The organism is Arsenicicoccus piscis, from assembly GCF_022568835.1.
GTDB lineage: Bacteria > Actinomycetota > Actinomycetes > Actinomycetales > Dermatophilaceae > Arsenicicoccus > Arsenicicoccus piscis.
This window is the reverse complement of the sequence record NZ_JAKZHV010000004.1, coordinates 56,257-170,416: the sequence shown is the minus strand read 5'-3', so window position 1 is coordinate 170,416 and position 114,160 is coordinate 56,257. Positions and strand designations below refer to the sequence as shown.

Sequence of the window (114,160 nt, the reverse complement as noted above, 5' to 3'; positions counted from 1 at the left end):
GAGGTCGAGGTGTTGGGGGTCGAGGTGGTGCGCGTCGCCCGGGTGGACTGGGTGCTGGTCGGTGGGCGCGTCCGCGTAGAGCCCGCTTGCTGGGTCGGCCTGGTCGTGCTGCGGATCGGTCGGTGCCGCAGCGGCCGTGTTAGCCGTGGCGGCTCGACGTCGGTGGAGCAGCGCCACCCGGAGCGCCTCCGCCTCACCGGAGGTCAGCCCGTCGAGCTGCAACCCCTTGCCGTGCGTGCCGGTCCCGATCTCGAGGCGCACGAGGCCGAGGAGGCGGTGGATCACCGGGGCCGTGACGTCCACCGTGCGCACCCGGTCGAGCGGAGTCGTGTGCGTCTGCCGAGCGAAGACCCCCGTCTTCAGCTGCACCTGGGTCGGCGTCACGCGGTAGCGCGTGGTGAACCATCGCAGCGCCGCGAACGCCACGACGATGGCGCCGATCGCGGCGTTCCACAGCTCACGTCGGGAGTCCCCGAGCTGTTGCCGACGATGAGTGCGGGGATCAGCGCCGGCAGCAGCTCCTTCAGGCCCTGCACCGGGTGGATGAGCAGCATCTTCGGCGACAGCCGCTGCCACTCGACCTCGGACGCCTCGGGCGGGGCGGGTGCTGGTGGGACGGATGCTTGCGCCTCGGCTGTCTGCGCCTCGGATGGCTGGTCCGGTGCGTGCCCGTCCGGGGGCTGGGGTGTCTCGGCGCTGCTGCTCACGTGGCGTCCCCCGGGGTGCGGGCCGTGACCGAGGTGAGGTCGGCGACGATCTGCTCGGCCGTGGCGAGGTCCAGCTGCTCGATCTCGACCGCGCCGGCCGCCGACGCGGTGGTGACCGTGACGGTCGCGAGGCCCAGGGCCTGCTGGATGGGGCCACGCTGGAGGTCTACGGTCTGGACGCGGGACACGGGCGCGACCCGACGCTCCTGACTGACCCAGCCCGAGCGGGTGTAGACCGCGACGTCGTTGTACTCCCACCGGTGCACGCGGTAGCGCCACCAGGGCATCACCGTGAGATCGAGCAGCAGCCACACCAGCAGGACCGCGAGGAGCCAGAGCTGGGCGCTGCGCCGCGCCTCGTCGAACCACATCCACACGCCCAGCCCGGCCAGCGGGAAGATCGCCCCCAGGATCGCGTGGATGATCCAGACGACCTTGGCGCGGGGGCTGACCCGGTGGGCCGGCTCGCGCAGCGCGACAGCAGTGATGACCTCGCTCATGGCCCTACCCTCTCATCCCCCTCCCGGCGCGCTCCCGTCGCTCTACACGACGTCGGCCGACGACGCCGCGCCGAGACGGCTGTTGCGCACCGACACGGCACTTCGCCACCGATCCCACACCGACACGGCACTTCGCCACCCAGACGGCTGGTACAACAGCCATCTCGGTGGCCAACCACCATCTCGGCAGCCCGGTCGTCACCAACCACCATCTCGGTCGCCAACCACTGTCTCGGCCAGCCGGCAGGCGGTGCCCTACCCCGGCCCAGGGCCAGACGCTCTACACGACGTCGTCGTCGACCCAGTCGAAGGTCTTGGTGACGGCCTTCTTCCACAGCCGGAAGGTGCGCTCGCGCTCCTCCTCGTCCATCTGCGGCTCCCACCGCTTGTCCTCGGCCCAGTTGGCGATGACGTCCCGCTCGCCGTCCCAGAACCCGACCGCGATGCCGGCGGCGTAGGCCGCGCCGAGGGCCGTGGTCTCGGCGACCTTGGGGCGGATGACGGGGACGCCGAGCTGGTCGGCCTGGAACTGCATCAGCGTGTCGTTGGCGGTCATGCCGCCGTCGACCTTGAGCTCGGTGAGCTCGATGTCCTCGTTCTTGGCGTCGGCGAGCATCGCCTCGACGACCTCGCGGCTCTGAAAGGCGGTGGACTCCAACGCAGCTCGCGCGATGTGCCCCTTGTTGACGAAGCGGGTGAGGCCGACCAGTGCGCCGCGCGCGTCCTGCCGCCAGTAGGGCGCGAACAGCCCGGAGAACGCCGGCACGAAGTAGGCGCCGCCGTTGTCGTCGACGGACCTCGCCAGCTCCTCGACCTCGGCCGCGCTCGAGATCAGCCCGAGGTTGTCGCGCAGCCACTGGATCAGCGAGCCGCTGACGGCGATCGAGCCCTCCAGCGCGTAGACCGTGTCGGCGTCACCGATCTTGTAGCAGACCGTCGTCAGCAGGCCGTTCTGCGAGCGGACGATCTCGGTGCCGGTGTTCATCAGCATGAAGTTGCCGGTGCCGTAGGTGTTCTTGGCCATGCCGCGCTCGAAGCACGCCTGACCGAAGGTCGCGGCCTGCTGGTCGCCGAGGATGCCCGCGATCGGCACGCCCGAGAGGAAGCCCTGACGCCGCCCTTCGCCGTAGACCTCTGCGCTGGAACGGATCTCGGGCAGCATCGACATCGGGATGCGCATGTCGGCACAGATGCCCTCGTCCCAGGTGAGCTTCTCGAGGTCCATGAGCATGGTGCGGGAGGCGTTGGTGACGTCGGTGACGTGGATTCCGCCGTTGACGCCGCCGGTCATGTGCCACAGCACCCAGCTGTCGGTGGTGCCGAGGAGCAGGTCGCCGCGCTCGGCCTTCTCACGGGCGCCCTCGACGTTGTCGAGGATCCAGGTGACCTTGGGCCCGGCGAAGTAGGTGGCCAGCGGCAGGCCGCAGATGTCCTTGTAGCGGTTGACGCCCTCGTCGCCGGCGAGCTCGTCGCAGATCTTCTGGGTGCGGGTGTCCTGCCACACGATCGCGTTGTAGACCGGCCGGCCGGTGGTCTTGTCCCACACCACCGCCGTCTCGCGCTGGTTGGTGATGCCGACCGCGGCGATGTCGTCGCCCGTGAGGTCGTCGGACATGGCGAGCGCGTGGGCGACCGCCCGGCGCGTGTTGGCCCAGATCTCGTTGGGGTCGTGCTCGACCCACCCGGCCCGCGGGAAGATCTGCTCGTGCTCGAACTGTCCGACGGTGACGACCTGGCCGTCGTGGTCGAAGATGATCGCCCGGGTGCTGGTGGTGCCCTGGTCGATCGCCATGACGTACTTCGCGTCGCTCATGAGAACTCCTCACATCATCGTGGTGTGGTCAGCCTGCCACGTCGGCGGCTGTGGTGTCGGGTGGGTCGGTGGTCGGGTGCGTGCTGGTGGGGTGGTGGTCGCTGGTCGTCGGGGTCAGAAGACCTGAGCCACAAGCCCGGCGAGGACGCCGCCGAGCAGCGGTCCGACGACGGGCACCCACGCGTAGCCCCAGTTGCTGCTGCCCTTGCCGGGGATCGGGAGCAGGGCGTGGGCGATGCGGGGGCCGAGGTCGCGGGCGGGGTTGATGGCGTAGCCGGTCGGACCGCCGAGGCTGGCGCCGATGCCGACCACGAGCAGCGCGACGGCGAACGGCCCGAGCCCGGACGGGGTCTTCGCGAACAACAGGATCACGAAGACCAGGACGAAGGTCCCGATCAGCTCGGTCACGACGTTCCACACCCGGCTCGGCACCTCTGGGTCGGTGGAGAAGACGCCGAGCTTGAGCGCCGGGTCGGCGTCCTGGTCGAACTGCTTCTTGTAGGCGAGCCAGGCCAGCACGGCACCGAGGAAGGCGCCCAGCAGCTCGGCCGCGAGGTAGACCGCCGTGGTCGTGACGGTGACCGGGATGCCCGGGGCGTACTCCGTGGCGCCGTTGGCCCACAGGCCGAGCGTTACTGCCGGATTCAGGTGTGCGCCAGAGCGATACGCGACGTAGACGCCGGCGAAAACGCCGATCCCCCAGCCCCAGTGGATCATCACGGGACCGCCGCCCGCGCCCTTCGCGGCCGGGAGGATCGCGTTGGCCACGACGCCGGCGCCGAGCAGGACGAGCACGGCGGTGCCCAGCACCTCGGACGCGAAGAGCGTGCTGAGGGCGACGGGTGGGGCCGCCGGGGCCTGCGGCAGCAGGAGGGCAGCAGGGAGCGCAAGAGCATGGGACATGGAGGGACTCCTCATCGAGCCGAAGGCCTGGGGGCAACCGAGACCGTGGAGCGGGGACATGGGGTGTGCCGCCTGAGGGCGGCGGCGAGCGGTGCCGCCTGAGGGCGGCGGCGAGCGGTGGCGCAGCGCCGGGGTGGGCGCTGCGCCGACCAGGGGGCGAGTCAGCCGGCGTGGACCTCGCGGACCGCGTCGACGACGTCGGCGGCGTGCGCCCGGGCGGCCGCCGCAGAGGCGTCGTCGAGCTGGCGGGCGGCCTCGTCCTCGGCCTCGCAGCGCGCCTCGTAGGAGGCGATCTCCGCCTCGCGGCGGGCGTCGTCCCAGCCGAGGTACTCCGCTGCGAGAGAGGCGATCTCGGGGACGGCGTCGCGGCCGTGGCGCTTGACCTCGTAGGTGAGGCGGGTGCGCGTGACCATGATGTCTTCGAGGTGCAGCGCGCCCTCGTGGGTGCAGGCGTAGGCGATCTCGGCCCGCAGGTAGCCGGGCGCGTGCTCGAGAGGGCGGCCGAGGTCGGGGCGCTCCTGCACCATCTTGAGCAGCTGCGGGAGCATGGCGCCGTAGCGGTGGAGCATGTGGTCGACCATGAAGCGGGTGAGGCCGAACTGCTCGGCGATGGTGTCGGCGCGCCGCTGGTAGGTCTCGTAGCCGACGGCGCCGATGAGCGGCGTCTTGGTCGTCAGCGACGGCAGCTCCTTGGCGCGCTCGGCGCCGATCGCGAAGTCGACGGCGTCCTCGGCCATCACGCGGTAGGTCGTCAGCTTGCCGCCGGCGATGGTGACCAGGCCGGGCGCGGCCTCGGTGACGGTGTGCTCGCGGGAGACCTTCGTGGACTGCGCGGGCTCGTCGCCCTTGGTGCCGGGCTGCAGCAGCGGGCGCAGGCCGGCGAACGTGCCGAGGATGTCGTCGCGGGTGAGCGGCTCGTCGAGGATCGCGTTGGCGTGCTCGAGCACGTAGTCGATGTCGGCGCTGGTGGCGACGGGGTGGGTGAGGTCCTGCTCGTAGGGCGTGTCGGTGGTGCCGATGATCCAGTAGCGGCTCCACGGGATGATGAAGAGCACGGACTTCTCGGTCTGCAGGATGACGCCCGTGCCACCCTTGATGCGCTCGCGCGGCACGACGATGTGGATCCCCTTGGAGGCCAGCACCTTCAGCCCGCCCTCGGCGTCGGCGAGGTCCTGAGTCTGCTCGGTCCACACCCCGGCGGCGGCGATCACCACGCCCGCCCTGATGGTGCGCTGCTCGCCCGTCTCGAGGTCGGTGACGACGGCGCCGTTGACCCGGCCGTCGGCGTCCTTGGTCAGCTCGTCGACGCGCGTGCGGTTGGCGGCATAGCCACCGAGCTGCACGGTCGTGCGGATGAGCGCGAGCACCAGTCGGGCGTCGTCGACCGTTGCGTCCCAGTACTTCACGGCGCCGACCATGCTGTCGGCCTTGGCCGACGGGAACTCCTCGAGCACGCCCTGGGCGGTGTAGTGCTTGTGGAAGGGCATCGAGGCGCCCCGGCGGGAGCCGAGCCGGGCGAGGGTGTCGTAGAGCCCGACGCCCGCTGTCACGTAGGGACGCTCGACGTACTTGGTGTGCAACGGGTAGAGGAAGGACACGGGGCGCACGAGGTGCGGGGCGAGCGTGTCGAGCAGGTGCTCGCGCTCGTGCAGGGCCTCGAAGACCAGCTTGAAGTCGAACTGCTGCAGGTAGCGCAGGCCGCCGTGGACGAGCTTGGAGGAGCGGCTGGAGGTGCCGCTCGCCCAGTCCTGGGCCTCGACGACGCCGACCCGCAGGCCGCGCGTGACGGCGTCGAGCCCGATGCCCGCGCCGGTGACACCGCCGCCGATCACCAGGACGTCGAGCCGCTCCTCGGCCATCGCGTCCAGCGCCTCGCGCCGGCTCTGCGCATTCATCGACTGGGTCATCATCATCGTCGTCGCTCCTCGTCGTCATCGGCTCCGGTGCGGCGCCCGGGGCGCCGACCTCTTCCTCCATCAGACCACTTCTGCACGTACGATCAAAGCGGTTGCACTAACGTGCACACGTCAGGAGGGCCGATGCACGATCGACAGACGATCCACCGGGTCGCGACGATGTACTACGTCCAGGACCAGACCATGGACGCCATCGCCGCTCAGCTGCGCCTGTCACGGTCTACGGTGTCGCGGATGTTGAAGACGGCGCGCGAGCTGGGGCTCGTGACGATCTCCGTCGCCAGCGACCCGGGGTCGGAAAGCCCTCTGGCCCAAGCGATCTCGTCGACCTTCGGCGTGCAGACGCATGTCGTGCCCTGCCGGTCGTCCGCAACCAGTGTCCAGCGCCTCGACCAGGTGGCCCGCGTCGCGGCCCAGCTGATCAGCACGCTCGTGCACGACGACGAGGTCGTCGGCCTCGCCTGGGGCACCACGCTGTCCGCGGTCATCCCCTACCTGCCGGCCAAGCCCACCCGCGGGACGACGATCGTCCAGCTCAACGGCGCCGCCAACCAGGTCAGCTCGGGCGTGACCTACGCGGGCGAGCTGCTCACCCGCACCGCAGCGGCGTTCGACGCGGACGTCACCTACTTCCCGACGCCCGCCTTCTTCGACTACGCGGACACCAAGGCGGCCCTGTGGCGCGAGACCTCGCTGAAGCGCGTTCTTGATCTCCAACGCCGTTGCGACCTCGCGGTTTTCGGCGTCGGCGCCCTCCAGGGTGAGGTGAGCAGCCAGGTCTACGTCGGGGGCTACCTGGACGACGCCGACCTCGCGACGCTCAAGGCGACCGGCGTGGTCGGCGACGTGTGCACCGTCTTCGTCCGCGAGGACGGGACGTGGGCCGACATCGAGCTCAACCACCGATCGTCCGGCCCGACGCCCGCCGACCTCGCAACCATCCCCCGCCGGGTCTGCATCGCGTCGGGGCGCTCGAAGGTGCCGGCGCTCGTGGGCGCCCTGCGCGCCGGCGCCATCACCGACGTCGTCATCGACGAGCCGAGCGCCGCCCTGCTCGTCGACCGCCTGCGTGGGCCCGCCGGCCGCGGCGAGCGGCTCAAGAGGCGCGCTCGGGCGTGAACGCCGCGCGGAAGCGATCCAGCGCCGCGTCCGAGTCCCCGGACGCGTAGGCCTCCATCGCCACGACCCCCTCGTAGCCGGCGTCGACCAGGGCGCGCGCGACGGCCGGGTAGTGCACCTCGCCGGTGCCCGGCTCGCACCGGCCGGGCACGTCGGCGACCTGGATCTCGCCGACCCACGGCAACGACTGCCTGGTCAGCTCGACGAGGTTCCCCTCCCCGATCTGGGCGTGGTAGAGGTCGAGGTTCATCCGCAGCGCCGGGCTGTCGACCGCCTGCACGAGCGCGCGGGTGTCGGCGGCCTTCGCGAACGGGGTGCCCGGGTGGTCTACGGCGGTGTTGAGGTTCTCCAGGCAGAAGACCACGCCCTCGGCCTCCCCGAGGTCCGCGACCCGGCGCAGGGTGGCGCGCGCCGCGTCCCACTCGGCCTCGGTCGGCTCGCGCCTCATCGGCCGCACCGGCAAGCCACCCTCGCCGAGCCCTGTGCCGTGCAGGTTCAGGTTGGGGGCGCCGAGCCTGGCTGCCGCGCGGATGGAATCCGTTGCGGTGCGGACCAGCTCGTCCGCACCCGCGGGGTCGATCAGCTCTCCGGTCACGTAGCCCGACATCGACGTGATGCGCGCACCGGTGGCGGCCAGCTCGTCGAGGTCCTTGGCGGTCCAGTCCCAGATCTCGACGGCGAATCCGCGATCCATGATGCGCCGGACCCGGTCGATGAACGGCAGGTCCTGGTAGACCATCTCGGCACAGACGGCGAGCGTGTACACGGGTGACTCCCTCGACGACGGTCAGGTCTTGCCCGCGCCCTCCCCGGGGCGCCGGCCGGACTCCCCCAGGATGGCAGAGCCGACGCGTGCGGCTACGGCTGCGGCTGCTTGGCCGACACGATCTGGATGAGGTTGCCGCAGGTGTCGTCGAACACCGCGACCCAGTGGTCACCGATGTCCATCGGCTGCTGGGTGAAGGTCACCCCGCGGTCGGTGAGCCGCTGGACCTCCTGTTGCACGTCGTCGACCGTGAGCTGCGCCAGCGGGATGCCGTCGGCGACCAGGGCGTCCCGGTAGGGACCGACGGCCGGGTGCCCCGCGGGCTCGAGCAGCAGCTCCGCCCCGTCCGGCTCCTGCGGGGACACGACGGTGATCCACGACGCCCCGCCGCCAAGCGGGATGTTGTGCTTCTCGGTGAATCCCAGCACGTCCGTGTAGAACTCGAGCGCGTGCTGGAGGTCGTCGACGAAGACGGAGGTCAGTCGGATGCGCATCAGTGGGTGCCCTCTCTGGGTGTCGGCCACCGGCGAGTGATCTCGGCCAGCGGCTCGGGATGGAAGTAGTGCAGCTTGGTGCGACCGCGGCGTTGCGTCGTGACCAGACCGGCGCCCTCGAGGATCGCGAGGTGCTGCGAGATCGCCTGACGGGTCGACGCGATGCCGTGGCGCATCGTCAGCAGGGTGCAGATGTCGAACAGCGTCCGCCCGTCCTCGGCCGCGAGCTCGTCGAGGATCAACCGTCGGGTCTCGTCGTCCAAGGCTCGGAACACGTCTGCCACGACCTGACGATAGGCAAGCGGCTGCTTGCCCGTCAAGCGCGCATCTCCCCTGCTCGGCCAGCCTGGTGATGACCGGGATCCTCTAGCCTCAGCAGATGCGACTTCCCGAGTGGCTGGTGTGGTGGGCGCTCCCGCCCGCTCAGCGCTACCTGCGACGGCGCTCGCCGATGCCGGCCGACCCCCGCTGGGCGCGCGGCGAGCTCCCGCGCCGCAGCGCGCTCTACGCGGTCGGTGACGCTCCACCGACGGACGAGGAGCTGGCCGTGCTCGAGGCGGAGGCGGCTCGCCTCGACGCCGAGGCGGGCGTCGACGCGGAGCACGACCTGGAACGGGCCCGCGAGCGCGAGGAGGCGCGCTACGAGCAAGCTCACCGCGAGGCGATGCCGCTGGCGCGCACGCTCGCTCAGCAGGTCGTGGCGACCGGCTCGGCCCACCACCACGCGGACGGGGTAGACCTCGACGCTCGCCTCGTGCGCTTCCGCTGGGGCAGCTCGGTGCTCGAGATCGAGGCGACGCGGCCCGAGGGAGAGAGCAGCAGCCGCGGGATCGTGCCTCGCCGGGACGCGCCGGAGCTGGTGGAGGTCGTGGCGCACCACGTCGCAGCCCAGCTCGCGGCAGGGTAGCCGCAGGCCTGCCCGGCAGCTCCCGAGCGAATCGCTACCGCAACGGCGCTCGTTCTCCTAGGGTGGGCAGGCTGAGCGTTCGACGAGGTACGCGACGGAGAGGGCGAACACATGCCGCGCAAGATCATCCTGGACTGCGATCCGGGTCACGACGATGCCGTAGCCATGATCCTGGCCCACGGCAACCCCGAGATCGAGCTGGTGGCGATCACGACGGTCGCGGGCAACCAGACCCTCGAGAAGGTGACGACGAACGCGTTGTCCGTCGCGACCGTCATCGGGCTCACCGGGATCCCGATCGCGAAGGGGTGTGACCGGCCGCTGGTGCGGCAGCAGGAGGTCGCGGAGTCCGTGCACGGCGAGTCCGGCATGGAGGGCCCGCGGCAGCGGCCGGCGACGACCGAGCTCGACCCGCGCCACGCCGTCGACGTCATCATCGAGACGGTCATGGCGCACGAACCGGGCGAGATCACGATCGTGCCCACGGGAGCGCTCACCAACATCGCCTTGGCGGCGCGCAAGGAGCCCGCGATCGTAGACCGTGTGCGCGAGGTCGTGCTCATGGGCGGCGGCTTCCACGAAGGGAACTGGAGCCCGGTCGCCGAGTTCAACATCAAGATCGACCCGGAGGCCGCGCACATCGTCTTCAGCGAGCCGTGGCCGGTCACCATGGTCGGGCTCGACCTCACCCACCAGGCGCTGGCGACCCCGGAGGTCGTCGAGCAGGTGAAGGCCGTGGGCACGACACCGGGTGAGTTCGTGCTCGACCTGTTCGAGTTCTTCACCGAGGCCTACCGCGACAACCAGGGGTTCGACTACCCGCCCGTGCACGACCCGTGCGCCGTCGCCTACGTCGCCGACCCGACCGTGATGACCGTCCGCAAGGCGCCGGTCGACATCGAGCTCACCGGCACGCTGACGCTCGGCATGACCGTCACCGATCTGCGCGGCCCGGCACCCGACGACTGCCACACCCAGGTCGCCGTGGAGCTCGACCGCGACAAGTTCTGGGGCCTCGTCGTCGACGCCCTGCGCCGGATCGGCGAGGTCGAGTCATGAGCAGCACCAACGGGACTCACGCCGCGCACCCCCGCACCAGCGTCGCCGCCCTCCTCACGGCCCTGCTCGCCGCGTGCGTCGCCTTCCAGCTCAACGCCAGCATGCTCAGCCCGGCGCTGAGCTCGATCTCCCGAGAGCTCAACGCCACTGACGCCGAGGTCGGTCTGACCCAGACCGCATTCTTCACTGCCGCAGCACTTTTCAGCCTGTTCCTGCCCCGCCTCGGGGACCTGGTCGGACGCAAGCGGGTGCTCACGGGCATGCTCGCCGTCATGACGGTCGGCTGCGTCATCGCGGCGCTCGCTCCCAACATCAGCGTGCTGTTCGTCGGGCGCATCGTCCAGGGCGTGTCGGGTCCGGTCGTGCCGCTCGCGCTGATCATGCTGCGCCACGAGGTCCGCGACCCCAAGCTCTACGGCACCCTCATGGGCATCGTCACCGCCGTCAACGGCGGCATCGCCGGCGTCGACGCCTTGGCCGGCGGCTACCTCGCCCAGCACCACGGCTTCCACTCGGTCTTCTGGGCCATGGGTGTCGTCGCCCTGATCGCCACCGGGCTGGTGCTCACGCTCGCGCCCGAGTCCGACGCGGGCGGCGCGGGCGACCAGCGCATGGACTGGGTCGGCGTCGCGTTCCTCGTCGTGTCGGTCGGCGCGATGCTCATCGCGCTCAACGAGGCCGGCAAGCTCGCCGCAGCCAGCTGGCTGCTCGTCGCGGTGCTCGTGGTGGTCTCCATCGCGGCGTTCGTGGGCTTCTGGCGCACCGAGGACCGCGTCACCCACCCGCTCGTCGAGACGCGGCACCTGCGCCAGCGCTCGACCTGGGCCCTGCTCGCCACGACCGTGCTCACCATGACCGGTGTGTTCGCGGTCATGAACGGGCTGGTCCCCGCCCTCGCCCAGGACGCGAAGGCCGGCCTCGGCATGACCGCCGAGACCTCGGCGTGGTGGACGCTCACGCCCTACGCCATCGCGGGGCTGCTCATGGGGCCGTTCGCCGGACGCCTCGCCAGCACCGCGGGCTACAAGACGATCCTGCGCATCGGCATGATCGGCACCTTGATCGGTGTCGCCGCCCTCGGCCTCACGGCCGGCAGCACGAGCAGCTGGCTCCTGCTGCTGCTGTCGATCCTCGTCGGCCTGACCTACGCCGGCACGGTCAACATCATGCTCAACGGTCTCGGCGTCGTGCTGTCGCCGCGCGAGAACCCAGGCTTCCTCCCGGGCCTCAACGCGGGTGCGTTCAACCTCGGCGCGGGCCTGAGCTTCGCTGTGCTGTATGCCGTCTCGACCGCACTGGCCCCGTCCGACCCCAGCTCCGCGGGAGGCTACACGGCCGGCATCCTCATGGGCGCGGCCGTCCTGCTGGGCGCCCTGGCGATGTCCTTCCTCATCCCCAAGCCGGTGGACGCCGAGACGACCGGCGCCGCCTCCGCCACCCCCGCCGACGACGAGCCCACGAGGTGACCACGACCATGACGCCGCAGCCCAGCGACGACGCGTCGGACGCACGAGGCATGGTCCTCGTCGTCGGCTCGTTGAACGCCGACCTCACCGTGCGCACCGAGCGTCTCCCCGGCCCCGGCGAGACCGTCCACGGCGAGGACCTCGTCACCACCCCCGGCGGCAAGAGCGCGAACCAGGCCGTCGCGGCAGCGCTGCTCGGCGCCGACGTAGCCCTCCTCGGTCGGGTCGGCGACGACGACCACGGCCGCATGCTGCGCGGCTCGCTCGAGCACGCCGGGGCCGACACCTCGCACGTCGAGGCGCTCGAGGGCGTCGCCACGGGCGTGGCAGTCATCGCCGTCGATGCCGCGGGTGAGAACAACATCATCTTGTCCCCCGGCGCCAACGGCCGGCTCAAGGCCGCGGACGTCGAGGCGGCCCAGGACTTCTTCGCACTCGCCGACGGGCGACCCGGTTCGGTGCTCACCCTCTGCCTCGAGGTGGACCTCGGTGCGGTGATCGCCGCCGCCTCCGCCGCCCACAAGCAGGGTGTGCGAGTGATCCTGAACATCTCGCCGTACCAACCGATCCCGTCGGAGCTGCTGGAGCTGACCGACGTGCTGCTCGTCAACGCGCACGAGCTCGCCGACCTGCTCGGTGAGGACGCGGTGGCCGCGGACGGCACCGACGCGACGGACTGGGCCCAGGTCGCCGGGAAGGTCGCGGACCAGCTCGCGCACGCCCCGGGCTACGTGGTCGTGACGCTCGGCAAGGACGGCGCACTGGTGCTCGACCCCGGCTCCCGCAGCGCCTCCGACCGCATCCCCGCACCGACGATCCAAGCCGTCGACACGGTCGGCAGCGGCGACGCCTTCCTCGGCGCGCTCGCCACGCGACTCGCCGCCGGCGACGACGTCCCGACCGCCGCGGCCTACGCCGTCAACGTGGGAGCGATGGCGGCGACCCGGCACGGCGCGCAGGCGTCCTACCCCACCACGGCCGAGCTGGAGGACTGGCTGCGCTCGCGCTGAGCCGCACCGCCCCGATCAGTCGGCGAGCAGCTCGCGGACGAGCGGGGCGACCTTCGTGCCGTAGAGCTCGATCGCGTGCATGAGGTCGTCGTGCGGGAGCGTGCCGTGGCTGTACTTCAGGTCGAAGCGATCGAGGCCGAGCGCACCGACCGTCCGGGCGATCTTGCGCGCGACGGTCTCGGGCGAGCCGACGTGCAGGGCACCGTGCTCGATGTCGTCGAGGTACTCCTCGTGGGTCAGCGGCGGCCAGCCCCGATCTCGTCCGATCCGGTCGCGGGAGCGCTTGAAGTGCGGGTAGAGCACCTCGCGCGCCTCCTCGTCGGTGTCCGCGACGAAACCGGGTGCATGGACACCGATCGGCAGGGCCGGCTGCTGCAGCTCCGAGAGCGCCCGGCGATAGAGGTCGGCGTAGGGCGCGAACCGCACCGGGTCGCCGCCGATGATCGCGAGCATGAGTGCGCAGCGATAGCGGGCAGCGCGGATCACCGACTCCGGCGACCCACCGACGCCGATCCACACCGGGAAGGGCTTCTGGTCGGACTTCGGGAAGACCTCGGCGTCCTCCAGCCGCGCCCGGTGCGAGCCGGACCAGGACACCCGCCCCTCGGGTCGCAGGGCCGCGAACAGGTCGAGCTTCTCGCTGAACAGTCGCTCGTAGTCGGCAAGGTCGTAGCCGAACAGCGGGAAGGACTCGGTGAACGAGCCACGGCCCAGGGTCACCTCGGCGCGACCGCCGGAGATCCCGTCGAGGGTGGCGAACCGTTCGTAGACGCGGACCGGGTCGTCCGAGCTGAGCACCGTGACGGCGCTACCGAGCACGATCCGTTCGGTGCGCGCTGCGATCGCCGCCAGGACGACGTCCGGCGCGGACACCGCGTAGTCGTCGCGGTGGTGCTCGCCCACCCCGAAGGCGTCCACCCCGACCTGGTCGGCCAGCACGCCCTGCTCGACGACGTTGCGCAGCACCTCGCCGTAGGACGCCAGCTCGCCGTCCGTGCCCAGGGTGACGTCGCCGAACGTGTCCAGCCCCAGCTGAAGACCCTCATGTGCCATGGCGTGCCTCCGATCCTGCTCGGCCCGGTGATGCTTCTTTGTGTCGAGGTCTACGATCCCGCGACGACCAGGAGACCGCCGAGCATGGCGGCGTTCTTGAGGAACTGGATGCGCTGGGCGGCGCGCTGCGCCGGGTCCTCCACCGTCCAGTAGGCGTGCCCGGCGTACGTGGTCGTGATCAGCGACCCCGCGACGGCCAGCGCGGACAGCCGCGGCAACACACCGACGGCGAGGGCCGCGCCGGCGCCGGTCTGCACCGCACCGTTGACGCGGACCAGCAGCTCGTCGTCGTCCGGGAGCGGCACGACCTCACGAATCTTCGCCAGCGTCGGTGCCGCCACGGCCGTCCGGCCACCCGGATCCTTCGCCGCGCCGTAGCCCATCAGCACGATCGATCCACCCAGCAACAGCTTGCCCGCACGGCTCAACATCGTCATGAGGACAACCCTAGACGGATCCGGCATCGCCCACGACGCGATGCTCTTGTAGACCGCCTCACCCCAGGCCCAGCCGCTCCAGGGTCTTCGCGTAGCGGCGACGAGCATGCTCCGACGAGGCCGCGACCTCCCTCCCGTGCCCACGCCGCTCCGCCACCTCACGGATGGCACGCAGTGCCGCCTCGTGCTTGCTGATGCCGTCCGCCTCAGCCAGAGCGGCCAGCAGCCGCTCGTCGTCATCACTCAGCCTCAACGTCATGGCCATGGCGAAGTGGTCTCACCGTGACCCGACCTTTGGACAGGTCAGTCACCGACATAGTCAGGACAATCAGAAACCCCGCCTCACCGAGGGCTTCTGCCCTGGTCAGACGGGGTTTCCTTGGTGGAGCTGAGGGGATTCGAACCCCTGGCCTTCTCATTGCGAACGAGACGCGCTACCAACTGCGCCACAGCCCCTTGCGACAGTGAACTCTAGCAGCCGACGCCGGGTGGCCCCAACTCAGCCGAGCCGACGGAGCATCACGGGCTCGTCGAGGTCGTCGAAGAAGTCGTCCTCGATCTCGACCGGCACCGGCACGACGCCAGCCGGGGGCGCAGCCTGCGCCACCGGCTCGGCCACGACGGGCCGCTGCGGGGCGCTCGGCTTGAGCAGGTAGGTGGGCGTCGGCACGGGCGCGGGGCGCCACTGGCCGGGCTCGAGGGGCTCGGCGGGCTGCTGCGCGACGGCTGGGGTCGGCGCGGGCTCGTCGTAGGAGCGCACGTCGAAGACGGTAGATCCCGCCGGCTCGGCCACGCGGTCTACGGCCGGCTCGGGCGCGCGCTCGCTCACCGGCGCGAGGACGGAAGCGGACTCGGCGGGGCTCTCGACAACCGCAACGGTCTCGGCGACCGGAGCAGCCTCGACATCCGGGGAAGAAGCAACCGGCGCCGACTCGGTCACGCGAGGAGCGGACCGCTCCCGCAGCCGGATCCGCGGCTGGCGCGACGCGAGGGTGCGCAGGACGGCCAGGTCGGCGACGAGGGCGATGCCGACGATCGCGGGGACGACCCAGCCGACCAGGTGGAAGGCCGCAGCGACGACGGACGCGACCAGAGCCGCGACGAGGACGACCAGCGAGTAGGCGCGCAGCCGGCGCGGCGAGAACGCCCGCCCGAGAGCCGAGCTCGTGGCGCGCGTGGGAGCGGAGGTCAGTGGCGAGGAAGGAGTGGGGACCGACACCCGGGGCCGCGTGCGCAGCGGGGAGGCGACGTAGGAGCGCGGGTGGCTCGGCGAGCCGGTGGGGACGGGCTGGCGACGCTCGAGGACGCGCATGGCGTCGGTGAGGACGTCGACCGTCCGCGCGGTCTCGAGGTTCTCGCGACGGCGCATCCAGCTCTGCAGGACATAGGCAGCCCACACCGCGATGAGGACTACGAAGACCAGGCTGCTCGGCTGAACGCTCACGGTGCCACGTTATGCGGCAGGTCGGGACGGATCGGGCACCAGGTCCGGTGTGTCGCTAATTCGACACCCGAGAGCCCCCCGATCGGTCGACCAGGCGGCCGCCGTCGAGGTCTTCGGTGGTGAGGGCGAACGTCCGGTGGTCGCGCCAGGCATGGTTGATGTGAAGGTAGCGCACCCGCAGCCCCTCGTCGCGGAAGCCCAGCTTGCGCACCACGGCAAGGGAGTTCGCGTTCTCCGGGCGGATGTTCACCTCGATGCGGTGCAGCCTGCGCTCGTCGAAGGCGTAGTCCATGGCGAGCGCCAGCGCCAGCGGCACGACCCCGCGGCCGGCGTGCTCCTTCGCCACCCAGTAACCCGCCGCGCCGCTCAGCAGCACCCCCTGAGCAATCTGGGAGATGGTGAGGGCACCGGCGATTCGTCCGTCGATCTCGATGATCCAGGGCAGCGAGCGACCCGCTCGGGCCTCGACCTGCTGGGAGCGCACGTAGGTCCGGAAGGGCACGGGCGTCGACGTCTTGTCGACCGCGGTCGGCTCCCACTCCTGCAGCCAGTCCCAGTTGCGCGTGCGGCAGTCCAGCCAGTCTCGCTGGTCACCGACTCTCAGCTCTCGCAACAGGATCCGGCCGCCGTCGGCGAGCTGACCACGCAGCCGCACCGGCCACGCGTGCGTCCCGAAGAGCAGCCCGCCGAGCCCGCTCACCGGTGATCGCCTCCGCGCACCTGGTCCACGGCGTGCGGCACCAGCTCGGCCAGGACGGCTAGACCGTCCTTCACCCCACCGGTCGACCCCGGCAGGTTCACGACCAGCGTCGGACCGCACAGCCCGGCCACACCGCGCGAGAGTGCCGCTGTGGCAACGCCCTTCGCGATGCCGGCGGCGCGGATCGCCTCGGCGATGCCAGGCACCTCGCGGTCGATCACGCGCCGGGTGATCTCGGGGGTGACGTCCGTGGGCGCCAGCCCGGTCCCGCCGGTCGTGACGACGAGGGCAGGCCCCGCCGAGAGTGCTTGGCGCAGAGCCACGTCCACGGGTTCGCCGTCGGGCACGACGACCGGGTCGGCCACGACGAAGCCCCACTCGCGCAGCGTCGCCACGATGATCGGCCCGGACCGGTCCTCGTAGACCCCGGCCGCGGCCCGGGTCGAGCAGGTCACCACGACGGCTCGGCCGGGCCGGTGCGCCAGGCCGCTCACAGGGCCCAGTCCCCTGACCGCCCACCGGACTTCGCGACGACGCGAACGTCGGTGATGACGGAGTGCTTGTCGACCGCCTTGATCATGTCGACCAGCGCCAGGGCCGCGACGCTGACCGCCGTCAGGGCTTCCATCTCGATCCCGGTGCGGTCGGCCGTGCGCACCGTCGCGCGGATCGACACCGCGTCGTCGAGGACGTCCAGGTCCAGCTCCACCCCGTGCACCGCGATCGGGTGGGCGAGCGGGATGAGCTCGGGGGTGCGCTTCACCGCCTGGATGCCGGCGATGCGGGCCACCGCGAGCGCGTCGCCCTTGGGCACCGTGCCGTCACGCAGCGCGGCGATCGCGCTGGGCGCCAGCAGGACTCGCCCCGAGGCGGTCGCCGACCGGGCGGTGACCTCCTTGGCGGTGATGTCCACCATGTGCGCGCTCCCGTCGGCACGGACGTGGGTGAGCCGCGGCTGCTGCGGGTCGTCGGTCACGTGATCTCTCCTCGGGGGACGAGCAGCCGCACGCCGACGGTGTCGCCGACACCGACGCGGGTCACCTCGACCGGCACGACGGCGAGCCCGTTGGCCTGGACCAGGCTCGACAGCTGGTAGGAACCCTGTCCCCCGGCCGGCCGCACGTCGTAGCGCTCGGGGTCGGTCTCGCTGCGGGACAGCACGACTCGGGTGAACTGCACCTTGCCCTCGGGCGCCCGCCAGCCCTCGGTCACGGTCGCCTCGACCACGTCGGCCACCGACGGCAGCCGCCCGGCGAGGACCCGCAGGCACGGCGCGACGAACACTTCGTAGGACACCAGGGCGCTGACCGGGTTGCCCGGCAGGGTGAAGACGGGCACCTCGCGCCCGTCCGCCGCGGTCATCACCCCGAACCCCTGCGGCTTGCCCGGCTGCATCGCCACCGGCCCGAACTCCATTGCGCCGCCACGGGACAGGACGGCCTTGACGGTGTCGTAGGCCCCTGCGGAGACCCCGCCGGTGGTGATCACCGCGTCGGACACGGCGAGCGCCGCCTCGAGCTCCGCGGTGAACGACGACTCATCGTCCACCACGCCGTGCACCCGGCTCGAGACGAATCCGTCCTCGGCGCAAGCGGCTTCGAGCATCGGTCCGTTGCTGTCGACGATCTGGCCGTAGCCCAGCGGTGAGCCCGGCTCGACGAGCTCATCACCCGTCGACAGCACGACGACGCGCGGCCGCGGATGCACACTGACGGTCGTCGCCTCCACCGAGGCCAGCAGTGCGACGACCCGCGCGTCGACGAGCGTCCCTGCGGCACAGACCAGGTCACCCACCTCGACGTCCGAGCCCAGCTCGCGCAGGTGCTGCCCGGCCGGTGCCGCCTCGTAGATCTCGACCTGCGCCGTCCCCCGGTCGGTCTGCTCGACGGCGACGACCGCGTCCACGCCCTGAGGCATGGGCGCACCGGTCATGATGCGCACCGTCGTCCCCTCCTCCACGTAGACCTCCCCACGAGCCCCAGCAGCGACGTCCCCCGCGACCGGCAGGGTCACCGGGCGCTCGGGTGACGCGGCGGCCACCTCGCCGTGGCGCACGGCGTAGCCATCCATGGCCGAGTTGGTGAAGGGTGGGAGGCGCACGCCGCTGTGGACGTCCGCGGCGAGCACGAGGCCGTGGGCCTCGAGCAGCGGGACGTCGACGGCGGGCAGCGGCGCGCAAGCGGCGAGCAGCAGGGCAGCGTGTTCGTCGACGGGGCGCATGGCGGACAGCCTAGCCACGGTTCGACCCACCGCACCCCCACGGGCTACACCTGTCGGGCGTTCTCCGGCCTGGCGGGCCCGTCGGGGCCGGGCCGGGTGACGGCCTCGGCGGCCCGGTCCCGGCCCTCGTTCTTGGCCGTGACCATGGCCGCGTCGGCAGCCTCCATCAGCTCGGGCGCGCTGTGCGCGTGCACCGGCCAGGTGGCCACGCCGACGCTCACCCGCACCTCGACCTCGTGCTCGCCGACCGTCAGCGGCTGCTCGCGGAAGGCCCGCACCAGCCGCTCGGCCGTGAGCATCCCGTCGTGGGCGGACAGCTCGGGGCAGATGACGGCGAACTCCTCGCCGCCGTACCGCGCCACGGTGTCCACCGACCGCACCGCCTTGGCGAGCCGCGCCGCGACCGCCGTCAGCACCCCGTCGCCGACCGTGGGGCCGAGCCGGTCGTTGAGCCCTCGGAAGCCATCGATGTCGACGACCAGCAGCGAGACGAACCGGTCGAACCGCTGCGCCCGCTCGACCTCTCGCCCGAGGGTGCTGGTGAGCAGGCGCATGTTGCCGACGCCGGTGAGCGGGTCGATGACGGACTGGCGCTGCGCCGCCCGGTGCAGCATGGCGTTGTCGATGGCGACACCGGACGGGCCGGCGATCATGGCCAGCCGCTCGCTCTCGTCGGTGTCGAACGGCGGCAGCGACGCCGGCCGCTCGACCGCGATGACGCCGAGCACCCGGTCGCCGCTCAGCAGCGGCGCCGCGAGCATCCGGCCGCCGAGGATCGAGGCGGGGTCCTGCGACGCGTCCCCGCTGACCTGCCAACGGGACTCGCGCAGCGCCTCCCCGGGCAGGTTGCCGGCGGGAGGCAGTCGGCGGGCGGACGGTCTACGGGTGCCGACGGGGTGCACGACGCGGGCGAGGAGGCTGGAGCCCTCGCGCATCCACACCGTCGCGACCTCGCCACCGGTGGCGCTCTCCGCGAGCGCGCAGAGGGAGCCGAGCAGGCCATCCAGGTCGTGGGTGCGCGCGAGCGCGTCTCCGACCCGCCGCACCGAGTCGCGCAGCGCGTCGCGGCTCGACTCGACGGCGAAGATCTTCTGCTCCAGCTCGCTCGACATGGTGTTGAAGTCCCGCGCCAGGTCACCGATCTCGTCGGTGCGTTCCTCCGGCAGCCGCACGGCCAGGTCACCGGCGGTGGCGCGCCGCGCCGCCTGACTGATCTCGACGATGGGCGCGGTGAGGGCACGCGCGAGCCACGCCACCATGACACCGCCGAGGAAGACGGTGCCGAGCAGCGCGGCGATCGTCCACCACCGGCTCGCGTCTCCGGCCGGCGCCGTCGCGGACGCCGACACGGCACACGGCTGCCCCGCCTGCGCGGGGGCGACCTGCTCGACGTCACCGAGACCGACGTCGGTGGACTCCAGCACCTCACCACCCGGGCAACGCAGCGCGATGCGAGAGTCCTTGAGCTGCGCCTGGTTCACCAGCGCCTGCACCCGGGCCGGTGTAATCGGCAGCACGACGAGCACGGTGAGGTCGCCGGAGGAGGTCGAGAGCGTGACGCGCTCGACGAGCTTGGGTGGGGCGGCGACCTTCTCGGCCGGGTCGGGCGTGCTGGAGCACGGCTTGGCGGGCGGGCTGGTCGACAGCGGCTTCGGGGCGTAGCGCGTCCCCTGCGTCCCCACGCCCGGGATCGTCGCGACCGCATAGAGCCCGTCGGGGTCGGTCGCGCCGGCCAGCTGGTCGGCCGTCACCTGGGACCACGACCGCCCGTTGGCGAGGGCCAGGGCCATCAGCTGGGCCCGGTCGCCGAGCAGCAGGCACTCGTAGCGCAGCGACGAGCCGACGGTGCGCGCGGCAGACTCCAGCCCGCGCTTCTGGGAGACGTCGAGGCGCGCCGGCAGCATGACCGCGAGGACCAGTGCCGACCCCACGAGGAGCGGGAGCACGACCAGCGCAAGCATCGCGGTCAGGCGTCTCCTGATCGTCATGTGGCGCGGCCTCCCGAGCGTGGCTGGAGCATGGGTGGTGCGTGGCTGGTGCGTTGCACAATGACGGTATGCCCTCACCGCACCCACGGGACGATAGCCAGCCCGTCGCGTCCTCGCCAGATGAGGTGACCTCGGTCAAGCGTGCCCTGCGGCGCGCGGTGCGGGCCCGCCGACGCGCCCGCGCAGAGCACCGTCCCGACGCGGACAGCCACGAGGACAGCCACGAGGACAGCCACCAGGACAGCCTCGCCGAGCACGGGCTCGCCCTCGTCCGCTCCCTCGTAGACCCCCCCGCTCGCGTCTCGTCCTACGAGTCGTGGCCGGTCGAGCCGCCGACCGCGGCGCTCAACGCCGCCCTGGTGGAGGCGGGCTACACGGTGCTGGTGCCGATCACCCGACCCGACCTGGACCTGGACTGGGCCGAGCTGGGGGCGCCGGAGGCGCCGCTCGGGCGGGAGGCTTTCGCGACGGTCGACGTCGCCCTCGTGCCGGCGTCGGGGGTCGACCCCGAGGGGCACCGGCTCGGGCAGGGCGGCGGCTGCTACGACCGGAGCTTGCCGCGCCGGCGGGCGGGCGTGCCGGTCTACGCGATCGTGTTCGAGGACGAGGTGGTCACCGAGCCGCTGCCGCACGACGAGCTGGACCAGCGGGTCGACGGTGTCCTCACCCCCGAGGGGGCCCGGCGCATCAGGACGCCGGACTAGTCACCGGAACCGTCCGGCTGCAGCACGAGCGTGTCGACGGTGGCCGCCTGGACCGCGTTCGGGGTCGACGGCCAGGCGAAGCTGCGGCCCGTGGCCCACGCGTCGGTCTGGTCGTCGTAGTGCCGCGACAGCGGGTGCCCCGAGACGCCGGTGAGGTTGACCCACGTCGAGGAGTCGAGCGCGCCGAGGTCCACGACCATCCGCATCGACGGGACGTGCGTCGTCGCGTAGCCCTGCGTCTGGTCGAACCCCATCGCGTTGACGGTGACGCCGTTGCCCGGCACTGGCACCGGCCCACGGTCGAAGAGGTCGCGCACGAGCCCCGGCAGCCCGGCGCTCAGCGGGTGCTGCAGCGACGCGGCGTGCAGCGTGCCCCAGTCCCAGCGGGTGACGGCCTTGCCCGCGGACGCCGTGAGGTCGAGCCGGGCCGCCACCATCGCGCGCGCGAGGATGTCGTCGCGGCGCTCCACCGACGGGGTGGTCCGGTCGTCCCACCAGGGCGAGTCCGGGTGCTGCAGGATCCCCGCGAGGATGCTCGCGTAGCGCCCGCCACCTGTCACCTTCGCCCCGTCGGGGAGGCTGTCGTCGAGCGCGAGCCTCAGGATGTGCGCCACCACCACGTTGTAGAACGCAGCCGCGCTCGCCGCCTTGCTGCGCCCCTCGGTCGCCTGGCCGTCGTAGCCCTCGAGCAGCGCCTGCCCCTCGCGGGTGAAGTCGTCGTTGCCCAGGTCGATCCGGCGCAGCATCGGCACCAGGGTCGACGCGAGCGGGTCGAGGTCGTCCAGCTGGATCTCGCGCATCCGGTCGGGGCTGACCTTGTCCTGGGCGAGCAGCAGCGACCGGATCCGGCTGCTGCGCCACCCCGGCGTCCAGTCGGTCGTGAGGAACGGCGTCGACGAAGCGGTGACCTGCTGGTTCGCGGTGACGATCAGCCCCTCGGGCGGGTCGTAGGTCCACGGCAGCTGCTCGTAGGGCACGTACCCCTGCCAGTCGTAGGCCGAGTCCCACCCCGGCGCGGGGAGCCAGCCCGGCGGGGTGCCGGGGGTGGCGCTGGCCCGGATCGGGACGTCCCCTGGCGCCTGGTAGCCGATGTGCCCGTCCACGTCCGCGTAGAGCACGTTCTGCGAGGGCGCGGAGAAGTTCTTGAGCGCGGCCCGGAAGTCCGCGAAGCTGCCGGCAGTGTTCAGCGCGAAGAGGCCGTCGGCGGTCCGCATCGGCCGCAGCGCCGTCCACGCCAGCGACACCTCCGGCACGGGGTCGCCCGGGTTCTGCCGGCGTCCCCCCACCGGGGCCTGCTGGCCGGCCCGGGACACCTCCCCCAGCACGTCGGAGATGATCGGCCCGTGCTTGGTCTCGCGGATGACCAGCGTCTGCTCCTGGCCGCCCGCCACGGCGATCCGCTCGGTGCGCAGGCTGAGCGCGTGCTGGGTGCCGTCCTGCAGATAGGTGGAGTCGGTCGCCCGCTCGAGGTAGAGGTCGGCGACGTCGGGGTCGAGGTTGGTGAACGCCCACGCCACCCGGGCGTTGTGGCCGATCACGACGCCGGGCACACCGGCGAAGGTGAAGCCCGACACGTCGAACGGACAGCTGGACGACACCCGCGTGCAGTGCAGCCCCACCTGGTGCCACACCCCCGGCTGGCTCGACGCCAGGTGCGGGTCGTTCGCGAGCAGCGGCTTGCCGGTCGTCGAGCGCGCCGGCCCGACCACAGGAGTTGGAGCCCACCCCGTCGCCCCGCCCGATCAGCTCGGGCACCGCCGCGAGCGCTCTCGAGGCGCTGACCAGGGCCGTTCGGGTCGCCTGGACGGCCGCCTTGGTCTGCTGCGTCTGTTGGGCCGGCTGGGTCAGCTGGGCCGGTTGCGCCTGCTGGGACGTCGCCGCCGTCTTGGCCGCCGCCGCGCCGGGCTTCCAGTCCTGCGCGGACAGGATGGGTGGTTGGGAGTCCGTGGCACCCACCGGATACAGCGAGGCGATCTGCGCGATGGTGAGGCCGGAGCCGAACATCAGGGCACGTTCTACCTCGGCGTCGTTGTTGCCCTTGAGGTCCCACGCCATCGCCTTGAGCCAGACCAGGGAGTCCACCGGGCTCCACTCCTCGATCCGGTAGCCCGGGTGCGAGACGCCCAGCAGCAGGTACTCCGCCGCGATGGAGGACGGCTGACCCCGCTCGCGGACGTAGGCGTTGACCCCGTCCGCATAGGACTGCAGGTAGCGCCGGGTGCTGGCCGACAGCAGCGGCAGCTCGGCCTCGGCGACCCGACGCCAGCCGAGCGTGCGGATCAGCTTGTCGGTCTGCAGCCCGCTGCTGCCCACCAGCTCGCTCAGCCGGCCGGAGGCGACGTGGCGGCGCAGGTCCATCTCGAAGAACCGGTCCCCGGCGGTGACGTATCCCTGCGCGTAGAACAGGTCCTCGGCGTCCTCCGCGTAGAGCTGGGGCACGCCCTGGGCGTCTCGGCGCACCGTCACCGGCTCGTCGATCCCGCGCACGCGCACCTGCCCGGAGTGACTCGGCTCCAGGCGCGAGAGCGCCGCGTAGCCCACGCTGCCGAGGATGACCGCGACGACCGCCAGCAGGGCGATCACGCTCACGGCGATCCGGCCGATCAGCTTGGACGTCGTCACAAGATCGCAGGGTAGTCGCCCGTGATCGACGGACCGTGCAGCGCCCCGCGCACCCGATAGGCAATCATGTGGGCATGGGCGGCGGCGGGGCCTTCGGGATCGACGATCTGAGCATCGCGCTGCTGCTCGGAGGTCTGGTCCTGCTGCTCTCCGTCGTCGCGGTCCGGGTGTCGGTGCGCTCCGGTCTGCCCTCGCTGCTGCTCTACCTGGCGATCGGGCTGGCGCTCGGCGTGGGCGGTCTCGGTATCCCCTTCGACAACGACCTGCTGACCCAGGTCCTCGGCTACACGGCGCTGGTGCTGATCCTGGCCGAAGGTGGCCTCACCACCTCCTGGCCGGCGATCAAGCCGTCGGTGCGACCCGCGGCGCTGCTCTCGACCGTCGGCGTGGTCGTCTCGATCGCTGTCACCGGCACGGCCACCCACCTGCTGCTGGACCTCGGGTGGGAGCAGTCCTTCCTCGTCGGCGCCATCTTGTCCTCCACCGACGCGGCCGCGGTGTTCTCGGTGCTGCGCACCGTGCCCCTCCCGCGGCGCATCACCGGCATGCTCGAGGCCGAATCCGGCTTCAACGACGCCCCCGTGGTGATGATGGTGCTCGCGCTGTCGCACGCCGTCGCGAGCAGCGGCCCCACCAACTGGTGGGAGGTCGCCGCGCTCGCCGGCGTCGAGCTGGTGGTGGGAGCCGCGGTCGGTGCGGCGCTCGGCTGGCTCGGCGGGCGGCTGCTCGCCTACTTCGCCGACACCTCCTCGGCGTTGTTCTCGATCGCCGTCATGGCGGTCTGCGTGATCGCCTACGCAGCGGCGACCCTGCTGCACACGAGCGGCTTCATCGCGGTCTACCTCGCCGGGCTGGTGCTCGGCAACATGGCGCTGCCGCACCGCCAAGCCATCAAGGGCTTCTCCGCAGCCGTCGGCTGGCTCGCCCAGATCGGCCTGTTCGTGCTGCTCGGGCTGCTGGCCACGCCGAGCGAGCTGCTGCGCTGGGTCGGGCCGGCCTTCTTCGTCGGCCTGGTCCTGCTGCTCGTCGCCCGGCCGCTGTCGATCCTGGTGTCCCTGACCCCCTTCCGGGTCGCGTGGCGTGACCGATCTTCCTCAGCTGGGCGGGGCTGCGCGGCGCCGTGCCCGTCGTGCTCGCCACCGTCCCGGTCACCTCGGGTGCGCCCCAGCTGGGCTGGCTGTTCGACCTGGTGTTCGTGCTCGTCGTCATCTTCACCCTGGTCCAGGGCCCGACCCTGCCCTGGGTGGCCCGTCGCCTCGGCCTGCTCGATGCCGACGCCACCCGCGACCTCACCGTCGAGCTCACCCCGCTGGACCGGCTCGACGCGGACATCCTCACCATCCAGGTCGGCCCGGACTCGCGGATCGCCGGTGTCGAGGTCTTCGAGCTGCGGCTGCCGCGCGGCGCCTCGGTGACGCTGATCGTGCGCGGCGACCGGAGCTTCGTGCCCGAGCGCGGCACCGTCCTGCGGCACGGCGACCAGCTGCTCGTCGTGACGCCGAGCAAGCGTCGCGCCCAGACCGAGGACCGGCTGCGAGCCGTGTCCGAGGCCGGTCGGATGGCCGGCTGGACCAGCCCACCCGACCAACGCGCCGACCAGCGTCCCGCCCGGGTCGTGCCGACAGGCCGCCGGCCTGGTGCCGGTGCCGGCGCGGGCTCCGGCGGAGGCGCCGGCGCCGGTGCCTTCACGCCGATGTCCCGCACCGAGCAGGCCCGCGCCAGCCGACCGATCCCGCCGGGAGACTCCCGGGACCGAGGTGTTGGTCGTGACGGTGGTGCTGGTCGTGACGGTGGTGCTGGTCGTGACGGTGGTGCTGGTCGTGACGGTGGTGCTGGTGATGCTCGGGGCCGCGATGATGCTCGTGATCGTGGCGACCGGCAGCCGCCGTTAAACTGACGCCGCGCATCCCGTCCAGCGCCCCGACCGAGCCAGCGCGAGGTAACCGTGCCCACCTATGCCTACAAGTGCACCAACTGCGACCACACCTTCGACATCGTGCAGTCGTTCGCCGATGACGCCCTGACCGTGTGCCCGCAGTGCGACGGGAAGCTGCGCAAGGTCTTCAACAGCGTCGGCGTGGTCTTCAAGGGCCCCGGCTTCTACCGCACCGACTCCCGCGACGGCGCCAAGAAGAACGGCGCTGGCTCTGGTTCCGGCTCCAACTCGGGCTCCGGCTCCGAGAAGGGCGCGGACAAGGCGTCCGGCGGTGGCTCCGCCTCGAGCTCTGGTGGCAAGGACTCGACCGCCGCCTCGTCCTCGACCAGCTCGTCCTCGACGTCCACCGGTTCTGCAGCCAAGGCCAGCTCCACCTCGTCCTCGAGCTCCAAGCCCGCCTCGTAGCCGACCTGGCCCCCGGCCCGCGCGTCCGCCCTTGCACCCACCTCAGCCCTCGTGCCCCTCGTCAAGGGCTCGCTCGGGCGGCTGACCGTACCGCCCGTCCTGGCACGGCAGGCCCCCGAGGGCGCGACCCAGACGTCGTCCTCAGTAGAACCCGTGTGTCGATCACGGTTCCGGCGGCGGCTGACCCTTCCCGCGTCCACAGGCCAACAGCAGCGGTAGCCCGTGCGCCGGCTGCCGACCTAGCGTCCTGCGGGTGACTACTCCCCCTGCGCCGCTCGACCTGGTCGCTCCGCCGCCGCCCCGGTCCAGGTCGGAGCGGCTGGCCGCCGCAGCCCGGGCACGCACCGCACCGCTCACCGGGCGCAGCCGCCGCGCGAGCTGGCGACGGACGGTGCTGCGCCGCGTGCTCGCAGCGCTGCTGGTCGGGACCGCGGTGGCCCTGCTCGCGCGAGCCTTCCTGCCCGCGCCTGCGACGGTGCCGGTGGTCGTCGCTCGAGCCGACCTCAGCCTCGGCACCCCGCTGACCGCCGAGCTGCTCGACGTGCAGCCCTTCCCGCCCGGGCTGGTGCCACCCGAGGCGGCCCGCTCACCCGACGACCTGGTGGGAGAGATCGCCGGCACGTCGCTGCCCCGGGGGCTACCGGTCACCCGCTCGGCCCTGCTGCCGACCGCCGACCTGGCGATCGTCCGTCCGGGACAGGTCGTGCTCGCTCTGCCGGCGGTGGACCCGGCCTTGGCGAGGCTGGTGCGCCCGGGTGATCACCTGCTCGCGCTTCGCGGCGGCACCATCCTCGCGCGGCACCTGCTCGTCCTGGCGACCCCCGGCGAAGCAGCTCCGGGCGGCGGCTCCGGCACCGGTGCGGCCCGGGTTGGGGGCACGACCACGGGCGCCATCGGAGGGGGGAGCCTGCTGCCAGCGACCTCGACCGGCGCACCGACCGTGCTGGTCGTCGCCACCAGCGAGCAGGCGCAAGCGCTCGGCAGCGTCTCCAGCGACGCGGGCCTGGTGCTCGCTCTGGAGGCTCGTCGGAGCTGACCCGACGCACCCTTTATCACGATCCGGTCGCATCCGATGGGAAACCCCTCGCAACAACCCCCCGCTCACATGAACGATCAAGTACCGTTGAGGGTGTTCGCGTCACAAGGTCGGGTCAGCGAGACGCTCACACTCACCTACTCCACACAGGAGATGCAATGCTCAAGGGCTTCAAGGACTTCCTCATGCGGGGCAACGTCGTCGATCTGGCTGTCGCCGTGATCATCGGCGCCGCCTTCGGCAAGGTTGTCGAGTCGTTCGTCACGATCATCATGGACCTGCTCGGCAAGCTGGGCGGCACGCCCAACTTCTCGGGCTACGTCCCGGGCGGCATCCACGTCGGTGCCTTCCTCACCCAGCTCATCTCGTTCGTCATCATCGCCGCCGCGGTCTACTTCATGGTCGTCATGCCGATGAACAAGCTCGCCGAGCTGCGCGCCCGTGGCGTCGAGCCGGAGACCGAGGCTCCCTCCGAGGAGGTCGCGCTCCTGCAGGAGATCCGCGACGAGCTGCGCCGCCGCTGATCTCGGCCTAGCGCCACCAGCACCACAACCAGTGAGGCCCCCGCCACTCGGCGGGGGCCTCACTGGTTGTGGGTCGACCTCAGCCCCAGTGCGGTGGGCGCTGGTCGAGCAGCCACTGGTCGTGCGGGTCGACCGGCTGGGCCGGCGCACGGGCGACGCGAGGGCGCTTCGACTCGCGGCGCTCCCCCGGCTCGGCGGCCTTGGCGGCCGCGCCGGTGCCGAGCAACCTGGCAGCCTCGGCCTCGGTCAGCCGTGGCGGCGTTCCTGTGGGTGGGGCGACAACCCGCCGATGTCTTTTCGCCATGGCGCTGCCTTTCTGCGCTCGGCATGGGTGGCGGCGACGATCCGGGCGACGTCGCGCTCGGGCGTCCGGAACAGGTCGGTGGTCCACACCCGCACGTACTTCCAGCCCAGCCGGGACAGCTGTTCCGGCCGCAGCCGGTCTCGCTCGCGGGTGCTGATGGCGCCGGCGTGTGCCGGACCGTCCAGGTCGACGGCGACGTGCCGCCCGCGCACGGCGAGGGGGTCGTGGACCACCAGGTCGAGAGGCGGGTGCGCGCCGCCCACGCCGAGGCGCACGACCAGGCCCTGCGCCCGCAGCCGGCTCACCAGCTCGGCCACGATCGGGTCCTCGATCGCGGGACCGTCCTCGGTGCTGGTCTCCTCGACGGCCTCGGCCAGCGCCTTCTCCAGGTGCCCGGCCTCCTCGGCGCGTAGCAGGGCCGTTCGCAGCAGTCGTGACCCGGTGGACTGCAGCCGCTCGGGCTCGAGGTCGGAGCCGGCGAACGACGCGACCAGCACCACACGGCGGGTAGCCCGGGTGAGAGCCACGGTGAGCCGGCGCTCCCCACCCGCGACGTTGAGCGGGCCGAAGCGGTGCAGCAGCCGACCGTCGAGCCCGCGGGCGTAGCCCACCGACACGATGACCACGTCCCGCACGTCACCCTGCGCCTTGCCGGCGTCCTTGACGAAGAAGCGTCGCTCAGCCGACGGGTCGAAGAATGCCCGCACCAGCGGGTCGCTCTCGGACGCCAGGGCGAGGCGCAGCGCCTCGCTGATCCGGGTCGCGTGCTGCGGGCCGAGCGTGACGACGCCGAGCGCCTCGTGCGGGTTCGTGCGGGCATGGGTCACCGCAAGACGCACCACGCGGTCCACCTCACCCTGGGTGGTCACGACCGGCTCGTCGTAGGACAGCTGCTCGAGGTCCGGTCGCACGACCTCAAGCTGGACGGGTGCCCGCCGCGCCGTGCCGGGGAACGTGCGCAACCGACCCTCGTAGACCTCCCGGTCCACGAGGTCTACGAGTCGCTCGTTGTAGGACCGGTAGTGCCACGAGAGCGGTTGCACCGCAAGGAATTCCGCGAAGGTATCGAGCACCGGAGCCATCGGTCGCCGGGTGACGACCGGGTCGTCGAGCAGCTCGGCCTCGGCAGCGGGCGTGGTCGAGAACCCGGTCGGACGCAGCTGGTGGGCGTCGCCGAAGACGACGACCTGACCAGTCCGCAGGAGTGCCGGGACGAGCTGCGGCAGACCGAGCATCGACGCCTCGTCGACGAGCACGACGTCGAACCTCGTGTCGCGTGGCACCAACGAGGGCACCACGAGTGGGCTCATCATCCAGATCGGCTTGGCTGCGAGGGCCACGTCGGCCGCACCGGTCAGCACGTCGGCGATCCGCGGGCGCCCTTGTGTCCGAGCGGCTTCCGCACGGATGACGTCGACCTGCTCGGGGTGCAGCGACGTCGCGTTGCGCAGCGCGGTGTTGGTGGCGGCCAGGACTCGTCGAGCGGTGAGCTGCTGGAGGTGCCGGTCGAGGCTGCCATAGTCCCCCAGCGTCGAGCGCAGCGCGTCACCGTCGTGCGCGCCGAGGACGGGGTCGGACGCGTCCAGGTGATCACCCAGCGAGGCCCACCAGACGAAGTCGACCTCGTCCTGCACCGCCGACGCGGGCACCTCCCGCGCGGCCAGGTCACCGATGAGCTCACCGAGGCCGGCAGCGCGGACCTCGTCCAGCAGGGAGGTCACGCCAGGCAGCACGTCGAGGCGGTCGGCCCGCAGGACCAGCTTGTGGAGCCGAGCACGTAGCTCCGGCAACGGAGCTCGCATCAGATCACCGCCGTCGGCGGTGCCGCGCAGGCGCTCGCCCAGGCGGCGCAGGTCGCCCGCCACGGCCTCGACGAGCACCCGGGCCTCGTCGATGCCCTTCGGCAGCCGCGGGGTGGTGTCGGCCTGCGCCGCGTCGCGCCAGGCCTGTGCCGTGCGGGCCGCCGAGGCGAGCGCCTCGTGCAGGTCCTCCGGCTGACGGCCCGGGCGCAACAGGTCGCGGACCGCACGCCGGCGCTGCGAGCGAGCCAGCACCCCGAGGGTCGACCCGTGCGCCGCACGGTAGTCCCCCGAGGTCGCCTCGAGCATCTCGGTCAGGGGGGCCGAGTAGACCGCGGGCGTGAAGACGTCGAGGGTGTCACGCACGTCGGTGGTGAGGTCGAGGATCGCGCCCCAGCCCTCAGGTGTCTGTGCCGCAGGCAGATTCGCGTCGGAGGCGAGCGCGCGCATCACCGTCTCGACCCGCTCCACGCCCTCGGGCGAGGCCAACCGGTCGAGCAGCTCGTGGCTCTCCCGTGCGTCCTCCTCGGTGACCACCCGGGCGCCGAACCACGGGTCGGCGGCGACGTCCTCGGACCAGGCGTGACGCTCGGCCGCCGTCGTGAGCGCCGCCGCGCAGCGCGCCACGGTCGCACGATCCAGCCCGTCGAGGACCGGGGGCGCGACGCGCACGTGCGAGGTCGGGGTGGGACGCCGCTCGCTCAGCGAGGTCAGCGCGCTCGCCACCTCGTAGGCCGTGACCCCCCAGGGTCGCCGGTCGGCGTGCATGGCCTCGTGGGCCGCGGCGAGCGCGCTGCGACTGGCCTGCAGGTCGGCGATGGTCTGGGTGGGGTCGGGCGCTGGGTACTTGGTCGGGCTGTCGATCACCGCCAGCACGTCAGCCGCGAGATGGGCTCGGTCCCGGACCGCGTCCCCGGCGTCGAGGACCAGGCGGTCGAGGCCGACCAGACCCAACCGCGTGACGAGATCGTCCAGGGCAGAACGCTTCTCGGAGAGGACGAGCACCCGCTTGCCGTCCACCGCGAGGGCCGCAGCCGTGTTGGCGATGGTCTGCGTCTTGCCCGTCCCGGGCGGCGCGTCCACGACGAGGCTCACGCCCGCACGAGCTGCGGCGACCACCCGTGCCTGGTCCGCGTCGGCGTCGAGCACGAGCCGCTCCCGCGCGAGGTCGGCGTCGGCGATCACGTCGGGCAGCTCGCGGCGCACCGCCGCTCGGGCGCCCTCGTCGCCAGCCGCCGCGGCCACGAGATCACTTGCGGCGAAAGGGGCTACGGGACCGAGGAGGTCACTGACGAGCGGGACCTTCGTGTAGGTGAACGTGCCGACCAGCAGCCGCGGGGTGATCGTGAAGCCGGGCACGTCGGCGCAGATGCGGGCCAGCTGCTCGTAGACCGGCCGCGGGTCGAACCCGTTGCGGCCGTAAGCTTTTGCTGCGAGCTGGTCCGCGTCGAAGGTGATGCCGTGCTCGGCCCGGAGCAGCTCCTCGAGGGCAGGGTTGATCTCGACGGAGTGGGATACGTCGAGGTCGAAGTCCTCCTCGGCGAGGCTGCGCGGTCGCAGGTCGACCGCGCGCAGCAGCACCGGCGCCGCGGGCACCCGGCCGCCGGCTCGGCCCGGGGTGCGCCACGTGGCGATGCCCGCGACGAGGAAGCAGGCGCCCACGCCCCGCTCCTCGGCGAGCTCGCGGCTGACGTCGCGGATCGCCCGGGCTCGGCGGGCGGCCTCGGCGAGCGCCCGCGGCTCGCGCACCATCTCGGAGAGCACGACCGGGCGTCCGCTGAGCAGCATGGCGATGCCGCCCGGGTGGGCGTGGGTGAGCTCGAGCGTGCCCGAGGGAAGGTCGGAGAACCACAGCAGGTTGTTGGGGCCACCCAGGTCCACCAGGTCGCGCCGCCAGCGGGCCACCGCCGTCGCGGTGCGCTCGTCGCGGGTCGGCTCGGCCGCGGCTGCTGCCGAGGTGGGTGGGGCTTCCTGCGTCACGGGGTCAGGCTATCGGTCGGGCCGGTCACGCACCGCAACCATCCGCCGCAACCCGACCTCATAACCTGGTGCCGACCTGCAACGGGCAGGGGGCGCAGACAGTGAGGCGGCGCGCATCATGCAGGGGGAGGGGATGATGCGCGCCGCTAGTTGAATACTGTGCTACTTCCGCGTACGGGTCAAGCCGACCACGCACCCTCACCCACCCGTGGCGTGGCCCCGCTGATGCGCGTGACGCAACCTTACTGGTGGTCACCTGTTTGAGAACTCGATCGCAGTCCGTGACGAAGGCTCGCGCCCGCCCGTGACACAATGACGGCTGGCGCGGACGCGCCGCGCCCTCGTAGCTCAGGGGATAGAGCACCGCTCTCCTAAAGCGGGTGTCGCAGGTTCGAATCCTGCCGGGGGCACCACACGTCTCACAGGCCACAACCCCCTGCCGGGCTCCGTCCTGCCCTGTCGGTAGCGGTCTACAGGTCTATGCGGTCGACGAGGTCCGGGTCAGCGACCGCTCGATCGCTCGCAACGTCTCGATCGCCTTCGGGGCGCCGAAGTACTCCTTGGTGCGGTTCGTCTGCGGCCCGCTCGTCACCGTGCCGGCCACACCGGTAGGGGGTCCGAAGTTCGCCAGGTAGAGCACCGCGCCCTCCGGTCCCGAGGTCTGGCTCCCCGAGCCCTCGACCGCCTCACCGATGCGCGGGATGGTGGCACCGGCGGCGGCGCCCGTGGCCTTCGTCGAGTCGGCAGTCAGCATTGCCCCGGTCAGGTCACAGCTCGCCAAGGCCGTCAGCTGGCTCGAAGAGACGGGGGCCTTGGCCGCCGGCGACGGACACGACGCCGTCGCGGTTACGTTGGCTGCGGTCGTGGTGGGTTGGTCTGCCTCACCCGCCGTGGTCGAGCCGCAGCCCGCCAGCGCGAGCCCCGCCGCTCCCAGCGCAAGAGATCGAACGACCCTGACCATGCCGCACCTCCCTTGGTACCTGGCCGCCGTGAACTGCCAGTCCTCGGCAGCCTACGACCAACCGTCACGATCGACCACGCCCTCCTACCTGCGGGAGCATGGTCGGCGGCCAGGTCGCGGATCACGACGAAACGAAGCATGATGGCGGACGCTCAGCCGTTACCTGACGTGGTGAGCCACTTCCCTCCGATCCTGTACTGGATCAACGTCATCTGCGCGACGGTGACGGCACCGGTAGCTCTCTTCCTGTTCGCCCGCAGCGTTCCCGACCCCACCCTCCGTTGGCTGTGGTTCTTCGTCGGCGTCGGCGCGATCGTCACCGCTGTGCTCAACGTGTTCCTGGCCAACCGGGCCGGTCGACGACGCTGACTCAACGGTGTGCGCGCTCTGTCGGGGGCGCCATCGCAGGGGGCAGGGATGTGCCACGATCGCGTCATGGCGTATCTGTGGATCGTGCTGGGCTTCGGATGCCTCGCAGCAGCGACCGCGGTGGCCCTCCTGCGCGAGCGACGCGGCTGGTCCCCGCCGGCCACGCTGACGTACGCCGCAGCCTTGATGGCGCTCGGTCTCGTCATCCTGCTGTGGGTGCGATACCTCTGACCCTCCCGCTACCCGCGCACCGCCACGACGTCGACCCGCGCGCGGACCCGGCCCTCAACCTCGGCAGCGTCCAGCGTGAAGCCGAGCCGACGCAGCGCGGCCTGCGCGGGGACGTTCGTGACGGCCGTGTCCGCGACGACGGCGTCCGCGCCGAGGGCCTCTGCCTCGTCGAGCAGGAGCCCCAGAGCCGCCACCGAGACCCCGCGACCACGCGCCGATCGCGTCAACCAGATGCCGACCTCGAGCACACCAGCTGCGTCGGTCAGCTGGAGGCGGGCCGCGCCCTGCGGCGAGCCGTCCACCAGCACCGCCCACACGGCCTCCCGGCGCGACCCGGGCAGGCCCGCTCGACAGGCGCGGTGGTAGCCCTCGAACCACGCAACCCGCTCGGCCGACCACTGCCCGTCGCTGGTCAGCGGTGGTGTCACCTCGTCGGCCGCGGCGTCCGCGACGGCCACGCGGGTGAGGTCCGCGAGGACCGCGTCGTCGACCGGGGCGAGGGTGACGGTGGGCATGCCAGGGAGTCTACGGATCGCAACGCGACCGTCATCTGAGAAAACACTGACGCAACACTGTTGCGACATGCTCAACATCTGTCACCATCGCTCTCACCACGTTCTACGTCTTCGGAGGCTCCCTTGTCCTCGACTGCAGTCGTCATCGGTGCCGGCATCATCGGCAGTGACGTCGCCTACGAGCTGGCCAAGGCTGGCTATGACGTCACGGTCGTCGACAAGGGCCCCGGTCCCGGATCGGGGTCGACCAGCGCGTCCTCGGCGTGCATCCGGTTCAACTACTCGACGATCACGAGCGTCGCGGTCTCCTGGGAGGCCAAGCTGCTGTGGGCCGACTGGGAGAGCTACCTCGAGGGCACGGACGACGGGCAGCTCGCGAGCTTCATCCAGGTCGGCGGTCTCTCCGTAGACCTCCCGGGCAGCACCCGCGAGCCGGTGAGCGTCCGCTTCGACAAGGTCGGTGTGCCGCACGAGGTGCTGACCAAGGCAGAGCTCGAAGAGCGTTTCCCCGCAATGGACTTCACCAGCTACTACCCGCCGAAGCCGGTCACCGAGGACGCCTTCTGGGACGACTCCGACCAGCCGCTCACCTGCACCTACATGCCGGATGCCGGCTTCATGGACGACCCGCAGTTCGCGGCGCACAACCTGATGGCGGCCGCCCGGCGCAAGGGAGCGACCTTCCGCTTCCGCGCCGGCGTCGCCGAGATCCTGCGCACCGGCGAGGGCGACGAGCAGCGCGTCAGTGGCGTGCGCCTCGAGGACGGCACGGTCATCGAGGCCGACGTCGTCGTCAACGCCGCCGGCCCCCACTCCGGCCAGATCAACGAGCTCGCCGGTGTGCTCGACGACTTCGCCGTGACGACCCGGCCGATGCGGGTCGAGGTGCACCACTTCCGCGCCCCCGAGGGCTACGGCCGCGCCGACGGCACCCCGGGTCCGTTCATGGCCGACACCGACCTCGGCACCTACTTCCGCGGCGAGCCCGGCGGCGGCATCCTCAACGGCGGCGCCGAGCCGGCCTGCGACGAGCTGGAGTGGCTCGACAACCCGGACGTCTACACGCCGACCGCGACCCAGGCGGTCTACGAGGCGCAGTCCTACCGGCTCGCCCGCCGCATCCCCGAGCTGCAGATCCCCAACACGCCCTCCGGTGTCGTCGGCATCTACGACGTGTCCAGCGACTGGGTCCCGATCTACGACAAGACGAGCCTGCCCGGGTTCTACGTCGCGATCGGCACGAGCGGCAACCAGTTCAAGAACGCCCCCGTCGTCGGCCAGATCCTGCGCGCCGTCATCGACCACTGCGAGGCCGGGCACGACCACGACACGGAGCCCGCGCCCCTCACCCTCCCCCGCACCGGCGTCGAGCTCGACCTGTCCGAGTACAGCCGCCTGCGCGAGGTAGACCCTGACGCCGGTGGGGCGGGCATCTTCGCCTAGTCCGGTCCGCACCATCACCAACGGCAAGAGCATCAGCACCACCAACAGCACCCCACCCCGCAGCACCCAGAACGCAGCACCAGGAGTCGCGATGATCGAGATCTGCCCGCTCGCCGACCTGCCGGCAGGCGAGGCCAAGCGGGTCCTCGTGCCCCCGCACCCGCCCATCGCCGTGTTCCACACCGAGGACGGCGCCGTCTACGCGCTGGACGACACGTGCACCCATCAGGACGCGTCGCTCGCCGACGGCTGGGTTGAGGACTGTCGCGTCGAATGTCCTTTGCACGCAAGCACCTTCGACCTGCGCACCGGCGGCGTGGACCAGCCGCCCGCCAAGGTCGGCGTCCGGGCGCACGCGGTCACCGTGCAGGACGGCACGATCTACGTCGAGCTGTCCGACGAGACGCCGAACCTGCCCCCGGGGGTCAGCTACGGGGCCAGCGCATGAAGCGCACCCTGGTCGTCGTCGGGGCGTCTCTCGCCGGGCTCTCCACGGCCCGGGCCGCCCGCGCCCAGGGGTTCGACGGCCGGGTCATCGTCATCGGCGACGAGGAGCACCGCCCCTACGACCGGCCGCCGCTGTCCAAGCAGTTCCTGGACGGCTCCATGTCCGAGGCCGACCTCGCGCTGGAGGCTCCGGACGAGGACCTGGACGTCGAGTGGGTGCTCGGTCAGCGCGCGCTCCAGCTCGACCCGTCCACCCGCTCGGTCCTGATCGCCGGCGGCCGGCAGATCGTGGCCGACGACGTCGTCGTCGCCACCGGCGCCCGGGCCCGGTGGCTCAACCTCTCCGGCAGCCAGCTCCCCGGCGTCCACATCCTGCGCACGCTCGAGGACGCCCAGGGGCTGCGCGCCGACCTGCTCCCCGGCAAGCGTCTCGTGGTCGTCGGCGCCGGCTTCATCGGCGCCGAGATCGCCTCCACCGCAAAGAAGCTCGGGCTCGACGTCACCGTCCTCGAGGTCGCCCCCACTCCCCTGGCCGGCCCGCTCGGCGTCACGATGGGCGAGGTCATCGGGCGGCTGCACGAGGCGCACGGGGTCGACCTGCGCACCGGCGTCACCATCGACCACGTCGAGGGGGTGGACCGGGTGACCGGTGTCGAGCTCGCCGACAGCACCGTCCTCGAGGCCGACGTGGTCGTCGCCGGCGTCGGCGCCACCCCCAACGTCGAGTGGCTGCGCGACACCGACCTCGACCTCGCCAACGGCGTGGTGTGCGACGCGGTCGGCGGCACGGGCATCCCGCACGTCGCCGCCGTCGGCGACTGCGCCGCCTGGCTCGATCCCGCCTACGGCCAGCCGCGCCGCATCGAGCACTGGACCGGCGCGCTGGACCGCCCGGCGGTGGCCGTCGCCAACCTGCTCGGCACCGGAGCGACCGTCAAACCCGTTGCGCCGCCGTACTTCTGGTCCGACCAGTACGACTCCCGCCTGCAGTTCACCGGCGCCTCCTCCAACGCCGACCGGATCTCCTTCGAGGTCGGCTCACCGGACGACGACAGCTACCTCGCGGTCTACTGGGAGGGCGACGTCGCCATCGGAGCACTCGGCGTCAACTGCGTGCGTCCGTTCACCAAGTTCCGGCGCGAGCTCGCCACCCGCGTCACCCAGCAGGTCTGACCCCCACCCCACCACCTCGGAGCCCGTGATGACCGACACCGTCGCCACCCCCAGCCTCATCAAGACGCTGCCCGGGGCCGCCTACACCGATCCGGCGTACTTCACCGCCGAGCAGGCGGCCATCTTCGAGACCATGTGGTTCTGCGTCGTGCGCAGTGCCGACATCCCCGACCCCGGGTCCTACCGGACCGTGCAGGTCGGACGAGAGTCGTTGATCATCAGCCGAGCTCGCGACAAGAGCGTCAAGGCATTCCTCAACGTGTGCAAGCACCGCGGCGCCCGCCTCTGCACCGACGAGCAGGGCCAGGTGCAGCGCAGCTTCCAGTGCCCCTACCACGCGTGGACCTACGGCCTCGACGGCAAGCTCATCGCGGCGCCCAACCTGACCAAGATGCCCGACATCGACCGGGTCGAGTTCGGGCTCACCAGCCTCCCGGTCCGCGAGTGGCTCGGCTACGTCTGGGTGTGCCTCGCCGACGAGCCGCCGTCGTTCGAGGACAGCGTCCAGCAGGACATCGTCGACCGGCTCGGCGACCTCGACTCGATCAGCCACTACGACGTCGCCGACCTGGCGCTCGGCAAGCGCATCGTCTACGACGTCGCCGCCAACTGGAAGCTCATCATCGAGAACTTCATGGAGTGCTACCACTGCGCGACGATCCACCCCGAGCTGACCGAGGTGCTGCCGGAGTTCGCCGACGGCTACGCCGCGCAGTACTTCGTCGGTCACGGCGCCGAGTTCGGTCCCGACGTCAAGGGATTCACCGTCGACGGGTCCGAGGGACTCGACAAGATCCCCACCGTCGCCGACGACCAGGACCGCCGCTACTACGCCATCACCGTGCGACCGCAGGTCTTCGTCAACCTCGTCCCCGACCACGTGATCATCCACCGGATGTTCCCCCTCGCCGCGGACCGCACCGTGGTCGAGTGCGACTGGCTCTATCTGCCGTCGGTCGTCGAGGCCGGCAAGGACGTGACCGCGTCCGTCGAGCTGTTCCACCGCGTCAACAGCCAGGACTTCGACGCGTGCGAGCGCACCCAGCTCGGGATGAGCTCGCGCTCCTACCGCGAGGGCGGCGTCCTCGTCCCGAGCGAGCACCACATCGGCGCCTTCCACGACTGGGTCACCAGCATGGTCGGCACCCCCCGTCAGGAGGCGTAGACCGTGCCGCTCACCATCCGTCCGCCGGCCGAGGTCGACACCGTCATCGTGGGTGCCGGCTCTGCCGGGTCCGCACTCGCCGACCGCCTGTCGGCCGACCGCAAGCGCCAGGTGCTGGTGCTCGAGGCCGGCCGGATGGACTGGGCCGCAGACGTGTTCATCCACATGCCGGCCGCGCTCCCCTTCCCGATCGGCTCCCGGTTCTACGACTGGAAGTACGAGTCGGAGCCCGAGCCGCACATGGCCGGCCGGCGGATCTACCACGCCCGCGGCAAGGTGGTCGGCGGGTCGTCGAGCATCAACGGCATGATCTTCCAGCGGGGCAACCCGATGGACTACGAGCGCTGGGGCGCGGACAAGGGCATGGAGACGTGGGACTACGCCCACTGCCTGCCCTACTTCAACCGGATGGAGTCCTGCCTCGCCGCCGACGACTCGGACCAGCGCCGCGGCCACACCGGGCCGCTGGTGCTGGAGCGTGGACCGGCGACCAACCCGCTGTTCGGCGCGTTCCTGAAGTCCGTCCAGGATGCGGGCTACCCGCTCACCGACGACGTGAACGGTTATCGCCAGGAGGGATTCGCGGCGTTCGACCGCAACGTCTACCGCGGTCGGCGCTACTCGGCGGCCCGCGCCTACCTGCACCCGGCGCTGAACCGCCCCAACCTGCACCTCGTGACCAACGCCCTGACGACGCGGGTGCTGTTCGAGGGGACCACCGCGGTCGGCGTGGAGTACGAGCTGCGCGGCCGCACCCGCCAGGTGCGCGCCAAGGAGGTCATCCTCTGCGGCGGCGCCATCAACACCCCTGCGCTGCTGCAGCTCTCGGGGGTCGGCAACGCCGAGGAGCTCACGGCCCTCGGCATCCCGGTGGTCAAGGACCTCCCCGGCGTCGGCGAGAACCTGCAGGACCACCTCGAGGTCTACGTCCAGTTCGCCTGCGACGAACCGGTCTCGCTACAACCGGTCATGGCCAGGAAGTACCGCAACGCGCCCTGGATCGGGGCGAAGTGGCTCTTCACGCGCAGCGGGCCGGGGGCGACCAACCACTTCGAGGCCGGCGGCTTCGCCCGCAGCAACGAGGACGTCGCCTACCCCAACCTGATGTTCCACTTCCTGCCGCTGGCGGTGCGCTACGACGGCTCGCAGCCCGAGGGCGGCCACGGCTTCCAGCTGCACGTCGGCCCGATGTACTCCGACGCCCGCGGCAGCGTGAAGATCGCGAGCACCGACCCGCTCGACAAGCCCAAGCTGGTCTTCAACTACCTGTCGACCGAGCAGGACCGGCGCGAGTGGGTCGAGGCGATCCGCGTCTCGCGCGAGCTCATCAACCAGCCGTCCATGGCGCGCTACAACGCCGGGGAGATCTCCCCCGGGCCGAGCGTCCAGACCGACGAGGAGATCCTCGACTGGGTCGCCAAGGACGGCGAGACCGCGCTGCACCCGAGCTGCACCGCCAAGATGGGCGACGCGTCCGACCCGATGGCCGTCGTCGACCCGCTCACCATGAAGGTCTGGGGCACCGAGGGGCTGCGCGTCGTCGACGCCTCCGTCATGCCCTACGTCACCAACGGCAACATCTACGCCCCGGTCATGATGCTGGCCGAGAAGGCCGCCGACCTGATCCTCGGCAACACCCCGCTCCCGCCGTTGGACCTGCCGTTCTACCGGCACGTCAAGCCCGGCGAGGGTGAGCCGATGCCGCTCTACCCCACCGACGCCTAGGGCGTGTCGCCCACATGACGGGGCTCCAGCGAGGGACAGATGTGCCGGTGAGGCATCGAGGGTCGTGCGCACCCACCGCGGCAAGGTCGACGCGACGTCCCGTGAGCGGCAGTTCAGGACGTTCTTGGCATGAGGATCACAGTGGCGTCATGGCCCGGGGTGGCGAGTTTCTTGTCGGCGGTGACCAGAGGCGCTCCCAAGGCTTCGGCCAACGCAAGATAGGACGCGTCGTAGCTCGTGAACTGATGGCGAAGCGTCCAGACGCGTCGGCGCAGGGGCTCCAGGTCGTGACGTTCGATCCCGAAGGACCAGTAGTCCTCCAGTGCTTCTTCGGCCCTGGCCTGAGTAAGGACACGCCCCAGCTCCAGCCCTCGGAGAACGGACGAAACCTCTACGTCCAGCAGGTGCGGTGCGTGGATGTCGCCTTCTAGCGCATCGAGGAGTTCGGCGGATGGGTCGGCGCCGACCAGAGCCTCGATCATGGCCGTAGCATCCAGCACCATCATCGGCGGGCCGACTCGACCTCGTCGAGGATGCGCTCAGTCGAGACGCTTGGTGATCGGTCACGGGCACGCAGTCGGGCCACGATCTCAGCATTGGTGGGACGGGCGGCGATGACGGCCAGCTGCGCACTCACGTAGGCGGACAGCGACTGTCCCTGCGCGGCTGCGCGGGCCTTCAATGCGTCAGCCACCGCTTCGGGGACCTCGCGGATGTAGAGAGTCGTCATACCTCAATGCTAGCAGTATGCAAGCACTTTGAACGGGCACGCACTAGCCGAGCCCTAGCCGCGGATGCGGTCCATGCCGGGGTCGAAGAGCGGCTCGTCGGAGACGACGGCGGGGATGTGCTCGTCGAAGTAGCCGATGGTCAGCTCGGTGCCGGTCGTGGCGAGGTCCTTGTCGACCCACGTGTAGGCGATGTTGCGCCCGATCGTGTAGCCGTAGGCCGCGGAGGTCACGTAGCCTACGCACCGGTCGCCGGAGAAGACCGGCTCCTTGCCCATGACGGTCGAGGTCGGGTCCTCCCAGGTCAGGCACGCGAGCACCCGGTCGCCCTGACCGCGGCGCGCCGCCAGCGCCTCCTCGCCGACGTAGCCGCTGTGCGCCTTCTTGACCGCGAATCCCACTCCGGCCTGGTCGGGTTCGTGCTCGAAGGTCATGTCGTGACCGAACGAGCGGTAGCCCTTCTCGAGGCGCAGCGAGTTGAACGCGCCGCGACCGGCGGCGATGATGCCGTGCTCCTGGCCGGCGGCCCTGAGGGTGTCCCAGAGCTTCTGCCCCTGGTCGGCGGTCGTGTAGATCTCCCAGCCGAGCTCGCCGACGTAGGACAGCCGCAGCATGGTCACCGGGACCGTGCCGATGAATCCCGTTGCGCCCCTGAAGTACTTGAGGCCGTCGGCGGACAGGTCGATGCCCGTGAGGGGCTGCACGACGTCGCGTGCGAGCGGCCCCCACAGGCCGATGCAGCAGGTGCCCGCCGTGACGTCGAAGACCTGAGCCGAGCCGTCGGCGGGCAGGTGCTGCTGCATCCACGCGAGGTCCAGGTGACCGTTGGCCCCGACCTGGAAGCGGTCCTTCGCCAGCCGGGTCACGGTGACGTCCGAGCGGATGCCGCCGTCGACGTCGAGCATCAGGCAGTAGGTCATCGACCCGATCGACTTGTCGACGTTGGCCGTGACGAGCGAGCCGAGGAAGGCCGCGGCGCCGGGGCCGGTCACCTCCAGGTGCTTGAGGGCCGTCATGTCGTACATCGCGACGCCCTCGCGGGTCGCGATCACCTCGGCGCCCACGATGGGCGACCAGTGCCGCGCGGCCCAGTCATTGGGGGTGGGGATCCGGCCCAAGTAGCGCTCTACGAGAGGGGCGTTCGCTTCGTACCACTGCGGCCGCTCGAAGCCGCTCGCCTCGAGGAACACCGCGCCCAGCGCCTTCTCGCGCTCGTAGAACGGGGACGTGCGGAGCGGGCGCAGGTTCGCCGGCGGGTCGAGCGGGTGGAGGATGTCGTAGACCTCGACGAAGTTGCGGCAGTCGCGCGCCAGCACGTAGTCCGGCGCCAGCTGGTAGTCGTCGAAGCGGTTGATGTCGAACTCGTGCACGTCGAAGGACGACACGTGCCCGTCGTGCAGCCACTCGGCCATCGCGCGGCCCACCCCGGCGGAGTGGGTGACCCAGACGGCCTCGGCGACCCAGAAGCCCTCGACGTCGGGCGACGGGCCGCACAGCGGCATCCCGTCGGGCGTGAACGAGAACAGCCCGTTGAACGCGTGCTCGATGCGCGCGTCGGCGAGGTCGGGGATCAGCTCGACCGAAAGCGCCCACGCCGGGTCGAAGTCGGCCTGGGTGAAGGCGAGCTCGGACGGCATCGGCTGCGAGGGGTCCAGCTCGCGGATGTCGTCGGCCTTGAACGGCATCGGGTCGTGCAGGTATGAGCCGATGCCGATGCCGCCGAATCGGTCACGGTAGTAAAGGTCTTCGTCCTGGTAGCGCAGGATCGGGCGGACAATCTCGTCCTGCTGCCCCGCCACCGAGGGCAGGTCGGTGGTCCACGCCATCTGGTGGGCGAGCGGCGTGAGCGGCAGCTCGAGACCGACCATCCGGGACAGCCGCGGTCCCCAGATGCCGGCGCACGACACGACGATGTCGGCCGGGATCGTGCCCTGGTCGGTCACCACCGCGGTGACCTTGCTGTCGACCGTCTCGATGTCGATCACCTTGGTGTTGTCCAGGATTCGCGCGCCACGCTCCTTGGCCTGCGCGATCTGGACCTCCACCGCGTCGACCGCCTTGGCGAGCCCGTCGGTCGGGATGTGCAGGGCGCCGCGCACCTTCGGCGACTGCACGAGCGGGTAGAGCGCCATGGCCTCCTCGGCGTCCACGAGCCGCGACTCGATGCCCCACGAGGTCAGCCACCCGTGCCGACGCAGCAGCTCGCGCTCCCGCTCGGGGGTGGTGGCGAGCTCGAGCCCGCCGACCTGGCGGAAGCACGAGTCACCCTGTGCCGTGCGCAGACTCATGAACTTCTCGACCGTGTAGCGCGCCGTCTCCGACAGCGCCTTGGAGGAGTTGGCCTGGAACACCAGACCAGGCGCGTGGGAGGTCGAGCCGCCTGGCCGCGGCAGGGTGCCCTGCTCGACGACCGTCACCTGGTCCCAACCCATCGCCGTGAGCTCGTCCGCGAGCGCGGCGCCCACGACCCCCGCACCGATGATGACTACCTGGGGTCCGGCCATGAGAATCCTCCGATGCGTCATGTGCAACAGTCACGCGCTATGTGCAACAGTCTCGAAGCCGAGGAGAGGCGCTGTCAACCCCCGACCGCCCGTCAGAACGGCTTGGCGCCGCCGATGCCGGCCAGCCACGAGTTGGCGCGGACCTTGTTGGCCTCCACCCACTTCTTGGCGGCGGCGTCAGGCGTCATCTTGTCGGCGGTGATGTACTTCGCGACGAGGTTCTGGTCGTCGTTGGTCCACTGGAAGTTCTTGACCAGCTGGTAGGCCGGACCGCCGTCCTTGGCGAACTTCGCGGCGACGATCTTGTCCAGGTCGTACCTCGGGTAGTCGCACGCGATCTTCGAGGCGTCCGCGTCGCAGCCCGGCGTGTAGGGCGGCAGCTCGACCTTCTGCATGGGCACCTCCGAGAGGAACCACTGCGGGCTGTAGAAGTAGCCGATGACCCACTTCTTCTGCTGCTCCGCCGCCCGGAAGCTGGTGATCAGGGCCGTCTCCGAGCCGGCGTAGACGACCTTGAAGTTGAGGTTCAGGTTCTTGACCAGCGCCTCGTCGTTGGTGACGTAGGACGGGTCGCCGTCGAGCAGCTGGCCCTTCCCGCCCGACTCCGAGGTGGCGAACTGCGTGGCGTACTTGTTGAGGTTCTTCCACTGCAGCACGTCCGGGTGCGCCTTCGCGAGCCACGGCGGCACCCACCAGCCGATGGTGCCGATGTTGCCGGTGGGCCCGGCGCTCACCGCGGTCTTCTGCTGGTCGATGTACTTGGCCTTGAGGTCGTCGTGGCCCCAGTTCTCCACGATCACGTGGACCTGGCCGGTGCCGAAGCCCTGCCAGGCGATCTGCTCCTTCATCGGCAGCTGCTGCACCGTGCACCCCATCGCCGTCCGCGCGACGTAGGTCAGCACCGCCGCGTCCGCGGTGTAGCCCACCCAGTCGTTCATCGCCAGCTTGAGGGTGCCGCACTCGCCCGAGGCGGCCCCGGCTCCCCCGCCGCCGCCCGCGGCCGCGTTGGTGTCACCGATCCGGGCGCCGGCGCAGCCGCTCAGGCCCACCGCGAGCACCACGACGGCGGCGCCGATGCCCGGCAGCGCGGCGCGCGCTCGACGGGACGAGCCGTGAGCCGAGCGACCAGGCGAGCCACGAGACGGTCTACGCACGCCGTCGTCCTGCAGACGAGTTCGGAAGGATGACATGAGGACTCCTCGGTGTCGGGCGGGCGAGGTCAGCGGGCGCCGGACGGGTCCACGCGGGACGCGACGGCCTGGGAGATGCGGTCGAGCATGAGCCCGAGCAGCACGATGGCGAGGCCCGCGGCGAGGCCCTTGCCGATGAAGCGGTCCTGCACGAAGCCGTTGACCACCTGGTAGCCGAGGCCGCCGGCGCCGACCATGCCGCCCACGACGACCATGGCGAGCACGTAGATCAGCCCCTGGTTCGTCGCGAGCGCCAAGGCCCGCGAGGCCATCGGCAGCTGCACCTGGTGGATGATCTGCCAGGTGGAGGCGCCCGCCGAGGTGGCCGCCTCCACGGTCGACTCCGAGACGCCGCGGATGCCGTCGGCGATCACCTTCGCGGCCGGCGGCACGGCGTAGACCATGGCGCTCACGATCGCGGTGAAGCGGCTCGCGCCGAACAGCACCAGGAACGGCACGAGGTAGACGAATGCCGGCATGACCTGCCCGGCGTCCAGGGTCGGTCGCACGATCCGGTCGACGCGACGGCTGCGGCCCATCGCCACGCCGATGACGATCGCGAAGACCATCGTCAGCACGGTGGCGATGAGGGTGGCGGCGAGGGTCTCCATGGAGTTCTGCCACAGGTTGAGGCCGACCACGATGAGCAGGCACACGACCGTGGACAGGGCCGCCCAGCGGCCGCCGAGGATGGCGGCGAGCGCCGTGAGCGCGATGATGACCAGCCAGAACGGCGACTCGGTGAGCAGCGTCTGCAACGGGTCGAGCAGGCCGCCGGAGATGAGGTTCTTCAGCACGTTGGTGACCCCGGAGAAGGTGTCCTGGATCCAGGTGGACGCGCTCGCCACCCCGCTCACGATGCTCGGGCCGATCGAGTGGCCCGTGGGGAAGGTGTTGGCCCACCAGAAGGTCGCGGACTCCCACACCAGCACCGCCGTGACGATCGCGCCGAGCCCGGCGACGCCCCACCGCAGCCGCGGGGGCAGCCCGTGCTCGAAGGTGCGCTCGGTGCCCTCACCGGCCGCGGTCGTGGTGCGGTCCAGCACGATCGCCATGATCACGATGGCGAGGCCGCCGTTGAACGCCGTGCCGACGTCGAGGGTGGTGAGGGCCTGCAGCACCGTCTGCCCGAGGCCGGGCGCGGAGATCAGCGCGGCGATGGTGACCATCGACAGCGCCGCCATGGTGGTCTGGTTGATGCCCATGACGATGGTGCGCTTGGCCATCGGCAGCATCACCTGGGTCAGCGTCTGCCAACGCGTCGCGCCGAGCGAGTCGCTCGCCTCGGTCGTGCTCTCGGGGACCGAGCGGATCGCGTGGCCGGTGATCCGGATGACGGGCGGGATCGAGTAGATCAGGACCGCGATCGTCGACGACGCCGGCCCGATGAGGAACAGCAGCGTGAGCGGCGCGAGGTAGACGAACGTCGGCATGATCTGCATGAAGTCGAGGATCGGCGTGATGACGCGAGCGGCCTTGCGGCTCAACCCGATCCAGATGCCGATGGGGATGCCGATCACGACGGCGATGAGGACTGCGGCGAGGGTGAGGGCCAGCGTGTCCATCGCCTCGGTCCACAGGCCCTGCCACCCGATGAACGCGAAGCCGAGCACGGCCAGCACCGCCGAGCGCCAGCCGGCGAGGAGCCAGGCGAGGAAGCCGCCCAGCGCGAGGACGCCGAGCCACCCGATCAGCGGGGCGGGTCTACCGAATCCGGGCTGAGAGATGAGCGACTGGACGAACGTGACGAACTGCGTCATCCAGATCTGCAGGTAGTTGAAGAAGTAGACGAACAGCGGGCTGGAGTTGCGGTTGCTCGCGATGCTGTCGCTCAGGTGGTTGAAGGACTGGTGCAGCGGCGTCGTCTCGGTCTCGCCGAGCGGCAGCGTGTCGCGCCCGCGCAGGACGAGGTAGAGCAGCGACCACACCACGAGGACGGCGAGACTCGCGACCAGCCGCCCCGGTCTGCGCCAGGTCGGCACCGACGCTACGGCCGCGGTGCTCACTCGTCCTCCAGTCCCGCGATGGACGTGAGGATCTCGTCCTCGCCGACCACGCCGAGGACCTTGCCGCCCGAGCCGCCCGCCCCGCCAGACCCGCCGTCGACGACGCGGACCGGCCGCCCCGCCGAGATCACGCAGCGGATGGCGTCGCGGATGATCGTGTCGGCCGGCAGGGTCAGGTCGGCCACCTCCTCGCCGAGGCGCTCGGGCCGAGCGACCCAGCGCAGGGTGAGCACGTGCGAGCGCGGGACGTCCTGCACGAAGTTGCGGACGTACTCGTCGGCGGGCGCGCCGACCAGCTGGTCGCCGGTGCCGGTCTGCACCATCGCCCCGTCGCGCATGATGAGGATCCGGTCGCCCAGCTTGAGCGCCTCGGACAGGTCGTGGGTGACGAAGATCATCGTCTTGCCCATCTCCTTGTGCAGCCGGATCACCTCGGCCTGCATGTCCCGGCGGATGAGCGGGTCCAGGGCAGAGAAGGGTTCGTCGAAGAGCAGCATGTCCGGGTCGCCCGCCAGCGCCCGCGCGAGGCCGACGCGCTGCTGCATGCCGCCGGACAGCTGGTGCGGGAAGGACCGCTCGTAGCCCGACAGGCCGACGAGCTCGATGACCTCCATCGCGCGCCTGGTGCGGGTCGCCTTGTCGACGCCGCGGATCTCCAGGCCGTAGGACACGTTGTCGACGACGCGGCGGTGCGGCAGCAGCCCGAAGTGCTGGAACACCATCGACACCTTGCTGCGGCGCAGGTCGCGCATCGCCTTGGTATCGCGAGTCATCAGGTCGTCGCCCTCGAGCAGCAGCTGACCCGCGGTGGGCTCGATCAGGCGGGTGAGCAGCCGGATCAGCGTCGACTTCCCCGAGCCGGAGAGGCCCATGATCACGAAGACCTCGCCGCGGCTCACGTCGAAGGTCGCGTCGCGCACGGCCGCCGTGCACCCCGCCTGATCCATCAGCTCGCGACGGCTCAGCTGCTGCAGCTGCGGTGACTTCGGCACCTCGGCAGCCTTGGGGCCGAACACCTTCCACAGGTTGCGGACGCTGACCATCGCGTCCGGGCTCGCTGCGTGTGCAGTCACCGCGCATCAACTCCTCTGGGGGACAGCCGCTCTCGCGGCCGCCCAAGGGACTCAGCCGGAGAACCACCCCGTGGGTGCAGGCTCGAGGTTGTGCCAGACGTGCTTGATCTCCTGGTACTCCGCCAGGCCGTGCGGGCCGAGCTCGCGGCCGATGCCGGAGCGACCCATCCCGCCCCACTCGGCCTGCGGCACGTAGGGGTGGAAGTCGTTGATCCACACGGTGCCGTGCCGCAGCGCTCCCGCGACCCGCTGCGCGCGCCCCGCGTCCTGGGTCCAGACCGCACCGGCCAGCCCGTAGGGCGTGTCGTTGGCGATCGCGATCGCCTCGGCCTCCGTGCGAAAGGTCTCGACCGTGAGGACGGGCCCGAACGACTCGTCCTGCACGCACGACATGGTGCCGGTGCAGCCGTCGAGGACGGTCGGCTCGTAGTAGTAGCCGCGGGCGTAGCGCTCGCCGTCGGGTCGGCGCCCGCCGCACCGCAGCTGAGCTCCGTCGGCGAGCCCACGGGCTACGTAGGCCTCGACCTTGGCCAGATGCTCGGCGCTCGTCAGCGGGCCGGTCTCGGCGTCCTCGTCGTAGGGCCCGCCGATCCGAATCCGCTTGGCCGAGGCCACGATCGCGTCCACGATGTCGTCGTGCGCGGACTCCTCGACGATGAGGCGCGACCCGGCAGAGCACACCTGACCGGAGTGCAGGAAGATCGCGGTGAGCGCGTTGTCGATGGCCGCCGCGCGGTCGGCGTCGGCGAAGATCACGTTGGGGTTCTTGCCGCCGAGCTCGAGGGCCACCCGCTTCACGGTGGCGGCGGCCGACACCATGATGCGCTTGCCGGTCTCGAGGCCGCCGGTGAACGAGACCAGGTCGACGCGCGGGTCACCGGTCAGCGTCTCCCCCAGCACCGCGCCGCTGCCGAGCACCAGGTTGGCGACGCCGTCCGGCAGCCCGGCCTCCTGCAGCAGCCGGACGAGGTGGGCGGTGCTCGACGGCGAGATCTCGCTGGGCTTGATGACGATCGTGTTGCCCGCGAGCAGAGCCGGCGCGACCTTCCAGGACGCTTGCAGCAGAGGGTAGTTCCACGGCGTGATGAGGGTGCACACCCCCACCGGCAGGTGCACGACGCGGCTGATCGCGTCGCTGCGGCCGGTGTCGACGACCCGGCCCGCGTCGGTCCCGGCGATGCCACCAAAGTAGCGGAAGCAGGCGGTGACGTCGTCGACGTCGTACTCGCTCTCGACGTAGCGCTTGCCGGTGTCCGCGCTCTCGAGCCGGGCGATCTCGGCCTTGTCGCGCTGGAGCAGGTCGGCCACCCGCAGCAGCAGGTCGCCGCGCTCGCGCTCCGGCGTGCTCGGCCAGGGCCCCTCGTCGAAGGCGGCTCGCGCCGCAGCGATCGCGTCGAGCGCGTCGTCCGGGCCCGCCTCGGCCACCGTGGCGACCAGCTCGCCGTCCGCGGGGCAGTGGATCTCGCGCGTCCGACCCGAGGTCGCGGCGCGCCACTCCCCTGCGATGAACAGCTCCTGCACGGCCACAGCCCCTCTGTTGCACATCACGCATCGTGTGTCTTCTGGTGCAACAAAGATGGCCACCCCTGGACGATACGTCAACCCCGGAGCCGGTGTTCGGGCCGAACGGCACGCGCGCGAGACTCAACGCGCTCTCAGGCTGGGGGTGCGGGCACCGCTCAGGGGGCGCGGTGGCCGAGGCGCGCGGACGCCTGGGCGCCCGCGGCGACGGCTGCTGCGGCGAACTCCTCGAGGCGCTCGTCGATGCGAAAACCGGGGCCACTCACCGAGATCGACGCGACCACGGCGTCGTCGGCGTCGAAGACGGGGGCCGCGATCGCGGTGAGGCCCTCCTCGAGCTCGTCGACGGCGCAGGCCCAGCCGCGGCTGCGGGTCAGCTCGATCTCGCGCTTCAGCGCGGCGCGGGACACGATCGTGCGGGGCGTGTAGCGGGTCAGGCCGCGCTCGAGCACCCGCTCGACGAGGTCGGGGTCGTCGGCCCAGGCGAGCAGCACCTTGCCGTTCGACGTCGCGTGCACAGGGATCCGCTGCCCGACCCAGCTGTGCGACTGGAGCGTAGACCGTCCGCTCAGCTGGTCGACGTAGAGCGCCGCGAGGTCTGCGGAGACCGCGAGGTTGACCGTCTCACCGGTCGCCTTGGACAGCTCGCGCATCGCCGGCCGAGCGACGCGGACGATGTCGAGGCTCTGGTTGGCCGCGGCGGCGAGGCGCAGGATGCCCATGCCGAGGCGGTACTTGCCGCGGTCCTGCTGCTGCTCGACCAGGTCTCGCGCCTCGAGGGTGGCGACCAGGCGGGAGACGGTCGACTTGTGCACGCCCATCTGCTGGGCCAGCTCGGTGACGCCGACGTCGTCGTGCGAGGCCGCGATCGTCTCGAGGATGGCGAGCGCCCGGTCGACGGACTGCACCAGGGGCGTGCCCTCCCCGGCGGGGACCGCGTCGTCGATCATGGTCACGACCATAGACGACCACGCGGTCCGCGCCGGTGAGGTCGGCCGGTGGACGGCCGATCACGCAGCAGGGTCACGCAGGACGGTCAGGGGCGACCGTAGGAGACGTTCGAGCTCCAGATCGCGTGCAGGCCGGTGGTGCGGCCCGTGCGCGGGGAGTCGTACATCATGCCGTTGCCGGCGTAGATGCCCACGTGGTAGGCGGGCGAGCCGAAGAACACCAGGTCACCCGGCTGCGGGTTGGACACCGGCGTGAGCGCGGCCTGCTGCGCCGCCGCGGTGCGCGGCAGCGAGACGCCGAGCTGGCGGTAGACGTAGGACGTGAAGCCCGAGCAGTCGAAGCCCGCGGGGGTGGTGCCGCCCCACGAGTAGTAGATGCCCGAGAGGCCGGCGGCCACGCCGAGCACGCCGGAGGTCGGAGCGGCCGAGCGGGTGGTGCTGACCGCGGAGGTCTTGCGCGCCGTGCTCGTGGTGCTCGGGGTGCTCGAGGCCGCGCTCGTGGTGCTGCGCAGCGCCGTGCGGGTGGTGCTGCGCGAGCTGGAGACGGTGCGCTCCGAGCGGGTCGCGGTGGCCGAGCGGGTCGCGGTGGCGCCCTCGGTCACGGCGGTGCGCGTGGCGCGGACGACGCGCTTCTTCTTGACCGGCGCCTTCTTCACGACCGCGAAACGCGAGTCGCCGAAGGTGGCCGGGCGGGTCGGACCAGCCGTGGTCGCCGTGAGGGCGAGGGCCGGGGAGACGACCGCACCGGTGCCACGCCCGCTGAGCGTGGCGGCGGTGGCCGCCAGCGCCGGGGTGGCGGTGGTGGAGGTGGTGCCGGTGGTGGTGCTGCTCTTCGTGGTGGCGGCGGCACCGGCGGCGTCCTCCGGAGCAGCCTGGGCGACGGACGCGGACGCCACGAGGCCGCCGGCAGCGGCGACGACGGCGGCGGACTTCACGACGGGGGCGACGGGGCGGGCAGCGCGATGGCGCCCGGGCATGCGGGTAGACACGTGGTGACCTCTCGAAACGCCGGCGAAGTTAGCTGTCGGGTTCGGGTGAGAGGAATCACCCGGATCAGCACCGGTGGGTGCGGACCTTCACCCCAAGGGACGCATCGCGTCCTTCCTGAATGGTGGGTCCCCCGCTCCTGTCAACGAGCTAGAGCAACCGCTGGCGAAGTGACAGGACTAGGCGTCTTCGGGCGGACCCTCTGGGGGTGAGGGCACATCGACGGTAACCGGTTGACGGTTCAATGTCATATCTGTGCAGCGTTTCGGGGCAAATCCCCCACATCCGCCCACACAGGTGTGCTACAGGTCGCTCACGAAGACGTGCGACGCGACGTCCGTCGGCAGCGAGACGCCGGACCCGTCGGCACCGACGAGCACGACCCGGTCACCCTCGGTGGTCACCTGGACCTGCTCCCCCGGTCGGGCTCCTGCGGCAGTGATCAGGGCGAGCGCCTCGGGGTCGTTCTGGGCCGGCTCACCGATGCGGCGCACGACGACGGTGACCGCCGGCGCGCCCTCGCGGGGGGCCCGGGTCAGCAGCCCGTAGACCGGGACGCGAGTCGGCGCGTCCGTCACCCCCAGCTCGGCGAGCCCCGGGATGGGGTTGCCGTAGGGCGACTCGGCGCTGTCACCGATGAGCCGCAGGATCTGCCGCTCGACCCGCTCGCTCATGACGTGCTCCCACCGGCACGCCTCCTCGTGGACGTGCTCGAGCTCCAGGCCGAGGACGTCGACGAGCAGCCGCTCGGCGAGCCGGTGCTTGCGCATGACCCGAGTCGCGGCGGCCCGGCCGTGCTCGGTGAGCTCCATGTGCCGGTCACCGGCGACCACCAGCAGCCCGTCGCGCTCCATCCGGGCGACCGTCTGCGAGACGGTCGGTCCCGCGTGGCCGAGGCGCTCGGCGATGCGCGCGCGCAGCGGGGTGACGCCCTCCTCCTCGAGCTCGAAGATGGTCCGGAGGTACATCTCGGTGGTGTCGATCAGCTCGGTCACGGCTCTAGCCTGCCATGCCCTGCCCGTCGTCGTCCCGGGCCGGGCCGGACCGGGGGATCCAGTAGCCCAGCCACCCCGCACCGAGCAGGGCGAGCACCCCCGCCCCCGAGATCGCGGCGCCGAGGGACACGACGACCGTCGCGGCGCTCAGCAGGGCCGGGCCGCCCGCGCTGCCGACGTCGGCGACCAGCCGCCACGCGCCGAGGAACCGGCTGCGCTGGTCGGGTGGCGCGCTGTCCGCGCCGAGGGTCATCAAGATGCCCGCGCCGATCCCGTTGGCCACCCCGATGAACACCGCCGCCGCGGTGAACGAGCCGAGGTTCGTCGCGAGGGGCAGCAGCAGGAAGCCCAGCCCGAGGCCGAGCATCGCCGGGACCGCCGTGAACGCTCTACCGAAGCGGTCCATGACCATGCCCGCGGGATAGAAGAGCAGCATCTCGGCGCCCCCGGCGATCCCGAAGACGAGCGCGGTCGTCGCGGGCGACAGGCCGAGGTGGTCACCCCAGAGGGGCAGCACGACGTCGCGCAGCGCGCGGGCCGCGGCGACCAGCAGCGCCCCGACACCGAGGGTGGCGAGCACCCGACGGCTGCGACGCAGCACCGCGAGGACGGTGGCCTCGCTGACCGGCGCCCTGCGCTCCCCCGGCAGGTCCGGCAGACGCCACACCACCGCGAAGGCGAGCAGGTCCATCGCGGCGGACAGCTCGAATGCCCCGGCCACCCCGCGCTGGGTGACGATCGCGGCGGCGAGGAACGGACCGAGGAAGCGCCCGACCCGCATGGTGCCGCCCAGCGTGGACATCGCGCGGGCGCGCAGGTGCGCGGGTGCGGCCTCGGTCAGGTAGGCCATCCGGGCCAGCCCGAACACCGCGCCGCACAGCCCGTAGGCGAAGACGGCGATCGCGAGCACCGCGAGGCTGCGGGTGTGCGCCGCGACCAGCGTCACGGCCCCACCGAACGCCGTCGCGTAGAGCAGCGCGAGCCGCTCGCCGATGCGCGCGGCGAGCTCGCCGGCGGGCAGGTCCGCGGCCAGCACCCCCAGCCCGAACAGCGCTGTGATGAGCCCCGCGGTGCCGACCGAGGCACCGAGCTCGCGAGCGAACAGCGGGATCGCGGGAGCCATCGCGCCCGTCCCGATCCCGGAGAGCAGCGTGGGTCCGTAGGCGGGCACCGCGATCGCGCGCAACGACGTGATCGCGGGCTCGCTCATGAGCCACGAGGCTACGGCTGCAAGCGGATCCGCGCCCAGCTGTCCACGTCGTCGAGGTCGCCGTCGCCGGTGCGCCGGAAGCGCAGCCGGTCGTGCAGGCGCGAGGGCCGCCCCGCCCAGAACTCCACCTCGTCGCACCGCAGCGACCAGCCGACGAAGGCGTCCGGCATCGGGACCGGCCCGGCGCTGCCGTCCTCGGGCCAGTGCTCGGCCTCGACCCGGTAGGCCAGCTCCAGCGCCTCCCGCCCGACGATCGGCTGGGACTGCAGCGACGCCCGCGCGCTGATCTGGGCACCCCACGGCCGGGTGACCCAGTAGCCCTCGAGGATCTCGCGCTCGAGCGGCACCATGGTGCCCCGCATCCGGATCACCCGGTAGAGCGTGGGCCAGCGCAGCGTCGCGGCGGCGTGGGCGTTGGCCCCGAGCTGCGAGGCCTTCGCGGAGTGGGCGTCGGAGATGAAGCCGGGACCGCCGGGGGTGAAGAACTTCATCAGCACCGGCCGCACGTCCGGGCGGCCGTCGGCGTCGACGGTGGCGAGGTCGAGGATGTTGAGCTCGCCGGTCACCCCGCGCTCGCGGTCGTGGGCCACGGCCTCGGCCAGCCAGCGCTGGGCCTGCAGCCACGGCGTCGGAGCCGTGTCGGCCTCGTCCAGCCCGACACCGGAGTAGTCGACCCGGGGCAGGTCGCGCATCGACGTCATGGGACGAGATTAGGCTGAGGGGGCCCAACCACGCGAAGGAGGCCCCCGTGCCGAGTCCCAAGAGCAAGGCCGTGAGCAACATCGTCAAGCTGGGTGTGCGCTACGGTCCGCTCGCCTACGAGGCGATCAAGCAGGGTCAAGGGCCGGCCCGCGAGCTGGCCAACAAGCAGTTCAAGCGGGTCAACCACCGCATGCACGCGCTCGAGCACGCCCACCAGCTGGTGGACGGCTCGGTGATGACGGTCTTCGACGGCGACGAGAAGCGGTTCATCGTCTTCACCGGCGACAAGCCCGTCGCGTCGCACCCCTCCACCACCAAGCCGCTCGCGCTGCTGATCGAGGGCTACGACCTGGACAAGCGGATCCGGCCGGGCGACGAGGCCGACCGGGTCCTGCCGCGCATCTCGAGGCGGCGCAAGCGGCCGTGACCGCGGCGACGCACGGGCCCGACCCGGCGCCGGGGGCAGCCCCGGAGCCGGGGCCGTTCTCGACCGAGATCGCGGAGGCCGACCGGAGCTCGGGGTCGCTGCGCTATCGGGGGGTGGACATCCGTGAGCTGCTCGGTCGCACGACGTTCGCGCAGGTCTGGGGCCTGCTGGTCGACGACGACCTGCAGCCGGGCCTGCCGCCCGCCGAGGCGTTCCCGCTGCCCGTCCGCACCGGTGACGTGCGGGTCGACGTGCAGGCGTCGCTCGCCATGCTCGCCCCCGTCTGGGGCTTCCGGCCGCTGCTCGACATCGGCGAGCAGCAGGCGCGCGACGAGCTGGCCCGCGCCTCGGTGATGGCCATGTCCTTCATCGCCCAGTCCGCCCGCGGCGCCGACCTGCCGGTCGTGCCCGAGCGCGAGGTCGACCGGGCCGCCACCGTCACCGAGCGGTTCCTGATCCGCTGGCGCGGCGAGCTGGACCCCCGCCACGTCGAGGCGCTCGACACCTACTGGATCGCCATCGCCGAGCACGGTCTCAACCCCTCCAGCCTCACCGCCCGCGTCATCGCCTCCACCGGCGCCGACGTCGCTGCGTGCCTGTCCGGCGCGGTCGGCGCGATGAGCGGCCCGCTGCACGGCGGCGCGCCGATGCGGGTGCACTACATGCTGCAGGCGTGCGACCGGGGGCTGGCGCCGGAAGCCGTCATCGAGGAGTCGCTGCGCGACGGGGGCCGGGTCATGGGCTTCGGCCACCGGGTCTACCGCGGCCCGGACCCGCGGGCCGTGGCGCTGAAGGAGGCGTGCCGACGCCTCGAGGCACCCCGCTACGAGTGCGCCCTCGCCGTCGAGGCGGCCGCGACCGCCGCCCTGCAGGAGCGCAGCCCGGACCGGGTCATCGCCACCAACGTGGAGTTCTGGGCGGCCGTGCTGCTCGACCTCGTCGGCGTCGCGCCGCAGCTCATCCCGCCGATGTTCGTCTGCGGGCGGCTCGCCGGCTGGTCCGCGCACGTGCTCGAGCAGAAGCGGGCGCGCCGGATGATCCGGCCGAGCGCGGTCTACGTCGGCAAGCCCCCGCGTTCGGTGCAGGAGGTCGCCGGCTGGGCGTCCTGAGCCTGTTTGCCGGCCTGGTCGGCGCGTGAGTCGGGGGTGGGCAGCTCGACGACGAAGAACGGCAGGAAGAGCTGGGCGAGCGGCCCGATCGCGACGGCGTAGAGCACGGTGCCGAGCCCCACGGTCCCGCCGAGCAACCACCCGAGCGCGAGCACCGTGACCTCGATGCTGGTGCGCACCAACCGGATCGACCATCCTGTGCGGCGCGCCAGACCGGTCATCAGCCCGTCGCGCGGGCCGGGCCCGAGCTGGGCGCCGATGTACATGCCGGTCGCCACGCCGTTGACCAGGACGGCCCCGATCAGGAGCGCGAACCGCGTGGCGAGCGCGTCGGGTCGGTCGAGCAGGGCGAGGGTCGCGTCGGCCGCGACGCCGATCCACACCGCGTTGGCCACCGTCCCGAGACCCGGCAGCTGGCGCAGCGGCCACCACAGCAGCAGCACAGCGATCCCGGCCGCGATCACGACCTGCCCGAAGGTCAGCGGCGTGTGGTGGGTCAGGCCCACGTGCAGCACGTCCCACGGGTCCAGCCCGAGCTCGGCGCGCACGAACATCCCGAGCGAGATCCCGTAGAGCGTGAGCCCCACGAAGAGCTGGACCAGTCTGCGCGGCAGGCGGCCGGCGCGCAGCTGCTCGATCGGTCCGAGGGTCGCCAGGGTGCGGCGCGGGGTGCGGGTGGTGCTCGTGCGGTCGGTGCTGCTCATGCGTCCAGTGCTGCTCATGCTCCAAGCATGAGCCCGAAGTGGCCTTGCCGAGAAGGGCCACTTGGGAGACAGTGGTCTGGTGACCGTGCCGAACGCCTCGCCCCGCCTCGGGGTCGGCCGCTTCGCCACCCTCCTCGGCGACCGCCCCGCGGACGAGCCGGCCTACCGCTGGCTGGCCGACCAGACCCGGGTGCTCGTCTGCGACGGACGGCTGCTGCCCGGCACGCGGCTGCCGAGCGAGCGCACCCTCTCCACGACCCTCGGGCTGAGCCGCACCACCGTCACGCGGGCGTACGCCGAGCTCGCCGAGCACGGCTACCTGGTGCCGCGGCAGGGCTCGGGGTCCACCCTCACCCTCCCGCGCCGCGGCGCGCCTACCTCGGTCGAGCCGCTCGGCTCGGGAGTGGCGGTCTCGGGAGTGGCGGCCTCGGGGGCGGCCGGCTCGGGAGCACTGGGCGCCGGGGCGTCGGACGCCGGGGTGGCGGTGCTGCGCCGCGAGGAGCAGCTGGGTGCGGCTTCGTCCGGGACGGAGCGGGAGGTCTACGACCTGCGGACGGCGGCGCCGGCTGCGGCACCGGGGGTGCTGGCGGCGTTCCAGCAGGCCGTGACCGAGCTGCCCGACTATGTCGGGACGGCGGGGTACTTCGCGACCGGGCTGCCGGCGCTGAAGGAGCAGATCGCGGCGCGCTACAGCCGGCGCGGTCTACCGACGACGCCAGAGCAGGTGGTCGTCACCAGCGGTGCGCTGTCCGGTGTTGCGGCGCTGTTCCGGGCGCTGCTGCGACCCGGTGAGCGGGTTGTCGTCGAGACGCCTGGATATCCGAACTCGATGGCGGCACTGCGGCGTTCGAGCGCTGTGCCCGTCGGCGTGGCCAGCACCCACGACGGCCTCGACATCGACGTCCTGGTCGACACCGCGCGGCGCTCGGGTGCGCGAGCTGCCTTGCTGATCCCCGACTTTCACAACCCGACCGGCGCCCTGCTCGACGACGCCTCGCGAGCGCTGCTGTGCGAGAAGGCTGCTCGTCACGACCTCTTGCTCGTCGCCGACGAGACCATGGCTGACATCCACCTGGAGTCCCCCGAGCCACCGACCCCGTTGGCGGCGTTCGGCGACCAGGTCGTCCTCGTCGGATCGGCGAGCAAGTCGCACTGGGGCGGGCTGCGGCTCGGCTGGATCCGCTGCTCCGCCGACCTGGTGCCGGCGGTCGAGGCGGCCCGGCTGTCGCTCGACCTCGGGGTCGCGGTCGTCGAGCAGCTGGCCCTCACGCACGCCCTGCGCCGACCCACCGCCACGGCCGAGCGGCTCGCCACGCTGCGGGCCCAGCGCGACCTGGTGGCGGCCACGGTCGACGCCGAGCTGCCCGGGTGGAGCTACCGGCTGCCGCCCGGTGGGCTGTCCCTCTGGTGCCGGCTGCCGCGGCCAGAGGCCTCAGCACTGGTGAGGGAGGCGGCCCGGCACGGCGTGGCCCTCGTGCCCGGGTCGGTCTTCGCGGTGTCCGGCGGCGGGCTGGAGCAGTATCTGCGGATCCCGTTCTCGCTCAGCGCTCCTGCGCTCAGCGTGGCCCTCGAACGGCTGGTCGCGGCCGCCGATCGGATGGATCTGCGCTGAGATCGGCCCGTCTGGGAGGATCGACCCATGCCCAGCACCGACCTCGACACCATCAGCCTCCCGGTGGGCCTCCTGCCGGCCGACGGGCGCTTCGGCTGCGGCCCGTCCAAGATCCGCCAGGCCCAGGTCGACCACCTCGTCGCCGTGGCCCCCACCCTCCTCGGCACCTCGCACCGCCAGCCTCCGGTCCGCGACCTCGTCGGCTCGCTGCGCGAGGGGCTGGCCGAGCTGTTCAGCCTGCCCGAGGGCTACGAGGTCGTGCTGGGCAACGGCGGGTCAACGGCCTTCTGGGACATCGCTGCTCACGGCCTAGTCCGTGATCGGGCGCAGCACCTGTCGTTCGGCGAGTTCTCGCACAAGTTCGCCACCGTGACCGACCGCGCGCCCTTCCTCGGGGCGTCGTCGATCATCACCGCGCCCGCCGGGTCGGTGGCCGCGCCGGTCGCCGAGGCGGGCATCGATGTCTACGCCTGGGCGCACAACGAGACGTCGACCGGCGCGATGGCACCGGTGCAGCGCGTGCCGGGTGCGGACGACGGCGCACTCGTCCTGGTCGACGCGACGTCCGGCGCGGGTGGCCTGTCGGTCGACGTGTCCGAGACCGACGTCTACTACTTCGCCCCGCAGAAGTGCTTTGCCAGCGACGGCGGGCTGTGGTTCGGCCTCTTCTCCCCGCGGCTCTCGCGCGCGCCGACGAGATCGCGGGGTCGGGGCGCTACATCCCCGACTTCTTCTCGCTGCCGACCGCCATCGACAACGCCCGCAAGAACCAGACCCACAACACGCCGGCCCTCGCGACCCTGGTGCTGATGGAGCGCCAGGTGCGCTGGCTCAACGAGCAGGGCGGGCTCGACTGGGCGTCCGCGCGCACGGCCGACTCGGCGGCGCGGCTCTACGGCTGGGCCGAGCGCACCGACGTCACGACCCCCTTCGTCGCGGAGCCGAGCCAGCGCTCGCAGGTCGTCGGCACCATCGACTTCGCCGACACCATCAACGCCGCAGACGTCGCAAAGGTGTTGCGCGCCAACGGGATCGTGGACACCGAGCCCTACCGCAAGCTCGGCCGCAACCAGCTGCGCATCGCGATGTTCCCCGCCATCGAGCCGGACGACATCGGCGTGCTGACCGAGGCGATCGACTACGTGGTGGAGCGGTTGGGCTGACGCCGGCTGCTGGGTTGAGGCCTCGGGTTGAGTCCTCGGGTCGAGGCCCGGGCCGCACGCTGAGGCTCGGGCCGCGGGGCCTCAGCTCGCCGGCGTGCCCTTGCGCGCGAGCAGCACGAACGCGCCACCGGGCGCCAGCGGGAGCGGCTTGCCACTCGCGTCGACGTAGGACGTGGGCGCCCCCGGGGTCGGGCGCTTCCAGGTGCCGGTCAGCCGCTTGCCGTCGCGATAGAGGACGAACGGCCCCGACCCCACCGTCTTCGTGTAGCGCGACGGGTTGCCGATCGGGTCGATGTCGCTGCGGTCGGTGTAGCCGTCGCACATCTGCACCAGCACGTTCGGCTGGGCGATCGGGCGGCCCTCGGCCGTGTTGAGCCGTCGTCCGTTGATGGTGCGGACGTAGGTCTTGGCACCGGCGTCCCAGGTGAACGTCATCGGCGTGTTGCCGACCCGCGTCGACACCGCCGCGTCGGCTGGTGCCTTGGCCACTCTGGGATCGCTTGCCGCCCAAGTGAATCCGACATTGTGCGCCCGAGCCCCCTTGGTGCGACTCGCGATCAGCTGCAGGTCGGCGTTGACGTTGTAGGGCGCCGGGTGCGAGCGGTCGCGCGCGAAACCCGCCGCGCCGTCGTCCATGATCACCCTGCTGAACGGGCTCCCCGCCAGCGTGGCCGGACCAGACCCGCCACCGCCGGTCGCGACGTAGACGAGATTGCCGTAGTTCCAGAGCAGCTCGGCATCCATCGGACGCATGCTGCGCACCGACCGGACCGTGGGATAGGTCGTGAAGACGCCGATCATGCGCGTCAGCCCGCCCTCGACCTCCTCGACGTAGATCACGTCGGCCCGGTCCACACCTCGCGACGGTCGCGAGCTCGCCGTGTCGTCGATCTTGACCGCCACCACCGGCCCGCTCGGCACCGGACCCTGACCGGTCAACGGGTTGACCGGCACCGGCGCCATCGTGCCCGACGCCGTCGCCTCGAAGCTCGCCGTCGTCGGCTTCGGCGACGAGCTGGTGGCGGGCGCCGGGCTCGGGCTCGAGCTACAGGCGGCCAGCGGCACCAGCACGACCGCCGTCAGCACGGCCGTCAGCACGGCCGCCCCGCGGGGCCTGGTGCTGGGCCCGCTGCGGGTCGACGCGGCGCGGGTGGACGCGGTGCGAGTCGACGCGGTGCGAGTCGACGCGGTGCGAGTCGACGCGGTGCGGGTCGACGCGGTGGGGTTGTTCTGGCGAACGTTCGTCACGCGGACAGCCTGCCATCGCGCTCGCACACCACGGTCTACCGAACCCGGCGTGTTGGCCCCGGCCTGCCCGCGCACCATTCGGTAGTCCGCTCACCCGCGTCCCCTGGGAATCCGCCCACGAACCCGTGAGCCGCCGCCCTCCCGACCCTGCGCACCTCACGCGATCCTGCGCAAACCACGCCTTCCTGCGCGTAGACCCAGCCACCCGGGCTACCGAGGCCGGGCGAGAGCTCGACAGATCCTTAGCACAGGTAATAACCTTGACTAAGGACCTGTTCGACCGAGCGGCCCGAGCAACCCTGAATCGCAGGCACCAGATGACGTCCAGCACCACCGCGCCCCAGCCGGCCCCGAGCGCGCAGCCCGACCCGCACCACGAGATCAGCGACCTCGCCGCGGACCTGCGGGTGGCGTGCGGGCGGATCAACCGGCGGGTGCGCTACGAGAGCAGGTCGGCGCTGGCACCGCACCAGTTCAGCGTGCTGGTGCGGCTGCTGCAGGACGGCGCCAGGACGCCCACCCAGCTCGCCGACATCGAGCGCGTGAGCGGCCCGTCGATGACGCGGACCGTGCGCTGCCTCGAGGACGAAGGTCTGGTGACCCGCACGAAGGACCCGGCGGACGGGCGCCAGGTGTTCATCGACCTCACCGACGCCGGCCGCTCCGCCGTAGACCGTACGCGCGCCGAGCGCACCCAGTGGCTGGCCGAGCACCTGGCTCACCTGTCGCCGCAGGACCGAGCGACCCTGCGCGCCGCCGCCGACCTGCTGCTGGAGGTTGCCGCCCGATGACCGCTGTCACCCCGCAGACCCCCGCCGACGAGGCGCCGACGCGCAGCATGTTCGCGTCGCTGGCGGTACCCAACTACCGCCTCTACTTCGCCGGCGGTCTGCTCTCCAACGTGGGCACCTGGATGGGCCGGGTCGCCCAGGACTGGCTGGTCCTGACCCAGCTGACCGATCACTCCTCCACCGCTCTCGGCACCGTGACAGGGCTGCAGTTCGCGCCCGTGCTGCTGCTCGCGCCGTGGTCGGGGGTGGTCGCCGACCGCTTCCCCAAGCGCCGCATCCTGCTGGTCACCCAGTCGGCGCTGCTCGTCACGGCGGCCATGCTGTACCTGCTGGTGGCGACGGGGACCTGCCAGCTGTGGCACGTCTACCTGCTGGCCTTCGCCCAGGGCATCGCCACGGCGTTCGACAACCCGACCCGCCAGGCGTTCGCGTCCGAGCTCGTCGACGCGCCGCTGCTGACCAACGCCGTGAGCCTGAACTCCGCGTCCTTCAACGCTGCTCGCCTGATCGGCCCCGGCGTCGCGGGCCTGCTGATCGCCGCGCTCGGCGTCGGCCCGGCGCTCGGCATCAACGCGCTGTCCTTCGTCGCGGTGATCATCGCTCTGCTCGCGCTGAGCCCCGAGGCGTTGCACCCGGCGCCGGCGCGGCGCGGACGCGGAGCCCTGCGCGAAGGTCTCAGCTACGTGCGCCACCGCCCGGACATCATGATCATCATGGCGATCGTGTTCGTGCTGGGGACGTTCGGCATGAACTTCCAGATCACCAATGCGCTGATGGCGACCCAGGTCTACGGCGCGGGTGCCAGCGAGTACGGCATCCTCGGCTCGGTCATGGCCATCGGCTCGCTGTCCGCGGCGCTGCTCGCCGCCCGGCGGTCCCGGCCGCGCCTGCGCGTGCTGCTCGGCGCCCTCGGCGGATTCGCGATCGTGACCTTCGCGCTGGCGCTCGCCCCCAGCTACCCGGTCTACGCGGTCCTGCTCGTGCCGACCGGTCTGATGGCCCTCACCGTGCTGACCACCGCCAACGCCGCCGTGCAGCTCTCGGTCACACCGGCGATGCGAGGGCGGGTGATGAGTCTCTACATGGCGATCTTCATGGGCGGGACACCGCTCGGCGCGCCGATCATCGGCTGGATCGGTGACGCCTGGGGCGCACGGTGGACCATCCTCGTGGGCTCGATCGCCACCGGACTGGCATTCCTCGCCGCGGTGGCGTACATCATGGGGAAGGAAGGTCTGCGTCTGCACCTCGACCGTCGCCAGCCGCTGTGGCTGGACGTCGAGCACCTTAGCGTCGACCCCACCGCGCTCCCGCAGGTCCCGGAGCGTCCCGCGCACGTCGACACCAGTGAGGTAGCGAACCGATGACCCCCCGCTTCCGGCGCATGGCCACCTGGGTGGTCCTCATCGTCTGTCTGGCTCTGGCCGCCTACGGCGGGCTCGCCGGCGTGGCCGGCGTCGGTCGGTGACGTCGGCCCCTCCTCCGGTGGCGTCGGCCGGCGTCGCGACGGGCACGTCGGTGCTCGTGCGCGACGTCCGGGTCGTCGACCTCGAGACCCCCAGCGACCCCGCACTCACGCCCGTCGACGTCCGGATCGTCGACGTCCGGATCGTCGACGGCATCGTCCGCGAGGTGGGTCCGCACCTCGCTCGGCGCGGCGCCGAGATCATCGACGGCGGTGGGCGATTCGTGATCCCGGGGCTGTGGGACCAGCACGTCCACCTGGGCCAGTGGGCCCTCTCGACGTCCCGCCTGGACACCAGCGGCACCCGGTCGCCCGAGGACGCCTGCGCGATCGTCGCTGCGGCGCTGCCCGGCCTCCCGCCCGGTGCGACGCTGCAAGGCTGGGGCCACCGCTCGGCCACCTGGACCCGCGCGCCCGGCACCGCCGACCTCGACGCGGTCGCCGGCGACCGCCCGGTCGTGCTCATCAGCGGCGACGGGCACCACGGCTGGCTCAGCTCCCGGGCGCAGCGGCTCCTCGGGCTCGAGCCGCGACCCGGCGTCATCGCGGAGGCCGAGTGGTTCGCCCTCTTCCCCCGGCTGATAGACCTGCCCGGCGTGGGACAGACCGTCCAGGACGCTTGCGCCACAGTCGTTTCCGCCGCAAACGCCCGAGGCGTGACCGGCATCGTCGACCTGGAGTGGGTCGACGGGCCGCCCGTCGGGACCCCACCGGCACCCAGGGCGTCGGGCGCCGCCCTCCGGGTCCGGCGAGCGGTCTACGAGGCCGGGCTCGAGGAGGCGCTGGCGCACGGTCTACGCACGGGTGAGCTGTTGCCCGGCTCCGACGGCCTGGTGACCATGGGCCCGTTCAAGATCATCTCGGACGGGTCGCTCAACACGCGCACGGCCTACTGCTGCACGCCCTACACGGACGCGACCCCGATACCCGGCGACGAGCAGCACGACCGCGGCGTGCAGAACGTGCCGCTGCCCGCGCTCACCAGCTTGCTGTCGCGCGCCCACGCCGGAGGGCTGCAGGTGGCCCTGCACGCGATCGGCGACGCGGCCGTGGCCGACGCCCTGCAGGCCTTCGAGGCCACCGGTGCCCGCGGCACGGTCGAGCACGCCCAGCTCATGGCCTGGTCCGACGTAGACCGGATGGCCCGGCTCGGGATCGCCGCCTCCGTCCAGCCCGCTCACCTGTGGGACGACCGCGACGTGACGATGGCGTGCTGGGCCGACCGGGCCGAGCGCTGCTTCCCGCTGCGGTCGCTGCTCGACGCCGGGGTCGACGTGCGGCTGGGGTCGGACGCCCCGGTGTCACCGCTCGACCCGTGGCTGGCGATGGCTGCGGCGGTCCACCGCTCGGCCGACGACCGACCGCCGTGGCACCCCGAGCAGGCCCTGACCGTGGCCGAGGCGCTGTCGTCCTCCACCGACGGCGTCCGCGGTGTCGAGGTCGGCGGCCCAGGCGATCTCGTGCTGCTCGAGACGAATCCCCTTGCCGCCCAGGACCTCCCGAGCGGTGAGGCGGCAGCGGCGTTGCAGCAGACGGGGATCGTGGCCACCCTGGTCGCCGGCCGCGTCGTGCACGCGAGCTGACGCCGGCCCGACACGGTCAGGGAAAGACAGTGGCAGCCTGCTGGTCGCATCCGACCAGCAGACTGCCACCGTCCTGGCGCGGTCGTCTACAACCCGTCGAGCACGGCCGCCGTGCCGGACAGGCCCAGGCGGTTGGCGCCCGCGTCGATCATCGCGAGCGCCGCCTCGGTCGTGCGGATGCCGCCAGAAGCCTTGACCCCCAAGCGATCTCCGACGGTCTGGCGCATCAGCCGCACGGCCTCCACGGAGGCTCCGCCGGCCGGGTGGAAGCCGGTGGACGTCTTGACGAAGTCGGCGCCCGCCGCCATGGCGGCCTCGCACGCGGCGACGATCGCGTCGTCGGAGAGCGCCGCCGACTCGATGATGACCTTGAGCACCACGTCGCGGGTCGTCTCGCGCACGGCCTCGATCTCGGCGCGCACGTGGTCGAAGTCGCCGGCGACGGCCGAGCCCACGTCGATGACCATGTCGACCTCGTCGGCACCGAGGTTGACCGACTCGGCGGCCTCGGCGGCCTTGACGGCCGGGGTGTGCTTGCCGGACGGGAAGCCGCAGACGGTCGCCACGAGCAGCGACGTCTGCACCGGGAGCATGGACGGCGACACGCACACCGAGTAGACCCCGAGCCGCTCGCCCTCGGCCACCAGGGCCGCGACGTCGGCGGGCGTCGCCTCCGGCTTGAGCAGGGTGTGGTCGACCATCGCCGCCACCTGCGCGCGCGTCAGGGACGTGGGGGAAGGGGCCATCGGTCACTCCTTGGGTGAGACCACCGACTGGCGCGCCACGGGCGGGCCAGAGAACGTCGCCAGTCTAGGCCCGGGCTCTCAGGGTCAGCCCTGCTCCCCCGACAGACTGACCCTGACTCTTCCCTGAATCCACCGCCAGGAGGATGCCCCGCGGGTGCGAACCGGGCAGGGTGGTGCCTGTGAACGAGCACCGCACCTTTCCCGACGACCACAGGGGGATCCGATGACGGCCACCGGCCGACCGATCCAGATCGACGGACTGACCAAGAGCTTCGGCAGCTTCGTCGCCGTCGACCAGCTCACCTGCACCATGAGCCCCGGCCGCATCACCGGCTTCCTCGGCCCGAACGGCGCCGGCAAGACCACCACGCTGCGCATGCTCCTCGGCCTGGTCCGGCCGACCGCGGGCACCGCACTGATCGGTGGGGAGCGCTACGACCAGCTGGCGAACCCGCTGCAGACCGTGGGCGCCGCGCTGGAGGCCACGAGCTTCCACCCCGGCCGCACCGGCCGCGACCACCTGCGCGTCCTCGCCGCCGCGAGCGGCGTGTCGGACCAGCGGGTCGACGAGCTCCTCGAGCTGGTCGGCATCCCCGCGGCCGCCCGCAAGCGAGCCGGCGGCTACTCCATGGGCATGCGCCAGCGCCTCGGCCTGGCCGCCGCCCTGCTCGGCGACCCCGGCGTCCTCGTCCTGGACGAGCCGGCCAACGGGCTGGACCCGGAGGGCATCCGGTGGCTGCGTGGGTTCCTGCGCCACCTGAGCAGCGAGGGCCGCACGATCGTCGTCTCCAGCCACATGCTCTCGGAGGTCCAGCAGACCGTCGACGACGTGGTGATCATCAACAACGGCAGAATGATTCGCCAGGGCACCATCGCCGAGCTGCACGGCGCACCCCGCACGCGGGTCCGCACGTCCGACTCCGCAGCGCTGCAGGAGGCACTGCGGTCCGCCGACCTGGCTGCGACCGCCGGCCCCGACGGGGCGCTCGTCGTGGAGACCGACGACCACGTCCGGATCGGCGACCTCGCGCTGGGGGCGAGGTTGCCGATCTACGAGCTCGTGGCGGTGCAGACCGACCTCGAGACCACGTTCTTCGAGCTGACCGAGGGCACGAACCGCAACCTCGAGGGAGGGGACCCCCGATGATGACCCGAGCCATCAAGTCCGAGTTCCGCAAGCTGTTCACGACCCGACTGTGGTGGGGCATGGCCATCGGCATCTTCCTCGCCGGCGCGGCGATGGCGGCGTTGTTCGCCTTCGTGGTTACCGCGAGCACCCCCGGCGCCGAGGGGACCCCCCAGGGCACCAAGTCGCAGATGGCCAACCTGGTCTACACCGGAGGCCTGTCGATGGCGTACGTCCTGACCATGACGATCGGCGTGCTGTCGATCGGTCAGGAGTATCGCCACCAGACCATCACGAGCACCCTGCTCGCCGTCCCGCGTCGCGCGACCGCCATGATCGCCAAGGTGATCTCGCTCCTCGGCATCGGCGCGTTCTACGGGATCATCTCGCTCATCGGGTCGGTGGCCGTCGGCGCCAGCATCCTCGCGTCCAAGGGGTTCTCGCCGTTCCCAGGCGGCGACGTCTTCCGCACCCTGGCGCTCAGCCTGCTGGTCCTCGGCCTCTGGGCCCTCATCGGGCTCGGCGCAGGCATCTTGATGAAGAACCAGGTCACCGCGCTGCTCGTGATGATCGGCGCCGCCTGGATCGTCGAGCCGCTGGCGTCCTTGGGGCTGTCCTTCGTCAGCTGGGGCAGCAAGGTCGTGCCCTATCTGCCGAGCGCGGCGACCAGCGCGATCGTCAACCAGCCGTCGCAGAGCCCCACGGTGCACCAGCTGTCCTGGTGGGCCGGCGCACTGGTGCTCATCGGGTACGCCGCGGTGCTGACGATCCTCGGCATGATCCGCGTGCAGCGCTCGGACGTCAGCTGAGGTAGATCCCTCAGCGCCAGTAGATCCCTAGCGCAGGCTCGCGCGCGGGTGGTCGCCCGGGTCTCCCGGCCGATGCCCTCTCGCCTGGCCCGTCTGCTCCTCCGCCTCGACCACGAGGCCGAGCAGGCGGGCCAGCTCGCGTCGGTCCCCCTCCTCGAGCCGGGCGAAGACCGCCCGGCCGGCGTCCCGGCGTCGCTCGGCCGCCTCGGCGAGCACGGCCTCGGCCCGGGAGGTGGCCCGCACCAACGTGGCTCGCCGGTCGGTGGGGTCCGGCTCCCGGGTGACCAGACCGCGCTCCTGCAGGCCGTCGACCATCTCCGTCGCCGAGCGCGGTGCCACCCGCAGGTGGCGGGCCAGCTCGGACGCGCGCAGCCCGTCGGAGTGGGCGAACACGCGCAGCGCCCGCACCAGGTGCGGCGGCAGGTCGTCGGCGGCGCCCTCCCCCGGCGTGCACCCGGCGGGCGGCCGCAGCTGACCGCGCAGACCGCGGGCGGCCAGCATCAGCAGGTCGGTGAGCCGCCCGTCCAGGTCGACCTCGACGTCCAGGTCGGGTCGAGGGGTGTGCACGTCGGGCCGGTGGGCGTGCGCGCCAGGTCGGTGGACGTGCGGGTCGGGCCGGTTCATGAAGGGAATGCTAGCGCAGGTTGCTCCGTTACCTCATGGTGAGGTAGCCTCACTAACAACGGAGGTGGCCTCAGCACCTGCGGTCGGGCGGTTGGCCAGAGGGCTCCCGCCGCACCTGATCAGCCCCTTGTCCCAGCCCCTCGTCTTTGCCCCTCACCCCGGTAGGAGTGACGCCCTTGAGCATCACCACCCATTCCCCCTTCACCGCCCCGCGCCCGCTGGGTGCCGGCTCCGGTGACCCTGGCGGTCACGGCGGTCCCGGCGGCTCCAGCGGTCACAGCGGTCGTGGCGGCTCGCGCGGTCACGGTGGCCCTGGTCCTGGTGGCCCTGGTCCTGGTGGTCCGCGCCCGGCTCAGGTCGATCCCGCGGACCGCGCCCAGCTCGACGAGTCCCCGGTCTCCTGGCGGCGCGTCGCCGCCCTGTTCTCTCCCTACCGCGGACAGATCGCGCTGGTCATGACCCTGATCGTCGGGACCAGCCTGCTCGGCACCGCCTCGCCGTTCCTCGTGCGCGACATCGTCGACCAGGCCATCCCGCACCAGGACGTGCGCCTGCTGCTGCTCGCCGTCGGCGGGCTGGTCGCGATCACCGTGGTCACCCAGCTGTTCGGCGTGCTGCAGACCTGGATCTCCAGTCGCGTCGGGCAGCGGCTCATGCACGGTCTACGCACCCGCGTGTTCGACCACCTGCAGGGCCAGAGCCTCGGCTTCTTCACCCGCACCCGCGGCGGTGAGGTGCAGTCTCGACTGACCAACGACATCGCCGGCATGCAGTCGGTGATCACCGACACCGCGACCTCGATCGCCAGCAACGTCACGACCGCGATCGCCACTGCCGTCGCGATGGCCGCCCTGTCCTGGCGGCTCTCCCTGCTCTCCCTCGTCGTGATCCCCCCGGCCATCTGGCTGACCCGCCGCGTCGCCCTGCTGCGTCGCGACCTCACGACCCGGCTGCAGGGCGGCCTCGCCGAGCTCAACGGCATCGTCGACGAGACCCTGTCCGTGAGCGGCGCCCGGCTGACCAAGACCCTCGGCATCGGCGAACGCCGCTCGGCCGAGTTCGCCGCGACCAGCGCCTCCCTCGTCGATCTCGAGCTCGCCTCCCAGCTCGCCGGCCGGTGGCGGATGGCCACGATGCAGATCATCTTCGCGCTGATCCCGGCCGCCATCTACCTCGTCGCCGGACTGCCCGCCACCAGCGGTGGTATGACCATCGGCACGCTCGTCGCGTTCACGGCGCTGCAGTCCTCGATCTTCCGCCCGCTCATGGGCCTGCTCAACACCGGCGCCCAATGGGTCACCTCGATGGCGCTGTTCAGCCGGATCTTCGGCTACCTCGACCTCGAGGTCGACGTGCCCGAGCCGACCCACCCCGTCGCGTTGCCGCGGGAGCAGGCCCGCGGCGAGGTGCGCTTCGAGGACGTGTCGTTCCGCTACCCCGGCTCGCACACCGACGCCCTGCACGACGTCTCGGTCGAGGTGCCCGCCGGCTCCACGCTGGCGCTCGTCGGCGAGACCGGGTCGGGCAAGTCCACCTTCGCGGCGCTCGTCTCCCGGCTCTACGACCCGACCGCCGGCCGGGTGACCATCGACGGCATCGACGTGCGCGACCTGTCCAGCGCCGACCTCGCCGCGCTCGTCGGCGTGGTCTCCCAGGAGACCTACCTCGTGCACGGCACGATCGCCGACAACCTGCGGCTCGCCCGGCCCGACGCCAGCGACATCGACCTGTGGCAGGCCCTCGAGGTTGCCCAGATCGACGACGTCGTCGCCACCCTGCCCGAGGGTCTGCACACGCTGGTCGGGGCGCGGGGCTACCGGTTCAGCGGCGGCGAGCAGCAGCGCCTGGCCATCGCCCGCACGGTGCTGCGCAACCCGCGCATCCTGCTGCTCGACGAGGCCACGTCGGCGCTCGACAACGACACCGAGCGCGGGCTGCAGGCGGCCCTGGACGCCTTGGTCGTCGGTCGCACCACGATCGTCATCGCCCACCGCCTCTCGACGGTGCGCGACGCCGACCAGATCGTGGTGCTCGACCACGCCGAGATCCTCGAGCGCGGCACGCACGCCACCCTGGTCGCCGCCGCAGGTCGCTACGCGAGCCTCGCGGCCCGCTGACCCAATGCCCGGTCTACTCCACGCCGAGCGCGGACTTGACCGGGGTCATCGCGAAGTAGACGACGAACAGCACCGACACCAGCCACATCAGCGGGTGGACCATGGTGGCCTTGCCGCGCACCACCTTGATGACGGTGTACGCGACGAACCCGGCGCCGATGCCAACCGAGATCGAGTAGGAGAACGGCATCAGCACGATGGTGAGGAACGCCGGGATGGCGAGCTCGAGGTCGTCCCAGTCGATGCCGGCAACCTGCTGCATCATCAGGAAACCGACGACGATGAGCGCCGGGGTTGCGGCCTCGTAGGGCACGACCGAGACGAGCGGCGACAGGAAGGTCGCGAGCAGGAAGAGCACCCCGGTCACGACCGAGGCCAGACCGGTGCGAGCTCCCTCGCCGACACCGGCGGCCGACTCGATGTAGGACGTGTTGGACGAGACCGACCCCAGACCACCGGCGATCGCCGCGACGGAGTCGACGACGAGGATGCGCTGCGACCCGGGCGGGTTGCCCTCCTCGTCCAACAGCCCGGCCTCGCCTCCGATGGCCACCATCGTGCCCATGGTGTCGAAGAAGTCGGCGAGCATCAGCGTGAAGACGAGCAGGCACGCCGAGATGACGCCGATCTTGGTGAAGGCGCCGAACACGCTCACGTCCCCGAGCAGCCCGAACTGGGGCGACGCGAACGGGTTGCCGGGCAGGGTCGGGACGTTGAGACCCCAGCCCGTGGGGTTGACGACCTTGCCGGTCGCGTCCGTCTGGGAGCCGACGTGCAGCAGCGCCTCCAGGGCGATCGCGAGCACCGTGGCCGCGACGATGCCGTAGAGGATCGCGCCCTTCACCTTGTTGACCAGCAGCGTGATGATCGTGAACAGGCCGATGACGAAGACGAGCAACGGCCAGCCGTTGAGGAAGCCGCCGATACCGAGCTCCATCGGCGTGGGGCCGGAGGGCTTGCGCACGAAGCCGGCGTCGATGAGCCCGATGAGGGTGATGAACAGACCGATGCCGACCGAGATCGCGGTCTTCAGCTGCGCCGGGATCGCGTGGAAGACGGCCTTGCGGAAGCCGGTGAGGACGAGCACCAGGATGATGATGCCCTCGATGACGATCAGGCCCATCGCGTCGGCCCAGGTCATCTCGGGCAGGCTGGCCACGCCGTAGGCGAGGAAGGCGTTCAGCCCGAGACCGGTCGCCAGCGCGAGCGGGAAGTTGGCGACCACTCCCATGAGGATCGTCATGACGCCGGCGATCAGGGCCGTGCAGGCCGCGACCATGGCGAGGTTGGGCTCCGTGCCGCCACCGATGTAGTGACCGGACGAGTCCTTGACCGTGCCGATGATGAGCGGGTTGAGCACCACGATGTAGGCCATCGTGAAGAACGTGACGATGCCACCACGGATCTCCTGCGAGACGCTGGAGCCGCGCTCGCTGATGCGGAAGTAACGATCGAGGCCGGAGCGCCCGGGCGGGGCGGTGCGCGTGGCCGATGCAGAAGCCGAAGACATGGTCCCAATCTAGTGCCGGTGCGCACCTCCCCCGCGCGGCCGTCCCGGCCGCTGACGCACCCGACCACTGACACACCCGGCCGCCGCTCGGCCGTAGGGTGAGAGCGTGCCCAAGGACTACCCGCCCATCGACCCGGACACCATCGAGCCGGCCACCGTCGACATGCCGCGCGTGATCCTCGGGGGCATCGCGGTGTGGACCATCGGTCTGCTGATCACCTTGGCCGTGCCCGCCCTGCACGACGGTGGCCGCGCCTGGTGGCCCTGGGCCTGCGTGGCCGGTGTGGTCCTCGGGCTGCTCGGCCTCGCCTACGTCCTGCTGACCCGGGCCGACACCCGATGACCGAGCCGAACCAGCCGACCGAGCCGAACCAGCCGACGCAGTCCACCGAGGACCCCACCCAGGCGCTCGTGCTGGAGGCGCTCGGAGTGTGCCGTCGGATCGATGACCAGTGGCTGCTCCACCCGACCGACCTCACCGTCGCGCCAGGCGAGTGCCTGGTGGTGCGCGGCGAGAACGGCTCCGGCAAGTCGACCCTGCTGCGCATCCTCGCCGGCATCGCCCGCCCCACCGAGGGGGAGGTGACCTACGGCGGGACGCGCGTGGACGAGCGGGACCCGTGGTGCCGCGAGCGGATCGCCTCGTTCGTGGACCCGCCCGGGCTCTACACCGACCTCACCTTCCGCGACCACCTGGACCTGATGGCGTCCGCCTGGCGCGCCGGCGGCAGCAGCCTCGTGGTCGACCCGCCCGAGGTGGCCCTCGCCCGGTTCGGCATCGAGCACCTGGCCAAGCGCTTTCCGCACGAGGTGTCCTCGGGGCAGGGCCAGCTCTTCGTGCTCGGGCTGGCGTTCGCCCGGCCCGGCTCGCTGCTGCTGCTCGACGAGCCGGAGCAGCGGCTCGACCCCGACCGACGGGCCACGCTCGCGGCGTGCCTCACCGAGCGCGTCGACGCGGGCGGGTCGGTCGTCCTCGCGACGCACTCCCCCGACCTCGCCGACGCCGTGGGTGACCTGGAGCTGTGGCTGGAGCCGGCATGACCGATCGCGGGGAGAGCCTCTACCGCGCCTACCTCGTGGTGCTGGGCTGCTGGGTCTACCTCACGCCGCTCGCCATCGCCGCGACCCGCGAGATGTCGGCGGGCGGGCTGCAGACGCTCGCGTCGCCGCACGGCGCGGTGCTCGTCGCCGCAGCCGTCACCACGCTCCTCGTCGGGCTGCACCGGCTCGCAGTGACGGTCGCCCCGATCCACGCAGCCCCGGGGGTGGTCGGCATCGTGATCCCCGCGCCGCTCGACCGCGCCCGCGTCCTGAGCGCGGGGTGGTGGCGGCGGGTGGCGGGCTTCGGCGTCGCCGCGCTGTTCCTCGCGGGGGTCACGGTCGCCGCCGGTGGTGCGATCGTCCCTGCGGTAGCCATCGTCGCCGCCGGCGGGTGCCTCGCGTGGGCCTGGCGGGTCGGCCAGCTCGGTCCGCGACGGGCGCTGGTGCTCGCCTGGCTCGGCACCGCCGCGCTGACGCTCCTGGTGCTCGCCGCGACCGTCGCGGACAGCACTGCAACGGACGAGGCGTCGCCGCTGGTTCAGGCCCTGCTGGCGCTCAGCGGCCCCGGTGGCTGGCTCGGCCTCGCGCTGCTGGGCTCGCACGGTGCCGGCCCGTCACTGCCAGCCGTGCTGGCGACCGTGGCGCTCGTGCTGCTCGCCGGCTGGGCCACCTTCGACCTGCGCGCCCTGCGCCGGATCGGGGTCCTCGAGCTGAGCGAGCACGCCGGCCGCCTCGCCGCGGCCACCACCGCCGCCCTGGTCGTGGGCAACCTGCGCGACGCGCAGAGCGCGCTGGGCCGCACCCGCTCGCGCGGTCGCGCGCTGCGGCTGTCGCGTGCCGCGTCCCCGGTCGTCGCGCGGGACCGCCTCGGGCTGCGTCGAGCCCCGGACCAGGTGGCCACCGCTGCCGTCCTGGTCGGACTGGGCTCGGTGCTGCAGGCGATCACGCTCGGGCATCACCTGCCGCTGCTCGTCAGCGTGCTCGGCGTGGTCGTCACCTACGTCGGGCTGGGGCCGTTGGTGCAGGGGCTGCGCCAGCACGTCGTGCACGCCCACCGCGACTCGTGGCTGGGGCTCGGGCACGAGCAGGTCGCCTGGCAGCACCTGGTGACTCCGGCGGTCGTGGCCCTCGCCGTCGCCATGCCCGTCACGCTGGGGGTCGCCCTGCTCGGGCACGCACCCTTCACCGCCCTGGTCTGGACGGTGCCGACCGTGCTCGCGGTCGCCGTCGGGCAGGTGGCCGACGCCTACGCCGGGTCGCTACCGCCCGGCATGGCCACCGGAGTCATGACCGCCGAGATCGGCGACACTGGCGCCATCCGCGCCGCCCTCTGGCTGCTGCTCAGCCCGCTGCTCGTCGTCGGCGGCTGCTCGCTCTTCCTCTGGGCCGCGCTCGTCCCCGGCCGCGAGCTGCTCGGGCTCGCCGTGGCCTTCGGCATCATCGCCCTGCTCGCGTCCTTCGCCCGAGGCCGGATCGCCAACAGCCTCGCCGGCTGAAGCCGGCTCGGCCTCAGCCTCCAGCGACACGTCAGCCTCGACCGGCTGGACCGCCACCTCAGCCTCGGCCGCCGCCTCCGGCTCGACCGGCACCTCAGCCTCGACCGCGCCAGCCTCCACCTCGACCGCGAGGTCGTCGACGAGCGGCGGGTCGGTGCGGTGCGCCGGGGCCGGCTCGACGTCGGTCTCGGAGTGGGCCCCGCAGCCGTGGTCGAGGCTCACCACCCGGCCGTCGGACGGGGACCAGGCGTTGGCGCACACGCCGAAGGTGTGCCGCAGGGCGCCTGCCATCGGCAGCCAGAAGCCGCAGCTCGAGCAGTGCTCGGATGCCGCGTGGGTCGACGGTGCGTCCGGCCCGTTGGCCCCGTCGTACCACCGCTGGGCCGCGACCTCGCGCCCCTCGGCGGACAGCACCCGCTTGCGACCGAGGCCCAGCTCCCACTGGGCCATCCGGTCGACGTCCTCATCGCCGGTGGCCTCGAAGCCGGGCTCGAGGTTGGGGTCCTGCTCGATGTAGGGCAGCACGTCGGCCGGGCCCAGGTCGCCCGGGGCGAGCCGGTCGGCGTAGGGCACCCACTCGGGCGCGACCACGGAGGTGGCGCTCGGCAGCAGGGTGGTCTCGGACACGGTGACGTTCTTGGACCGTGCGACCCGGGCCACGGTGATGGCCCAGCGCCAGTCCGGGTAGCCCGGGTGCAGGCAGGCGAAGTAGTGCGTCGCGACGCGCTCGCCGTCCATCACGGCTGTCACGTGCTCGCCCACCAGCCCCGGCTCGGCGATCGACTCGGCGGCCTCGCGGGCCACGTCGACCGCGCGCAGCACGGTGGTGTCGGCCTTCACGGCGGCCATGTGATCAGCGCTCCCCGTCGAAGTCGTGGGCGATGGCGCGCAGCACCGCGGCGATCTTGCGCGCGTGCGCGGGCTCCGGGTACTTGCCGCGGCGCAGCGAGGTGGAGGCGGCGTCGAGCAGCTGCATGACGTCCTCGATGATCGGGACCATCTCCTCGGCGGGCTTGCGGTGCTTGGCGTGCTGCGCGGTCGCCACCGACGGAGCCTTGTCGAGCACGATCACGTCCAGGGCCTGCGCCCCCTTGCGCCCGGCGATGACCCCGAACTCGACACGCGTGCCCGCCTTGAGGGTCGTGACGCCGTCCGGCAGCGCCGAGGCGCGGCAGAACACGTCGTTGCCCTCGTCGTCGGAGAGGAAGCCGAAGCCCTTCTCTGCGTCGTACCACTTGACCTTGCCCGTTGGCACTGGTCCACCTCTGTCGTCGCTCGCGGGGGGCTCACAGCCTGCGCGCCCCTGGTCGCCCAAGGCTAACGTGTCGCGCCGACAGAGCCTCACCCGGCCTCGCCCCGCCCCATGCGCACCACGCGCCCCACGCGGCGGCCTCACTCGGGGCAGATGCCGAACGGCGCCGACCAGTCCTCACCCGGCTCGAGCCACAGCACGCCCTCACCCGTGACGAACGCGTTGGGCCCGGCGGTGAGCGGCTCGACCGCCACCCCCGTGGTGCGGCGGTCCGCCTCGGGCAGAGCGTCGCCGGTGAAGACCTGCAGCCAGGGGTAGGCCGTGGCGTCGGCCCACAGCGTGACGGCCCGCTCGGGACCGGCGAGGCGCACCCGCCACCGACCGTCGGCGCCGGCGACGAGCCCGGTGTAGGCCCGGTCGAGCTGCAGCCCGGCCAGCGGACACTCGCCGCCACGGAAGTCGGTCTCGACGGCCAGCGACTCGGCGAGGGTGTCGCGGACCGGGAGCAGCCGCTCGGGGTCTACCTGCAGGTAGTGGGCGGCCGGCACGCTGAGGGAGGTCTGGTCGACGTGCGTCTCGCCCGCCGTGAGGTAGGGGTGGGCACCGAACGCGAACGGCGCCCGTCCTTCCCCGACGTTGACCACCAGCGGGGTGACGGTGAGCCCGTCGTCACCGAGGGCGTACTCGATCTCGACGTCGAGGCTCCACGACCAGCCCTTCTGCGGGCGCAGCCGGGTGCCGACCGTGACGGTGGACTGCGAGCGGTCGAGCAGGTCGAACAGCGACCAGCAGACCAGGCCGTGGATCGCGTTGTGCCGCTCCGGCTCGGTGAGCGCGAGCTGGTGCTCCTCGCCGTCGACGGTGTAGACCCCGTCGCGGATCCGGTTGGGCCACGGCACGAGCACCTGACCGCGGCAGGCGTCGCACTCCTCGTCCTCCTCGAACCCGCTGACGAGCGGCCGACCGTCGACGGTGTAGCTGCGCAGCGTGCCGCCGACCTCCGCGATCACGGCCTCCTGATCACCCAGGCGCAGGCTCCACTGCTCACCCGTGGGGGCCGTCGGCGTCGTCAGCGGAGACTTCATGGATGGCAACCTAGGCGAACGGGTCGGATCGGTGGGGGCAAATGGGACAGAAACGCCTTCCCGGCCGGGCCGATCTCACCCAGCGTCGTCACGCGCGGACAGCAGCTGCTGGGCGGTCTCGCGCATCTCGATCTTGCGGATCTTGCCGGTCACCGTCATCGGGAACGAGTCGGTGATGTGGACGTAGCGCGGGATCTTGAAGTGCGCGAGCTTGCCCGTGCAGAAGGTGCGGACCTGCTCGACGGTGAGGGTCTGGCTATCGTCGCGCAGCACGATCCACGCCATCAGCTCCTCGCCGTAGGTCTCGTCCGGGACCCCGATGACCTGCACGTCGGCGATGTCGGGATGGGTGTAGAGGAACTCCTCGATCTCGCGCGGGTAGACGTTCTCGCCGCCGCGGATGACCATGTCCTTGATCCGCCCGACGATGGAGCAGTAGCCGTCGTCGTCCATCGTCGCGAGGTCGCCGGTGTGCATCCAGCCGCCGGCGTCGATGGCCTCGGCCGTCTGGTCGGGCTGGTTCCAGTAGCCCCGCATCACCGAGTAGCCCCGGGTGCACAGCTCCCCCGTCGAGCCGCGGGGCACGGGACGGCCGGACTCTGGGTCGACCACCTTGACCTCGAGGTGCGGCATCACCCGTCCGACGGTCTCGGTGCGGCGCCGCAGGTCGTCGTCGACCCGCGTCGACGTCGACACCGGCGACGTCTCGGTCATGCCGTAGTTGATGGCGACCTCGCGCATGTTCATCTGCGCGATGACCTTCTTCATGACCTCGGTCGGGCAGGGCGAGCCGGCCATGATCCCGGTGCGCAGGCTGGACAGGTCGTAGCTCGCGAAGTCCGGCAACGCCAGCTCGGCGATGAACATCGTCGGCACCCCGTAGAGCGAGGTGCAGCGCTCGTCGCTCACGGCCCGCAGCGTCGCGGCCGGGTCGAAGGTGGGCGCCGGGATCACCATCGTGGCCCCGTGGCTGGTGCACGCGAGGTTGCCCATGACCATGCCGAAGCAGTGGTAGAAGGGCACCGGGATGCACACCCGGTCGGCCTCGGTGTAGCGGATCATCTCCCCGACGAAGTAGCCGTTGTTGAGGATGTTGTGGTGCGTGAGCGTCGCGCCCTTGGGGAACCCCGTGGTGCCCGACGTGTACTGGATGTTGATCGGGTCGTCGCTGTCCAGCAGCGTCATCCGCGCGGCGAGGTCCTCCTCGGTCACGGACGCGCCGCCCGCGAGGAGCTCGTCCCAGCTCGGGTCGTCCAGGTAGACCACCCGCTCCAGGTCCGGGCAGTCGTGCCGGATCTCCTCCACCATCCGGCGGTACTGCGAGGTCTTGTAGGACACCGCGCTGACCAGCACGCGCAGGCCGGACTGCTTGACGACGTACTCGAGCTCGTGGCTGCGGTAGGCGGGGTTGACGTTGACCAGGATGACGCCGATCTTGGCGGTGGCGTACTGCACCAGGGTCCACTCCGGCCGGTTCGGCGACCAGATCCCGAGGCGGTCGCCCCGCTCCAGCCCGAGCGCCAGCAGCCCGCGCGCCAGCTCGTCGACGGCGCGGTCCAGCTCGGCGTACGTCCACCGGCGCCCGCTCGGCACGTCCACCAGGGCCTCGCGCTCGGGGAACCGGGCCGCGGTCCGGGCCAGGTTGTCGCCGATCGTCTGGCCGAGCAAGGGCACCTCCGAGGTGCCCGACGCGTACGAGAGCAACGCTGCTGTCATGGCCGACAGCATGGAGGATCGGGGGTTGCTCGGCAAGGGCGCGCGTCACCTACCGTAGACCGGGTGAGCAGCACGCCCGTCCCGTCGAGTCCTGCGAGCGGACCGGCCCAGCCGGAGCCGCAACCGGAGTCGCATTCGGAGTCGCCGCGCCACCGGGTGCGCGGTCTGGCCGGTGACCTGCGCGAGCGCAGCGACGCCCAGCTCGCCGCCCTGCTCCTCGCCCGTCCTGACGTGGCCCGGCCCGCACCGACCGACCTCACCTCCCTCGCCGCCCGGCTCGGCTCCCGCGGCTCGGTCCAGCGGGCCCTCGAGTCGCTCACCGCCGGCGAGCTGCAGGTGCTGGGTGCCGTCCTCGGCGTGGCCCGCAGCGGGCACGGGACCGAGGTCGAGGTCACCGCAGCGCTCGTGGCTGCGCTGGACCACGACGAGGCGTTCACGCTGGACGACGTCGAGGCGGTGCGCGCGGCGCTCGAGCGGCTGTGGGACCTCGCGCTGCTGTGGCGCTCCGGCGACGAGCTGCACCCCGTGCGGATCCTCGCCGAGCTCGTGACCCCCGCGACCAATGGCGCTCGCTCGGCCGGCCTGCTCGACGTCCCGGAGCCCGTGGGCCGGGTCTGGCCGCTCGTCGACGTCGACCGCGGTGCCGGTGAGCAGGGAGCGCGTCTGGTCGCCACCATCACCGAGCTGGCCTTGGCCTGGGGTGGCGACGACCGCCCGGAGCCACGCACCGCCGCCCCGCGCCAGCTGCGCTCCGGCGGCCTCGCGGCACGCGACCTGGCGCTCGCGGCCAAGCGATTCGGCGTCCCGACCCACGAGATCGCGTTCGTCGTCGAGCTGGCGCGGGCAGCCGGGCTGCTCGACGCGGACGGCGAGCTGGACGCGGTGTGGGCGCCGACCCCGGCCTTCGACACCTGGCGACGCGCACCGGTCGCCGAGCAGTGGGAGGCGCTCGCGAACGCCTGGCGCACCATGCCGCAGGCACCGCACCTGGTGGGTGGGCGGGACGACGCCGACAAGCCGATCAACGCCCTGTCGAGCGCCGCCTGGTGGCCGCCCGTCGTGCGGGCGCGGCGGCTGCTGCTGGACGAGCTCGCTTCACTGCCAGCGGGATTCGCACCGACGGTGGACAACCTGTTGCTGCGCCTGCGCTGGCGTCGCCCGGTGCTGCGCCTCTTCGACGAGACCCTGGTGTCGGCGTTGCTGGCCGAGTGCGAGCTCCTCGGTCTCACCAGTCGGGGTGCGGCGAGCTCGGTCGGGCGCGGCGAGGTGGCGCAGCCACAATTGCCCGAGCCGGTCGATCGGATGGTCCTGCAGGCCGACCTCACGGCGATCGTCACCGGCGCCCCGACGCCGGACCTCGCCGACCTGCTCACCCTCTGCACCGTGGTCGAGTCCCGCGGCGGTGCGACCACCCACCGCTTCACGCCGGAGTCCGTGGCGGCAGCCCTCGACCTCGGCTGGTCCGCCCAGTCACTGCTCGCCGCCCTGGCTGCGGCCTCGAGCACCCCGGTGCCGCAGCCGCTGGCCTTCCTCGTCGAGGACGCCGAGCGGCGCCACGGTCGCGTGCGCCTGCACGTGGCAGCCACCGTGCTGACCAGTGAGGACCCCGTCGTGCTCGACGAGCTCGCGGCCACCAGATCCCTTGCCCGACTAGGGTTCTCGCGGGTGGCTCCCACGGTGCTCACCGCCCAGGCCGACCCCCAGATCGTCCTGCAGGCGGCCCGCGCGGCGGGTGTCCACCCGCTCGTCGAGGGCCTGCTGCGCGGGGCAGGGGCGCTGGACGACCCGGACGCGGACGACTGGGACGACCCGGACGCAAACGACGAAGCACCCGCGCGCGGCTACCGGGCCAGGCCGAGGTGGGGGCGCCGGCAGGCCGTGGTCAGCGTCGTCGACGCGGACGCCGCGTCGGAGGTGGTCGCCCACCTGCGCGCCGCGGCGGACCCGGTGCTCGACAACGGCCTCCCCACCACCGACCCGGTAGCCATCGTGGACCAGCTCCGCGAGGCGGCTGCGGCCGGGCGTGGCGTGCAGCTCGGCTACGCCGGCAACGACGGCTCGACCCGACGAGGGCTGTTCTCCCCCAGGCGGATCCAGGCTGGTCAGGTCTACGGGACGTGGGGGTCGAGCCCGGTGGAGCAGGTGCTGGTGGCGCACCGAATCACCGGGGTCGGCTGACGGGTCACTCCGGCTGGGACAGGGCGCGCACGACCCGCGAGGCCGACGTGCGGCCCAGCTGCTCGGCCATCCAGGCGCTGGTGGCGACCAGTTTGGACAGGTCCACGCCGGTCTCGATGCCCAGCCCCTCCAGGGCCCAGACCAGGTCCTCGGTGGCGAGGTTGCCCGTCGCCGACCGCGCGTAGGGGCACCCGCCGAGGCCACCCGCCGACGAGTCCACGACGCGCACCCCGTGCCGGATCGCCTCAAGGCTGTTGGCGAGCGCCTGGCCGTAGGTGTCGTGGAAGTGCACGGCCACCGTCTCGACGCCGATTCCCTTGTCGTGCAAGGCTTCCAGGACGCGGACGACGTGCCCGGGCGTCCCGACCCCGATGGTGTCACCGATGGACAGCTCGTCCACCCCGAGGTCCACGAGGCGACGCGCGACCGACGCCACCCGCTCTACGGGGACCTCGCCCTCCCACGGGTCGCCGAAGCACATCGACAGGTAGCCGCGTACCCACGCACCGGCGTCCTTGGCGCGACGCACCACGGGCTCGAACATCGCCATCTGACCATCCACCGTGGAGGCGAGATTCTTCTGCGCGAAGGTCTCGGTCGCGCTGCCGAAGATGGCGACCGACGACACCCCGAGCGCGAGCGCCCGGTCCAGGCCGCGCTCGTTCGGGGTGAGCACGGGGCGCTGATGACCGAGCCCGAGCGGTCCGAGCAGCGTGATCACCTCCTCGGCGTCCGCGAGCTGGGGCACCCACCGCGGCGACACGAAGCTGGTCACCTCGATGGTCTCCAGGCCAGCGTCGACGAGCCGGCGCACCAGCTCGGCCTTGGTCTCGGCCGGCACGAGCGTCTGCTCGTTCTGCAGCCCGTCGCGTGCGCCGACCTCGTAGATCCGCACCGGACCCGCGAGCCCGGTGGCGCTCGGCGGTGGCTCGACCTGAGGACGTCGCATGGCAGCTCCTTCGCTTGCGGTGATGGCCCCAGTCTCCCCCATCCGCCCGGGCTGCCGCACCGGCGGCACCGGCGGCACCCGAGGCGTAGCCTGTCGCGCATGCCAGACGGACCACTGATCGTGCAGAGCGACAAGACGCTGCTGCTCGAGGTCGACCACCCGGACGCGAGCGCCGCCCGGCGTGACATCGCGCCGTTCGCCGAGCTGGAGCGGGCGCCGGAGCACATCCACACCTACCGCGTCACCCCGCTCGGGCTGTGGAACGCGCGCGCCGCCGGCCACGACGCCGAGCAGGTGGTCGACGCGCTCATCCGGCACGCCCGCTACGCCGTGCCGCACTCGCTGCTCGTGGACATGGCCGACACGATGGACCGCTACGGCCGGCTCACCCTCGAGAAGGTCCCGGTGCACGGGCTGGTGATGCACACGACCGACCGCGCGGTGCTCGAAGAAGTGTTGCGGCACAAGAAGATCCAGCCGCTGCTCGGCACCCGGGTCGACGACGACACCGTCGTCGTCCACCCCTCCGAGCGAGGCCACCTCAAACAGGAGCTGCTCAAGGTGGGCTGGCCCGCGGAGGACCTCGCGGGCTACGTCGACGGCGAGGCGCACCCGATCGCGCTGCACGAGGACGGCTGGGCGCTGCGGGACTACCAGGAGCAGGCAGTCGACGGCTTCTGGCACGGCGGCTCCGGCGTCGTCGTGCTGCCGTGCGGGGCGGGCAAGACGATCGTCGGCGCGGCAGCCATGGCGCGCGCCGCGACGACGACCTTGATCCTCGTCACCAGCACCGTGTCCGCACGCCAGTGGAAGGACGAGCTGCTGCGGCGGACCACGTTGACCGAGAACGAGATCGGTGAGTACAGCGGTGCGCGCAAGGAGATCCGACCGGTCACCATCGCGACCTACCAGGTGCTCACGAGTCGCCGCAAAGGGGTCTACCAGCACCTGGAGCTGCTCGACGCGCGCGACTGGGGCCTGATCGTCTACGACGAGGTGCACCTGCTGCCCGCCCCGATCTTCCGGATGACGGCCGACCTGCAGGCGCGCCGCCGCCTCGGCCTGACCGCCACGCTGGTGCGCGAGGACGGCCGCGAGAGCGACGTGTTCAGCCTGATCGGCCCCAAGCGCTACGACGCGCCGTGGAAGGAGATCGAGGCGCAGGGCTACATCGCGCCCGCCGACTGCGTGGAGGTGCGGGTGGCGCAGAGCGACTCCGAGCGGATGGCCTACGCGACCGCCGAGCCGGACGAGCGCTACCGGCTCGCCGCGTGCGCGCCGGTCAAGGACGGGGTGGTCGAGCAGCTCGTGGCCCGGCACCGGGGCGCCCAGACGCTCGTCATCGGCCAGTACCTCGACCAGCTGGAGACCCTCGCGGGGCGCCTGAACGCCCCACTGATCACCGGCGCCACGAGCGTGCGCGAGCGACAGCGCCTGTTCGAGGAGTTCCGCACCGGCGCGCTGTCGCTGCTCGTCGTGTCCAAGGTCGCCAACTTCTCGATCGACCTGCCCGAGGCGTCCGTCGCGATCCAGGTGTCCGGGACGTTCGGCTCGCGCCAGGAGGAGGCGCAGCGCCTCGGGCGGCTGCTGCGGCCCAAGCACGACGGCGGGACCGCCCACTTCTACTCGATCGTCACCCGCGACACCGTCGACGCTGACATGGCCGCGCACCGGCAACGCTTCCTCGCCGAGCAGGGCTACGCCTACCGGATCGTCGACGCGGGCGACCTCGCACCGGCTCCGCCTGCGGAGGGAGCCTGACGTTCCGCCCCGAGAGGGATCCGCCGGAGTCGGCCGCTCCCTAGGTTGGCGTCATGACCACCTGCGAAGACCTCTTCCTGCTGCTGACCAACGACAAGGGCTCCGTCGAGGGCTGGGGCACCCGGCGGGGCTTCGGGCTCGTTGCGGCCGCCGTCGCCGACCTCGTGCTCGCCGAGCGGATCACGCTCGACGACGCCAAGGACCCCCGGGCGCACGTGCTCTCCACCGAGCCCACGGGTGACCCGGCCCTGGACCACGTGCTCGACGGCCTGACTGGCAAGGAGGGCAAAAAGCTCTCCTCGATCGTGCAGACCCGACGCCTCGACCCCGGCGAGCAGATCGGCGCGGCCCTCGCCGCCCGTGGCGTGCTGCGGGTCGAGCCGAAGCGCCTGGCCGGCCTGGTCCCGGCGAAGTACCCCACTCTCGACCCGGGACCCGAGCAGGTGGTCCGCTCACGGCTGCGCACCGCGCTCGCCCCCGGCGGCCGGGCCGTCCTCCCCGGCGACGGCACGATCCTCGCGATCGTCCAGGGCCTCGACGCCACCCGCGCGGTCCTCGGCGAGGACGCGCTCGGCCTGAGCAAGCGCGAGCTAAAAGCGCGCATCGGCGAGATCGCCGCCCAGTCCGCCGAGGGCACCGCCGTCGCCAAGGCCGTCCAGGCGGTCAACACGGCCATCATGGTGGCCGCCATCATCCCCGTCGTCACGTCGGCTGGGTCCTGACCGGGCGCCCTCGCCCTCCTCCTCATCGAGACGGCAGATGTCGGACACTAAATCGGCGTGTCGTGTCCGACATCTGCAGATTCGACGCGTGGCGGCGGCGGTGCGGCTCATCCGACGCCCCCGCCGAGGTCTCGCTCAGAGCTCGGGGTGACGCAGGTCGGCACCCCGAGCAGGTCCACGGCCGGTCGCGATGGATCGGAAGTGCTGCCCCAAGGCTGCGCGTTGGGAGGGTGTGGCCAGATCGGTGGCCGTCACGGGGAGGCTGAGGATCCCGAGCTGCGCGTAGATCCGCGGCTTGACCCGGTCTCGGCGCCACGCCTGGGCGTCGGTGCGGTGGTGGTCCCCGTCGTACTCACCGGCCAGACCAAGCTCGGGCCAGTAGAGGTCGAAGATCGCCACCAGGACATGCCCCTCCCAGAGCTCGACCTGCAACAACGGCTCAGGCATCCCGGCCGCCGTCAGCACCAGACGCAGCACGGACTCTGGGGCGGAGTCGGCCCCGACCCGGATCAGATCGGCAGCTCGGCGCAGCTGGCGAGCACCCCGGCGACGGGGCCGGTCGGCGACCTCGTGCAAGGCCTGGACCAGGTCCGGGCGATGGCGAACGATCGCGTCCCCCGCGGCGACCAGGTGCTCCACCTCGTAGCCCGGCTGGCCACCCAGCTGCGCCCAGACCTCCACCGCCCGCACGACCGGTAGACCCTTCCACCGGGCGAGCGCTGCCATCTCGAGCCCCGGGTGCCCCACGAACCCACGGCGGCGCGGTGGGCATCGGTCCGTGACGATCACGTGCACCGAGTCACCTGGACGCCACGGCTGCCGGGTCGGGAGGCCGAGCAGCTCGGCCGCCGTCTGGTGCGAGAACGCCCACTGACCACCGCCGTCGTCCAGGACCGGCCGCGCCGCACGCGCCATCTCCAGCAGGCCAGCGGGCTGGTCGAGATAGCGAACCCCTCGCGAGGGCGCCCAGAACCCCGCCCGGTGCAGCCTGCGCTCGGACCACCCCGCACGGCGCGCGTCGGCCAGGCTGACCGCGGCGGGCAACCACCCCGGGTGCGCGAGTCCGATCGTCTCGCGCGGCGTCGGCGGGTGGTTGGTCAGGAGGTGGCGAGTCATGGCGTCACCGTCCCGGCACGGAGCACCGTCACGACAGGGTCGGTCCGCGGCTGTGGACAGCCAGGGGCTCAGGCCTTGTCGATGACCGGCAGATCGCCCTGCGCGCACCGCCTTCGGTGGCCCCCACGCATCGAACCTGCAGATGTCGGACGCTAAATCGGCGTGTCGTGTCCGACATCTGCAGTTTCGATGCGGCTGGCACCCGCAGCCCCCCGCCCCGAGTCCCGACTCGATCAGCCAACGTTCAGGGTTCTACCAGGCTCAACCGCCAGAATGGCCAGGTGACTACCCAGCCCGAAGCCCGCCTCCTCGTCGTGGAGGACCAGCCCAACATCCGCGAGCTGCTGGCGACGTCCTTGCGGTTCGCAGGGTTCGAGGTCCACGTCGCGGCAGACGGCCACGCCGCCATCGCCACCGCCGACCGGGAGCACATCGACCTCGTCGTCCTCGACGTCATGCTGCCCGACATGAGTGGCTTCACCGTCACTCAGAAGCTCCGCGAGAAGGGCCAGCACGTGCCCATCGTCTTCCTCACCGCGCGCGACGCGGTGGACGACCGGGTCAAGGGCCTGACGATCGGCGGTGACGACTACATCACGAAGCCGTTCAGCCTCGAGGAGGTCGTCGCCCGCATCCGGGCGGTGCTGCGCCGCACTCGCGACGCCGAGCCCGAGGACGGCGCGATCACCTTCCATGACCTCGAGCTCGACGAGGACAGCCACGAGGTCCGCCGCGGCGGGCGCGTCATCGACGTCTCCCCCACCGAGTTCAAGCTGCTGCGCTACCTCATGCTCAACCCGAACCGGGTGCTGTCCAAGGCGCAGATCCTCGACCACGTGTGGGACTACGACTTCCGTGGCGAGTCCGGCATCGTCGAGTCCTACATCTCCTACCTGCGCCGCAAGATCGACACCGAGGAGCCGCACCTCATCCACACCAAGCGGGGCGTGGGCTACGTCCTGCGGCTGCCTCCCGAGCACGCCTGACCCGGCACGTGACCGGCCCCCAGGACACGATCGTCCGCTCCAGCGCCTACCGCACGCTGCAACGGATCTCGTTGCGGGAGAGGCTGATCGCCATCCTCGTGGCGCTGCTCATCTCGGCGCTCGGGGTCACGGCGTTCATCTCGACGATCCTGCTGCACCTCTCGCTCGTCAACGGGCTCGACGAGGACGTCCGCACCACGGCCAACCGGCTCGCGGCCAACCCGGCCCTGGTGCTGTCGAACGAGTCGACCGAGACGATCGGCTCGGGCTACGCCATCGTGTTCATGCCCGAGGGCGGCATCGCGACGCAGGTGCTGCCCGCACCCGGTGGTAGCGCCAACGAGCCGGCCGTGCCCACCCTCACGTTGTCGTCCTCGGCCGTCGAGACCGGTGAGGCGTTCGAGGTCGGCTCGGTGTCCGGGACCCGCCACTGGCGAGTCGTAGCCACTTCGGTCACCTTGCAGGGCAAGCAGATTCCTGTCGCGGTCGCCGCACCGACCGACGGCATCAACGAGACGATCTCGCAGGTCGTGGTGCTGTGGACGGTGCTGGGCTCGGCCGCCGTGCTCGCGGCGGTGTTCACCGGCTGGAGCGCCATCAAGCGCGCCTTCCGCCCGCTGAGCGAGATCGAGGACACGGCGGCGGCCATCGCGGCCGGCGACCTGTCGCGACGCATCCCCGTGCGGCTGTCCGGCGACGAGGTCGCGAGCCTCGCCACCTCGCTGAACTCGATGCTTTCCCAGATCGAGCGGTCGTTCCAGCGGGTCGAGACCTCCGAGGGCAACATGCGCCGGTTCGTCGCGGACGCCTCCCACGAGCTGCGCACGCCGCTCGCCGCCGTCCGGGGCTACGCCGAGCTCTACCGGCAGGGTGCGGTGACCCAGCCCGAGCACGTCGCGACGGTCTTCCAACGGATCGAGGACGAGGCGACCCGCATGGGCGTCCTCGTCGAGGACCTGCTGTCCCTCGCTCGGCTGGACGAGCATCGCGAGATGGCCCGCGAGCCCGTAGACCTCACCGTCCTGGTCGCCGATGCCGCCCAGGATGCCCGCGCGCTCGCCCCCGACCGCACCATCGGCTTCGGCGGCCTCAACGGCAAGATCGGCACCAGCCTGGTCCTCGGTGACGAGCCCAAGCTGCGGCAGGTGATCACCAACCTCGTGGCCAACGCCGTCAACCACACCCCCGCCGGCACCCCGATCGAGCTCAAGGTCGGCACCCGCGGCGACACCGTCGTCGCGCAGGTGATCGACCACGGCCACGGGATCGACCCGCGCGAGGCCGAGCGCGTCTTCGAGCGGTTCTACCGCCACGACGCCAGCCGCACCCGATCGGAGCAGGGCGCCGGCGGCTCCGGCCTCGGCCTCGCGATCGTCAAGGCCATCACGGTGGGCCATGGGGGTACGGTGCGGGTCGAGCAGACCCCCGGGGGTGGCGCGACGTTCGTGCTCGAGCTGCCGGCCCAGCGATGAGCCATCTCCGATCAGCCGTGGGACAATCAGTCATGGCACCGTCACCCCTGGCACCGACAGCCCTCACACCGACACCACTGACACCCATAGCACCTTCATAGGAAGCAGCCAGGCCGCACCCACCCCGGTGGGGCACCCTGGCCCCGACCGGCGCACCTGACAGCTCGCCCGGTAGACACGACAAGGAGCCTGCGACATGACCGACCAGCCGCGCTACGAGCCGCCGCGCGACGACCAACCGCGCCACGACCAACCGACGTCGGAGCCGACCGCCGAGCTTCCCTGGGCGACCCCAGCGGGTTCAACCGCGGCAGGTTCCACCGCCGCGGGAGGCACGTCCAGCAGCTCCTCGAGCGGCGCGCCGGCTGGTGCCTACCCCACGAGCCACCAGACCCAGCCGCTCGCTGCCGCCGGCACGAGCACAGCCGCCGCCGGCACGAGCGCAGCCACCCGGACGAAGGACACGGGCACCCGGCTGCGCTGGTGGCACATCCCGGCGACCGCCATCATCACGGCGCTGCTGGCGAGCGGCGGCACGGCGGCGCTGGTCGGATCGGGCGGCTCGCCCAGCGGCACGGCGCCGTCGGCCGGCACCTACACGCAGGCCCCCGTGGTCCAGGCCGACGCCAGCAAGACGAGCTGGACCACCACCGCGAGCGCAGTCACGCCGAGCGTCGTCTCCATCTCGATCCTGCAGAACGGCCAGACGGCCGCAGAGGGCTCGGGGGTCATCCTCGACGCGCAGGGCCACATCGTCACGAACAACCACGTGGTGAGCGAGATCAGCGGAGGCCAGATCATCGTTACGCTGTCGAACTACCAGGCCTACCAGGCGACGATCGTCGGCACCGACCCCTCCACGGACCTCGCTGTCGTCAAGATGTCCAAGGTGCCGTCGGGTCTCAAGCCGATCGCGTTCGGCGACTCCAACGCGCTCAAGGTCGGCGAGCCGACCATGGCCGTCGGCAACCCGCTCGGTCTCTCCGGCACGGTGACGACCGGCATCGTCTCGGCGCTCAACCGCCCCGTGACGACCCAGCAGTCCACCCAGGGCCAGGACCCCTTCGGCGGCCTGGGCAACCAGGGCTCCGCCGAGCAGGTCGTCACGAACGCCGTGCAGACCAGCGCCCCGATCAACCCCGGCAACTCCGGTGGTGCCCTGGTCAACGCGGGTGGCCAGCTCATCGGCATCAACTCCTCGATCGCCTCCCTCGGCGGCGGCAGCTCCGGCTCCACGTCGGGCAGCATCGGCATCGGCTTCGCGATCCCGTCCAACGAGGTCAAGTCGATCACCAACCAGCTGATCTCGACCGGCAAGGCGCAGCACGCCTACCTCGGCGTCTCGTCCGTCGGTGCGGTCGTCACCGACGGCGAGGCCCAGCGTCTGGCCGCCCGCATCTCCGAGGTCGTGAGCGGCTCTCCCGCGGACAAGGCCGGCCTCAAGCAGGGCGACGCGATCATCAGCATCGACGGCGAGCCGGTCACCGACGCGACGTCGCTCGCCGCGCAGGTCCGGGAGCGCTCGGTCGGTCAGCAGGTGACCCTGCAGATCATCCGCGGCGGCAGCCAGCAGAGCCTCACCGCCACCCTGGCGGCCAAGCCCAACAGCTGATCCCTTCCCGAAGACAGTGGAGTAGGGTTGCTCCTCGTGCCTGCCGACGATGCGCTGACCCACGAGCAGGCCTACCTCACCCGCACCCGGGCGGCCCTCGCGGCCATGCGGGGGCGCACCCTCGCGCTCGAGGCCCACGGCGGCGACAAGATCGCGGGTGAGATCCTCGCCGCCACGCTGTGGCACCGGGCTCGCTCCCTCGAGGACGACCCCACCCGGGCCCTCTTCTTCGGACGGGTAGACCAGGTGGCTGTGTCCGGGGGCGACGCCGGGGCTGTCGACGCCGAGGCCGGGGAACGGTTCTACATCGGTCGTCGGCACGTGACCGACGACGCGGGCGACCCGCTGGTGATCGACTGGCGGGCGCCGATGAGCACGGCGTTCTACCGCGCGTCGCGCAGCGCACCGATGGGGGTGCTGCTGCGTCGCCGATTCGGCTTCGACCACGGCCGGATCACGGCGTTCGAGGACGAGCACCTGCTGGATCCCGCTGAGGTGCAAGGACGTTCACAGATCCTGGCCGAGGAGATCGAGCGTCCGCGCGTCGGCCCGATGCGGGACATCGTCGCGACCATCCAGCCCGAGCAGGACGAGCTGGTGCGCGTCGACGACGCCACGACCGTGTGCATCCAGGGCGCACCCGGCACCGGCAAGACCGCGGTCGGCCTGCACCGGGCGGCCTGGCTGCTCTATGCCTTCCGGGAGCGGCTCTCCCGTCAGGGCGTGCTCGTGATCGGACCGAACCGGGCCTTCCTCGAGCACATCGGTCAGGTGCTGCCCACCCTGGGCGAGGTCGAGGTTACCCACACGACCGTCGAGGACCTCGTCGCGGCCGTGGCTCCGGCCACCGGCACCGACCCCACCGCCGTCGCGGCCCTCAAGGGCGACGCCCGGATGGCGGAGGTGCTGCGTCGAGCGGTGTGGTCGCACGTCGGCGAGCCGGACGAGGCCCTCGTGGTGCCGCGCGGCGCCCGGAAGTGGCGCGTCCCGGCCTACGAGGTGCGCGAGCTGATCGACGAGCTGAGATCGCGAGGCGTGCGCTACGAAGCGGCTCGCGCCATGCTGCCGCAGCGGCTCGCCCATGCCGTGCTGCTGCAGATGGAGCGCGCCGGAGACTCCCCCGACGACCGGGTCCAGGACGCCGTGGCGCGGAGCGCGCCCGTGCGTCGTTGTGCCGACGCCCTCTGGCCCAAGCTCGAGCCACGCGCCGTCCTGCACCGGCTGTTCACCGACGCGGAGCTCCTGGCTGCCTGCTCGGAGGGCTCGGTCGGCCCGGACGACGAAGACCCCGCAGCGAGAGACTCGACTGGGCACAGTCGCGGGCTCACACCGGAGGAGCAGCGAATGCTGCTGTGGGACAAGGCTCCTCGCACCGCACGCAGCGTCCGCTGGTCGGTGGCCGACACGACGCTGCTCGACGAGCTCGCCGACCTGCTCAACCGCACGCCGAGCCTCGGACACGTCGTCCTCGACGAGGCGCAGGACCTGTCCCCGATGCAGCTGCGCGCGGTCGGTCGACGGTGCGCCACCAGCGCGGCCACCGTGCTCGGCGACATCGCCCAGGGCACCACCCCGTGGTCGACGACGTCCTGGGCGGAGTCGTTGCACCACCTCGGACGCGCCGGCGAGGTCACCGAGCTGCGTCAGGGATTCCGGGTGCCGGCAGCGGTGATCGAGCTCGCGGCCCGGTTGCTGCCGCACATGGCCCCGGGTCTCGCCGCGCCGATCTCGGTGCGCGACAACCAAGGTCGGCTGGACATCGTGCAGCTCGCGGCCGCCGACCTCTCGGCACGGATGGCCGAGACCGTGGCCGAGGCGCTCGCCGAGCCCGGCTCGGTCGGAGTCATCGTGCCGGACGCCTGGACGAACGACGCCTCAACAGCCTTGAGCAGCAAGGAGATCGGCCACGGCGTGCTCGGCGCTGGGCACGGTGACATCGAGCACCGCGTCGACGTCGTACCCGCCACGGTCGCCAAGGGTCTGGAGTTCGACACGGTCGTCGTGCTCGAACCGGCCGCGATCGCGGCGGCCGAGCCCGACGAGCGCACCGGTCTGCGACGGCTCTACGTCGTCCTCACTCGCGCCGTGACCCGCCTCGTCGTCCTGCACGCCGACCCGCTGCCCGATGCGCTGACCGAGCACGCTGACTGAGCACTCATCGCATAGCGTCGGTGTCAGACTGAGTGCCATGGACCCGCTCGCCGCGGCCTGCGCCGCCGACCTTCGCGCCCTTGCGCCGACCGCGACCGATCCCGCCGTGCAGGCACTCGCCACCGACCTCGTGACCCGCTGGGCCGAGCCGCAGCGGCACTACCACGACCTGCGGCACCTCGCCGAGATGCTGGTCGCCATCACCGAGCTGGCGTCCGAGACGGGTCTGGCGCCACACGACCTGCTGGTCGCCCGGGTGGCCGCGTGGTTCCACGACGCGATCTACGACCCCACAGCCCCGGCCGGCGCCAACGAGCGCGCGAGCGCCGAGCTGGCTCTCACCGCGCTCGAGGCGCTCCGGACGTCCACCGACGACATCGCCGCGGTCGTCACCCTGGTCGACCTCACCACCAGCCACGACGCCAGCAGCCAGGAACTCTCCAGCCACGAGGCCCACGGTGGCAACCCCGTCCCCAGCGTCCCGGTCTTCCTCGACGCTGACCTGTGGATCCTCGCGGCGCCGCCCGAGCGCTTCGACGAGTACTGCGCCCAGGTCCGCCGGGAGTACGCGCACGTCCCCGACGACCTCTACGCCGCCGGCCGCAGCGCGATCCTCGGCCCGCTCGCGGACCGGGACCGGCTCTACGCGACCGAGCACGCGCACGCGCGCTGGGACGCGGCGGCGCGTCTCAACCTCGCCCGGGAGCGAAGGCGTCTGAGCTGACGTAGTGCTCGAGCAGCGGCCACCACGGCAGCGCACCGCTGCGCTCGCGCGCCACCGCGACCGGCACCCACTGCGCACCGCTCACGTCCTGGAGCACCGGCGCGACCACCGGCTCGCGCTGCGGCAGATGGGCGGCGTAGACCGCGATGTGGTTGTCGACGTGCGGCCAGCGCTGCTGACTGCTCGGGGTCCGCAGCGTCAGCCGCTCGTAGCCCACGGGCCGCAGCCGTCCCGGCTCCAGCACCAGCCCGGTCTCCTCCCGCAGCTCGCGCAGCGCCGTGTGGGAGATCGGCTCGGGCAGCTCGCGCATGCCGCCCGGAGCCTCCCAGGTGTCGCGACGGACGTTGTGCACCAACAGGACTCGATCACCGCGGTCGAAGACGAAGGTCGCCGCACCCACCGTCGTGCGGTCAGGTGGCGTGAGCTGCGAGGCGACGATGTCGAGTCGGTGCGGCACGTCGAGGAAGCTCAGCGCGTCGGGCAGCGCAGCCAGCGGTCGCTCGCCCTTGCGCTTGCGGAAGCGCAGCCCCGTCCGCACCAGCATCCGAGTGATCTCGCGACCGTCGACCACCAGTGCCCCGGCCGCGACCACCTCGTCCCAGCGCCGGTGCGGCACGTCGTAGTGGTCCCCGTCGTAGCTGCGCGGGTGCAGGCCCACCACCTGGGCGAACGCGTGCAGCTCGGCCAGGGAGGTGTCGCTCACCAGGTGCGCGAAGACGGTGCCGTGCGCCGGCCAGATCGGTCGATCGACCCACAGCGCCACGCCGTCACCTCCTGCTCGCGTCAGCCGGCAGCAGGCTCGGGGCCGGCCGGCTCGGGTCAGCCTAGACGGCCAGGTGGCGATCCCTGGCTGAGCAACTCGGCTGCGCACGATCCGGTAGACCGTGCCGGGCCGAGCCTGTGGACAACTCCAGCCGACCGGGCCGAGGATCAGTCATAGTGAGTGCACGCAAACGCTGGCAAACCCATTAATCAGCGGCCCACTACACCGAACACGACCACCAGCAAGGAGCTCCCCATGAGTGCCCAGTTCCGCGTCGACACCGACCGCATCGTCGCCGCCTCCGGTGACGTCGCCCGCATCTCCGGCGACATCGAGGCCCAGGTGGCCACCTTGATGGCCCGGCTCACCGGTCTCCAGGACGCCTGGCAGGGGTCGGCCTCGGCCGGCTTCCAGTCGGTGATGGAGCAGTGGCGCGCCACCCAGGCCCAGGTGCGCGAGAGCCTCGACTCCATCAACCACCTGCTCGCCCAGGCGGGTGCGCAGTACGCCGAGACCGAGCAGGCCAACACGGCCATGTTTGCGCGGTAACCGCCGACGAGCGCCCCGACCAGCCCGTGCTACAGGCCGGCGGGCTCGGCCGGCGGGCTCGGCCGGCGGGTGCGCCCGGTCGGGCACGTCGGCCCGGCGCCGACCGCCGACACCGAGGGCGAGCAGCACGCCGGCGATGGTGATGACTCCACCGACGATGCCGAGCAGCGTCGGCGTCTCGCCGTTGTAGAAGAACGCCGCAACGGTGCCGATGGGCGGCACGAACATCGACCACGGGGCGACGACGGCCGCGCTGTGCCGCGACAGCAGCAGGTTCCAGATGCCGTAGCCCGCCATGGACGCGCCATAGGTCACGAACGCGAGCCCGCCGAGCGAGGGCCAGGTCAGGTGGGTGAGGGCGTGCACGTCGGCACCCCACCCCTCGAGCAGCAGCGACCCGACGAGGAGCGGCACCGGGGCGACGATCGCCGACCACACCACCAGCGAGAAGCCGTCGCGCGGTGGGCGGCGCCGAGTGAGCACGTTGCCGGTGGCCCACGACATCGCCGCCGCGATCGTCAGCACGAACGGCAGGGCCGGGGCGTCCGCGACGAACTGCCCACCCACGACCGCCATCCCGAGCACGCCGATGGCGATGCCGAGCAGCTGGCTCGAGGTGGGTCGCTCCCGCAGCAGCCAGGCCGCGATGGTCACCGTGAAGACCGTCTGGATCTGCAGCACGAGGGAGGCGAGCCCGGCCGGCATGCCGAGGTTCATCGCGGTGTAGAGCAACCCGAACTGCCCCATGGCCATGGTCGCCCCACAGCCGACGACCGTCTTCCAACCGTTGCCGGGTGGCCGCACGAAGAACACGGCGGGCAGCGCCACGAGGGTGAACCGCAGGGCCGCGAAGAGCAGCGGCGGGATGACCTCCATGCCGTACTTCGCCGCGACGAAGTTGACCCCCCAGATGAGCACGACGATCGTCGCGAGGCCGACGTCCTTGCGCGGCATCAGGTCCCCTCGCGCCGGCGGCGCACCCAGGCGGGCTCCGTGCCGTAGCGCTGGCTCGGGATCAGCCGTCCGGCTGCGCTGTCCTCGACCAGCTGGCGCATCCGCCGGTCGCGTGTGGCCTGCTGCTTGGCGTCCAGCACCCACCGGGTCGCCACCTGGCGGTAGGACGCGGTGGCGGCGTCGTAGAAGAAGGCGGCAGCCGCCGGGTCAGCACGCAGCAGCGCGTCGTAGTCGTCGGGCAGCGCCGCCCGGCCCTGCTCGTACGCGTAGATCCCAGACCGCTCCGGCCGTCGGCGCTCGAAGGCGGCCAGCCCGGCGGGGTGCATGCGGCCCTCGGCGACCAGACGTTCTACGTGGGCGATGTTGACCGCGCTCCAGGTGCTGGTGGACGAGCGCGGGGTCCAGCGCTGACGGCGCGAGTCCTCGTCGATGCCCTGCGACACCGAGTCGATCCAGCCGAAGCACAGCGCCTCGGGGACGGCCTGCTCCCAGGTCAGGCCGCGCGGCTGGACGTGTCGCTTGGTGAGGCCCATCCACAGCTCGGTGGCCTGGTCGTGGTGCTCGACGAGCCAGGCGCGGAAGTCCTCCGGTCCGTCGAAGAAGCGCGCCGGCCGCTGCGCCGAGCCGCCCATCCAGGTCCCCATGGGCGCCATTGTTCCTCCCTTGCGGCCGTCTCGGGCCGCCGTCCCGCAGACGGGACAGCCCACAGACGGGACAAGGCCCGATCCCTGACGCGGGATCGGGCCTTGTCGAAGGCAGGTGCTGGCGAGCAGCAGGCTCAGAAGCCCATGCCACCCATGTCGTCGCCGCCACCCATGGGGGCCGCCGGGGTCTTCTCCGGCTTGTCGGCGATGACGGCCTCGGTGGTGAGGAACAGCGCGGCGATGGACGCGGCGTTCTCCAGGGCCGAGCGGGTGACCTTGGCCGGGTCGATGATGCCGGCCTTGATCATGTTGACGTACTCGCCGGTCGCGGCGTTGAGGCCCTCGCCCTTGGGCAGGTTGCGGACCTTCTCCGCCACGACGCCACCCTCGAGACCGGCGTTGACCGCGATCTGCTTGAGCGGAGCCTCGGCGGCGACCTTGACGATGTTGGCGCCGACGGCCTCCTCGCCCTTCAGCGAGAGGGTGCCAAACGCCGCGTCGGACCTGGATCAGGGCCACGCCACCGCCGGCGACGATGCCCTCCTCGACCGCAGCCTTGGCGTTGCGGACGGCGTCCTCGATGCGGTGCTTGCGCTCCTTGAGCTCGACCTCGGTGGCCGCGCCCGCCTTGATGACGGCCACGCCGCCGGCGAGCTTGGCGAGGCGCTCCTGCAGCTTCTCGCGGTCGTAGTCGGAGTCGCTGCGCTCGATCTCGGAGCGGATCTGGGCCACTCGGCCGGCGATCTGCTCGGCGTCGCCCGCGCCCTCGACGATGGTGGTCTCGTCCTTGGTGACGACGACCTTGCGGGCGCGGCCCAGCAGGTCGAGGTCCGCGGTGTCGAGCTTGAGGCCGACCTCCTCGGAGATCACCTGGCCACCGGTGAGGATGGCGATGTCGCCGAGCATGGCCTTGCGGCGGTCACCGAAGCCGGGCGCCTTGACGGCGACGGACTTGAAGGTGCCACGGATCTTGTTGACGACCAGGGTCGACAGGGCCTCGCCCTCGACGTCCTCGGCGATGATCATGAGCGGCTTGCCGGACTGCATGACCTTCTCGAGCAGCGGCAGCAGGTCCTTGATCGAGGAGATCTTGGAGTTGGCGATGAGGATGTAGGGGTCCTCGAGGACGGCCTCCATGCGCTCGGTGTCGGTCACCATGTAGCCGGAGATGTAGCCCTTGTCGAAGCGCATGCCTTCGGTGAGCTCGAGCTCGAGGCCGAAGGTGTTGGACTCCTCGACGGTGATGACGCCCTCCTTGCCGACCTTGTCCATCGCCTCGGCGATGAGCTCGCCGATCTGGGGGTCAGCGGCGGAGATCGAGGCGGTCGAAGCGATCTGCTCCTTGGTCTCGACGTCCACGGCCATGCTCAGCAGCTCGCTGGAGACGGCCTTGACGGCCTGCTCGATGCCGCGCTTGAGCGCCATCGGGTTGGAGCCGGCGGCCACGTTGCGCAGGCCCTCGCGGACCATGGCCTGGGCCAGCACGGTAGCGGTGGTGGTGCCGTCACCGGCGACGTCGTCGGTCTTCTTGGCGACCTCCTTGACGAGCTCGGCGCCGACCTTCTCGTAGGGGTCCTCGAGCTCGATCTCCTTGGCGATGGAGACACCGTCGTTGGTGATCGTGGGGGCGCCCCACTTCTTCTCCAGGACGACGTTGCGGCCCTTGGGACCGAGGGTGACCTTGACGGCATCCGCCAGGATGTTCATGCCGCGCTCGAGGCCGCGGCGGGCCTCCTCGTCGAAGGCGATGATCTTGGCCATCGGGTGGGTTCCTCCCGCGTGGGACGTGTGTGGGTGCTTATCACTCTCACACTGAGAGTGCTAAGACCATGATTAGCACTCTCACCCTCCGAGTGCAAATGGTCGCGGGCGTGACGCGAGCACTCCGCGGGCCCGCGCCAGCACGGCGTGGTTGGCGCTCGACCAGGACGCCAGCGACCCCCGGTCGGCGACGTCACCGACGTCCTCGGGACGGGCATACCAGTAGCCCTGGGCGAGCGGCACGCCGAGCCGCACCAGCCACTCGTGCTCCTCCGGGGACTCCACGCCCTCACCGATGAGGTCGACGCCGAGCTCGCGCGAGAGCGAGACCACCCCATGACCACGGACCGTGCCGCGGTGGAGCGCGGCAGCACCGAGACGAACGAGCGGTCGATCTTGATCGCGTCGACGGGCAGCCGGATCAGGTAGCTGAGCGAGGAGTAGCCCGTGCCGAAGTCGTCGACGTGCAGCTTGAATCCCTGCTCGCGCAGCCGGTGCAGGGCGTCCAGGCCGCGGGTGCCCTGCTCGACCATCGCCTCCTCGGTGATCTCCAGGTGCAGCCGCGACGCGGGCACCTGCCGACCCCGCAGCGCACAGCGAGCTGGTCGATGGTCGCCGGGTTGGTGAGCAGCTGGGGCGGCATGTTGACGGCGATCGGCACGTCGACCAGCCGGCGCTCGGCCAGCTCGTCGACCGCCATGGCGAGCATCCAGTCGGTCAGCGCGGCCAGCCGGCCGGTGCGCTGGGCGAACCCGAGGACCGCGCTCGGCGAGCCGACCACGCCGTCGGCCACCCGCCAGCGCAGCAGCGCCTCGGTGGAGTGCACGGCGAAGGTGCGGGTGAACACCACCGGCTGCACGAACATCACGGCCGACTGCGGGCCCCAGCTACGAGCGATCAGCTGGTCGGCCTCGGGCTGGGACTGCACGGTGGCCCACATCGCGGGCTCGTATACCCGCCACGGGCGCCGCGCCTGCTTGGCCTCGTACATCGCGAGGTCGGCGCGCTGGATCAGCTCCTCGGCGCTGACGCCGGGCTGGGCCTGCGCGATCCCGATCGACGCGCCGATCTGGTAGACCCGCTCGTCAGCGGTGAATGGCTCGACGAGGGCCTCGTGGATGCGCTGCGCCACGTCCTCGACGGTGAAGGCGTCACCGACGTGGTGGCCGCTGGCGTCGTTGATCGACTTGAACCGGTCGAGGTCGATGAACAGGGCGGTCACCGAACCGCTGCCCCGACCACGAGCGGTGGCCTGCAGGACCAGCAGCTCGCCGACCTCCTCGAGCAGGCGGTGCCGGTTGGCGAGCCCGGTGAGGGCGTCATGGAAGGCCATGTCGTGCAACCGCTCCCGCAGCCGGTCCCGCTCGCTCACGTCACGGACGGACAGCACGAACTCGTCCCCGCGCGGGGTGAGCGAGGCCTCGAGCACCTGCTCGCCCCGCCGGCCCTCCACGAGCAGCTGGTCCCCGGCCCGGACGCTGGCGAGGGAGGCCAGCAGCCGGTCCTCGGCCACACCGAGCACCTCGTTGACCCGGTCACCCTCCTTGGGGACCCCCGCCTCGGCCGGGAGCAGGTTCTCCACGGCGGGTGAGACGTAGCGCAGCCGGCCGGCGTCGTCGCAGATCATGATGACGTCGGTGGAGTCCTGCACGAGGGTTCGGAAGTAGTGCTCCTGCTCGCGGCTGTGCAGGATCATCGTCGAGAGCCGGTGGTTGCCCACGACCTGACGGACGAGGAGCGCGATCGCGCAGCCGGCGGCGAGGACCAGCACCGGCAGCCGCTCCGCGTCCTGGTAGAACGTGAGGACGGTCGCGACCATCGCCACGACGATGGTGGCCAGCACGTACGGCAGGACGGGCGACGTCTCGATCGACTTGTAGTAGCGCGTCCGGTTGGACGCGTTGCGGTAGTTGAGCAGCTGCGCCAGCGCGGTCGGGATCAGCAGGAGGTGGAAGACCTTGGCCGCCGTCATGCCGTTGGGGAGCAGCCCCATCCCGTGCGCCGCGATGCAGCTCCAGGCCAGGACCCGGACCATCAGGACGGTCTGCGCGACGAGGCGGGCCGGGCCGGCGGTCGGCAGGGTCACCGTCAGCGTCCGCGACACCGCGTGGAACACGAACAGCGCGAGACTGACCTGGATGATGTCGAGACTGGTCCCAAGGGGGGTCGGTGGGTCCAGCACCACCAGCACCGGCAGCAGGCCGATGAGCGTGAGACAGCCGCCGATCAGCCAGGACTCGCTCAGCACCTCGACCCACGTCGTCATCGTCGAGTAGAAGACGAGCACGAGGCCGAGGGTCGCGATCTCGGTTGAACACCAGCGACAGGACCGTCTGGTCGAGCCAGATGCGCCCGCCGTCACCGACCACCGTGCCGGCGACGAGCATCCCCAGGCCGGCGGGGAAGGACGACCGCACCTCGGGAGCGCGGCGCCCGACCAGGAACGTGGGGACGAAGACGACGACGAAGACCCCGAGCACGACGGCAGCAGCCACCCCGCTCATCGCCACTCCCGTCCGCCGTGCCGGTGCCCCGCCGCGACCGGCCGGATCTGTCTCCCGAGCTTAGCCCGATCACAAAGAGTCACGCGGTCGATACACGATGTATGCACCTAGACGGGTGATTGGTGACCACTCGAGGCTGGTCAGGCCTCCCGCCGGGCCTCCCGATAGCTGGGGTAGACCGCGCCCCCGTCGGCGCTGCGGTCCACCGACGTGGCCGCCAGCATCGCGTGGACGATCGCCCGGGTGACGCAGTCGGCGCCCGCCTCGAGCACGGCGACCAGGTCCGGCAGCTCCGGGGTGGGCCGGGCTCCGGTCGAGACGGCGAACAGGGTGTCGCCGTCGACCATCGTGTGGACCGGCTTGAGGGCTCGGGCCAACCCGTCGTGCGCGATCCCCGCCATCTTCTGGGCCTGCGCCTTCGTCAGGGCGACATCGGTGGCCACCACGCCGATCGTGGTGGCCATCCCTGGCCGATGCGGCTGAGCTGGCTCCCCGTCGGACCCGCCGTCCAGCAGCCCACCGTCCAGCAGCCCACCGTCCAGCAGCCCGCCGTCCGCGAGCCCAGCGTCCGCGAGACCCGCCCGCTCCTCGTCCAGCAGCTGCGCGGCACCCCACAGGCGTCCGGTGCGCGGGTCGACGGCGTCCCCGGCGGCGTTGCAGACGACGAGGGCCGCCACGGTGGCACCCGACTCGAGCACGACCGACGCCGAGCCGATGCCGCCCTTCAGGCTCCCCGCCTTGGCGCCGGTGCCGGCTCCGACGCAGCCCTGGGCGACGGCCTCGGTGGTGCAGGCGAGCAGCGCGGCCCGGCCGTCCTCGGCGACCGGATGGTGACGCCACACCCCGCCTCGGCCGAGGTCGAAGACGATGGCGGCCGGCACGATCGGCACGACCTCGTCCGGTGCCCCCATGGGCCAGCCCACCCCCTGGCGCAGCAGCTCCTCGGCCACCCCGTCGGCCGCGGCGAGACCCAGGGCGGAGCCGCCGGAGAGGGCCAGGGCGTGCACCCGGTCTACGAGGTTGCGGGGGTCGAGCAGGTCCGTCTCCCGGGTGCCGGGGGCGGCACCGCGCACGTCCACCCCGGCGACCCCTCCCCCGTCAGGCAGGCGCACCACGGTGGTGCCGGTGAGCCAACCCGGCTCGTCTCGGGTGCGGTGGCCCACCGCGAGGCCGGCCACGTCGACCAGGGAGTTCGTCGGCCCCGGCCTCACGACTCCTCCCCGTGGTCGAGGAACCGGCGGTCGTCGTTGAGGTAGGCGTAGTAGAGCCCGATCATCAGGCCACCGCCGATGTAGTTCCCGATCAGGCAGACCAGCACGTTGCCGAGCGCGGCCGCGACGTCCAGCCCACCGTGCAGGCCGACGATGGTGAACAGCACGGTGTTGGCCACCGAGTGCTCGAACCCGAGGAAGGCGAAGATGAACACCGAGGTGATCATCGTCAGGCTGCGGGTGAGGTCGTCACGGATCACGCCGTTGTAGACCAGCAGCATGGCCAGGTTGATCATGAAGTTGCACAGCAGCGCCCGCATCAGCAGGTCCACCCAGCCACCGGGGCCGCTGGTGATGAACGCGAGCTTGTGCGAGACGGCGGTCTGCAGCTCGACCAGCGTGGGCCCCGACGTCAGCGTCGACGCGCGCAGGATGAGGGCGATCGTCAGGCCGCCGAGGAAGTTGCCGACCAGGCACATGGACAGGATCCGGAAGGCGCGCCACCACCCGGTCCGGTGGTGGTAGGCCCCGATCGTGACGATCATCATGTTCGAGGTCAGCAGCTCGGACTTGGTGTAGTAGATGAACACCAGCGCCCACCCGAAGGCCAGCGCCCCCGCGATCCGACCGATCGGCCGCAGGCTCGTCCCGCCGAAGCTCAACGTGTCGAACAGCTGCACCAGCGAGTAGTTCGTCATGTAGAGCAGACCGATGATGAAGCCCGCCATCATCGCCCGCTGCAGGTAGCGCTGCCGCATCTGCCCGGTCATCTGAGTCTTGGTCTCGAGCGCCTCGAGGACCGTGGAGATGAACTGCTTGCCCGGGAACAGGGCGCTGCGGCCGGTGCTCATCTGCGCATCGTGTCACAGGGCCGCAGCGGCAGCCCGCGCGGGCTGGCGAACCGGAGCGACTTCGCGCTGACCGGGTCGACGAAGGACAGCTCGGCGGCGAGCAGTTGCAACGGGTCGCGCACGTCCACGACCTGTCCCTCGTCCGTGACGAGCGGCGGGGCCTCCGGGCGCAGAGTCGGGTAGAGCGGGTCGCCGTCGATCGGGGCCCCGAGCCCGGCGAGGTGCACCCGCAGCTGGTGGGTGCGCCCGGTCACCGGCCGCAGCGAGTAGACCGCCCGGTCCCCCTCCGGAGCCTCGACAGCCCCCACCGCCTCCACCGCCTCCACCGCCTCGATGACCGTCTCGGCGTTGGGCGGGGCCCCGGCGACGACGTGGGCGCGCAGCTCGCCACGTTCCTTGGCGAGGTGGTCTCGGATCCGGTGCGGCACGACCAGGTCGGGCAGCAGCGGGGCGAGCGCGCGATAGCGCTTGGTGACCGCGCCGCGGGCGAACAACTCCTGGTAGGGCCGACGCCACCGTCGCTCGGTCGTGAGCAGCAGGACGCCGCTGGTCAGCCGGTCCAGGCGGTGCGCCGCAGTCAGCTCCGGCAGGTCGAGCTCGACCCGCAGCCAGGCGACCACCGTCTCGGCGGCGTGTTGACCGCGCGGGGTGACGGCGAGGAAGGGCGGCTTGTCCACCACCACGACGCGCTCGTCGCGAAACAGGATCGGGATCGGGAGCGGCACCCGAGGCTCGGGCTGCAGGTCGCGCTCGACGAAGAGGGTGCCCCCCGGCTTCGCCGGCTCGTCGGCTGCCACCACCCGGCCGTCCGGTGCGACGACCCCACCACGGGCGAGCAGGTCCAGCAACGACTCCTCGGCGAGCGGCAGACGTTTGCGCAGGTGGGCCAGCACGCTCTGACCCGGTGGGATCGCGACGGGGATGGTCAGCCGAGCGGCGTCCACACCCCGCCGCTGCGGGAGCGGCGAGCTCGGCCGAGGTCGACGCCCCACGTCAAGCCCGGCACCTCAGATCTGGACACCGAGGCGGCGGGCGGACCGGGCGCGCTGGCGCGAGGACCGCATCCGGCGCAACCGCTTCACCAGCAACGGCTCGGCCGCCAACGCGTCAGGGGTGTCGATCAGGGCGTTGAGCACCTGGTAGTAGCGGGTGGCGCTCAGGTCGAACAGCTCCTTGATCGCCGCCTCCTTCGCGCCGTCGTACTTCCACCACTGGCGCTCGAAGGCAAGGATCTGCTGGTCGCGCTCGGACAGGCCGGGGACGTCGTGCTGCCCCGCAAGGTCGACTGCTGCGCTCATGGGCTCATGCTACCGCCGGGAATGACACCGGTGTAGTTCCCCACCCGAACGGCCTACTCGGTGGTGATCGCCCGGAGCACGTCCAACCGGGCCGCCCGCATGGCCGGCCAGAGCGCTGCGAGGATGCCGACGATCACCGCGAGCACGAGGAACGCCGCGAGCTGAGCCCACGGGATGGCGAGCGCCGTCAGCCCCTGGTCGGCGAGCGAGCGCTGCAGCGCGAAGCCGAACAGCAGCCCGAGCAGCACCCCGAGCACCGAGCCGAGCAGCGCGATGATGACCGACTCGAGCCGGATCATCCGGCGCAGCTGCCCGCGTCCCAGGCCGATCGCGCGCAGCAGCCCGATCTCGCGGGTGCGTTCAATGACCGACAGCGCCAAGGTGTTGACGATGCCGAGGATCGCGATGACGATCGCCAACCCGAGCAGCCCGTAGATCAGGGCGAGCAGCTGATCGATGCCGGCGGCCTGCTGGTCGGCGTACTCCTGCTGGTCGGTCACCGTGACCATCGGCAGGTTCTTGACCGTGGCGTCCAGGGCCGAGCGGACGGCGGCCGGGTCGGCGCCGCTCGCGCGGTCGACGGCGACCAGGTTGTCGACGGCCGGCGCCCCGAGCGCGGCGGCCGTGTCGGTGGTGATCAGGGTCCCGCCGATCCCGCCGCCGTCCTCGGACTTGGCGGAGATGCCCACCACCTTCACCGGGACCGTGCGCCCGTTGACGGTGAGCTGCTGCGTGCTGCCCACGGCGTAGCCCTTGTCGGTCGCCTCCTGAGCGTCCACGATCACGGTGTCCTTGGTGAAGTCCGCGGCGGACCCGGCCTGCAGCTGCTGGGCGACGATCTTGTCGAAGCCGCCCGGGTCGATCGCCCTCAGGGTGGCGCGCTGCCCGTCGAACGCACCCTGCACGAACCGCAACCGGTGCACCGAGGCCACCCCCGGCACCTTCGCCATCTCGTCACCGACCGTGGTCGAGAAGCCGGCGTAGCTCACCCCGCTCGCGAGGTAGTCGGCACGCAGGTTCTTGCTGATCGCGTCGTGCGTGCTGACCTTCGCGGTGTTGCCGAGCACCGCCATGGCCGTGACGAGGGTCAGGCCGATCATCAGCGCGGACGCCGTGGCGGCGGTGCGGCGGGGGTTGCGGTCGGCGTTGAGCTCGGCGAGCTGACCGACAGTGCCGAACGCCTTGCGGTAGAACCGCCCCAGCGCCCAGGTGAGCGGTCGCCCGAGCAGCGGGCTCAGTGCCGCGACCCCGAGCAGGGCACCGAGCGCGCCGAGCCCGATCCAGGTGACCCGGTTGGCGGCCCCGGACCAGAACAGGCCGGTGAGCAGCGCGGCGAAGCCGAGGGCGGCGAGCACGCTACCGAGCGCGACCCGACGGCCGGTCTCGTTCTTGCCGGTCATCGCGTCGCCGGTCATGGCCGCGACCGGAGGCACCGAGCTGGCCCGGCGGGCTGGGAAGTAGGCTGCGGCCATCGTCACGAGCAGGCCGACGAGGTAGGAGGCGAGGATCGTGCGCGGGGCGAGCGAGATGCCCGCTCCCCCGACGTCGAGGCCGATCTGCTTGAAGATCGCGGTGATCGCGAGCGCGATGCCGACGCCGGCGAGCAGCCCCAACGTCGACCCGACCAGCCCCATGACGAGCGCCTCGAAGAGGACCGAGCGGCGCACCTGCGCGCGCGAGGCGCCGAGCGCCCGGAAGAGCGCCAGCTCACGGCTGCGCTGCGCCACCAGGATCGAGAAGGTGTTGACGATGAGGAACGAGCCGACGACCAGGGCGATGCCGGCGAAGACGAGCAGGAAGATGGTGATGAAGCCGGTGGCCTGCCCGACGACCTTGTTGATCTCGTCGGCGAGCTTCTCACCGGTCACGGCCTCGAGGTCGCTCGGCAGGACCTGGCCCACCGCGGTGGCGAGCTGGTCGACGTCCTGCCCCTGGTCGGCGGTGACCCACAGCCCCATGTAGGCGTCCTTTCCGCCGAGGAACAGGCGCTGCGCGGTCTTGGTGTCGAAGACCGCGTAGGTCGCGCCACCCGTGGAGGCCTGCGAGCCGTAGAGCGCAGTGCCGACGATCTTGGCGGAGATCGTGGCCTCCTTGCCGGTGGTCGCGATCTTCATGGTGTCGCCGAGCTGGTAGCCGCTGCGGGTCAGCGAGCCGGGGTCGATCGCGACCTCGCCCCAGGCCGTCGGGGCGCGGCCGCTCTTGATGACCAGCCCGGGCTGGTGGCCGAAGGCCGGGGCGTCGATGACGTTCATGCCGAGCGACGGCGGGCCCTGGCTGGCGAGGACCTTGCCGTCCTTGCCGATGAGGTAGGTGGTCTGGTCGGTGATGCTGCCGTAGGCGGACTGCACCCCCGGCACCTCGCGCACCTTGGCGAGCACCTCGGGCGAGATCTCGCGGACGACGCTGGTCTCGACGTTGTCGCCAGAGCCCTTGGCCTGCACGTTCACATCGGCGACCGAGCCGTTCATGATGCCGTTGAACGCGGTGCCGATCATGTCGGTGAAGATCAGCGAGCCGGACACGAACGCGACACCGAGGACGATGGCGAACGCGCTCATCAGCAGGCGCAGCTTGCGCCCCAGCAGGCTCTTCCAGGACGCGCGGAGCATCGCTCAGACCCCCGTTGCCGTCGCGCCGACGCGTCGCGCGCGGACCGTCTCGTCGAGGTGCGCCATGGTGCGCAGGACCTCCTCGCGGGTGGGCTCGAGCAGCTCGTCGACGATCTGCCCATCGGCGAGGAAGACGACCCGGTCGGTGTAGCTCGCGGCGACCGCATCGTGGGTGACCATGACGATGGTCTGCTCGAACTCGTCGACGCTGCGGCGCAGGAAGCCCAGCACCTCGGCCCCCGAGGTCGAGTCCAGGTTGCCGGTCGGCTCGTCGGCGAAGATGATCTGCGGCTTGCTGACCAGCGCTCGTGCGCACGCGACCCGCTGCTGCTGGCCGCCGGAGAGCTCGGACGGCTTGTGCTCGAGCCGGTCGCGCAGGCCCACCGTGTCGATGACGGTGTCGTACCACTCCTGGTCGGGCTGGCGCCCGGCGATGGCGACCGGCAGCGTGATGTTCTCGTGGGCGGTCAGCGTCGGGATCAGGTTGAACGCCTGGAAGATGAAGCCGACGCGGTCGCGGCGCAGCTCGGTGAGGTCCTTGTCCTTCAGCGCGCCGATCTCGACGTCGCCGATGCGGACCTCGCCCGCGGTGGGGGCGTCGAGGCCGGCGGCGCAGTGCATCAGGGTGGACTTGCCCGACCCCGACGGCCCCATCACGGCGGTGAACCGGCCCTGCTCGAAGTCGATGCTCACGCCGTCGAGCGCACGGACCTCGGCGTCGCCCTGGCCGTAGATCTTGGTGAGGTCCCGCGTGGCCGCGGCCGCCGGGCCGATCGGACGCGGCTGCCGCGGTGGCCGGGCCGGCTGGGCGGGCTGAGCCGGCTGAGTGGCTGGCGTCGCGACGGCCTTCGCGTCGACGGCCTGAGCGTCGCCGGCGCGCTCTCGGGGGTTGACCGGGCGGGGCGGCACCACCGGGTCGACGGGGGTGTTGCCGCGGGCATGACGACCTTGCGACCGACGCTGGAAGAGTCCCATGCAGCCCACGGTAGCGGGGCGCACTGACACGGCACCTCCGTGACGACCCCCACCGGACCCCTACCCGACCCCCTGTCGCCCCCCACCGACACCCCGACCGGGCCCCGAGGCTGCGACACCTTGGTTAGGGTGAGCGTCGTGCCACCGACCGCGCTGCCCGAGCTCGTCCACCCGACCTGGGTCCCCGCGCTCGAACCCGTGGCCGAGCACCTCACCGCCGCAGGCGAGTTCCTGCGGGCGGAGCTGGCAGACGGGCGGGGCTACCTGCCGGCCGGTCACCAGGTGCTCCGGGCGTTCTCCCAGCCGTTGCCGGACGTGCGCGTGCTCGTGGTCGGCCAGGACCCCTACCCCACGCCGGGGCACGCGGTGGGGCTGTCCTTCTCCGTGGCACCCGAGGTGCGCCCGATCCCGCGCAGCCTCGTCAACATCTACACCGAGCTGTCCGCCGACCTGGGCGTGCCGACCCCGACGTCCGGCGACCTCTCCCCCTGGTCCGAGCGCGGGGTGCTGCTGCTCAACCGGGTCCTCACGGTGGCGCCGGGACGCCCGGCCAGCCACCGCGGCAAGGGCTGGGAGCACGTCACCGCCGCCGCCATCAACGCGCTGGCGACCCGGGGCGGGCCGCTCGTCGCCATCTTGTGGGGCCGGGACGCGCGCAACCTCGCCCCGCACCTGGCCCCGGTGCCGTGCCTCGAGTCCGCCCACCCGTCGCCGCTGTCGGCGCACGGCGGGTTCTTCGGGTCGCGGCCGTTCAGCCGTGCCAACGCCGCCCTGCAGGAGCAGGGCGGCGAGCCGATCGATTGGAGCCTGCCGTGATCGCCAGCACCCCGAGGCCCTGGAGCCGCTACGTCGCGATCGGTGACTCGTTCACCGAGGGGATGTGCGACGACGACCCGGACCACGAGGGTCGCTACCTCGGGTGGGCCGACCGGCTGGCGCACCGGCTCGCGGTGGTCGCGGCCAAGGACGAGCGGACCTTCTCCTACGCGAACCTCGCCGTCCGGGGTCGGTTGCTCGCCGACATCGTCGACCGTCAGCTGCCCGACGCCCTCGCCCTGCAGCCCGACTTCGTGTCGATCGTGGCCGGTGGCAACGACAGCCTGCGCCCGAAGGCCGACGTCGACGCGCTCGCCGCCCGACTCGACGAGGCCGTGGCCTCGATCCGCGCGACGGGCGCCGACGTGCTGATGGCCACCCCCACCGACCCGCGCGGCGCACCCCTCGTCGGGCTGACCGCCGGCCGGGCCGCGATGTACATCGCCAACCTCTACACGATCGCGGCGCGCCACGACGCCTACATCCTCAACCAGTGGGGGCTGGACTCCCTCAAGGACTGGCGGATGTGGGCCCCCGACCGCATCCACATGACGCCCGAGGGCCACGCGCGCGTCGCCGCCGAGGCCTTCCACTCGCTCGGGTTCGCCGAGGGCGACGCCGACTGGCGGGTGCCGCTGCCGCCGATGGAGTCCCTGCCGCGGCGCGAGGCCGTGCGCGCCAACGCGCAGTGGGCCCGCACCTATGTCGGTCCGTGGGTGCACCGCCGGCTCACCGGTCGCTCGTCCGGCGACAACATCACCGCCAAGCGCCCCACCCTGGAGGTCGTCGACCCGCACCAGGAGCTCCCGGCGCCGAGGTTCTGAGCAGCTGGCCTCAGCCCTGACCGCGGACCAGGACTCAGCCCTGACCGCGGACCAGGACTCAGCCCTGGCCGCGGACCAGCCGCCGGGCGGGTCGGTGCCCCTGGACCGACGACACCAGGTCCAGCACCTGCCGGGTCTCAGCCACGTCGTGCGCGCGGTAGACCATGGCACCGTGCCACGCGCAGATGGCCGTGGCCGCCAAGGTGCCTGAAAGACGTTCCGCGACAGGCAGGTCGAGGGTCTCGCCGACGAAGTCCTTGCGGGAGAGCGCCGCGAGCACCGGCCAGCCCGGCGCGACGAGCTCGTCGAGCCGCCGGGTGACCTCGAGCGAGTGGCGCGTGTCCTTGCCGAAGTCGTGCGCCGGGTCGACGATCACCCGCTCCCGGTCCACCCCACGCGTCGTTGATGACGTCGGCGCCCGCCGCGCAGACGGCGGCCCCCACCTCGGCGCGCCAGGTGTCCACGCTGATCAGCAGGTCGGGGTGCTCCGCACGGACGGCGGCGACGAGGTCGACGACCCGGGCCTTCTCCTCCGCGACGCTGACGTCCGGGCCCTCGCCGGCCTTGACGCCGCCGATGTCGACCAGGTCCGCGCCGTCCCGCACCGCCTGCCGGACGCGCTCGAGAGCCTGGTCCAGCCCCCAGGTCACCCCGCCGTCGTAGAACGAGTCCCGGGTGCGATTGACGATCGCCATCACGAGCCGGTCGGTCGCGCCGTAGCACAGCCCCGCCCGCTCACCCCGACCGGGGCGCCAGTGGACGACCACCTAGTCCGAGCCGGTGAAGGACGCCTCACGCCGCTCGCGGAAGGCGGCGACTCCCTCGGAGAAGTCCTTGGAGCGCAACAGCTTTCCCTGCCCCTCGTCCTCGCGGGCCAGGGCACCGTCGAGGTCGGCGAGGGTGGCCGCGTTGATCGCTGCGGTCGTCGCCGCGTAGGCCCGCGTGGGGCCCGCCGCCAGGCTGGTCGCGAGCTGCTGGACGCGGCTCTCGAACGCCGCGTCGGGGGCGACCTCAGCGATCAGGCCCCACTCGAGCGCCGTGGGGGCAAGGACCTTCTCGGCCGTGAGCGCCATGCGCACCGCCCGCGCGCGACCGATCGACGCTGCGACGAGCAGCGTGGCCCCGCCGTCGGGCATCAGCCCGATCTTGCTGAACGCCAGCATGAACGACGCCGACTCGCGCGCCAGCACGTAGTCGCAGGCCAGCGCCAGCGAGCACCCCACGCCTGCGGCGACGCCGTTGACGGCGGCCACGGTGGGTCGGGACGAGTGCGTCAGGGCCCGGATGAGCCGGGCGGCCGCGTCGAGGGTGGCGGTGTCGGGGTCGTCACCCGCGATGTCGCCCGAGCCGAGGTCGGCACCGGAGCAGAAGCCGCGGCCCTCGCCGGTCAGCACGATCACGCGGGCGGCCGGGTCCTCGCCGAGGGCGACGACCGCGTCGGCGACGGCGTCGAGCATGGCCGGGTCGACGGCGTTGAGCCGCTCCGGCGCGGCCAGGGTGATGGTGGCGATGCCGTCGGCCGAAGTCACGACGACCTTGTCGGTGCTGAGCTCGCTCATGGTCGCGAGCCTAACGCGTCGTCGCCTGCGGCCTGAGCCACGGCCCCGGACACGATCAGGTCCTCGACCTCGTCGTCGCCAAACCCCCAGTGGGCCAGCACGGCTCGTGTGTCGGCACCGGCGGGGCGGGCCGGGGTCGGGTCGAGGCCGGGCGTCGCGCTGAAGCGCGGAGCGACGCGCGGCACCCGGTGGCCGTCCACCTCGACGAAGGTGTCGCGTGCGGCCAGGTGCGGGTGGTCGGGCGCCTCGCCGAGGGCGAGCACCGGGGCGACGCACGCGTCGGTCCCGGCGAAGTGCTCCACCCACTCGTCCCGGGTGCGCGTCGCGAACACCTCGGTGAGGACGCGCCGCTGCTCCGGCCAGCCGGACCGGTCGTACTGCGCGGTGACGAAGGTCACCCCGAGACCGGCGAGCAGCGCTGCGTAGAAAGGCGGTTCGAGCGGACCGATCGCCACGAACCGACCGTCGGCACACCGATAGCTGTCGTAGAACGGGCAGCCGCCGTCGAGCAGGTTGCTCCCCCGCTCGTCCGCCCAGCCGCTGCCCAGCAACCCGTAGACCAGGGTGAGCAGGCTCGCCGCCCCGTCCACCATCGCCGCGTCGACCACCTGCCCGACGCCCGTGCGGTGCCGGGACTGCAGCGCGGCGAGCACACCCACCACGAGGAAGAGCGTCCCGCCCCCGAAGTCGGCGACGAGATTGGCTGCTGGATAAGGCTTCTCGGGCGGTCCGGTGACGTGCAGCGCTCCGCTGAGGGCTGCGTAGGTGATGTCGTGACCCGCGGCCGACGCCAGCGGTCCGTCCTGCCCCCACCCCGTCATCCGCCCGTAGACCAGGCCGGGACTCCGCGCCAGGCACACGTCCGGGCCGAGCCCGAGCCGCTCCATCACCCCGGGACGCATCCCCTCGAGCAGCACGTCGGCCTGCTCGACCAGGCGCAGCACGGTGCTGCGCCCGGCCTCCGACTTGAGGTCGACGGCGAGGCTCGGCCGGCTGCGGTGCAGCGACGCCATCGGCGCGACGCCGCCCTCGGGCACGCCGACCTGGTCGGACCGGTCGACCCGGGCGACGTCCGCCCCCAGCTCGGCGAGCAGCAGCCCGGCGTAGGGCACCGGACCGAGCCCGGCGACCTCGACGACCCGGACGCCCTCCAGCGGTCCTGGCACGGACGGTCTACAGGAGCTCGAGGATGGTGGCGTTGGCCATGCCGCCGCCCTCGCACATGGTTTGCAGGCCGTAGCGAATCTTGTTGTCCCGCATGTGATGCACCAGCTGGGTCATGATCCGCGCGCCAGACGCGCCGAGCGGGTGCCCGATGGCGATGGCGCCGCCGTTGGGGTTGAGCAGCGACTCGTCCGCGCCGATCTCGGCGAGCCACGCCATCGGTACCGGGGCGAACGCCTCGTTGACCTCGAAGACGCCGATGTCCGACAGGGACAGCCCCGAGCGGTCCAGCACCTTGCGGGTGGCGGGGATGGGCGCCGACAGCATCATCACCGGGTCGTCGCCGGCGAGCACCCCGGTGTGGAAGCGAGCGATGGGGGTCAGGCCCAGCTCGGCGGCCTTCTCGGAGGTCGTCATGAGCAGCGCGGCCGCGCCGTCGGAGATCTGCGAGGAGTTGCCGGCGTGGATGACACCGTCGTCCTTGAAGACCGTCTTCAGCCCCGCCAGCGACTCGACGGAGGTGCCGCGGCGCAGCCCCTCGTCGGCGGTCAGGGTGGAGCCGTCGGGCAGCGGCACCGGGGCGAGCTGACCCTCGAGCCGCCCGTGGTCCACGGCGTCGGCGAGCTTGGCGTGCGAGCGGGCCGAGAACTCGTCGCACGCCTCGCGGGTCAGCCCCCAGCGCTCGGCCATCAGCTCGGCGCCGATGCCCTGGTTGAAGCCGTCGACGCCGTAGCGGTCGAGCATGGCCTGGGAGTAGGGCGAGCCGAGCTCCTTGACCGCCAGCGGGGCACCGAGCGGGATGCGGGTCATCAGCTCGACACCACCGGCGACGGCCACGTCGTACTGCCCCGACATGATCCCGGCGGCCGCGAAGTGCACGGCCTGCTGGGAGGATCCGCACTGCCGGTCGATGGTGGTGGCCGGCACGGTCTCGGGCCAGCCTGCGGCGAGGACGGCGTTGCGCCCCACGTTGAACGACTGCATCCCGACCTGCTGGACGCAGCCCCAGATGACGTCGTCGACGACCTCCGGGTCGACACCCGAGCGCTCGGCGAGCGCCGTGAGGACGTGGGCGGACAGGTCGGTCGCGTGAGCGTCGGCGAGCGACCCCTTGCGACGGCCTACGGGGGTGCGGACGGCCTCGACGATGACGGCGTCGCGTGCGGGCATGAGGGTCTCCTTGACTCGATCCTGTGGCCGCCAGTCTCCCCGGCGAGGGGTCCCGAGGCCAGCCCGAGGGGTGTGAGTTACCTCATCGGGTCGTCACTGAGCCGTCACTGGGCGGGCGCCGGCTCCAGCTCGCGCAGCCCCGGCACGACCTGCTCGGTGAGCTGGCGCAGGAAGCGCTCCTGGTCGGCCCCCGGCCCGTGGAACACCAGGTGGTTGAACCCGAGATCGGTGTAGAACCGGACCGCCTCCACCGCCTCCTCGGGCCGCGACGCCACGATCCAACGCTTGGCGACCTGCTCGATCGGCAGCGCGTCGGCGGCGGCCTCCATCTCGGTGGGGTCGTCCAGCGAGTGCTTCTGCTCGGCGGTGAGCGACAGCGGTGCCCAGAACCGGGTGTTCTCCAGGGCCTGCTCGGGGTCGGAGTCGTAGGACAGCTTGATCTCGATCATCTTGTCCAGCGCCGCGTAGTCCCGGTGCGCCTTCTCGGCGCCCTCGCGGACCGCCGGCAGCAGCTCGTCCTGGTAGAGCTCGCGGCCCTTGCCGGACGTGCAGATGAACCCGTCACCGCGGCGGCCGGCGTAGCGCGCCACCAGCGGACCGCCCGCTGCCACATAGACCTTCACCGGCTCCGCCGGTCGGTCGTAGATCGTGGCGTCCGTCGTGCGGTAGTAGTCGCCCTCGAACGTCACGCGCTCCTCGGACCAGAGGCGACGCATGAGGTCTACGGACTCGCGCAGGCGGGCGAAGCGCTCCTTGAACGCCGGCCACTCCCCCGTGACGGAGCCGACCGCCATCTCGTTGAGGGCCTCGCCGGTGCCGACGCCGAGCACGACGCGGCCGGGCGAGAGGCACCCGAGGGTCGCGAACGCCTGCGCGGTGACGGCGGGGTTGTAGCGGAAGGTGGGGGTGAGCACGGAGGTGCCGAGGGTCACCCGCTCGGTGCGGGCCCCCACGTGCCCGAGCCACGGGATCGCACTGGTGGCGTGGCCGCCGTTGTGCCGCCACGGCTGGAAGTGGTCCGCGACCCACACGCTGTCGAGGCCGAGCTCCTCGGCGAGGACGGCGTAGTCGGCCATCTCCCGCGGGGCGAACTGCTCGGACGACGCCTTGTAGCCGATGGTCAAGGTCATGCAGCCGAGCCTACGCGTGCCTGGCCGGTCGCACCCAGGGGGCGGTTGGGCCCGGCTGCGCGCTCTCCCCTCACCCGACGTCAAGCCCTATCGTGACGCCATGCCCGCACAGCGCCTGATGCCCGACGACGACGCGCAGGACCTCATCGACCTGACGCGTGCGATCTGCGCCGAGCGGCTCGCGCCCCGGGTGGACGCCGCGGAGGCGGCGCACGAGTTCCCGAAGGACACGTTCGCGCTGCTCGGACGGTCGGGGCTGCTCAGCCTGCCCTACCCCGAGGAGCACGGCGGCATGGGGCAGCCCTACGAGGTCTACCTGCAGGTGGTCGAGGAGATCGCCAGCGTGTGGATGTCCGTGGCCGTCGGGGTGTCGGTGCACTCGCTCACGATGTTCCCGCTCGACCGGTTCGGCACCGACGAGCAGAAGCGCACCCTGCTCGAGCCGATGCTCGGCGGCGACCAGCTCGGTGCCTACTGCCTCTCCGAGCTGCGGGCCGGCTCCGACGTCGCGTCCATGACGACGCGCGCCACCCCCTCCGCCGACGGCTCGAGCTGGCGGATCAAGGGGTCGAAGGCGTGGATCTCGCACGCCGGGCACGCCGACTACTACACGACCTTCGCGCGCACCTCCGACGACGGTGGTCGCGGCATCTCCTGCTTCATCGTCCCGGCCGACGCCGACGGCCTCGTGTTCGCCGAGCCCGAGCGCAAGATGGGTCTGCACTGCGACACCGTCAGCCAGATCCACTTCGAGGACGTCGAGGTGTCCGGCGACCGGCTCGTCGGTGCCGTCGGTCAGGGCCTGCCCATCGCACTCGCCGCGCTCGACTCCGGTCGGCTCGGGATCGCCGCTGCCGCAACGGGACTCGCGCAAGGAGCACTCGACCTGGCCGTGTCCTACGCGAAGGACCGGGTGCAGTTCGGGCGACCGATCGCCGACAACCAGGGCCTCGCGTTCCTGCTCGCAGACATGGAGGCGGCCGTCATGTCGGCGCGCGCCACCTACCTGCACGCAGCCCGCCTCAAGGACGCCGGTCGACCGGTCGGGCGGGCCGCGTCGGTCGCGAAGCTGATCGCCACCGACGCCGCGATGCGTGTCACCACCGACGCCGTGCAGGTCCTCGGCGGCGCCGGCTACACCACCGACTTCCCGGCCGAGCGGTACATGCGCGAGGCCAAGGTGACCCAGATCTTCGAGGGCACCAACCAGATCCAGCGACTCGTCATCTCTCGCGACCTGCTCAAGGAGACGTCATGAAGATCACCGACACCACCTCGGCGCTCGTCACCGGCGGCGGCTCAGGGCTCGGCGAGGCGACCGTCCGTCGGCTGCACGAGCTCGGCGCGGCCGTCGTGATCGCCGACCTCGAGAGCTCCCGCGGCGCTGCGCTGGCCGACGAGCTGGGTGAGCGAGCTCGCTTCGTGGCCACCGATGTTCGCGACGAGGCGGCGATGGGCGCTGCGGTGGCCGCCGCCAAGGAGCTCGGCGAGCTGCGCGTCGTCGTCACCTGCGCCGGCGTGGCCACCCCGGGTCGCATCCTGTCGCGGCGCGGTCGGCTGCCGCTCGAGACCTACCGCACCGTCCTCGAGATCAACTCCGTCGGGTCGTTCAATGCCCTCGCGCAGGGTGCGGAGGCGATGGTCGACAACGAGCCCGTCGACGGCGACCGCGGTGTCGTCGTGATGACCGCGTCGATCGCGGCGTTCGACGGTCAGGTGGGGCAGGCGGCCTACGCGAGCTCCAAGGGCGCCATCGCCGCCCTCACCCTCACTGCGGCACGAGACTTGGCGGACAAGCAGATTCGCGTCGTCACGATCGCCCCGGGCACGATGGAGACGCCGATGATGGCGGGCCTGCCGGCCGAGACCAAGGAGTCGTTGGCCGCGCTCGTCCCCCACCCGGCGCGCCTCGGGCGTCCCGAGGAGTACGCCCAGCTCGTCGAGGCCGTCGTCGCGCACCCGCTGCTCAACGGCGAGGTGATCCGGATGGACGGCGCCCTGCGGATGCCACCGCGCTGACGCTCCCTCGGACCGCGCGCGCTAGCGGGCGGACGGCTCGCCGCTGACGCCCACGGTCTTGCCGGCGAACCCCTCGGCGATCACGTCGATCGCCAGCTCGTAGCCCAGCGTGCCGCACCCGGCGATGACCCCCGCGGCCACGGCCGAGAGGTACGAGTGGTGCCGGAAGTCCTCTCGCGCATGGACATTCGAGATGTGCACCTCGATGAACGGCGCCTCGACCGTCACCAGCGCGTCCCGCAGCGCGACCGACGTGTGGGTCCAGCCGCCGGCGTTCATGACGACGCCGGCCACCGAGGTGCGCAGCTCGTGGATCCAGTCGATCATCTGACCCTCGTGGTTGGTCTGTCGGCAGTC

General features: G+C 71.8%; 102 protein-coding genes, 2 tRNA genes, 6 pseudogenes and 1 riboswitch (2 of these 111 running past the window's edge). Of the genes and pseudogenes, 43 read left to right on the top strand and 67 right to left on the bottom strand.

The features are described 5' to 3' along the window. The 5 genes from MM440_RS09570 to MM440_RS09550 all read right to left on the bottom strand — a co-directional run. Positions 1-426, bottom strand: partial view of a PH domain-containing protein gene (locus tag MM440_RS09570; RefSeq protein WP_338155636.1) — the 5' portion only. It extends 1,062 nt beyond the left edge of the window; only the first 426 of its 1,488 coding nucleotides appear in the window; the start codon lies at positions 424-426; its stop codon lies off the left edge, out of view. Positions 427-703: 277 nt separating this feature from the next. Then, on the bottom strand, positions 704-1,207 hold the full coding sequence (locus MM440_RS09565; protein ID WP_241444077.1) for a PH domain-containing protein: 504 nt from the start codon (positions 1,205-1,207) through the stop codon (positions 704-706). A 280-nt stretch (positions 1,208-1,487) separates the two neighbouring features. Continuing rightward, positions 1,488-3,020 (bottom strand): glycerol kinase GlpK, encoded by a 1,533-nt coding sequence (gene glpK, locus MM440_RS09560; protein ID WP_241444076.1) that lies wholly within the window; start codon positions 3,018-3,020, stop codon positions 1,488-1,490. A 114-nt stretch (positions 3,021-3,134) separates the two neighbouring features. Beyond that, positions 3,135-3,923, bottom strand: coding sequence for an MIP/aquaporin family protein (locus tag MM440_RS09555; RefSeq protein ID WP_241444075.1), 789 nt, complete (start codon positions 3,921-3,923; stop codon positions 3,135-3,137). Positions 3,924-4,084: 161 nt separating this feature from the next. Continuing rightward, positions 4,085-5,833 (bottom strand): glycerol-3-phosphate dehydrogenase/oxidase, encoded by a 1,749-nt coding sequence (locus MM440_RS09550; RefSeq protein WP_241444229.1) that lies wholly within the window; start codon positions 5,831-5,833, stop codon positions 4,085-4,087. A gap of 129 nt (positions 5,834-5,962) precedes the next feature. On the opposite strand from MM440_RS09550, the gene MM440_RS09545 reads away from it, so the two are divergent. Further along, a complete protein-coding gene (locus tag MM440_RS09545; RefSeq protein WP_241444074.1) occupies positions 5,963-6,958 on the top strand; it encodes a sugar-binding transcriptional regulator in 996 nt (331 codons plus the stop codon). On the opposite strand, the gene MM440_RS09540 is transcribed toward MM440_RS09545, so the two are convergent. From MM440_RS09540 to MM440_RS09530, 3 genes are all read right to left on the bottom strand, one after another. Next, positions 6,936-7,697, bottom strand: a complete 762-nt coding sequence (locus MM440_RS09540; RefSeq protein WP_241444228.1) for a TIM barrel protein — start codon at positions 7,695-7,697, stop codon at positions 6,936-6,938. The genes MM440_RS09545 and MM440_RS09540 overlap by 23 nt on opposite strands. Before the next feature lie 119 nt (positions 7,698-7,816). After that, on the bottom strand, positions 7,817-8,218 hold the full coding sequence (locus tag MM440_RS09535; protein ID WP_241444073.1) for a VOC family protein: 402 nt from the start codon (positions 8,216-8,218) through the stop codon (positions 7,817-7,819). Then, complete coding sequence (locus MM440_RS09530) at positions 8,218-8,502, bottom strand: ArsR/SmtB family transcription factor (protein ID WP_241444072.1); 285 nt, start codon at positions 8,500-8,502, stop codon at positions 8,218-8,220. The genes MM440_RS09535 and MM440_RS09530 overlap by 1 nt, the downstream gene beginning before the upstream one ends. A 95-nt stretch (positions 8,503-8,597) precedes the next feature. On the opposite strand from MM440_RS09530, the gene MM440_RS09525 reads away from it, so the two are divergent. The 4 genes from MM440_RS09525 (at position 8,598) to MM440_RS09510 (ending at position 12,660) form a co-directional block, all read left to right on the top strand. Continuing rightward, on the top strand, positions 8,598-9,125 hold the full coding sequence (locus MM440_RS09525) for a hypothetical protein (protein WP_241444071.1): 528 nt from the start codon (positions 8,598-8,600) through the stop codon (positions 9,123-9,125). A gap of 111 nt (positions 9,126-9,236) precedes the next feature. Continuing rightward, positions 9,237-10,184: a uridine-preferring nucleoside hydrolase UriH gene (gene uriH, locus MM440_RS09520; RefSeq protein ID WP_241444070.1), complete on the top strand. Its 948-nt coding sequence runs from the start codon at positions 9,237-9,239 to the stop codon at positions 10,182-10,184. Beyond that, positions 10,181-11,650 carry a uridine transporter UriT gene (uriT, locus tag MM440_RS09515; protein ID WP_241444069.1) on the top strand — a complete coding sequence of 490 codons (1,470 nt, stop codon included), beginning with the start codon at positions 10,181-10,183 and terminating at the stop codon, positions 11,648-11,650. The genes uriH and uriT overlap by 4 nt, the downstream gene beginning before the upstream one ends. Continuing rightward, the gene (locus MM440_RS09510; RefSeq protein WP_338155635.1) at positions 11,647-12,660 is read left to right on the top strand and encodes a ribokinase; all 1,014 of its coding nucleotides are present in this window, start codon (positions 11,647-11,649) and stop codon (positions 12,658-12,660) included. The genes uriT and MM440_RS09510 overlap by 4 nt, the downstream gene beginning before the upstream one ends. 15 nt (positions 12,661-12,675) lie before the next feature. Here MM440_RS09510 and MM440_RS09505 read toward each other — a convergent pair whose 3' ends face one another. The 10 genes from MM440_RS09505 to MM440_RS09460 all read right to left on the bottom strand — a co-directional run bounded on the left by MM440_RS09505 (position 12,676) and on the right by MM440_RS09460 (position 20,502). Then, positions 12,676-13,713, bottom strand: a complete 1,038-nt coding sequence (locus MM440_RS09505) for an LLM class flavin-dependent oxidoreductase (RefSeq protein WP_241444068.1) — start codon at positions 13,711-13,713, stop codon at positions 12,676-12,678. 50 nt (positions 13,714-13,763) lie between these two features. After that, on the bottom strand, positions 13,764-14,150 hold the full coding sequence (locus tag MM440_RS09500) for a DoxX family membrane protein (protein ID WP_241444067.1): 387 nt from the start codon (positions 14,148-14,150) through the stop codon (positions 13,764-13,766). Positions 14,151-14,208: 58 nt separating this feature from the next. Further along, complete coding sequence (locus tag MM440_RS09495) at positions 14,209-14,409, bottom strand: CopG family transcriptional regulator (RefSeq protein ID WP_241444066.1); 201 nt, start codon at positions 14,407-14,409, stop codon at positions 14,209-14,211. A gap of 121 nt (positions 14,410-14,530) precedes the next feature. Next, positions 14,531-14,606, bottom strand: a tRNA-Ala gene (locus tag MM440_RS09490). Between the two features lie 43 nt (positions 14,607-14,649). Beyond that, positions 14,650-15,594, bottom strand: a complete 945-nt coding sequence (locus MM440_RS09485; protein WP_241444065.1) for a hypothetical protein — start codon at positions 15,592-15,594, stop codon at positions 14,650-14,652. Between the two features lie 55 nt (positions 15,595-15,649). Further along, positions 15,650-16,294, bottom strand: a complete 645-nt coding sequence (locus MM440_RS09480) for a GNAT family N-acetyltransferase (RefSeq protein WP_241444064.1) — start codon at positions 16,292-16,294, stop codon at positions 15,650-15,652. Then, positions 16,291-16,788: a MogA/MoaB family molybdenum cofactor biosynthesis protein gene (locus MM440_RS09475; protein WP_338155634.1), complete on the bottom strand. Its 498-nt coding sequence runs from the start codon at positions 16,786-16,788 to the stop codon at positions 16,291-16,293. Before MM440_RS09475 ends, MM440_RS09480 begins: the two co-directional genes overlap by 4 nt. Beyond that, on the bottom strand, positions 16,785-17,270 hold the full coding sequence (gene moaC, locus MM440_RS09470; protein ID WP_338155633.1) for a cyclic pyranopterin monophosphate synthase MoaC: 486 nt from the start codon (positions 17,268-17,270) through the stop codon (positions 16,785-16,787). The genes MM440_RS09475 and moaC overlap by 4 nt, the downstream gene beginning before the upstream one ends. Continuing rightward, positions 17,267-18,514, bottom strand: a complete 1,248-nt coding sequence (locus tag MM440_RS09465) for a molybdopterin molybdotransferase MoeA (protein ID WP_241444063.1) — start codon at positions 18,512-18,514, stop codon at positions 17,267-17,269. The genes moaC and MM440_RS09465 overlap by 4 nt, the downstream gene beginning before the upstream one ends. Before the next feature lie 44 nt (positions 18,515-18,558). Next, the gene (locus tag MM440_RS09460; protein ID WP_241444062.1) at positions 18,559-20,502 is read right to left on the bottom strand and encodes a sensor domain-containing diguanylate cyclase; all 1,944 of its coding nucleotides are present in this window, start codon (positions 20,500-20,502) and stop codon (positions 18,559-18,561) included. 125 nt (positions 20,503-20,627) lie between these two features. On the opposite strand from MM440_RS09460, the gene MM440_RS09455 reads away from it, so the two are divergent. Then, positions 20,628-21,206 carry a 5-formyltetrahydrofolate cyclo-ligase gene (locus MM440_RS09455; RefSeq protein WP_241444061.1) on the top strand — a complete coding sequence of 193 codons (579 nt, stop codon included), beginning with the start codon at positions 20,628-20,630 and terminating at the stop codon, positions 21,204-21,206. Here the strand turns inward: MM440_RS09455 and MM440_RS09450 are convergent. Then, positions 21,203-22,915: a penicillin acylase family protein gene (locus MM440_RS09450; protein ID WP_338155632.1), complete on the bottom strand. Its 1,713-nt coding sequence runs from the start codon at positions 22,913-22,915 to the stop codon at positions 21,203-21,205. The genes MM440_RS09455 and MM440_RS09450 overlap by 4 nt on opposite strands. A gap of 61 nt (positions 22,916-22,976) precedes the next feature. Continuing rightward, positions 22,977-23,645 (bottom strand): annotated as a pseudogene (locus MM440_RS16985) (penicillin acylase family protein); the annotation flags it as partial. A 257-nt stretch (positions 23,646-23,902) separates the two neighbouring features. Here MM440_RS16985 and MM440_RS09445 point away from each other — a divergent pair. From MM440_RS09445 to mscL, 5 genes are all read left to right on the top strand, one after another. After that, positions 23,903-25,243 (top strand): potassium/proton antiporter, encoded by a 1,341-nt coding sequence (locus tag MM440_RS09445; protein ID WP_241444060.1) that lies wholly within the window; start codon positions 23,903-23,905, stop codon positions 25,241-25,243. Continuing rightward, on the top strand, positions 25,138-25,725 hold the full coding sequence (locus MM440_RS09440; RefSeq protein ID WP_241444224.1) for a TrkA C-terminal domain-containing protein: 588 nt from the start codon (positions 25,138-25,140) through the stop codon (positions 25,723-25,725). The genes MM440_RS09445 and MM440_RS09440 overlap by 106 nt, the downstream gene beginning before the upstream one ends. A gap of 48 nt (positions 25,726-25,773) precedes the next feature. Beyond that, positions 25,774-26,169, top strand: a complete 396-nt coding sequence (locus tag MM440_RS09435; RefSeq protein ID WP_241444059.1) for an FmdB family zinc ribbon protein — start codon at positions 25,774-25,776, stop codon at positions 26,167-26,169. A gap of 253 nt (positions 26,170-26,422) precedes the next feature. Continuing rightward, the gene (locus MM440_RS09430) at positions 26,423-27,205 is read left to right on the top strand and encodes an SAF domain-containing protein (protein ID WP_241444058.1); all 783 of its coding nucleotides are present in this window, start codon (positions 26,423-26,425) and stop codon (positions 27,203-27,205) included. Between the two features lie 158 nt (positions 27,206-27,363). Further along, positions 27,364-27,729, top strand: coding sequence for a large conductance mechanosensitive channel protein MscL (mscL, locus tag MM440_RS09425; protein WP_241444057.1), 366 nt, complete (start codon positions 27,364-27,366; stop codon positions 27,727-27,729). 79 nt (positions 27,730-27,808) lie between these two features. Here mscL and MM440_RS09420 read toward each other — a convergent pair whose 3' ends face one another. Together MM440_RS09420 and MM440_RS09415 are read right to left on the bottom strand one after the other, a co-directional pair. After that, complete coding sequence (locus MM440_RS09420) at positions 27,809-27,955, bottom strand: hypothetical protein (RefSeq protein WP_241444056.1); 147 nt, start codon at positions 27,953-27,955, stop codon at positions 27,809-27,811. Between the two features lie 20 nt (positions 27,956-27,975). After that, a complete protein-coding gene (locus MM440_RS09415) occupies positions 27,976-31,812 on the bottom strand; it encodes a DUF4011 domain-containing protein (RefSeq protein ID WP_241444055.1) in 3,837 nt (1,278 codons plus the stop codon). 337 nt (positions 31,813-32,149) lie between these two features. Here MM440_RS09415 and MM440_RS09410 point away from each other — a divergent pair. Continuing rightward, a tRNA-Arg gene (locus MM440_RS09410) sits at positions 32,150-32,225 on the top strand. Between the two features lie 65 nt (positions 32,226-32,290). On the opposite strand, the gene MM440_RS09405 is transcribed toward MM440_RS09410, so the two are convergent. Then, positions 32,291-32,566 (bottom strand): hypothetical protein, encoded by a 276-nt coding sequence (locus MM440_RS09405; RefSeq protein WP_241444054.1) that lies wholly within the window; start codon positions 32,564-32,566, stop codon positions 32,291-32,293. Positions 32,567-32,944: 378 nt separating this feature from the next. Between MM440_RS09405 and MM440_RS09400 the strand changes: the two genes are divergently transcribed. Together MM440_RS09400 and MM440_RS09395 are read left to right on the top strand one after the other, a co-directional pair. Beyond that, positions 32,945-33,142 carry a hypothetical protein gene (locus MM440_RS09400; protein ID WP_241444053.1) on the top strand — a complete coding sequence of 66 codons (198 nt, stop codon included), beginning with the start codon at positions 32,945-32,947 and terminating at the stop codon, positions 33,140-33,142. 66 nt (positions 33,143-33,208) lie between these two features. Beyond that, positions 33,209-33,373: a hypothetical protein gene (locus MM440_RS09395; RefSeq protein ID WP_241444052.1), complete on the top strand. Its 165-nt coding sequence runs from the start codon at positions 33,209-33,211 to the stop codon at positions 33,371-33,373. A gap of 8 nt (positions 33,374-33,381) precedes the next feature. Here the strand turns inward: MM440_RS09395 and MM440_RS09390 are convergent, their stop codons facing one another. Continuing rightward, positions 33,382-33,888 (bottom strand): GNAT family N-acetyltransferase, encoded by a 507-nt coding sequence (locus tag MM440_RS09390; RefSeq protein ID WP_241444051.1) that lies wholly within the window; start codon positions 33,886-33,888, stop codon positions 33,382-33,384. Between the two features lie 60 nt (positions 33,889-33,948). Here MM440_RS09390 and MM440_RS09385 point away from each other — a divergent pair, with 60 nt between their 5' ends. Genes MM440_RS09385 through betA form a run of 5 tightly spaced genes read left to right on the top strand, consistent with a single transcriptional unit; the run spans position 33,949 to position 39,841 of the window. Next, complete coding sequence (locus MM440_RS09385) at positions 33,949-35,331, top strand: NAD(P)/FAD-dependent oxidoreductase (protein ID WP_277626521.1); 1,383 nt, start codon at positions 33,949-33,951, stop codon at positions 35,329-35,331. After that, entirely contained in the window at positions 35,309-35,779 is a 471-nt protein-coding gene (locus tag MM440_RS09380) for a bifunctional 3-phenylpropionate/cinnamic acid dioxygenase ferredoxin subunit (RefSeq protein WP_420914150.1), read from the top strand. Before MM440_RS09385 ends, MM440_RS09380 begins: the two co-directional genes overlap by 23 nt. Further along, positions 35,776-36,951, top strand: coding sequence for an NAD(P)/FAD-dependent oxidoreductase (locus MM440_RS09375; protein ID WP_241444049.1), 1,176 nt, complete (start codon positions 35,776-35,778; stop codon positions 36,949-36,951). The genes MM440_RS09380 and MM440_RS09375 overlap by 4 nt, the downstream gene beginning before the upstream one ends. 28 nt (positions 36,952-36,979) lie before the next feature. Next, the gene (locus MM440_RS09370; protein WP_241444048.1) at positions 36,980-38,116 is read left to right on the top strand and encodes an aromatic ring-hydroxylating oxygenase subunit alpha; all 1,137 of its coding nucleotides are present in this window, start codon (positions 36,980-36,982) and stop codon (positions 38,114-38,116) included. Positions 38,117-38,119: 3 nt separating this feature from the next. Then, positions 38,120-39,841 carry a choline dehydrogenase gene (betA, locus tag MM440_RS09365; RefSeq protein ID WP_241444047.1) on the top strand — a complete coding sequence of 574 codons (1,722 nt, stop codon included), beginning with the start codon at positions 38,120-38,122 and terminating at the stop codon, positions 39,839-39,841. A gap of 113 nt (positions 39,842-39,954) precedes the next feature. Here betA and MM440_RS09360 read toward each other — a convergent pair whose 3' ends face one another. From MM440_RS09360 to MM440_RS09305, 12 genes are all read right to left on the bottom strand, one after another. Next, a complete protein-coding gene (locus MM440_RS09360) occupies positions 39,955-40,323 on the bottom strand; it encodes a type II toxin-antitoxin system VapC family toxin (protein WP_241443184.1) in 369 nt (122 codons plus the stop codon). A 20-nt stretch (positions 40,324-40,343) separates the two neighbouring features. Beyond that, positions 40,344-40,571, bottom strand: coding sequence for a FitA-like ribbon-helix-helix domain-containing protein (locus MM440_RS17340; RefSeq protein WP_241444046.1), 228 nt, complete (start codon positions 40,569-40,571; stop codon positions 40,344-40,346). Between the two features lie 54 nt (positions 40,572-40,625). Beyond that, a complete protein-coding gene (locus MM440_RS09350) occupies positions 40,626-43,073 on the bottom strand; it encodes a GcvT family protein (RefSeq protein WP_241444045.1) in 2,448 nt (815 codons plus the stop codon). A gap of 92 nt (positions 43,074-43,165) precedes the next feature. Beyond that, positions 43,166-44,263 carry an ABC transporter substrate-binding protein gene (locus MM440_RS09345; protein ID WP_241444044.1) on the bottom strand — a complete coding sequence of 366 codons (1,098 nt, stop codon included), beginning with the start codon at positions 44,261-44,263 and terminating at the stop codon, positions 43,166-43,168. 29 nt (positions 44,264-44,292) lie between these two features. Beyond that, positions 44,293-46,269 carry an ABC transporter permease gene (locus MM440_RS09340; protein WP_241444043.1) on the bottom strand — a complete coding sequence of 659 codons (1,977 nt, stop codon included), beginning with the start codon at positions 46,267-46,269 and terminating at the stop codon, positions 44,293-44,295. Beyond that, positions 46,266-47,342 (bottom strand): quaternary amine ABC transporter ATP-binding protein, encoded by a 1,077-nt coding sequence (locus tag MM440_RS09335; protein ID WP_241444042.1) that lies wholly within the window; start codon positions 47,340-47,342, stop codon positions 46,266-46,268. The genes MM440_RS09340 and MM440_RS09335 overlap by 4 nt, the downstream gene beginning before the upstream one ends. Positions 47,343-47,393: 51 nt before the next feature. Continuing rightward, a complete protein-coding gene (locus MM440_RS09330; RefSeq protein WP_420914152.1) occupies positions 47,394-48,887 on the bottom strand; it encodes an aldehyde dehydrogenase family protein in 1,494 nt (497 codons plus the stop codon). A gap of 134 nt (positions 48,888-49,021) precedes the next feature. After that, a complete protein-coding gene (locus tag MM440_RS09325; protein ID WP_241444040.1) occupies positions 49,022-49,813 on the bottom strand; it encodes an IclR family transcriptional regulator in 792 nt (263 codons plus the stop codon). A gap of 86 nt (positions 49,814-49,899) precedes the next feature. Next, a complete protein-coding gene (locus tag MM440_RS09320; RefSeq protein WP_241444039.1) occupies positions 49,900-50,802 on the bottom strand; it encodes a C40 family peptidase in 903 nt (300 codons plus the stop codon). A 3-nt stretch (positions 50,803-50,805) separates the two neighbouring features. Next, positions 50,806-50,968, bottom strand: a riboswitch (cyclic di-AMP (ydaO/yuaA leader). Positions 50,969-51,102: 134 nt separating this feature from the next. Beyond that, on the bottom strand, positions 51,103-51,795 hold the full coding sequence (locus MM440_RS09315; protein WP_241444038.1) for an iron-dependent transcriptional repressor DtxR: 693 nt from the start codon (positions 51,793-51,795) through the stop codon (positions 51,103-51,105). Between the two features lie 4 nt (positions 51,796-51,799). Next, positions 51,800-53,005 carry an MFS transporter gene (locus tag MM440_RS09310; RefSeq protein ID WP_241444037.1) on the bottom strand — a complete coding sequence of 402 codons (1,206 nt, stop codon included), beginning with the start codon at positions 53,003-53,005 and terminating at the stop codon, positions 51,800-51,802. 11 nt (positions 53,006-53,016) lie between these two features. Beyond that, on the bottom strand, positions 53,017-53,706 hold the full coding sequence (locus MM440_RS09305) for a pyridoxine/pyridoxamine 5'-phosphate oxidase (protein ID WP_241444036.1): 690 nt from the start codon (positions 53,704-53,706) through the stop codon (positions 53,017-53,019). A 47-nt stretch (positions 53,707-53,753) separates the two neighbouring features. On the opposite strand from MM440_RS09305, the gene MM440_RS09300 reads away from it, so the two are divergent. Then, positions 53,754-54,134, top strand: coding sequence for a hypothetical protein (locus tag MM440_RS09300; RefSeq protein WP_241444035.1), 381 nt, complete (start codon positions 53,754-53,756; stop codon positions 54,132-54,134). After that, positions 54,131-55,243, top strand: a complete 1,113-nt coding sequence (locus MM440_RS09295; protein ID WP_241444034.1) for a citrate synthase 2 — start codon at positions 54,131-54,133, stop codon at positions 55,241-55,243. The genes MM440_RS09300 and MM440_RS09295 overlap by 4 nt, the downstream gene beginning before the upstream one ends. Here the strand turns inward: MM440_RS09295 and yczE are convergent. Continuing rightward, positions 55,189-55,965, bottom strand: coding sequence for a membrane protein YczE (gene yczE, locus MM440_RS09290; RefSeq protein ID WP_420914149.1), 777 nt, complete (start codon positions 55,963-55,965; stop codon positions 55,189-55,191). The two genes, MM440_RS09295 and yczE, sit on opposite strands and share 55 nt — an antisense overlap. Before the next feature lie 61 nt (positions 55,966-56,026). Here yczE and yczR point away from each other — a divergent pair, with 61 nt between their 5' ends. Both yczR and serC read left to right on the top strand, forming a co-directional pair. Then, complete coding sequence (yczR, locus tag MM440_RS09285; RefSeq protein ID WP_241444033.1) at positions 56,027-57,559, top strand: MocR-like transcription factor YczR; 1,533 nt, start codon at positions 56,027-56,029, stop codon at positions 57,557-57,559. A gap of 27 nt (positions 57,560-57,586) precedes the next feature. After that, positions 57,587-58,722, top strand: a pseudogene (gene serC / locus MM440_RS09280) (phosphoserine transaminase). Positions 58,723-58,803: 81 nt separating this feature from the next. Here serC and MM440_RS09275 read toward each other — a convergent pair. Further along, entirely contained in the window at positions 58,804-59,970 is a 1,167-nt protein-coding gene (locus tag MM440_RS09275) for a DUF3048 domain-containing protein (protein WP_241444032.1), read from the bottom strand. 317 nt (positions 59,971-60,287) lie between these two features. On the opposite strand from MM440_RS09275, the gene MM440_RS09270 reads away from it, so the two are divergent. The 3 genes from MM440_RS09270 (at position 60,288) to MM440_RS09260 (ending at position 63,809) form a co-directional block, all read left to right on the top strand. Then, complete coding sequence (locus tag MM440_RS09270; protein ID WP_241444031.1) at positions 60,288-60,761, top strand: MarR family winged helix-turn-helix transcriptional regulator; 474 nt, start codon at positions 60,288-60,290, stop codon at positions 60,759-60,761. Further along, complete coding sequence (locus MM440_RS09265) at positions 60,758-62,128, top strand: MFS transporter (protein ID WP_241444030.1); 1,371 nt, start codon at positions 60,758-60,760, stop codon at positions 62,126-62,128. Before MM440_RS09270 ends, MM440_RS09265 begins: the two co-directional genes overlap by 4 nt. 97 nt (positions 62,129-62,225) lie before the next feature. Beyond that, positions 62,226-63,809 (top strand): amidohydrolase, encoded by a 1,584-nt coding sequence (locus MM440_RS09260; protein WP_241444029.1) that lies wholly within the window; start codon positions 62,226-62,228, stop codon positions 63,807-63,809. Positions 63,810-63,895: 86 nt separating this feature from the next. Here MM440_RS09260 and deoC read toward each other — a convergent pair whose 3' ends face one another. After that, positions 63,896-64,555, bottom strand: a complete 660-nt coding sequence (deoC, locus tag MM440_RS09255) for a deoxyribose-phosphate aldolase (RefSeq protein WP_241444028.1) — start codon at positions 64,553-64,555, stop codon at positions 63,896-63,898. A gap of 223 nt (positions 64,556-64,778) precedes the next feature. On the opposite strand from deoC, the gene MM440_RS09250 reads away from it, so the two are divergent. Then, entirely contained in the window at positions 64,779-65,702 is a 924-nt protein-coding gene (locus tag MM440_RS09250; protein WP_241444027.1) for an ABC transporter ATP-binding protein, read from the top strand. Continuing rightward, positions 65,699-66,490: an ABC transporter permease gene (locus MM440_RS09245; protein WP_241444026.1), complete on the top strand. Its 792-nt coding sequence runs from the start codon at positions 65,699-65,701 to the stop codon at positions 66,488-66,490. The genes MM440_RS09250 and MM440_RS09245 overlap by 4 nt, the downstream gene beginning before the upstream one ends. A gap of 27 nt (positions 66,491-66,517) precedes the next feature. Here the strand turns inward: MM440_RS09245 and MM440_RS09240 are convergent, their stop codons facing one another. Beyond that, a complete protein-coding gene (locus tag MM440_RS09240) occupies positions 66,518-67,114 on the bottom strand; it encodes a MarR family winged helix-turn-helix transcriptional regulator (RefSeq protein ID WP_241444025.1) in 597 nt (198 codons plus the stop codon). Between the two features lie 176 nt (positions 67,115-67,290). Between MM440_RS09240 and MM440_RS09235 the strand changes: the two genes are divergently transcribed. Beyond that, entirely contained in the window at positions 67,291-69,231 is a 1,941-nt protein-coding gene (locus tag MM440_RS09235; RefSeq protein ID WP_241444024.1) for an ABC transporter ATP-binding protein, read from the top strand. Positions 69,232-69,244: 13 nt separating this feature from the next. Here MM440_RS09235 and MM440_RS09230 read toward each other — a convergent pair whose 3' ends face one another. Further along, a complete protein-coding gene (locus MM440_RS09230) occupies positions 69,245-70,741 on the bottom strand; it encodes an NCS2 family permease (protein WP_241444023.1) in 1,497 nt (498 codons plus the stop codon). A gap of 106 nt (positions 70,742-70,847) precedes the next feature. Between MM440_RS09230 and MM440_RS09225 the strand changes: the two genes are divergently transcribed. After that, a complete protein-coding gene (locus MM440_RS09225) occupies positions 70,848-71,084 on the top strand; it encodes a DUF2530 domain-containing protein (protein WP_241444022.1) in 237 nt (78 codons plus the stop codon). After that, on the top strand, positions 71,081-71,782 hold the full coding sequence (locus MM440_RS09220; RefSeq protein WP_241444021.1) for an ABC transporter ATP-binding protein: 702 nt from the start codon (positions 71,081-71,083) through the stop codon (positions 71,780-71,782). Before MM440_RS09225 ends, MM440_RS09220 begins: the two co-directional genes overlap by 4 nt. A gap of 1,259 nt (positions 71,783-73,041) precedes the next feature. On the opposite strand, the gene MM440_RS17335 is transcribed toward MM440_RS09220, so the two are convergent. From MM440_RS17335 to MM440_RS09195, 4 genes are all read right to left on the bottom strand, one after another. After that, the gene (locus MM440_RS17335; protein WP_338155631.1) at positions 73,042-74,127 is read right to left on the bottom strand and encodes a DUF3027 domain-containing protein; all 1,086 of its coding nucleotides are present in this window, start codon (positions 74,125-74,127) and stop codon (positions 73,042-73,044) included. 4 nt (positions 74,128-74,131) lie between these two features. Beyond that, positions 74,132-74,533: a cold-shock protein gene (locus MM440_RS09205; protein ID WP_241444019.1), complete on the bottom strand. Its 402-nt coding sequence runs from the start codon at positions 74,531-74,533 to the stop codon at positions 74,132-74,134. A gap of 137 nt (positions 74,534-74,670) precedes the next feature. Further along, positions 74,671-75,615, bottom strand: coding sequence for an aldose 1-epimerase family protein (locus MM440_RS09200; protein ID WP_241444018.1), 945 nt, complete (start codon positions 75,613-75,615; stop codon positions 74,671-74,673). A gap of 75 nt (positions 75,616-75,690) precedes the next feature. Beyond that, a complete protein-coding gene (locus MM440_RS09195; RefSeq protein WP_241444017.1) occupies positions 75,691-77,331 on the bottom strand; it encodes an AMP-binding protein in 1,641 nt (546 codons plus the stop codon). 63 nt (positions 77,332-77,394) lie between these two features. On the opposite strand from MM440_RS09195, the gene MM440_RS17330 reads away from it, so the two are divergent. Continuing rightward, positions 77,395-79,509, top strand: a complete 2,115-nt coding sequence (locus MM440_RS17330; RefSeq protein WP_241444016.1) for a helicase-associated domain-containing protein — start codon at positions 77,395-77,397, stop codon at positions 79,507-79,509. A 4-nt stretch (positions 79,510-79,513) separates the two neighbouring features. On the opposite strand, the gene MM440_RS09185 is transcribed toward MM440_RS17330, so the two are convergent. After that, positions 79,514-80,458, bottom strand: coding sequence for a hydroxymethylglutaryl-CoA lyase (locus MM440_RS09185; protein ID WP_241444015.1), 945 nt, complete (start codon positions 80,456-80,458; stop codon positions 79,514-79,516). A 99-nt stretch (positions 80,459-80,557) separates the two neighbouring features. Here MM440_RS09185 and MM440_RS09180 point away from each other — a divergent pair, with 99 nt between their 5' ends. Next, on the top strand, positions 80,558-82,219 hold the full coding sequence (locus tag MM440_RS09180; RefSeq protein ID WP_241444014.1) for a DNA repair helicase XPB: 1,662 nt from the start codon (positions 80,558-80,560) through the stop codon (positions 82,217-82,219). Positions 82,220-82,272: 53 nt separating this feature from the next. Further along, positions 82,273-82,941, top strand: a complete 669-nt coding sequence (locus MM440_RS09175; RefSeq protein ID WP_241444013.1) for a GOLPH3/VPS74 family protein — start codon at positions 82,273-82,275, stop codon at positions 82,939-82,941. A gap of 135 nt (positions 82,942-83,076) precedes the next feature. Here the strand turns inward: MM440_RS09175 and MM440_RS09170 are convergent, their stop codons facing one another. After that, a complete protein-coding gene (locus MM440_RS09170) occupies positions 83,077-84,057 on the bottom strand; it encodes a hypothetical protein (RefSeq protein ID WP_241444012.1) in 981 nt (326 codons plus the stop codon). 281 nt (positions 84,058-84,338) lie between these two features. On the opposite strand from MM440_RS09170, the gene MM440_RS09165 reads away from it, so the two are divergent. From MM440_RS09165 to MM440_RS09145, 5 genes are all read left to right on the top strand, one after another. Beyond that, positions 84,339-85,043, top strand: coding sequence for a response regulator transcription factor (locus MM440_RS09165; protein WP_241444011.1), 705 nt, complete (start codon positions 84,339-84,341; stop codon positions 85,041-85,043). Between the two features lie 8 nt (positions 85,044-85,051). After that, on the top strand, positions 85,052-86,515 hold the full coding sequence (locus tag MM440_RS09160) for a sensor histidine kinase (protein ID WP_241444010.1): 1,464 nt from the start codon (positions 85,052-85,054) through the stop codon (positions 86,513-86,515). A 196-nt stretch (positions 86,516-86,711) separates the two neighbouring features. Next, complete coding sequence (locus tag MM440_RS09155; RefSeq protein WP_241444009.1) at positions 86,712-88,127, top strand: S1C family serine protease; 1,416 nt, start codon at positions 86,712-86,714, stop codon at positions 88,125-88,127. Between the two features lie 36 nt (positions 88,128-88,163). Beyond that, positions 88,164-90,278: a HelD family protein gene (locus MM440_RS09150; RefSeq protein WP_241444008.1), complete on the top strand. Its 2,115-nt coding sequence runs from the start codon at positions 88,164-88,166 to the stop codon at positions 90,276-90,278. A gap of 37 nt (positions 90,279-90,315) precedes the next feature. Then, the gene (locus MM440_RS09145; RefSeq protein ID WP_241444007.1) at positions 90,316-91,002 is read left to right on the top strand and encodes an HD domain-containing protein; all 687 of its coding nucleotides are present in this window, start codon (positions 90,316-90,318) and stop codon (positions 91,000-91,002) included. Here MM440_RS09145 and MM440_RS09140 read toward each other — a convergent pair. From MM440_RS09140 to MM440_RS09085, 13 genes and pseudogenes are all read right to left on the bottom strand, one after another. Next, positions 90,968-91,765, bottom strand: coding sequence for a DUF4031 domain-containing protein (locus MM440_RS09140; protein WP_241444006.1), 798 nt, complete (start codon positions 91,763-91,765; stop codon positions 90,968-90,970). The genes MM440_RS09145 and MM440_RS09140 overlap by 35 nt on opposite strands. Before the next feature lie 171 nt (positions 91,766-91,936). Then, positions 91,937-93,268, bottom strand: coding sequence for an EamA family transporter (locus MM440_RS17615; protein ID WP_420914148.1), 1,332 nt, complete (start codon positions 93,266-93,268; stop codon positions 91,937-91,939). Next, complete coding sequence (locus MM440_RS09125) at positions 93,268-93,594, bottom strand: YdeI/OmpD-associated family protein (RefSeq protein WP_241444220.1); 327 nt, start codon at positions 93,592-93,594, stop codon at positions 93,268-93,270. The genes MM440_RS17615 and MM440_RS09125 overlap by 1 nt, the downstream gene beginning before the upstream one ends. 452 nt (positions 93,595-94,046) lie before the next feature. Further along, a pseudogene (gene groL, locus MM440_RS09120) lies at positions 94,047-95,673 on the bottom strand (chaperonin GroEL). Between the two features lie 81 nt (positions 95,674-95,754). Next, complete coding sequence (locus MM440_RS17325; RefSeq protein WP_284284684.1) at positions 95,755-96,006, bottom strand: EAL domain-containing protein; 252 nt, start codon at positions 96,004-96,006, stop codon at positions 95,755-95,757. A 65-nt stretch (positions 96,007-96,071) separates the two neighbouring features. Then, positions 96,072-96,206, bottom strand: a pseudogene (locus MM440_RS17610) (EAL domain-containing protein); the annotation flags it as partial. 71 nt (positions 96,207-96,277) lie between these two features. Further along, positions 96,278-97,006 (bottom strand): annotated as a pseudogene (locus tag MM440_RS17605) (diguanylate cyclase domain-containing protein); the annotation flags it as partial. Between the two features lie 1,311 nt (positions 97,007-98,317). Continuing rightward, positions 98,318-99,388, bottom strand: a complete 1,071-nt coding sequence (locus MM440_RS09110) for a P1 family peptidase (RefSeq protein WP_241444005.1) — start codon at positions 99,386-99,388, stop codon at positions 98,318-98,320. Continuing rightward, on the bottom strand, positions 99,385-100,239 hold the full coding sequence (locus MM440_RS09105) for a formate/nitrite transporter family protein (RefSeq protein ID WP_241444004.1): 855 nt from the start codon (positions 100,237-100,239) through the stop codon (positions 99,385-99,387). Before MM440_RS09105 ends, MM440_RS09110 begins: the two co-directional genes overlap by 4 nt. Then, complete coding sequence (locus MM440_RS09100; protein ID WP_241444003.1) at positions 100,236-101,231, bottom strand: pseudouridine synthase; 996 nt, start codon at positions 101,229-101,231, stop codon at positions 100,236-100,238. The genes MM440_RS09105 and MM440_RS09100 overlap by 4 nt, the downstream gene beginning before the upstream one ends. Before the next feature lie 15 nt (positions 101,232-101,246). Next, entirely contained in the window at positions 101,247-101,537 is a 291-nt protein-coding gene (locus MM440_RS09095; protein ID WP_241444002.1) for a DUF3263 domain-containing protein, read from the bottom strand. Positions 101,538-101,590: 53 nt separating this feature from the next. Beyond that, complete coding sequence (locus MM440_RS09090) at positions 101,591-104,146, bottom strand: ABC transporter permease (protein WP_241444001.1); 2,556 nt, start codon at positions 104,144-104,146, stop codon at positions 101,591-101,593. 3 nt (positions 104,147-104,149) lie between these two features. Next, positions 104,150-104,920: an ABC transporter ATP-binding protein gene (locus MM440_RS09085; RefSeq protein WP_241444219.1), complete on the bottom strand. Its 771-nt coding sequence runs from the start codon at positions 104,918-104,920 to the stop codon at positions 104,150-104,152. A 339-nt stretch (positions 104,921-105,259) separates the two neighbouring features. On the opposite strand from MM440_RS09085, the gene MM440_RS09080 reads away from it, so the two are divergent. Both MM440_RS09080 and MM440_RS09075 read left to right on the top strand, forming a co-directional pair. Beyond that, positions 105,260-105,937 (top strand): uracil-DNA glycosylase, encoded by a 678-nt coding sequence (locus MM440_RS09080; RefSeq protein WP_241444218.1) that lies wholly within the window; start codon positions 105,260-105,262, stop codon positions 105,935-105,937. Beyond that, positions 105,934-106,761 (top strand): SGNH/GDSL hydrolase family protein, encoded by an 828-nt coding sequence (locus MM440_RS09075; RefSeq protein WP_241444000.1) that lies wholly within the window; start codon positions 105,934-105,936, stop codon positions 106,759-106,761. The genes MM440_RS09080 and MM440_RS09075 overlap by 4 nt, the downstream gene beginning before the upstream one ends. Before the next feature lie 58 nt (positions 106,762-106,819). Here MM440_RS09075 and MM440_RS17315 read toward each other — a convergent pair whose 3' ends face one another. The 6 genes and pseudogenes from MM440_RS17315 to fgd all read right to left on the bottom strand — a co-directional run bounded on the left by MM440_RS17315 (position 106,820) and on the right by fgd (position 111,784). After that, complete coding sequence (locus MM440_RS17315; protein ID WP_338155629.1) at positions 106,820-107,152, bottom strand: dihydropteroate synthase; 333 nt, start codon at positions 107,150-107,152, stop codon at positions 106,820-106,822. Positions 107,153-107,221: 69 nt separating this feature from the next. Beyond that, positions 107,222-107,456, bottom strand: a pseudogene (locus tag MM440_RS17310) (dihydropteroate synthase); the annotation flags it as partial. A gap of 72 nt (positions 107,457-107,528) precedes the next feature. Continuing rightward, positions 107,529-108,320 carry an enoyl-CoA hydratase-related protein gene (locus MM440_RS09065; RefSeq protein ID WP_241443999.1) on the bottom strand — a complete coding sequence of 264 codons (792 nt, stop codon included), beginning with the start codon at positions 108,318-108,320 and terminating at the stop codon, positions 107,529-107,531. Continuing rightward, positions 108,317-109,486: a CaiB/BaiF CoA transferase family protein gene (locus tag MM440_RS09060; protein ID WP_241443998.1), complete on the bottom strand. Its 1,170-nt coding sequence runs from the start codon at positions 109,484-109,486 to the stop codon at positions 108,317-108,319. The genes MM440_RS09065 and MM440_RS09060 overlap by 4 nt, the downstream gene beginning before the upstream one ends. A gap of 7 nt (positions 109,487-109,493) precedes the next feature. Next, entirely contained in the window at positions 109,494-110,654 is a 1,161-nt protein-coding gene (locus MM440_RS09055) for a thiolase family protein (protein WP_241443997.1), read from the bottom strand. A gap of 104 nt (positions 110,655-110,758) precedes the next feature. Then, the gene (gene fgd / locus MM440_RS09050; RefSeq protein ID WP_241443996.1) at positions 110,759-111,784 is read right to left on the bottom strand and encodes a glucose-6-phosphate dehydrogenase (coenzyme-F420); all 1,026 of its coding nucleotides are present in this window, start codon (positions 111,782-111,784) and stop codon (positions 110,759-110,761) included. Between the two features lie 100 nt (positions 111,785-111,884). Here fgd and MM440_RS09045 point away from each other — a divergent pair, with 100 nt between their 5' ends. Further along, on the top strand, positions 111,885-113,042 hold the full coding sequence (locus tag MM440_RS09045; protein WP_241443995.1) for an acyl-CoA dehydrogenase family protein: 1,158 nt from the start codon (positions 111,885-111,887) through the stop codon (positions 113,040-113,042). Beyond that, a complete protein-coding gene (locus tag MM440_RS09040; RefSeq protein WP_241443994.1) occupies positions 113,039-113,803 on the top strand; it encodes an SDR family NAD(P)-dependent oxidoreductase in 765 nt (254 codons plus the stop codon). The genes MM440_RS09045 and MM440_RS09040 overlap by 4 nt, the downstream gene beginning before the upstream one ends. A gap of 21 nt (positions 113,804-113,824) precedes the next feature. Here the strand turns inward: MM440_RS09040 and aroQ are convergent, their stop codons facing one another. Beyond that, positions 113,825-114,160 carry the 3' portion of a type II 3-dehydroquinate dehydratase gene (gene aroQ / locus MM440_RS09035; RefSeq protein WP_420914147.1) on the bottom strand. The gene runs 162 nt beyond the window's last position, so 336 of the gene's 498 nt are visible here — the last part of the coding sequence; its start codon lies off the right edge, out of view; it ends in the stop codon at positions 113,825-113,827.

What these genes read in the sequence shown, in the direction of transcription:
- MM440_RS09395 (WP_241444052.1), top strand. Translation starts at nt 33,209, where the DNA reads ATGGCGTATCTGTGGATCGTGCTGGGCTTCGGATGCCTCGCAGCAGCG.
- MM440_RS09360 (WP_241443184.1), bottom strand. Translation starts at nt 40,323, where the DNA reads ATGATCGAGGCTCTGGTCGGCGCCGACCCATCCGCCGAACTCCTCGAT.
- MM440_RS17335 (WP_338155631.1), bottom strand. Translation starts at nt 74,127, where the DNA reads ATGGCCGCCGTGAAGGCCGACACCACCGTGCTGCGCGCGGTCGACGTG.
- MM440_RS09495 (WP_241444066.1), bottom strand. Translation starts at nt 14,409, where the DNA reads ATGACGTTGAGGCTGAGTGATGACGACGAGCGGCTGCTGGCCGCTCTG.
- MM440_RS09250 (WP_241444027.1), top strand. Translation starts at nt 64,779, where the DNA reads ATGACGGCCACCGGCCGACCGATCCAGATCGACGGACTGACCAAGAGC.
- MM440_RS09105 (WP_241444004.1), bottom strand. Translation starts at nt 100,239, where the DNA reads ATGAGCACCGGCCGCAGCGCCCTGTTCCCGGGCAAGCAGTTCATCTCC.
- MM440_RS09460 (WP_241444062.1), bottom strand. Translation starts at nt 20,502, where the DNA reads ATGACGATCAGGAGACGCCTGACCGCGATGCTTGCGCTGGTCGTGCTC.
- MM440_RS09500 (WP_241444067.1), bottom strand. Translation starts at nt 14,150, where the DNA reads ATGACGATGTTGAGCCGTGCGGGCAAGCTGTTGCTGGGTGGATCGATC.
- MM440_RS09145 (WP_241444007.1), top strand. Translation starts at nt 90,316, where the DNA reads ATGGACCCGCTCGCCGCGGCCTGCGCCGCCGACCTTCGCGCCCTTGCG.
- MM440_RS09090 (WP_241444001.1), bottom strand. Translation starts at nt 104,146, where the DNA reads ATGCTCCGCGCGTCCTGGAAGAGCCTGCTGGGGCGCAAGCTGCGCCTG.
- MM440_RS09245 (WP_241444026.1), top strand. Translation starts at nt 65,699, where the DNA reads ATGATGACCCGAGCCATCAAGTCCGAGTTCCGCAAGCTGTTCACGACC.
- MM440_RS09040 (WP_241443994.1), top strand. Translation starts at nt 113,039, where the DNA reads ATGAAGATCACCGACACCACCTCGGCGCTCGTCACCGGCGGCGGCTCA.
- MM440_RS09375 (WP_241444049.1), top strand. Translation starts at nt 35,776, where the DNA reads ATGAAGCGCACCCTGGTCGTCGTCGGGGCGTCTCTCGCCGGGCTCTCC.
- MM440_RS09345 (WP_241444044.1), bottom strand. Translation starts at nt 44,263, where the DNA reads ATGTCATCCTTCCGAACTCGTCTGCAGGACGACGGCGTGCGTAGACCG.
- uriT (WP_241444069.1), top strand. Translation starts at nt 10,181, where the DNA reads ATGAGCAGCACCAACGGGACTCACGCCGCGCACCCCCGCACCAGCGTC.
- glpK (WP_241444076.1), bottom strand. Translation starts at nt 3,020, where the DNA reads ATGAGCGACGCGAAGTACGTCATGGCGATCGACCAGGGCACCACCAGC.
- MM440_RS09555 (WP_241444075.1), bottom strand. Translation starts at nt 3,923, where the DNA reads ATGTCCCATGCTCTTGCGCTCCCTGCTGCCCTCCTGCTGCCGCAGGCC.
- MM440_RS09465 (WP_241444063.1), bottom strand. Translation starts at nt 18,514, where the DNA reads ATGCGCCCCGTCGACGAACACGCTGCCCTGCTGCTCGCCGCTTGCGCG.
- MM440_RS09310 (WP_241444037.1), bottom strand. Translation starts at nt 53,005, where the DNA reads ATGAGCGAGCCCGCGATCACGTCGTTGCGCGCGATCGCGGTGCCCGCC.
- MM440_RS09325 (WP_241444040.1), bottom strand. Translation starts at nt 49,813, where the DNA reads ATGATCGACGACGCGGTCCCCGCCGGGGAGGGCACGCCCCTGGTGCAG.
- MM440_RS09230 (WP_241444023.1), bottom strand. Translation starts at nt 70,741, where the DNA reads ATGTCTTCGGCTTCTGCATCGGCCACGCGCACCGCCCCGCCCGGGCGC.
- MM440_RS09305 (WP_241444036.1), bottom strand. Translation starts at nt 53,706, where the DNA reads ATGACGTCGATGCGCGACCTGCCCCGGGTCGACTACTCCGGTGTCGGG.
- MM440_RS09550 (WP_241444229.1), bottom strand. Translation starts at nt 5,833, where the DNA reads ATGATGACCCAGTCGATGAATGCGCAGAGCCGGCGCGAGGCGCTGGAC.
- MM440_RS09045 (WP_241443995.1), top strand. Translation starts at nt 111,885, where the DNA reads ATGCCCGCACAGCGCCTGATGCCCGACGACGACGCGCAGGACCTCATC.
- MM440_RS09240 (WP_241444025.1), bottom strand. Translation starts at nt 67,114, where the DNA reads ATGAACCGGCCCGACCCGCACGTCCACCGACCTGGCGCGCACGCCCAC.
- MM440_RS09565 (WP_241444077.1), bottom strand. Translation starts at nt 1,207, where the DNA reads ATGAGCGAGGTCATCACTGCTGTCGCGCTGCGCGAGCCGGCCCACCGG.
- deoC (WP_241444028.1), bottom strand. Translation starts at nt 64,555, where the DNA reads ATGGCCCCTTCCCCCACGTCCCTGACGCGCGCGCAGGTGGCGGCGATG.
- MM440_RS09525 (WP_241444071.1), top strand. Translation starts at nt 8,598, where the DNA reads ATGCGACTTCCCGAGTGGCTGGTGTGGTGGGCGCTCCCGCCCGCTCAG.
- MM440_RS09170 (WP_241444012.1), bottom strand. Translation starts at nt 84,057, where the DNA reads ATGACTCGCCACCTCCTGACCAACCACCCGCCGACGCCGCGCGAGACG.
- MM440_RS09125 (WP_241444220.1), bottom strand. Translation starts at nt 93,594, where the DNA reads ATGCACCCCGCCGGGCTGGCCGCCTTCGAGCGCCGACGGCCGGAGCGG.
- MM440_RS09505 (WP_241444068.1), bottom strand. Translation starts at nt 13,713, where the DNA reads ATGGCACATGAGGGTCTTCAGCTGGGGCTGGACACGTTCGGCGACGTC.
- MM440_RS09330 (WP_420914152.1), bottom strand. Translation starts at nt 48,887, where the DNA reads ATGTGCAACAGAGGGGCTGTGGCCGTGCAGGAGCTGTTCATCGCAGGG.
- MM440_RS17340 (WP_241444046.1), bottom strand. Translation starts at nt 40,571, where the DNA reads ATGACGACTCTCTACATCCGCGAGGTCCCCGAAGCGGTGGCTGACGCA.
- MM440_RS09185 (WP_241444015.1), bottom strand. Translation starts at nt 80,458, where the DNA reads ATGCGACGTCCTCAGGTCGAGCCACCGCCGAGCGCCACCGGGCTCGCG.
- MM440_RS09195 (WP_241444017.1), bottom strand. Translation starts at nt 77,331, where the DNA reads ATGACAGCAGCGTTGCTCTCGTACGCGTCGGGCACCTCGGAGGTGCCC.
- uriH (WP_241444070.1), top strand. Translation starts at nt 9,237, where the DNA reads ATGCCGCGCAAGATCATCCTGGACTGCGATCCGGGTCACGACGATGCC.
- yczE (WP_420914149.1), bottom strand. Translation starts at nt 55,965, where the DNA reads ATGAGCAGCACTGGACGCATGAGCAGCACCGACCGCACGAGCACCACC.
- MM440_RS09200 (WP_241444018.1), bottom strand. Translation starts at nt 75,615, where the DNA reads ATGAAGTCTCCGCTGACGACGCCGACGGCCCCCACGGGTGAGCAGTGG.
- MM440_RS09405 (WP_241444054.1), bottom strand. Translation starts at nt 32,566, where the DNA reads ATGCTGACTGCCGACTCGACGAAGGCCACGGGCGCCGCCGCCGGTGCC.
- mscL (WP_241444057.1), top strand. Translation starts at nt 27,364, where the DNA reads ATGCTCAAGGGCTTCAAGGACTTCCTCATGCGGGGCAACGTCGTCGAT.
- MM440_RS09445 (WP_241444060.1), top strand. Translation starts at nt 23,903, where the DNA reads ATGGGCGGCGGCGGGGCCTTCGGGATCGACGATCTGAGCATCGCGCTG.
- MM440_RS09220 (WP_241444021.1), top strand. Translation starts at nt 71,081, where the DNA reads ATGACCGAGCCGAACCAGCCGACCGAGCCGAACCAGCCGACGCAGTCC.
- MM440_RS09175 (WP_241444013.1), top strand. Translation starts at nt 82,273, where the DNA reads ATGACCACCTGCGAAGACCTCTTCCTGCTGCTGACCAACGACAAGGGC.
- MM440_RS09155 (WP_241444009.1), top strand. Translation starts at nt 86,712, where the DNA reads ATGACCGACCAGCCGCGCTACGAGCCGCCGCGCGACGACCAACCGCGC.
- MM440_RS09535 (WP_241444073.1), bottom strand. Translation starts at nt 8,218, where the DNA reads ATGCGCATCCGACTGACCTCCGTCTTCGTCGACGACCTCCAGCACGCG.
- MM440_RS09545 (WP_241444074.1), top strand. Translation starts at nt 5,963, where the DNA reads ATGCACGATCGACAGACGATCCACCGGGTCGCGACGATGTACTACGTC.
- MM440_RS09370 (WP_241444048.1), top strand. Translation starts at nt 36,980, where the DNA reads ATGACCGACACCGTCGCCACCCCCAGCCTCATCAAGACGCTGCCCGGG.
- MM440_RS09180 (WP_241444014.1), top strand. Translation starts at nt 80,558, where the DNA reads ATGCCAGACGGACCACTGATCGTGCAGAGCGACAAGACGCTGCTGCTC.
- MM440_RS09065 (WP_241443999.1), bottom strand. Translation starts at nt 108,320, where the DNA reads ATGAGCGAGCTCAGCACCGACAAGGTCGTCGTGACTTCGGCCGACGGC.
- MM440_RS09055 (WP_241443997.1), bottom strand. Translation starts at nt 110,654, where the DNA reads ATGCCCGCACGCGACGCCGTCATCGTCGAGGCCGTCCGCACCCCCGTA.
- fgd (WP_241443996.1), bottom strand. Translation starts at nt 111,784, where the DNA reads ATGACCTTGACCATCGGCTACAAGGCGTCGTCCGAGCAGTTCGCCCCG.
- MM440_RS17615 (WP_420914148.1), bottom strand. Translation starts at nt 93,268, where the DNA reads ATGCCGCGCAAGGACGTCGGCCTCGCGACGATCGTCGTGCTCATCTGG.
- MM440_RS09095 (WP_241444002.1), bottom strand. Translation starts at nt 101,537, where the DNA reads ATGAGCGCAGCAGTCGACCTTGCGGGGCAGCACGACGTCCCCGGCCTG.
- MM440_RS09265 (WP_241444030.1), top strand. Translation starts at nt 60,758, where the DNA reads ATGACCGCTGTCACCCCGCAGACCCCCGCCGACGAGGCGCCGACGCGC.
- MM440_RS09540 (WP_241444228.1), bottom strand. Translation starts at nt 7,697, where the DNA reads ATGGTCTACCAGGACCTGCCGTTCATCGACCGGGTCCGGCGCATCATG.
- MM440_RS09350 (WP_241444045.1), bottom strand. Translation starts at nt 43,073, where the DNA reads ATGGCCGGACCCCAGGTAGTCATCATCGGTGCGGGGGTCGTGGGCGCC.
- MM440_RS09270 (WP_241444031.1), top strand. Translation starts at nt 60,288, where the DNA reads ATGACGTCCAGCACCACCGCGCCCCAGCCGGCCCCGAGCGCGCAGCCC.
- MM440_RS09390 (WP_241444051.1), bottom strand. Translation starts at nt 33,888, where the DNA reads ATGCCCACCGTCACCCTCGCCCCGGTCGACGACGCGGTCCTCGCGGAC.